The organism is Kocuria sp. (assembly GCF_030538595.1).
Lineage (GTDB): Bacteria > Actinomycetota > Actinomycetes > Actinomycetales > Micrococcaceae > Kocuria.
Genome location: NZ_JAUNTS010000003.1, coordinates 161,505 through 276,175, shown reverse-complemented (window position 1 = coordinate 276,175; position 114,671 = coordinate 161,505). Strand labels below are relative to the sequence as shown.

The following is a 114,671-nucleotide window of genomic DNA, read 5'->3' as shown; positions in this document are numbered from 1 at the left end:
CCCCCGGTGCATCGACGAGGACAACACCAAGGGCGGGTAATCAACCAAACAACAAAAATAATTTGGTATCAACAAACATGAAACACTATTGAGTTCTCAAACAACAGATCAGTCAAGGCATCACCACCGCCGCATGCCGAACCACAGGCCACTAAGCCTCACAGTGGTAGTCGGTAAGTGGCTGATCGGTGGGTCACACCTTGCCGAAGTGCTCCGCTACTCTACCAGGTCTATTTCCTCGGCGTCAATCCCCCGTTTCCCAGGAGTTGACGTCTTGCAGGTGACCGGTGTTAGGTGACTGCCTTTCGGCCGCCGCCGGAGCAACGAGGTGAAACAGTACACCCGCAATCGGCAGCCTGCAACCGGCCAGAGACAACCAATGCCCCGACCATTGATGATCGGGGCATTGGTGCTTGTGACCCCGGAGCGGGGCCTGCCGAAGAAGGTGAGACTAGCTCTGGACTGGCCGCAACCAGAGCGCTGCCAACGGCGGAACCGTGATGACGGCGTGGGCCGGTTGTGCGTAGTGGGGTTCATCCACCGCAGTCACAGATCCCCCGTTGCCCACGCCCGAGCCTCCGTACTGTTCGGCGTCGGAGTTGAGGACTTCCTCCCACTTGCCTGCCATGGGTAGAGCAACGCGGTAGTCGTAGTGCGGGTTGCCTGCAAAGTTCACCACGCACACCAACGGGTTGCCTTCACGGTCCCAGCGAACAAAGGAGAGGGTGTTGTGATTGGAGTCGTTGGCATCCAGCCAGTTGAAGCCATCCGGGGTGTTGTCCTGAGCCCAGAGGGCAGGAGTCTCCTTGTAGACCTGGTTGATCCTGGCAACAAGTTCCTGAATCCCGCGGTGCGGTTCGGTGTCGGCCAACCACCAGTCCAGGCTGCGTTCGTTGTTCCACTCGGATTCCTGCCCGAACTCCTGGCCCATGAAGAGGAGTTGCTTGCCGGGGTGCGCCCACATGAAAGCCAGGTAGGCGCGCACGCCAGCAAGCTGCTTCCAGCGGTCGCCCGGCATCTTGCGCAGCAGCGAACCCTTGCCGTACACCACCTCATCGTGAGAGATCGGCAGAATGAAGTTCTCCGAGTAGGCGTAGACCATGGAGAAGGTCATTTTCCCGTGGTGGTAGTGGCGATACATGGGGTCTTCCTCCATGTATTCCAGGGAGTCGTGCATCCAGCCCATGTTCCACTTGATGCCGAATCCCAAGCCGTTGTTTTCGGTGGGCTGGGTGACGCCCGGGAACGCGGTGGATTCCTCCGCGATCATCACAATGCCCGGGTTGCGCCGGTAGGCGGTGGCATTGGACTCCTGCAGGAAGCCGATGGCCTCCAGGTTTTCGCGGCCACCAAATTGGTTGGGCGCCCACTCGCCGTCTTCGCGGGAGTAGTCCAGGTACAGCATGGAGGCAACCGCATCCACACGCAGACCATCAATGTGGAACTCCTCCAGCCAGTACAGGGCATTGGCCACCAGGAAGTTGCGCACCTCAGTGCGTCCGTAGTCAAAGATCAGGGTTCCCCAGTCTTTGTGTTCGCCGCGGCGGGGGTCCGGGTGCTCATAGAGAGCTTCGCCGTCGAACTTTGCCAGCGCCCAATCGTCCTTGGGGAAGTGGCCGGGCACCCAGTCCACCAACACACCGATACCGGCTTCATGCAAAGCGTTGACCAGATACTTGAAGTCATCGGGATCTCCGAACCGCGACGACGGCGCGTAGTACCCCGTGACCTGGTAGCCCCATGATCCGCCGAACGGGTGTTCCGCCACAGGCATGAACTCCACGTGCGTGAAGCCATGATCGCGTACGTAGTTGACCAGCTCAGTGGCAAGGTCGCGGTAGGACAATCCTTGGCGCCAGGAAGCGATGTGAACTTCATACACGCTCATGGGCGAGTCGTGTGGATCCGTGGCGGCACGCTGCTGCATCCAGGCGTCATCCGTGAATTCGTAATTGCCGTCCCACACCCGGGAGCCGGTGCGCGGTGGTTCCTCGGTCCAGCGGGCCATGGGGTCAGCTTTGTCACGCCACTGACCGTCCTTGCCCAGCAAGCGGTACTTGTAGGTGGTGCCCACTCCCACACCGGGGATGAAAACCTCCCACACGCCGCTGCCACCCAATGAGCGCATGGCGTGTTCGGTGCCATCCCAGCCGTTGAAATCGCCGATGACTCGAACGGCCTGCGCGTTGGGTGCCCAGACGGAGAAGCTGGTGCCCTTGATCTCCCCAAAGCTGGACGGCCAGCTGTGCACGTGGGAGCCCAATGCCTCCCACAGGGTTTCATGCCGGCCTTCACCGATCAGGTGCAGGTCCAATTCGCCCAGGGTGGGGGCGTATCGGTAGGGGTCATCCAGTTCAATCGGTTCCTGATTGCCCCAGGTCACCAACAACCGGTAGTCCGGCACCGAGTCCCCGTCAGCAGGAATCCGCCCGGAAAAGATACCGCCCCATTCGTGGGAGAGACGGTGTGTGGTGCCATCAGCCAGAACTGCGGACACTTCCGTGGCGAACCGGCGCAGGGTGCGCAACACCACGGTTCCGTCCCCTGCGGGGTGAGCGCCCAGCACCTGATGGGGGTCGTAGTAACGGCCCTCGGCCACTGCGGCCAGGACATCCTCGGAGATGGTGTTTGCCACGGGGTTCTCGCTTCCGGTGTTCTCGGGCTCTTCAGCAGCATCGCTGGAGGCTGCTGCCCACGGTAGAGAGCCAACGGAGTCAGTCACAACTGCGGGGCTCTGCGGGACTGAATTGTGCAATTCTGTGACGTCAACTTGCTGCGCGCTGCTCGACTGGCCATCAGCCTCAGCGTTGGCGGGGGCACCGGCCAGGGCATCTTCCACCGCGGCCATGGGCACGTCCACCCAGTCGGGCCGATTACGGGTTTCGTAGACCACCTCATACAGGGCTTTGTCCAGCCACAGAGCGCGGAATACGGGATCTTGCCGATCCACCGGTTGGTGACTGACGCCGGACCATCCTTCCAAGAAGGCAGCGCCAGCTTGTTCACCCCATTCAGTGGTGTCCGCACCTGAGTTCTTGTGCCCAAAGGCAGCCGCATAATCCAGCGAGCGCAGCATTCCCACCACATCTCGCAGGGCCAGGTCAGCCACCACCCGCTCGTTGATCGGCCGCAGGGGCTCACCTTCAAAGTCCAGGATGCGATAGGCACCATCTGCCCCGTGAAGCACCTGTCCCAGGTGGTAGTCGCCGTGAATGCGTTGCAGTGGCGGCAGGTGATCCACCTGCTCCAGCTGGGTCACCACGTCCTCCAGCTCTTCCGCATGCTGGTCCAGTGCCGGAGACAGTTCCTTACCGGCCCACTCGATACGTTTGGTGATCGCCGCCAACAAACGACGACGACGCGCCTCATCCGCCGTTTGCTCACCGAATGCGCTGACCAGATCCCTGTGCATCCGCGCGGTGGCACGGCCCAACTCGCGGGCCTCCGCGGTGAAATCCCGGCGGGTGGCTGCAGCGTCCACTGCCTGGGCCCAGGCATCAGCTGCACCGTCCACCAACTCGGTGACCACCACGATTTGACCGGTTGCTTTGGCCGCCGCCGTCACAGCTTGTGCCGAGCTGGGTTCTGAGCTCTCCCCCGTCTCCTGCGGCCACGTCAGATCGGCCCAAGCCCAGGTATGGGGCACCACAGAGCAGCCGAGTTCCGTGAGTTCGCGGCCCACTTCCACATCAGGGTTGGTTCCGGCGGAAATCACCCTGAAGAACTTGAGGATGATCGCCGATTCACCGGGTTCCACGGGGCGCACGATCACGGAGGTGTTGGACTGCTCGGCAGAAATCACCTGAACCTGCTCAGCGTCCTTCACCCCGCTGACGGCATTCAGGGAATGATTGGAGGAGCCGGTCAGAGTGCTCCCGGCGGCCTTGATCTGAGCGCCTGCGTGCAGCACGCGCAGCACGGCATCCAGAAAACCAGCATGTCCCACTGCTTCTTGAACGTAGGGCGCCGCCGCTTCACCGGGTAGTTTCCCGATGTCCTGCGGATCAGCCTGGTCGCTGAACACCAGCGGGATTTGCACCAGTTCACTGCGCTGCCCCACAACAGCTTGAACAAGGTAGATGGCGGCAGTTTGGGCGTCGTCGTTGTGCAACTCCACCGGAACGCGAGCCACAATCCGAACCTGCGGGGCGCCCGCGGAGGCTTCAAAGGGGAACCATCGACGGCCAGGCAGCCACTGCTGCAACAACTGTTCCAGATCCCGGTCCGTGCCCGGGGTCACCGTGGGATCGGTGCTCAACTTCACCACTCCTTGTGGTTGATGCCTTCAGGTAAAGCGGGCTCAGCCCAGGGAGGACACAATCGGCAGCGCCCGGGTTTCGGGCTGGTTGCCATCCGAGTCCGGCGCGCTGCGAACTCGCAACCAGTAGAAGTCCTGTGAGCCCAAGGTCACGTGGAAATTCCCGTCCTGCCCCACCGCTCCGAACTCCTCGCCGCCGAAAATCTCCCGCAGGCCACGGCCCGCGAACTCGGCAACGTCCAGAATGGCGCGAGCCGGGGTGTGCGACAGGTTGAACACACAAATCAGAGTTTCGGACGCCGGTCCGTGGCGCTCGTCCTCCGAACGGAAATCCCGCACGAAGGCGAGCACTGATTCGTGGTCCGTTGGCACGTTTCGGTACTGGCCCATGCCAAAAGCGGCATGCTCCTTGCGCACCAGCAGCATGCGCCGAATCCAGTGCAGCAGAGAGGAAGAGGAGGCCAACTGGGCCTCCACATTGGTCTGGCCGTAGTGGTGCACCAGGGACTGGACCACCGGCAGGTAGAGCTTGCCGGGGTCGGCGTTGGAGAACCCCGCGTTACGATCCGGGGTCCACTGCATGGGTGTGCGGGAGGCATCCCGGTCGTCCAGCCAGATGTTGTCACCCATGCCGATCTCATCCCCGTAGTAGAGGAACGGGCTGCCCGGCATGGCAAACAGCAGGGCGTGGATCAGCTCGGTTTCCGCCCGAGAATTGTCCAGCAACGTGGCCAAACGACGTCGAATACCCACGTTGGCGCGCATCCGCGAATCCGGGGCATACCAACCCAGCATGGCCTGACGCTCCTCCGGGGTGACCATTTCCAGCGTCAGTTCGTCGTGATTACGCAAGAACGTGCCCCACTGCGTGCCCTTGGGAATGGCAGGGGTGGTGTCCATGGTCTCCACAATGGGAGCGGCCTTCTGATCCCGCAGCGCATAGAAAATCCGCGGCATGATGGGGAAGTGGAAGCACATGTGGCACTCGGGGTCTTCCTCCGAGCCGTAGTACTCCACCACTTCTTCCGGAGGCTGGTTGGCTTCCGCAATGATCACACGGCCCGGGTACTGCTCATCCACCATGCGGCGCAAACGCACCAGGAAGTCGTGAGTTCCCGGCAGATTTTCGCAGTTGGTGCCGTCTTCCTCGATCAGGTACGGGATGGCATCTGCACGGAAACCGTCAATTCCCATGTCCAACCAGAACTTGACGACGTCGAACACCGCCTCCTCCACCTTGGGGTTCTCAAAGTTGAGATCCGGCTGGTGGGAGAAGAACCGATGCCAGAAGAACTGGCGGCGCACGGGGTCAAAGGTCCAGTTGGATTCTTCGGTGTCCACAAAGATGATGCGGGCGTCCTGGTAGAGCTCATCCGTGTCCGACCAGACGTAGAAATCACCGTAGGGGCCATCCGGGTCCTCCCGGGAAGCCTGGAACCAGGGGTGCTGGTCAGAGGTGTGGTTCAGGGGAAGGTCTGTAATGACCCGCAAACCACGGGCGTGAGCCTCGGCCACCAGACGCTTGAAGTCAGAGACGGTGCCGAACTCATCCAGAACGGAGTAGTAATCGGAAATGTCATAGCCACCATCACGCAGCGGGGATTCGTAGAACGGCGGAATCCAGAGGCAGTCGATGCCCAACCACTGCAAGTAGTCCAGCTTGTCGATCAGTCCGGAGAAGTCTCCAGAACCGTCTCCGTTGGCGTCCGAGAAGGCTCGCACCAAGACCTCATAGAACACGGCTTTGCGGAACCAATCGGGATCGTGGGAGATCCCCGGGGCATTGACGCCAAAGTTGGACGGGTTCAAGGCATTCACAGGTGTGCGCTCTCCTGGAGTGATTTGATGGGGATGGGACCGGGCTCATGTACTTGACGCGGGGTCAAGTGGACGATTCAAGACTACTGGCTGAAACCAGCGAGTTCGGTGCGGGTCAACGTCTGTGCAGCCCCGCACCGAACCTGCTCAGTGGCTCATCTGCTGCGGCGGACCTGCACCACGTGCACGGGTTCGTAGAACGGGTCAAGACGTACCCACACGTGCTCGCCCCAGTTCCAGGAAGCCCCGGTCAGCAGGTCATCTGCGGAGAACGTGCCATCTTCATGCAGGTCTTCCGGCCGCAGTTTGAGAGCTGCCAGATCCAGGTTGATGTTGGCCATTCGCACCGCGTGGGGGTCGGTGTTGACCACCACGATCAAGGTGTCCTCATGTTCGCCGTCGTCATCCGTGACTGTTTTGGTCTTGGAGAAGCACAGGACGGCGTCGTCATCCGTGTTGTGCACGGTGAGGTTTTGCAGATCCATCAGCGCGGGGTGCTCGCGGCGGATCTGGTTCAGGCGGCGTACGTACGGAGCCAAAGAGTCTCCGCGGGCCTCCGCTGCGTCAAAGTCACGGGGGCGGTACTGATATTTCTCGTTGTCGTTGGCCTCCTCGGCACCGGGGCGCTGGACGTTTTCGTACAACTCGTAGCCCGCGTACATGCCCCACAGGGGGGATGCCGTGGCAGCCAGCGCGGCACGGATTTTGAAGGCCGGGCGCCCCCCGTGGACAAAGTAATCCGTGAGGATGTCCGGGGTGTTCACAAAAAAGTTGGGACGGTACTGAGCGGAGGTTTCGCGTGAAATTTCCTCCAGGTACTCCTCCAGCTCCCACTTGGCATTGCGCCAGGTGAAGTAGGAGTAAGACTGCTGGTATCCAGCTTTGGCAAGGCCCTGCATCATGGCTGGGCGAGTGAAAGCCTCCGCCAGGAAAACCACACCGGGGTCGATCTTGTGGACCTCACCCAGCAACCACTCCCAGAACCACAGGGGCTTGGTGTGGGGATTGTCCACGCGGAAAATACGGATGCCGTGGGACATCCACAGCTTCACAATCCGCAAGACCTCTTGGGAGAGACCTTCTGGATCGTTGTCAAAGTTCAGGGGGTAGATGTCCTGATACTTCTTGGGTGGGTTCTCCGCGTAGGCAATGGTGCCATCCGCCCGAGTGGTGAACCACTCGGGGTTGGACTGCACCCACGGGTGATCCGGGGACGCCTGCAGCGCCAGGTCAAGGGCCACTTCCAGACCCAATTCCTGGGCGCGGGCCACAAAGGCATCGAACTCTTCAAAACCACCCAGATCAGGGTGGATGGTGTCATGGCCGCCTTCAGCCGCACCGATTGCCCACGGGGAACCGGGGTCGCCCGGAGCCGGTGTCAGGGAGTTGTTGGGGCCCTTGCGGTGTGCCACACCGATGGGATGAATGGGGGGTAAGTAAATGACGTCAAAGCCCATCCCGGCCACTGCATCCAGACGTTCGGCAGCGGTCACAAAGTTGCCCGAACGCCAGTGTCCCGTCTCCGGGTTCCACTCGGCGCCCTCCGAACGCGGGAAGAATTCGTACCACGCGCCGCGCCCGGCAGCATCGCGCTCCACCCGGATGGGGTAGCTGCGCGACTCCGTGACCAAGGCGCGGATGGGGTTGCTGGCCACAGCACTGAGAATCCCGCGATCCGTGGCCTCGGCAAACCGCTGGCCGGCCGGAACCGAACGATCCTTCAGGTGCTCAGCCACCTTGGCGAACAGGCGACGTTGGCCCTCCGGGCGGAAATCTTCTGCAGCCGCGCGTTCAAAAACCAGCGCGCCTTCATCCATCATCAGCTCAACATCTTGACCAACGGCCAGTTTGATGGCGGCGTCGTGATGCCACGTGCCAAACACGTCTGAGAAACCTTCGATGGTGAAGCTCCAGTCACCTTCGGAGGTGGGAGTCACCCAGCCTTCGTAACGATCCGTGCCCTTGGCCATGAGGGAAAGCAAGACCCGCTCCTGCTCATTACCGTCAGGGTCGCGCAGCACAGCCGCCACGCCCAGCGCATCGTGACCTTCCCGGTAGACCGTGGCTGCCACGCGGATGGATTCGCCGGGAACCGCCGTGGCGGGCCTGCGGCCATCGTGAACCACGGGAGCCACCTGCTCAATGGGGATGCGCCCGTACACCAGGTGGGAGCGGTCAACGACGGCGCCTGACTCCGGTGTTCCCGCCGCGGCAACCCCCGTGGGCTTCAGCGGAGAACGCGCTGGAGCCGGCTTGGTGGCGGGATCCTGGGTGGAGTTCGCGGGGCTGGCTGGAGTATTCGAGTTAAACGAAGTCACGTAGCCCACGGTAGTCAGTTGGAGCGCCGGGAAGAAGTCCAAGAAGAGATCCACGTCACGAAGTTGACCGGATTGCCACCGGAATCGTGCCGCGGCGCTCCAACAGATATTCTGCGCCTGTGAAGGCTATCCGCAGGTTCACCGTACGCACTGTCCTCCCCGAGTCGATTCGTCCTCTGAGCAGGCTCGCCAACAATCTCCGCTGGTCGTGGAACAAATCCACCGAACAGCTCTTTGCTGATCTCAACCCGCAGGCTTGGGACAGCGTCAACCACGATCCGGTCAAACTCTTGGGCTCCCTGACCCGTGAGGAGATTCAGCAGATCGCTGAAGATCCTGAACTGGTGGAGCGTGTTCAGGCTTTGGATGCAGAACTTGAGACGTATCTCAACCAGCCCCTGTGGTACCAGCAGGAACAGCCAGCTGATGCCCCCAAGTCCATTGCCTACTTCTCCGCCGAATACGGCATCACCTCCGTTCTCCCGCAGTACTCCGGCGGCTTGGGCATCTTGGCCGGTGACCACCTGAAGACCGCCTCTGACATGGGTGTTCCCATTGTTGGTGTGGGTCTGCTCTACCAGCACGGCTACTTCAAGCAGTCCCTGTCCCGGGATGCCTGGCAGCTGGAGGATTACCCCGTCCTGGACCCGGACGGCCTACCGCTGAGCTTGTTGCGTGAGGAAGACGGCACCCCCGCACGGGTTGAGCTTCCCCTACCGGACGGCAGGCGTCTTCTGGCACAGATCTGGCGCGCCGACGTCGGACGAGTTCCGCTGCTGCTGCTGGACTCCAACATTGCCGACAACGACGACCACGCCCGCAACATCACCGACCGTCTGTACGGCGGTGGCGGGGATCACCGCTTGCAGCAGGAGCTACTGCTGGGCATGGGTGGTGTGCGTGCGTTGCGCATCTTCTCCCGTTTGACCGGGGCACCGGCACCTGAAGTGTTCCACTGCAACGAGGGCCACGCCGGGTTCTTGGGCATTGAGCGCATTTCTGAACTCATGGCCCCGGGCACCAAGGGCGTTCCGATGTCTTGGGACGAGGCGCTGACCGCAGTCCGGTCAGCCACGGTGTTCACCACCCACACACCTGTTCCGGCCGGTATCGACCGGTTTGAGAAGGATCAAATTCACCGATTCTTCTCCGCAGGTCTGGCTCCGGAAGTGCCCACCGACCGCGTCTTGGCACTCGGCGACGAGAATTACGACGGCGGTGATCCGTCCAAGTTCAACATGGCTGTGATGGGTCTGCGTCTGGCTCAGCGGGCCAACGGCGTGGCCAAGCTGCACGGCAAGGTCTCCCGTGACATGTTCGCCGGGCTGTGGCCAGGCTTTGAACACGATGAGGTACCGATCTCCTCCGTGACCAACGGTGTGCACGTGCCGTCCTGGATTGACCCCCGGATGGAAGCGCTTGCGGTGGACCGCAGCCAGCCGGATCTGGAGTCCAGGTGGCGGGCAGTCAACAAGGTGGACGACGCCGAACTGTGGAAAGTCCGCCGTGAACTGCGTTCTGACCTGGTTCAAGACGTCCGTGCGCGGCTGCGTTCGTCCTGGAAGAAGCGCGGTGCCGCTGACGCCGAGCTCGGCTGGACCGAGTCGGTGCTGGATCCGGATGTGCTGACCATCGGTTTTGCCCGCCGCGTTCCCACCTACAAACGCCTGACGTTGATGCTGCGTGACCCCGCCCGGCTCAAGCGGCTGTTGCTGGACCCGCACCGCCCCGTCCAGCTGGTGGTGGCCGGTAAGTCCCATCCCGCGGATGAGATGGGCAAGCAGATGATCCGGGACCTGGTGAAGTTCACCGATGACCCGGAGGTCCGCCACCGCATTGTGTTCCTGCCGAACTACGACATTGCCATGGCCCGGACCCTGTTCCCCGGCTGTGACGTGTGGTTGAACAACCCCCTGCGCCCGTTGGAAGCCTGCGGCACCTCCGGGATGAAGGCCGCCATCAACGGTGGCCTGAACCTCTCCGTGCTGGATGGCTGGTGGGACGAGATGTACGACGGCCAGAATGGCTGGGCCATCCCCACCGCGGACAACCAGGCCTCCACGGAGGAACGGGACAACATTGAGGCCGCGGCCCTCTACGAACTCATTGAGGATCATGTGGCTCCCCGCTTCTACGGGGAGAAGGCTTCTTACGACGACGACACCGTGCCCCACCAGTGGTTGGCCATGGTCAAGCACACGTTGTCCAACCTGGGTCCCAAGGTTTCCGCCAAGCGGATGCTGGAGGACTACGTGACCGAGCTTTACCGCCCGGCTGCACTGTCCGGCCGCGCAGCCGCCGCCTCCGAACATGCCGCAGCGCGTGAATCCTCTCAATTGATCACCCGAGTACGCGACGGCTGGCCGGCAGTGCATGTGGATCATGTGGAAGCTGAGTCCGTGGCGGAGATACCGCAGATCGGTGACGATCTGACCGTGACTGCCTACGTTCAGCTCGGTGACCTGTCACCGGAGGATGTCACCGTGGAGATCGGCTACGGCCGGGTCTCCGAGTCCGATCACATCCACGAACGCCGCTTTGGTGTGCTGGATCAGGCTCGCGCCACCGGGGACGGGAAGTGGGCTTTCACGGGTTCCATCACCATCGACCGCTCCGGCCCATTCGGTTACACCGTGCGGGTGCTGCCCCAGCACGACTTCTTGACCAACAAGGCTGAGTTGGGCTTGGTGGTCACCGCCTGAGAATCTGCCGCCGACCTCCCACTTATACGCCGAGTTCCCACGTTTTGGGCGGTGATCTCGCGTTCAGATGGGAGGTCGGCGAGGGTGTTAGATCAAGCGCAGGACTGTGACCGACATTGCCGGGGCCACGGTGGAGTCACCGGTCAGCAAGCGTGTGCCGTAGGTGGGGCGTAGGGCTGCGTCCGTGGAGAACAACAGCTCAAAGCCGGTGGGAACATCCGCAGATTCAGCGTCCTCCCCACGGCTCACGATTTCCTGAATGGCCTCCTGGGACGGCAACGTCACGTCAACATCGTGAGTGCTCCCGTTGACCAGCACCAGCGCCGTCGTGACTCCAGCGCGGGCGCCAATGACCATCTGCACGGTGCGGAAACCGGCTGCCTGCCATTCGTAGGACTGCATGTGGTTACCGCTGGGGGCAAACCACTCCATCCGGACGTCATGCACACGGCGCATGTAGTCCTCGGGCTGATCTTGCAGGAAGGCGCGGCGCAGGCGTAGCAACTCCCTGGTGCAGGAGAGCATGGCACGGTCCGCCGGGGTCATCTTCCAATTCACCCAACCGATGGGCGAGTCCTGGCAGTAGGCGTTGTTGTTCCCACCCTGGGTGCGCAGGAACTCATCTCCAGCGGTGAGCATGGGAACACCCTGGGACAGCAGCAGCGTGGCCATGATGTTGCGCGCAGTCCGAGCGCGAGCAGCACGCACGGAGGCGGTGCGGGCTGGGCCTTCCTCACCGTGGTTCCAGGAGTGGTTGTCGTTGGTGCCGTCCCGGTTGTTCTCCCGGTTGGCCTCGTTGTGTTTCTGGTCGTAAGCGGTGAGGTCATACAGGGTGAAACCGTCGTGCGCGGTGACAAAGTTGATCGCGGACAACGGGGTTCGCCCGGAAGCCTCAAAGCGACTGTTGGACCCTGCCAGGGCATCCGCCAGCCTGGACAGACTGCCCCCGGTCCCACCTGTGGCAATCACACGCTGATCCGTGAGCCAAAAATCCCGCACGGTGTCCCGGTAGGAGTCATTCCAATCAGCCCAACCGGGCGGGAAGTTGCCGGTTTGCCAGCCGCCCATGCCCACGTCCCAGGGCTCAGCAATCAGCTTGGAGGCCCCAATGCTGGGATCGGCCGTGGCGGCCACCAGAAAGGGGTGCCGCTGACTGAAGGTGTGCTGCGAATCCCTCGCCAGCGTGGGGGCAAGGTCAAAGCGGAAACCATCCACGTGAATCTGACGCACCCAGTACCGCAAGGAATCCAAAGCCATCCGCACCACATTGGGGTTGGCAAAGTCCAGGGTGTTGCCGCAGCCGGTCATGTCCAAGTAGTGACCGTTGTGGTGGCGGTACCAGTGCTCGTCCCCCAGCCCACGCCAACAGTAGGGCTGCTCGGTGGGGCCGCCTTCCGCGGTGTGGTTGTAGACCACGTCCAAGACCACTTCCAGTCCCGCCGCGTGCAGGGCCTTGACCATGGTCTTGACCTCATCCAACACGCCCTGGGTTCCGCGAGCGCGCGCCTGTGCCGTGGCATAGGCGGCATGCGGAGCAAAGTAGGACAGTGTGTTGTAGCCCCAGTAATTGGTCAGCCCGTTTTCCGTGAGATGGGCTTCATCCAGGTGAGCGTGAATGGGCAGTAGCTCAACGGTGGTGATGCCCAATGACTTCAGATAGTCGATCATCACCGGATGGGCCAAACCGGCGTAAGTCCCCCGCAGGTCAGCTGGGATCTCTGGATGCTGAATGGTCAAGCCCTTCACGTGGGCTTCGTACACCACAGTGTCCCGCCAAGGGATGTCCGGGTGAACGTCCTCTCCCCAGTCAAAGCGTTCATCCACCACCACGGAGACATACCGCGTGCCATAGGCATCCGGGCGCGGATCATGGGCCGGCAACTGATCGGCCCGCGCCACCCGTTCCAGCCCCAGCCCGTGCGGATCCAGAAAGATCTGTTCCGTTTCCGGGGTGAGGTTGGGCTGGTGCAGCATGGCGGAGGTGGATGGAATGAAGCCATAGCGGGTGCCCGGGGGCAGCGCCATGAACGTGTAGGGGTCCAAGTCGCTGTTGGCCGCAGCCAATGCGCGATCTGGGCTCACATGGATCAGATCAAAATGCACCCCACCTTCCAGGTGCATCAGCGTCTGCCGCTGCCACGGTTGGCCGGGTTCGGACCAGATCAAATCCACCGCATCCAGTCCCGGAGCCCACACGGCCACATTGGCCGCCAAGCTCTCCCCGGGAGTGCGGGACACTCCCAGTGGTCTGGACCGCGGGCGCGGGTGCGCGATGCTGACCAGCCGGTCCGGTGCCTGTGTCCAAGGCCGTCTACGCGGCACGACGACGCGCAATCTCGTAGAGGGTGATCCCCACGGCCATGGAGGCGTTCAGCGATTCCATGGCGGAGTCAATGGGGATGGACACGATCTGATCGCAGTTCTCCGTGATCAGACGGGACAGTCCCTTGCCTTCGGAACCGACCACCACCACCAGGGGTTCGGAGGCCAGCTCCAGGTGTGGCAGTTCAACATCTCCCCCGCCGTCCAGGCCCACCACAAAGTATCCAGCCGCTTTGGCCCTCTCCACCGCCCGGTTCAGGTTGGTGGCCTTGGCCACCGGAACCCGGGCCGCGGCACCCGCACTGGTCTTCCACGCCGTGGCCGTCACCCCCGTGGAGCGGCGTTCAGGAAGGACGACGGCGTTGCCCGCGAACGCGGAGACGCTGCGGATGATCGCTCCCAGGTTGCGTGGATCGGTGATGCCGTCCAGGGCCACGATCAACGGTGGGCGCTGCGTCTTGTCCTTCTTCCACGTTGCCATGGCCTGGTCCATGAGGTCTTCGGCGTCGTCGTATTCATACGGTGGCACCTGCAGCGCCACGCCCTGGTGAACAGCGTCCTCCGTCAGGCGGTCCAGCTCCGGTTTGGTGGCTTCCAGGACCGGAATCTGACCTTCGGCGCACAGTTTGAGGGTTTCGCGGATTCGGTCATCCACCTCAATACGGGTGGCGATGTAGAGGGTCTTGGCCGGTACCCCAGCGCGCAAGGACTCCAGAACAGCATTGCGGCCGGTGACCAAATCCTCGGTCTTGCCGGGTCCGCGCCGATTGTGGCCGCGGGACGGACCACGATCCTGGGCGCCCTTGGGCCGGGCCGCATTACGACGCTCAGCGGCCTTCTTCATCTTGTGCGCCTTGTGATAGGGGCGGTCCTCGGCCTTGGGGGTTGGTCCCTTCCCCTCCAAACGACGCCGACCGTGGCCTCCCGTCCCAACGGACGGACCCTTTTTCTTGCTGTTGCCCGCGCCCGGACGGCGAGACGTTGCCATGGTGTGACCTACCTGTTCTTTAGGTTTTTAAACGATGTGAAATCAAAGTCTGCGGTGTATGACGGTGGTGGATCAACAGCCGTTGCCACCCCGGGACGTCTCAGGCCAGGCTCCATCTGGAGCCATCGGCACCATCGGCCACCTGCACTCCCGCAGCGGCCAAAGTGTCCCGGAGCCGGTCTGCTTCCGCCCAGTCCTTGTTGGCACGAGCAGCCGCACGGCGCTCCATGAGATCCTTCACCAAGTGGTCCAGCGCCGCATGCTCCCCGCCGTCAGCGCCCGACCCCGCGGAACCATCGAGGTCCATGAGCTGACGCAGCCCCAAGATCTCAGCCATTAGGTGAACTTGCTTCGCCTTACGCTTTAATTCAGCGAGGTCAACGTGCGCGGCAGAAGCGATGGTGTTGCCGGATCGCACCGTTCCGTGCACAGCTTGCAGGGCTCGAGGAACGTTCAGGTCATCGTTCATGCCATCGACAAACTGTCCCGGTAGCGCCACAAGTTTCAACTGATCATCGCCGGCAGGCAGTGCCACACCTCGGCTTCGTGCCAACTTGAGAAAGTTCTCAATGCGTTCAACGGCAGCAGTCGCCATCTGCAGTGAATTCAGTTGGTAGTCCAAAGTGGAGCGGTACTGCGCCTGGCCCAAGTAGTAGCGCACCGCCAGCGGGCGAGCCATCTGCAACATTTCTTCAGGGGAAATAGTGTTGCCGATGGACTTGGACATCTTTTCGCCCTGGTAGGTCACCAGACCGTTGTGCAACCAGAAGTTGGCGAACCCGCGGCCGGCGGCAGCTGACTGCGCGAGTTCGTTTTCGTGGTGCGGGAAACGCAGGTCCAGACCACCGCCGTGGATGTCGAACGTGTCCCCCAAATACTTGCCCGCCATGGCGGAGCATTCCAAGTGCCAACCGGGGCGGCCACGGCCCCACGGGGAATCCCAGGCAGCAGTCTCCGGATCAGAGTCCTTGTGCCCCTTCCACAGCGCAAAGTCGCGGGGATCCCGTTTACCGCGCCGATCAGCATCCGAGGCATCCTGCATGTCCTCCACGCGCTGCCGGGTCAGCTCCCCGTAGCGAGACCAGGACCGGACATCAAAGTAGACATCCCCGGAGTCGTCCCCAGCCGGGTAAGCGTGACCTGCATGGATAAGTTTCCTGATCAGGGCATGCATCTCCGGAATATGCCCAGTAGCACGCGGCTCATAGGTGGGGTCCTCAATACCCAGCGCCCCGTAAGCACCCGTGAAGATTTTTTCAAAGCGGTAGGCCAGTGCCCACCACTCTTCCTTGGGGTGCTCGCCATCAAAACCCTCAGCAAATGAGGCGAGCGAATTGGCCAAGATTTTGTCGTCTATGTCCGTCACGTTGCGCACGGAAGTGACCTTCAGACCGTGACCGTGGCGCAACCAGCGGGTCAGGATGTCAAAAACCAGGGCTGAGCGAACGTGACCGATGTGCGGACGCCCCTGCACGGTGGCACCGCAGTAGTACAACCGTGCTTCCTCCGGGTGCACGGGTTCAAACTCTTGAAATTCCTGCTCCAAGGAGTTGTAGAGAACCAATTTCTGCGCTCTGATTTCTTCTGGCTCATATTCGAAGGGCAAGATCGTCACTCTGGCAAGTCTAACGACCCCGCGCGCTTCAAGCTCCCGGGAGCACCAGCGCCGTGGCCACAGCGGCCAAGCCCTCCGAGCGCCCCGTGAACCCCAGGTGGTCTGAGGTGGTGGCTGCCACCGCCACCGGGCAGCCCGCGGCCTGGCTCAACACCTGCTGCGCTTCCTCACGGCGTGGTGAGAACTTGGGCCGTTGACCGATCAGCTGCACGGCAATGTTGCCCGGGATGAAGCCTGCCTGGCGCACAATCCGGGCGGCTTCACCCAGTATCCGCACCCCGGAGGCACCGGCCATGTCCTCACGGTCCACCCCAAAGTTGGAACCGAGGTCACCACAACCAGCGGCCGAGAACAACGCATCCGCCGCGGCGTGAGCCACCACGTCCCCATCCGAATGGCCGGACAGTCCCCGCTCCCCAGGCCAGTACAGACCTGCCAACCACAGGGGCACCGCACCGTCCCGGTGCGCGGCTTGTTCCGCATCAGTGGCAAAAGCGTGAACGTCCACGGAGATACCGGTCCGGGGGAAATTTGTGGGTACCACCTGGTGATCCATGTTCACAGAGCCTCCTGATCCTGCGGTGCTGTTTGCTGCAGCGATTCTCCGGTGGCTTGGGCATTCGGTACAGCTTGGGAATCCAGAATGGCTTGGGCCAGGAGCAGATCCATGGGCCGGGTGATTTTCAGCGCTGCTTCATCCCCCGTCACGGTGTGCACGGGCGTGTCAGAAAATTGCTCCACCAGTGAGGCGTCATCCGTGATCCGATCATCGTGGGCCTGTCCGGCAGCGCGGTTCACCTCCGCCAGGAGGTCCCAGTCGAAACCCTGCGGGGTCTGAATGGCGCGCAGATGCGAACGATCCACCGTTCCCTGGCTGTTGCCGTCTTGATCCACCGCACGGATGGTGTCCACCACCGGCAACACCGGGACCACCGCGCCGTGGCCGGCCTCCACAGCTGCCACCACACGATGGAAAACTTCCACCGGCGTGAGGCAACGGGCGGCGTCGTGAATCAGAACTCCGCGCAGAGCATCGGGACGAGCGGCGTACATCTGCTCCACAGCTTGGAGGGCATGACGCACACTTGCCGCTCGACTGGCCCCGCCAGTCACCACCTGAGCGTTGTGCCGCTGGGCAACGGCGGTCAGCTCAGTATCGTCCTCCGGCACCGTGACCACCACAGGCGCCGGCTGACCGTGGTTTCCCCGCGTGACCCCACTGGCCGCAATACCCGTCAAGCTGTGCTCCAAAATGGAGCGCCCGCCCACATTGACCAGGGCTTTGGGCATCCCTTGCCCCAGCCGCGTGCCGGAACCCGCCGCAACCACAACGACGGCGAACCCACCGCGGGAGGATGGGTTCGCCGTCGTCATGTGCACAAGTTTTCTGCTGTCACCCGAGCACTGACTGCTGCGGGTTACGAATGATCTGGGTCAGGCCGCCAGGACGTCGTCAAGGCGCTTTTCCGCCTCTTCTTCGTCAATGTCCTTGGCCAACGCCAGTTCGGAGGTGAGAATGTGCCGCGCTTTGGTCAGCATGCGCTTTTCTCCGGCGGACAATCCACGGTCCTTGTCACGGCGCCACAGGTCACGGACAACCTCTGCAACCTTGAGAACATCACCGGAAGCCAGCTTTTCCACATTGGCTTTGTAGCGGCGGGACCAGTTGCTGGCCTCCTCCACGTCCTGGGCCTGCAGAACGGCAAAGACCTCCTTGAGACCTTCCTCATCAACGACGTCGCGGACGCCCACCAGATCAACATTTTCCGCCGGAACCTCAATCACCAAATCACCCTGGGTGACCTTGAGTTTGAGATACATCTTTTCTTCACCCTTGATGGTGCGGGTCTTGATCTCTTCGATCAGTGCCGCCCCGTGGTGGGGGTAGACGACTGTCTCGCCAACCTCAAAAACCATGTAATGTGCCCCTTTCCGACGAGCAATTCTAGCACGGTGATCTGGGTCGCTTTTCGGCGTCCGCGGCCAGCGATCAGGCCCCGGGAATCTCCCCACCGGGCACCCGCACCACGCTCGCGTGCAATCAACGCGGAGTGGATGCAGACGATCCGTGGCCAAGCGGATAGCATGAAGCACAAAGCCACCGAACCGCCAAGGAGTTCGCGCCGTGAACATCGCCGCCCGCAAGAAGGTCAAGATGGCTGGCCTCTGCGCAGCAGTCGTTGCAGCCACCCTGTCCGTCACAGGCTGCTCATACATCAACCCGCAGGCCACCACCATGGCTTATTCGCCTGGTGACGGCATTGTGGAGGAGATGGATCAGGTTTCGCTGAACAACATCCTGATTGTGGCGGAGTCGGAGAATGACCCCGGACGTCTGCTGGGCACCGTGGTCAACAAGACCGATGAAGACCTCACTTTGACGGTCACCACGGACCAGGCTTCGGCTGAAATTGAGGTACCTGCCAACGGTGAAACCCGTCTGGAGGACTCAGACAATGAAACTCTCCTGGACCCGGCCGGCGCTCAGCCAGGTCTGATGGTGGAAACCACGTTTGACACCGGCAGCACAGAACTGACCAAGTCCGTGCCGATTCTGGATCACACTTTCCCGCGCTACGCCGAGTACATCCCCGGCGGCGCCCCGGCAACACCTGCCAACCCGTCCAACACTCCCGGTGCTGCCCAGGAAGGCAGCGGTCACTGACCTGAACCCGGGTAGTGCTCACCATGGCGGTGAGGCATCGGTTTAATCTGACGAGCAGAGCGGCCCTCCCCAATTTTGGGGAGGGCCGCTCTGTCATGGTGGCTCCTTCGCTGGCGGCGACTTCCCATTTGGCGGTCGAGCTCCCCGAAATGCGCCCACTTCCCACCCTGTAGAGGCTGATTCTGCAGCCAGATGGGAAGTCGGCGGGTGGGGCGCGAGCCGCGGGGCGGCGAGCGGGTGGGGCTAGAGCTCGAACTTGTAGCCCAGGCCGCGCACCGTCACCAAGTGGCGAGGGTCTGATGGATCCGGCTCGATCTTGGAGCGCAAGCGCTTGACGTGCACATCCAAGGTTTTGGTGTCCCCCACGTAATCGGAGCCCCACACACGATCAATCAGCTGCCCGCGAGTCAGAACGCGGCCTGCGTTGCGCAGCAGCATTTCCAACAGCTCAAACTCCTTGAGCGGCATGCTGACGTTCTCCCCGTCCACGGTGACCACGTGGCGTTCCACGTCCATCCGCACCGGACCTGCTGCAACGGTGGTGGATTCAATGTCCTCGGGCTCAGTGCGGCGTCGTAGAACCGCGCGAATCCGGGCCACCAGCTCCCGGGAGGAGTAAGGCTTGGTGACATAGTCATCGGCGCCGAGTTCCAGGCCCACCACTTTGTCGATCTCAGCGTCCTTGGCGGTCAGCATGATGATGGGGACCACGGAGCGCTGGCGGATCTGACGGCACACCTCCGTCCCGGACTGGCCGGGCAGCATGAGGTCCAGCAGGATCAAATCCGCGCCGTTGCGCTCGAACTCAGTCACGGCATCCAGGCCGTTGTCCACCACCTGAGTCTCGAATCCCTCACGGCCCAGAAGGTAGGACAGGGGGTCGGACAGCGACTCCTCGTCTTCAACAATCAGGATCCGGGTCATGCGCGTTCTCCGTTCAATTCAGAGGTGTGAGTGGCCCCGGAAGGGGCTGGGCGATCAGCGGTCACAGAACCGCGGGCGGAAGGTGTGGGGGCCGGATCGGCTGAAGCAAGATCGGCTGGTTCCGGGAACTCCAAGTCCTCCAGGACCGGGAGGGACAAGGTGAAGGTGGAGCCGTGACCTTCACGGGACCACACGGTGACTTCCCCACCGTGCTGCTGCATCACGTGCTTCACAATGCTCAGGCCCAAGCCGGTGCCACCGGTCTGCCGTGACCGTGCCGCATCCACGCGGTAGAAACGCTCAAAGATGCGCTCCTGCTCCTCCTCGGAGATCCCGGGCCCTTGATCCGTCACGGAAATCTGCATCATTCCATCACGCTCCCGAACACCGATTCCCACGCGGGTTCCCGTGGGTGAGTAGCGGATGGCGTTGTCGATCAGATTACGCAGGGCGGTGGTCAACAGGTCAACGTCGCCAAAAACCTGGGCGCTGGCGCGCCCGCCGGCAACAATTTTGATGTCGCGTGACTGGGCGGTGAGCCGGTTGCGATCCACAGCTTCACCTACCACACGATCAAGGTCCACGGGCTGCCCTGCAGTCACCACATCCGTGCCCTGCAACCGGGACAGTTCCATGATGTCTTGGACCAGGGCACTGAGGCGTTCGGATTCTTTGTGCAGACTCTTGGTGAAGTGGCGGATGGCTTGCGGGTCATCCGCTGCATCATCAATGGCTTCTGAGAGCAGCCGAATGGCACCCACGGGAGTTTTGAGTTCATGGGACACATTGGCCACAAAGTCACTCCGGACGGATTGGGTGCGCACAATTTCCGTCTGGTCCTCGGCCAGCAACAACACGTACTCATCCCCCAGGATGGCCACCCGCATGTCCAGCACAATGGCCCCGGATTGATGACCTCCGCGGGTGATCTCCAACCGGTATTCCTCCGTGACACCGGTGGCCCGCACCGTGCGGACCATGCGCACCAGATCGTCCTGCACCAGCGAGTAGCCCCGCACCAGCCCGAAAGCATAGGCAGCTGGGGATGCGCGCACCACCCCATCCACGCCATCCACCACCACGTAGGCCTGGCCGATCACGGACAGAACATCAGCGGCGCCGTCGGGAAGCCCGGGTTCGGTGATCTCCAAGGCATCCGCACGACGGCGGGGGGTACCCCTGAGCACCAACAGGCCGCTCAAGCCCAACAACAGGCCGATCAGTCCTGCGACTGCGGCAACGACGGAGGAATCCACCCCCCTAGCGTATGCGTGCACCCCGGTGTTGGTGGCCCTGTAAGCACCTCGGAGCCCATTCCCAGGCGACTGTCACGCATGATTCCCTGGCCGTTGGCCAGACGTTCACCTAAGCGCCCCTTGCTGTCTCCCCCACGGCCCGGTGCAGCGCCGGAGCCAACGGTAAGGTTGATGGCTGGATCTGAAGTGGCATGACTGTGCCCACACACCGTCGCAACCCCGGTCGCCGGGCTGCCAGACCGGCAGTGGAAGTGGGCACAAGATTCGAGAGGAGCGCTCAATGCGCGAAGTTTTCCAGGCCGAACTGAAGCAGGTTGGCGAAGAATTGGTGGAGATCGCCACCTTGGTGCGCAAGGCCCTTTCCGAGGCTCGCCAGGCTTTCCTGGAAGCCGATTTGGAGACCGCCCAGGATGTGATTGCCGGGGATGCCCGGATTGACTTCATGCAGAACGAACTGGATGAGCGGTCAATCGACATCCTTGCGTTGCAGTCTCCGGTGGCATCCGACCTCCGCATGATCGTGGGCGCGCTGCGGATGAGTTCTTCCTTGGAACGCATGGGCGACCTTGCACGCCACCTGGCCCAGGACGCACGACGCCGCTACCCCGAACCCGTGCTGCCCTCCCAGCTGGAGGACACGTTCCGGCGGATGTTCGATCTGGACCTGGAGATCATTGAAGGTGTGATCCAGATTCTGGAAACCCGTGAGATGTCCATTGCAGATGACATTTACACCAAGAAGGCCGAGGTCAACTCCCTGCACCAAGAGGTCTTCAACGCTCTGGGCAGCGATTCCTGGGACTCACCGGTGAGCACCGCCGTGGACGTGACTCTCTCCGCCCGTTACTTGGAGCGCATTGGTGACCACGGGGTTTCCGTGGCCCGCAAGGTGGCCTACCTGGTGACAGGCGAGTGGACGCCGTCGGCCACCATGGAACGCCCCACCGGCCACGGGCACATCAGCGCCAACTGATTCACCTGCGTTCACAGCACGTTCGTCCGCTTTTCCAGGCTGGAAAGTGACCTGAAGCGTGTTGTGAACGCACCACACACAGACAACGACGCCGACCCTCACATCCGTTGGAGGGTCGGCGTCGTTTCTGGTCTCTCAGGACTTACTTCTTGCCCTGGTTGGCGACTGCCTGAATGTTGGCGGCCGCTGCCTCCGGGTCCAGGTACTCGCCACCGGGTGTAATCGGCTTGAAGTTCTGGTCCAGTTCGTAATACAGCGGGATGCCGGTGGGGATGTTCAATCCGGCAATGTCATCATCAGAGATTCCGTCAAGGTGCTTGACCAACGCGCGCAGTGAGTTGCCGTGGGCGGCCACCAGAACCACCTTGTCAGCCTTCAGATCCGGGATGATCTGCTCTTCCCAGTAAGGCAGAAAACGCTCCAGAACATCTTTGAGGCATTCGGTGCGCGGTGCGTTCTGAACGTCTGCGTATCGGGGGTCGTGGGCCTGAGAGTATTCGTCGTTGTCATCCAGCGGGGGCGGCGGAACATCATAGGAACGGCGCCAGGTCATGAACTGCTCTTCACCATACTGGTCGCGGACCTGAGTTTTGTCCTTGCCCTGCAGATCGCCGTAGTGGCGCTCGTTCAGGCGCCAGGAGCGCTTGACCGGAATCCAGTGCCGGTCTGCAGCGTCCAGGGACAGGTTGGCGGTCATGATGGCACGGCGCAGCAGGGAGGTGTGCACGATGTCCGGGAGGATGTCACGCTCCTTGAGCAGCTCACCGCCGCGGGAAGCCTCCTCCTTGCCCTTCTCCGTGAGGGGCACATCCACCCAACCGGTGAACAGGTTTTTCTCGTTCCAGTCCGACTGCCCGTGGCGTAGGAGGATCAGTTTGTACTTTGCGTCAGTAGCCATGGGCCCAGTATTCCACTGGCCCCCTGGTGACCCGCCTCATGTTGCCGTCCTGTGTCCGCGAATTACGCCCGTGGCCGATCTTGGGACGAATCAGCGCTTGCTCACCAGGCGGAGGGGCCTTGGGATTCCACGTCCACCGCAGGCTTCACGTCCGCCAGATACACACCGCAGACGGTGGCCGTGATGAGCGCCAAGAAATAGCTACCGCTGGGCACAATCTGCCCCGTCACAGCAGCGGCAAGTGCCGGAGCAGCGGAGAACGCCGTGAACGCAAAGGAGGCACCCGTGACTGCCATCCAAAACGTACGGGTTCGCTTGAAAGCACGCTCAAACTGCACAGCCTTGGTACGGGTCACACAGTGCAGGAACGCCATGGCGCAGATGGCTGCCACGAACACCAGAACCGCCACATTGGTCCAAGAGACAAACTGGGCAATCAGGAACTGGAAGGGTGAAACAGTCATGCGTTGAGCTTAACGGTCATCAGGGCCTGGTTCAGATCAGCCCACAGGTCCTCCACGTTTTCGATTCCCACGGACAAACGCAGCAGCGATTCGGGGACGGATTCTGGTTCGTCGTGGTGGCGGCGTCGTCGTTCGATCAAGGACTCCACACCACCCAGGGAAGTGGCCGGCGTCCACAGGTTCAGGGCCTGAACCACGGCTTCTGCGCCCGCCGCATCTGTACCCAGCTCAATACTGACCACAGCGCCAAACCGCCCGTTCATCTGCTCCTTTGCCCGCTGATGCCCCGGATCATGCGGCAAGCCCGGGTACCGCACGCGGGTTACCGCCGGGTGCTCCGCCAACCGCTGGGCCAGGATTCCAGCGTTGTCCCCCGCGCGCTCCACGCGCAGCGCCAGGGTGCGCATGCCGCGTAGAGCCAGCCAAGTTTCAAACGGGCCGGCAATCGCGCCGTGAATGGAACGGTGATGGTGCAGTGTGGCGTGCAGCTGGGGATTGGAGGTCACAACGGCCCCCAGAACGACGTCGGAATGGCCCGCCAAATACTTGGTGACTGAATGCACCACCATGTCTGCGCCCAACGTCAACGGCTGTTGCAGCAGCGGCGTGGCAAAGGTGTTGTCCACCGCCGTCAGAACGCCCTCCTGGCGAGTAGCGGCCAGAATTGCGGGGAGGTCGGCAACCTCCAACATGGGGTTGGTGGGAGATTCGATCCACAGCAGGTCAGCGCCCCGTGCTGCCTGGATCACAGCCTGGGTGTCCGTGATGTCCACGCGGGTCACGGTCAGGTGCCCGGCCGCAACGGCATCGTCCACCAACACCTGAGAGCCCTGATAGGCGTGCGTTGGCATGACCACGTGGCCGCCCGCAGGAACCAGGGAAAACACCGTGGCCACAGCCGCCAGCCCAGATGCCACAGCCAACGCGGGCAGCTCAGACCCCTCCAGCCTGCCCAGGACACCCTCAAAGTCGTCCCAGGTGGGGTTGGACATTCTTGCGTAACCACGGTCAGATTCGACCATGTCCGTGATGCCACGGTAAGTGGAGGTGAGCACCAGGGAGGGGCTGACCGGGGCGTCCGGTGCTGGGGCTGGGCGGCCCCCGGCAACGACGACGGTCTCTGGGCGCAAGGTCTGGGAAACTGCCATGCTCCCAGGATAGAACCGTGTTTTCGGGATAGAGCCCTGGCCGAGGTGCCACCGGGCTGTGATGTCTGTGGTGATGGATACAGTTAGGCCGTGACTTCAACCGATCTGATCGACTCCCCCGCAAGTGGCTCCGCACCCGCTGCGGGACTGTTCATTGCCCTGGAAGGTGGCGATGGTGCCGGGAAGTCCACTCAGATCAAGCGACTGGCACGCACCTTGCGTTCGTGGCAGCTGGAGGTACTGACCACCCGGGAGCCCGGCGGCAGTGACCTTGGCGAACAACTGCGCAATCTTGTGTTGGACCCGCAGTTTGCACCCGTGGATGCGCGCACGGAGGCCTTGCTGTTTGCCGCTTCTCGCAGTGCGCACGTGGAAACAGTCATCCGCCCGGCGTTGCAACGTGGCGCGGTGGTGATCACAGACCGGTACCTGGACTCCTCCGTGGCCTATCAGGGCGCGGGGCGCAGACTGGGCACGGAGACCATTCGTGATCTCAACACCTGGGCCGTGAACGGGTTGATGGCGGATCTCACGGTGCTGCTGGATGTCAGCGCAACCACGGGGCGGGACCGGCGTTCCACCCGAGCTGAGGATCGCATGGAGCAGGAATCTCAGGACTTCCACGATTCCGTGCGGCAGGCTTTTGTGACCTTGGCGCAGGACGCCCCGCAGCGGTACCTGGTGCTGGCTGCGGATCAGCCCATTCCAGTCCTGGCACAAGCCATTGCGCAACGGGTCACGGAACTTCTGGTGGATCGGGGACTGGGATGAGCGTCTGGGATGAGCTTGTGGGGCAGGACTCCGTGGTCCAGCAACTTCAGCGAGCTGCTCAGGACCCAAACCCCACCCACGCATGGTTGTTCACGGGGCCTCCGGGGTCGGGGCGTTCCAGTGCCGCTCTGGCCCTGGCGGCAGCGCTGCTCTGCGAACAGGTTGACCCAGCCCAACGTGGATGCGGCCACTGCACAGCTTGCCGCACCGTGGCCTCTGGCTCCCACGCGGATCTCACGCACTTCCGCACGGAACACAATGAGATCCGCATTGACGACGCCCGTGAATTGGTGGTCCGCGCGCAAGACAAACCCTCCGTGGGCCGGTGGCGGGTTCTGGTGGTGGAGGATGCCGACCGGATGGTGGAGCGCACCTCCAACGTGATGCTCAAAGCCATTGAGGAACCTCCGCCCAACACCATTTGGCTGCTGTGCGCACCCAGCCCCATGGACGTGCTGGTCACCATTCGTTCCCGCTGCCGGCCCGTGACGTTGCGCATCCCCCCGGTGGATGCCGTGGCCCACCTCCTGGAGACCCGGGACGGCGTTCCCGCGCCACTGGCCACTGAATGCGCACGGCTGGCGCAGTCCCACGTTGGTGTGGCCCGCAGACTGGCTCATTACGACGACGCCCGCCAGCGGCGTCGTCAAGTGGTTGAGTTGCCGCTGCGGTTGGGGGGCGTGGCGGATGCTGTTCAGGAGGCGGACCGCCTCACCAAACTGGCCGAAGAAGAAGCCACCGCTGATGCCGAGGCGCGCCATGAGGATGAAAAGGCGCATCTGATGGTGGCTCTGGGGGCCCCCGAGTCCGGGCGAATGCCCCCCACCGTGCGCAGCGCCCTGAAACGCCTGGAGGATGATCAAAAGCGGCGGTCCAAGCGGATTCGGACGGACACGCTGGATCGGTTCCTGATCGACCTCACCACGTTTTACCGGGATGTCCTCACCGTGCAGCTGGGCACCGGTTCGGAGTTGATCAATCACCATCTTGCCGATCCCCTGCGCGATTACGCCGTGAACAGCACACCGGAGGAATCCTTGAAGAGAATTGACGTGATCAGCCGCACGCGTGCGCGGATTCGGACCAATGCGGCCGCAGGTTTGGCCTTTGAGGCAATGGCGGTGTCCCTGCTGTGAGTGCGTGGAACAAGAAAACCTGGAGGGCCGTGGTTGGCGTGTGCGCGGCGGCCGTGTTGGTGGGCTGTAGTCAGCAGAATGGTTCACAAACCGGTTCAGACTCTGACCCCGTGGACGGTACGGACAGTGCCCTGTCCGCGTTTTACGAACAGGACTTGAGCTGGGGTGACTGTGAAGATGTGGCCGGAGGAACGGACCTTGAATGCGCAGACCTCACCGTGCCCGTGGATTACGCGCAACCTGACCGGGAAACCACAACGGTGGTGTTGGCTCGTTTGGCATCCAGCTCGTCGTCTCCCCGTGGCTCACTGATCATGAATCCCGGTGGACCGGGCGGTTCCGGCGTGGATTTGATGCAGTACGCCCCGGCGGTATTCAGCAAAGATCTTCAGAAGAACTACAACTTGGTCTCCTTTGACCCGCGCGGAGTGTTCCGTTCAGACGGGATCACCTGCCTGACGGATCAAGAACTGGATGACTGGCGGGAGAACACAACGTTCAATCCGCAGACGGATTCCCCGGACGTCATCCGGGACGAATATCAAGCCGTGGGACAAGCCTGCCAAGACAACTCCGGCCCTGTCCTGGCGCACATGAACACCGAATCAGTGGCCCGTGACATGGACATCATGCGCGCCGCCCTGGGAGACACCCAAACCACCTACCTGGGTTTCTCCTACGGCACCCAGTTGGGTTCCACCTATGCGCAGCTGTTTCCGGAGCGAGTGGGGCGCTTTGTGTTGGACGGTGCCGTTGACCCGTCCCTGAACAACCGAGAGATCACCTTGGGACAGGCGCGGTCATTTGATGAATCTTTGCGGGAGTTCATCCGTGACTGCACCGAAAGCAACAACATGTGTTTCACGGACGGCTCAGTGGAGGATGGCCTCACGGAAGTGCAGAACATCCTGGCACGTACGCAGGATGAAACGGTGACCACGGATGACGGTCGCACCGTGGCTCCGGTCTCCGCCGCGGAGGGAGTCCTGGTTCCCCTGTACAACACAGCCACGTACGGCACCTTGAACATGGCTCTGCGTGATGCCCAGGGCGGCGACTACTCCGCGCTGCTGGAAATCTCTGACTCCAACCATGGGAGGACACCGGATGGCACGTACCGCGGAAATTCCACCGCGGCATTCTCAGCGGTCAACTGCCTGGACTTTGACTCCCGCACTGTGACCGATGAACAAATGAGCGCAGCGCAGCAAGAACTCCAGGAAGCATCCCCCACATTTGGGCCGTACCTGGGTTACACAGATGCCGCGTGTCAATCCTGGCCCGTGGAACCAGTGGACTCCCCCGCACCCGTGACTTACGACGGCGAAAATCCCATCCTGGTGGTTGGCACCCAACACGATCCCGCAACCCCGTATCCGTGGGCCCAGGCGTTGACCGAGCAGCTGGGCAACGCGCGGCTCTTGACCTACGACGGTTGGGGCCACGGTGCCTACACCAGCGGAAACCAGTGCGTGGTGAACGCAGTGGACAACTACCTGGTGAACGGTGATCTCCCCGCGGAGGATGAGGTCTGCGGCTGAGTGCGGCGTCGTCGTGATTTGGGGTCTGGACGCGGGGCGGTGCTAAAGTGATCCGCGCACTGTTCCGTGTTTCAGCACGGGCTGTGCTGCAACGCGGTTTGCGCTGCAACGCCTCCTTAGCTCAGTCGGTAGAGCGATTCCCTCGTAAAGAATAGGTCGCCGGTTCGATTCCGGCAGGAGGCTCCGACCTGACCCCTTCACCACGCGGCGAAGGGGTCAGACCCGTCTCCAGCCAGCTAAAAGGCACACCGGTGGCCATGGCCCACGCCATGACCACCGGCCTTGGTGTGGTCCGCGCCCCTAGCTCATAGCGGCTGATCGTATTCCGAGAGATGCCCAGGGCATCCGATAGCTCCCCTTGCTGTAGTCCGGCATGCTCCCGAGCTTTGCGCAGCCGGTCCTGGAGGCTCCAGGCGGGCACTGTGCCAATGTCTGGTTGAGTTGTCATGCCCCCAGTGTAGGCACATGCAAACGTTGCGGGAAGCTCCCAGTGAAACGCATATATAGGCCCACTGGTTGCACAATCACCCGATGGGGTATTAAATGGGCTCATGCAAACATCGGTTGAATCTTCTACCGGGCTCTTGACCACCGGCGCCGCAGCCCGGCGGCTTAACTGCTCCCCGCAGCACTTGCGCAACCTGATTCACTCAGGCGCTATCCCCGCCACGTTCATCCCCGACTCTTATCAGGGACGCTACTACGTGCGCCCGGCTGACATTGAGGCGTTTGAGACTCGGCAGGCGTATGCGGACCACAAGGCCGGTGATGACCTGTGAGCCCCATCGCCCTGGTCCTGGTCTACGTCGTGGCGTTTGTGGTGTTTGTGGGGACCATCCCCGGCGCACTGGCGGCCGCGCCGTTTGTCTACCGGGCGTTGCGCGCTGCCCGTGCCGCGTTCATTGAGGCTGTGACCCGGTGACCCGCGCCCCGTTCGCTGTCGTTGCTGGTGTTAATCCCGGCACGTGGCTGGTCCTGGACCGCCGCGACTACCGTCCCGCTTTCATGCCCCCAGTCCAGACCTTCATCACCTGGTCTGAGGCCATGGCCTATGTAGACCGCGCGCACGCCCGCCACCAATACGACGGCTTGCTGAGCCAACTACATGCGGGCCGCGCCACCGCCACAGACACCCGCCGTTTCTTCCAGCTCGGCAATTTCCTCAACATCACCTAGTGCCTTTGCTGCCTCTCCCGTCCAAATCACGCCGGGAGGGGCTGCAAGGGCACTAGCGGTTTATGCCACCACACACAGCACGTAAGGGAGGGCTCAGAAGCCACCACACACAGCACGGCTCACGGCCCCGGTAGCTCCGGGGGACTCATGTGGGCACGTCCCTGGAAGCGCAGCGCGGGCGGGGGACGCAAAACATCGACCAGACCGGCCCTGTACCAAACAGAACGGCCCCGCAGGGGGGGATAAGCGGATCACCGCACCCACGGCCATGGGAGTGGTGAGCGTGATTTAACCCGGCCCGGTAACCCGGTCGGGCCTAAGTCATGCCCAGGCGGGGATTCTGGCGACAAATCCCGGGAAATTTCTGGAGGTTGGGGCCGCTCCCGGACAGGCCCCGCAGGGGCTCCAATCCCACGTGATCCCACACCGTAGCCCGGTGCACGCCAACCCGACTCGCACGCCAACCCCGGCACTGATGAAAGGAGAACACAGGCCATGACAGCCCAAGACCGCGCCCGCCAACGATGGTCAACGAAAGAAGCTCAGCGGGAACAGGTGAAGCGGGAGGCCGCCCGGTCGTACGACCGACACGCAACCCCCGCCGCCACCGAGTTTGCCCGTGCTGATCTGTGTTGGCACTGCGCGGTTAACCGCCGCCACCGCACCGAACGCCTGTGCCTGGTCTGCGCGTCCGCTGGCGCTGACCCCTATTTCATCCCCTGTGCCCGTCCTGGCCATGACCACGTGCGCCGCAGGACCACACGCGGCCAACAATCCTTCACCTGCAACGAACCCGACCCCAACCAAGGAGTATTGCTGTGACTAACATCCCTGACGGCGTAACCCCGGTCACGATTAGCCGTGACCGGCTCGGACCGGAGAAGTTCGGGGCTGCCATGGCCCTAGCCGGTGTCGTGGAAACGATCCAATCCGCCACCGCCTTCATTGAGAAGGAACAACCAGACCCTAACGCGACCCTGACCCGTGAGGACCTGCTCAGTGTGCTGGCCGACCTCAACAGCCACGTCACTGACCACCTGTGCAAGCTCGCGGGCGTGGAGACACCCCCCGGCATGTACAACATGGGCCTGATGACCACCAAGGAGGGCGACCTGTGAGCCCGCAAGAGCGCTCTGACGCGGTGGCCATGGCGACTACCTGTGTCACGTCCCTGCTGCCGCCCGCGCAGCGCCCGGACCTGGACGCTACCGAGGCGTTGGTGATCCGCCTAGCGGACTACATCGTCACCGGCCGCCACATCGACCAGGCCCCCACGCCATGACACACCCTGAGCTGTCCCGCACCTGGCGGTTGGTCGCATCCGCCCGCCCCTCATGCGTCACCGTGCATTTCTTCCGCGACGGCACCCGCTGCTTCGTCAAGACCTTGCACGTCAGCGAGGTCCACAAGGCTGTGACGGCCTGGACCGACCACAACGAACTACCCCAACTCACCAGGAGATAACCCGTGCACGTCACCATCACCATGAACCACCCCACCGTGCCGCCTGTCGTGCAGTCCGTGACCCGTGGCCTGTACGTCCTGCAAGCCTTCGCTGATAAAGACATGGGCCATCGCGCGCTGGAGGCCATAGCGGACGCCTACGACATCCCGGAGCTGCACACCCCCACCCCGCAGGATCGGCAATACTACCGGCTACTGTTCGACTCCGGGCGCGTGTCAGCCTGCACGGGCCTGCTGTCCGCTATCGAGGCGATCACTAGCCACCTGATGGAGACCACTGACCTTGGCTTGGATGACACGCTGGCTGGGCACAAGCGCAACGCGCTGGCCTGTGCTGTCGGTGACGCGGTGGCGTGGGCCATGGCGGCCGACCTGCTGCCCGCCGACCATAAGCCGCCCCAGTCCATCCGCATGGCGAGACACGTCTGGCAGTCCGTACTGGCCGACGCTCACCGGGTTGGTGCCTGATGACCACCCCGCAGCCCACCCCCGTTGTCCCATCCCGTGCCCGGCTGATGACCACCCCCGATGTGGCAGCCCTGTGTGGTGTCCACCCCGACATCGTAAAGCGGTGGCGGCAGTCCGGTGACGGCCCGGCGTTCATCACGCTGGGTCGCTCCCGCCTGGTCCGCTACCAGCCCCGTGACGTTCAGGCGTGGCTTGACGCTGGTAAGAAGACCAGCACGAAAGACTGAGATTGTTCGCGTGCGTTGGTCTCAGTTGCCTTATCGTCGTCGTCGTTCCATCTTGTTAGCGCTGCTTGTGCGTGATGATTATGTGTGTTGTATCTGTGGGTTAAAGATCACAGAGTTGAGTGATGCAACTGTTGAGCACAAGCAAGCACAAAGCAAAGGAGGAACACATGACACGTGGAATCTCGGGCCAGCGCACGCCACCTGTAACTACTCGCGTGGTAATCGTGATGTGACAAGCAAAGTTGTGCACGGTGCATCGTTTTTCCGTGGTGCGGGGGCCACCGCCACCCCGCGCCCCGTGTCCATTCACTCACCAGACCACTAACAAAAAATCTAAACACAGAAAAACAACGAAAATGAGCCAGGAAAAACCCCCCACAGCACCCCAGGAAAACGCGCCGAATCGTACCGGATCAGACGCCATGATTTCCGAGGACCGTCACGGCCAAGCTTATTTCCCGGTATCCCCGCCACGGCCCACACGATCCGGTCAGCCCGGCCCCGTCGAGGCCGGTGTACGCCAGCAAGTCGCAGCGCTCCAGGAGGCCGACGTGCTGCACCCGCACCACAACGGCGTGGTGGCCCTGGCCATTGTCACAGCGCAGGAAATCGACCTGGAAAACCTCACCAGCGGCAAGGCTTACGGGAAAGCGCAGCTCATTACCGCACTGAACGCGATCCTGGAGAACCTGCCGCAGGTGGACCAGGTAGCCACCGACGATTTGGACCGTGCGCTAGCGGCCGTGCAGGGCGAAATCAGCTGACCGCATGGCCTTCACCCACCTGCCACCAGCCACCCACCACCCCGCCCGCGATCCGTCTTGGCTGACCGAGGGCGGGGAAATCGCGCGTGTGGCCGGGCTGATGGGCGTGGAGCTGATGCCCTGGCAGCGCAAGGCCGTGGACGTCGCCACCGAGTACCGGCTAGACGCCTCCGGGCAGCGCCGCTACCGCTACCGTGAGGTCATCATCACCGTGCCCCGGCAGTCCGGCAAGACCACGCTGGTAGGGCCTGTCCAGTGCCACCGCGTGATGACCCGCCCCCGGTCATCCGCGTTCTTCACCGCGCAGACCGGGAAGGACGCCCGCAAACGCATGGGCGCCCTCATTGACCTGGTGGTCGCTTCCCCCGCCCGGTACCTGTTCAAGCCCGTGCGCGCCGCTGGAGGCTCCGGGCTGCTGGTCCCCGGTAACGGCGCCTCCCTGCTGCACTTCGCACCCACCAAGTCCGCGCTACACGGCGAAACCCCCTGGCTGGTCACGTTTGACGAGTTTTGGAAGTACGACACCGACCTTGGGACCGCGTTGGAGGGGGCCGCGTCCCCCGGTCAGATCACACTGGGCTCACGCTCACAGCTGTGGTGGATCAGCACCAAAGGCACCGCAGACAGCACGTTCATGAACGACAAGCTGGCCGCAGCGGCCGATGACCCCACCATGTGCGTCATCGAGTACTCGGCACCTGATGGGGCTGACGTGTACGACCCCGCCACCTGGTGGCGCTATCACCCCGCCCTGGGCAACACCATCGCCGAGGAAGACATCCAGCGTGAAACCCGCCTCCCCAAAGCCGAGTTCATCCGCGCCTACGCCAACCGGCTGGTGCTCGCTGAGACCACGCTGATCGACCTGGACGACTGGGACGCGCTGGCATCCCCGTGGGAGGAACCACCGGCTGACACCTCCGAGGTCACACTCGCCTTCGAGGCCGCCCCAGACAACGCCGCAGCCGCCGTCGTCGCCGCGTGGCGCAACGACACCGGTCACCAGGTCATCCGCACCGTGCACTCAGCCCCCGGCACAGCCTGGCTGGTGCCCTTCGCCTCCGAACTCGCCACCGCCTGGGGGGTCGAGCTGGTCTGTGACGGCGCTGGACCCGTGGCCCGCCACGCCACCGACCTGGAGGACCGTGGCCACACCGTGCGGCGGCTGACCATGGCAGAGTTCGGGCAGGCATCCGAGGGCCTCATCTCGGCCGCACGTGATGACCAGACCATCCGCCACGTCCCCGTGACCACCGAAACCGGGGAAGCCGTGGACGCCTTCCGCGACGAAATCGCCGCCGCGCAGGTCCGCACCACCAACGGCGTGGCCCGCCTCTCCCGTGACCACTCATCCCGGCCGATCCCGAACCTCATAGCCGCAGCGGTCGGAGCCTACGCCCACGACCACGCCCCCGAGTCCTACGGCCTCCAACTGTTCGCATGACCCCCGCCCCACGCGTCCCCTGGCGGCCCCGCCGCGCCCCGTCACCTGTGACAAACCAGCCGGGCACGGTGTCACATCTGTGCTGTGACGATCTACCGGAAACAGCCCGATGGGAGCTACGAGGCGCAGCCCGTAGCCGCTACCCGTGCTGAGCTGCCCGCGCAGCCCTCCCCCGATGGGGCCTCACGCGCAACCCCGGTGTATCTCACCCGGTCCCCCGCACCCGCCCGCGCAGCCGGGGACCGCAACCCCCTGGGCCTGATCCCCGTTTTTCGCGCCGTGCAGGTCATGCAAACCGCAGCGCTCCAGCTCCCACTGGTAGTGCAGCGCCAAGGCGTGCAGCTCACCGGTGAGGCCGTGCCCCGGCTGATCCGCCGCCCCTCCCTGGAGATGGACCGATCCGACTTCATCGGGCAAGCGGTCATGTCCCTGATGACCACCGGGGAGCTGTTCATCTACCGCCACCGCGTTGGCAACGAAATCGTGGACCTCCGCATAGTGGACCCGACCATGGTGCAGGTCTCCCGTGATGACCGCACCCGCGTCATCACCTACCACCACGACGGCCGAAAGTTCTCCGCCGAGGACTTCGACCACCAAACCCTGATGCGCGGCGTCAACACGCTACGCGGCTTCGGACCCATCCAAGCCGCCCGCACAGAACTCGGATTCGCCACTGACCTGCGGGAATACGCCGGTAACTGGTTCAACGGCGCCGGACACCCCAACGCGATCCTGAAATCTGACCAGCCCCTCACCGCCGCTGACGCGCAGCAATGGCGTGACGACTGGAACCACTACGACCGCGACACCGGGCAGTTCCGCGACCGGGACAACTCCAACCCGGCCGGTATCCGCGTGCTGGGAAAGGGCCTGTCCTACACGCCCCTGTTCCTCAACCCCAAAGATGCGCAATGGCTGGAAGTCCGCAAATTCACGGTGACCGACGTGGCCCGCCTGTTCGGCGTCCCGTCATCGTTGATGCTAGTCAGCCTGGACGGCAACAGTCTCACCTACTCCAACGTGGAACAGGAATGGTTGGCGTTCGTGAGGTTCACCCTCATTGCCTATCTGCGCAAGATCGAGGAAACCCTGACCAAGCTCGCCCCTGCTGGTCAGACCGTGCGGTTCAACCTGGACGCCCTGCTGCGCTCGGACACGCTGACCCGCTACCAGGCCCACGAAATCGGCATCCGCGCCGGGTGGCTTGACCCCGATGAAGCCCGCGCCCATGAAGACCTGCCACCGCTCACCGAGGCGCAGCGCGACCGGATCACCACCGCCAACCAGTCATCACGCACCCGTAAGGACACAGCACTGTGACCCTGACACTCAACGACCTGACCCGAGGCCAAGACCTAGCCCGCCGCGATCTCACCGCCGTGCGCGTGCGCGCCGCTACCGCCGACACCGACACCCGCACCGTGACCGGCATCGGCGTGCCCTACGGCGAGGAACTAGTGACCCCATGGTTCCGGGAACGGTTCGAGCCCGGTGCCTGTGACGACGACGCCGACGCGCTGGCCTACTACCGCCACCGTGACCCCATCGGGCTACTGACCGCCGCCACCGAGACCGACACCGGCCGGGAAGTCACGCTGAAACTCTCCGAGGTTCCCACAGCGGACGAGGCCCTGACCCTGGCCCGTGACGGCGTGATCCGTTCCCTGTCCATCGGCTTCGAGCCCCTGGAATGGCGAGAAGAACACGACGACGACCACAACACCCCCCTGATCGTTCACACCAAGGTCAGGGTCCGGGAATACAGCCTGGTGCCCTTCCCCGCCTACGAAACAGCCACCATCACATCCGTTCGCGCAGCCGAACACGCACACAAGGAGAACCCCATGCCTGACACCCCCAAGGTTGAGCTGCCCGCCGATCTGATCCGCTCCACCGACCTGGACACCTTCGCCGAGTCGCTGCGCGCTGACCTGTCCGACGACATCCGCCGCGCGCAGCTCGGCGCGGCCTCCACCGGCACCCCCACCGGCCCGGACCTCTCCGCCGCCACCGAGTTCCGTTCCGCCGGTGACTTCCTGAAGGCCCTGGTCTCCGACCGCACCGACGCCGAACGTAAGGCCGTGGCCACCGCCCTGTACCGTAACGTGGTGACCGGTGACATCCCGCTAGACCACCTCTCACAAGCACCGGGCTTCATTGGTGATCTGACCAAGAAGGTCGCCGCCCGCCGCAAGTGGATCAACCGGTTCACCACCAAGCCGCTGCCCGATGACGGCATGAGCGTGTCCTACATCCGCCGAGAGTCCCACGCGCGTGTGGCCGAGCAGAAGAAGGAACTTGACCCGCTGGTCAAGGGCTCCGGCCGGTCCGTGACCACCAAGACCGCGCCCGTGCGGACCTTCGGCGGCGCCGAAACCCTGTCCCAACAGGTCATTGACCGTATGCCTACCGATGAGATTGCAGCGATTTTCGCTGACATGGTGTACGCCTACGCCGAGGAAACGGATCAGGCTATGGCCGCCCACGTGGTGGCCGAGCTCGACCGGATTCTTGCAGCCGGTGGGGACAAGGTGCTGACCATGCCCGCTGACCCCGGCGCGTTCGACTGGATCACCGCGATTGTGGACGCCGCCGAGCACTACGAGGGCAGCGTGTACAGCTACACCGAGCTGGCCCTGTCCGGCGACGTGTTCAAGGCGCTGGCCTCCGAGGCCGGGACCGATGGGCGCCCGCTGCTCTCCGTACACCAGGGCACCGGCACCGCCAACGTCGTCGGCACCCTGAACCTGCCCCAGATCGAGGGCAACCTGCTCAACGTCCCGGTCCGGCTGCTCTCCGGCACCACCGGGCGGGCGTTGTTCCTGGACCCCATGGCCTTCGAGTTCCGGGAATCCCCCGGCGCCCCGTTCCGCCTCCAGGCCAACCAGCCCCTGAACCTGTCCCACGACATCGCCGCCTACGGGTACGCCGCCATGCTGACGCCGCACCCGGACGCGCTGCTGCCAATCAAGTTCGGCGCCCCGGCATCCGCCTGATCCCCATGGCCACCACCCTGCCCCACAACGCCGACCACTACACGGCTAAGGTCGCCGCCTACGTCAACACGTCCGAGACCAACGGTTTCGTGGCTGACTGCACGGCGGAAGCCATGGACCTGGTGGCCCGCCACATCCAGGGCCGCCCGGTCCCTGACCCCATCGTCACCCGCGCCGTCGTGGAGACCGCCGCTGACCTGTTTTGGCGCAAGCAGGCCCGCGCCGGTGTCGTGGACTTTGGGGCAGGGTCCGAGTCCGGCCCGGAGCTGGTGCACGTGGCCAACGACCCGCTGCGGGCCGTGCGCCCGATGCTGGCCCCCTACCTACCAGGAGGTTTCGCGTGATGACGCTGCAATCTGCCCGTGACCTGGTGGCCATAGCACAGGCGCATCTCTCGGATGCCGTGCTGGTGACCGTGGACGCCGATCAGGCCAACGCCGCCGTGGGGCAGGGCTCCCCCGTGGTGCTCATCCAACCGCCCACCATCGCGCATGAGACCTACAACGACACCACGGCGACGTGGACCGTCATCGTCATCGCCGGGGAGGCGTCCCTGCTGGACGCCTGGGCGCAGCTGGACGACATCGGGGAGGCCCTACGCCTCCCCCTGGACGTAGACCGGGCCGAGCCCGCCAATTTCCAGCCCCCACAAGGCCGGGCATGGCCAGCACTGTCCCTGACATCCACCACCCACCACCATCACGACTAGGAGAACGATCATGGCAGGCACAACCAACAAACTCGGCCCCGGCATCCTGGAAATCGGCGCCACCGGCACCCTCCAGCAATTCGCGGGACGCACCACCAAAGTGGAACTCACCCCGGAAATTGATGAGGGCGACGCGCTGCCCTACCTGGACGGCACCGAGGAACAAGACGAAACCGAGAAGTGGACCCTGAGCGGCGAGTTCGTGCAGTCCTTCGCCACCGGCGACCTGAGCGTGTGGTGCAACACCAACAAAGGCAAGCAACTGCCGTTCACGTTCGTGCCGTCCCAGGCCGGGAAGGTGCAGGCCAAAGGCACGCTGACCGTCCGCCCCGTGAAAATCGGCGGCGACGTGAAAACCAAAGCCAGCACCGAGTTCGAGTTTCCGCTGGTGGGTAACCCCACGATCAGCGACACCTACACCGCACCCTCTGGGGGGTAACCGCCATGGCGGGGGTGCAGATCGAGGGCCTGAACCGTTTTATCACCACGGCCCGCCGCGCTGGCGCCGACCTGGACGACATCAGGGAAGCCCACCGGCACGCAGCCCAGTACGTGATGCCCTACGCCATGGCCACCGCCCCCAAACTCACCGGCGCGGCTGCGGCCACCACACGCGTGTCCGCCACCGCCCGCGCCGGGACGATCAAGGTCGGCTCACGTGGCCTGCCCTACCCCGGCCGCGTGCACTGGGGCGACCCCCGCCCCGGCATCCACGCCAACCCGTGGCTAACCCGAGCCGCGCAAACCTCCGAACCCATCTGGATCAGCGCCTACACCCGCGAACTCAACGCGGCGGTGCTGTCCGTGAAAGGCAAATGACATGGCAATCACCATCCCCACCACCAACGTCCTGCTGCACAAAGACGGCGCAGAAATCGAACACCACAACGTGAAACTGCTGCCCATCGACCAACTCATGTTCGAGCAGAAGGCCCGCGTCCTGGGCTGGGGCACGCTGGAGGACAACCCGCTGCGGTTCTTGTTTTTCTGCACCTGGCACTCACTGACCCGCACCGGCGACTACTCCGAAACCTTCGACGATTTCATTGCGCAGGCGCAGGCCGTGACGGAATCCGACCCGGACCCGGAGCCCACCGCGACTGAGGCGGACCCTACCCGGCAGGATCACTGAGTCACGCCCTAGTGGTCCTGGCCCTGGAGTCCGGCATCCCGCCATCCACCTGGGTCACAGAAGAACACTCCACCCCCGGCGTCATCGCCACCGCACTGGAAATCATGCAAGAAAACAACGACACGTGAAAGGCCGGTGACCCTCATGGCTGGGAAAACAGCAATCCTCTCCGTGAGGATCACCGGCAACTCACGCGGCGGTGTCCGGGCGCTCACCCAAACCGCCGCCGCAGCGGTCGGGCTGCAACGCGCCGCGAAAGCGGGCCGCGCGGCCACCGTGGGGCTGCTCACCAACGCCCCGAAAATCGCCGCTATCGCGGTCACCATCGCCACCCTGACCGCCGCAGCCCTAGCCGCCTCCGGTCAGCTGCTCGCAATTGGCGCGTCTCTGGCCTCCATCATGCCCCTAGCCCTAGCCGCCCCCGGCGCGCTGCTGGGCATGGGCATAGCCCTGGGCGTGATGGCGCTCTCCCTGAAAGACGCGGGCCAATACCTGGGAGACCTGGCCCCGCAATTCGCAGCCCTACGGGAAGGATTCTCCCCCGCGTTCTGGAAACAGGCCGCGCAGCCGATCCGAGACCTGGCCACCGGGGTACTCCCGGTACTCTCGGCCGGCCTGCCCAAGGTCGCATCCGCCATGGGCGTCATGGCCGGGTCTATCGCCTCCGTACTCGGCAGCGCCACATCACTGGCACAGCTCGGCGCGATCCTGGACTACACCGCACAAGGCTCACTCAACGCCGCACAAGGCGCGGGCTGGTTCACCGCCGCGCTCATGACCCTGTTCACAGCCGGGGCCTCATACCTCCCGGCGCTGGGCACCTGGTTCACCAACCTTGGCCGAGACTTCAACGCCTGGACCATGCGCGTTGCCGGTGACGGCTCTCTCCACCGCTGGATCAACGACGCCATCACGGCGACCCGCGACCTTGGCCGTGTTCTGGGCGCTACCGGTGGCATCCTGGCGAACCTGGCGCGCGCAGCATCCGCCGCCGGTGGCGCTTCCCTGGGCGCACTGGCCGATGGGCTGGCCCGCGTCCGGCAAGCCACGGCCGGGCCGGTGTTCCAAGGCGCGCTCACCACGGTGTTTGCCGGTGCCTACGCCGCGATCTCCGCTCTCGGCCCCGGCGTGTCAGCGCTGGGGGATGCTTTCGTGGCTCTGGCACCGGCGCTCAACGCGGCCCTGACCATGGCGGGCATGGCCGCCTCCGTGCTGCTGTCCACCCTGGGCGCAGCACTCTCCCAAGTCGGCCCCGGCCTCCAACAAGCCTTCGCTGGCATCCTGACCGGCGTGCAGGGCCTAGTCCCCCACCTCTCCGGCCTGGGAGAAGCCGCGAACAGCGTGTTCGCGTTGTTCGGGACGGTGGCCGCGACCGTGCTGCCGCTGGTCGGGCAAATCCTGGGCGCCCTGGTCCCCATCATCGGCGCCGTGGCCACAGCCCTGGACCCGCTAGTCACAGCCCTGGGCGCGGGCCTCTCGCAAGCCCTGGCCGTGATCCTGCCCCCACTGACAACGTTCATCACCGGCCTACTGCCGCAGCTCTCGGCCGCATTCCTCTCCATCCTCACCGCCCTGGCCCCGGTCGGGGAGGCCCTGCTGGGAGTAGCGGGCACGCTGCTGGAGGGCCTGCTGCCGGTCATCATGTCCCTGGTCACCGCAGCGCTGCCCGTGCTGGTGCAGCTGGTCCAAACCCTGGCACCGGCCTGGACCGAGGTGGTCACAGCCCTCACACCCCTGGTCGAGCAACTGGTGACCGGACTGGCACCGATTTTCACCCGCCTGGCCACCGAGCTACTGCCGCAGCTGATCCCCGTCGCCGTGCAGCTGGCCGCCACCATCGTGGCCCTGGCCCAAGCGTTCATCCCGCTGATTTCCACGCTGCTGGATGTGCTGATCCCCACGATTTCCACCCTGATGGATACCGTGATCACGGTGTTTGGCTTCATCGTGCAGATCATCACCGGCGCGCTGACCATGATCCAAGGCGTCGTCACCGTGTTCTCTGGCCTACTCACAGGCAACTGGCAAATGGTGTGGGACGGGCTGGGCATGATCGTCTCCGGCGCGTGGCAGATCATCACCGGCATCATCCAAGGCGCGTTGGCGTTGGTGTTCGGCATCCTGGCCGCAGCGGGCACCCTGATCCTGGGCCTGGTCACCTCCGCGTGGAACGCCGTCACCTCCGGGATACAGAACGCCTGGAACAACATCGTGCAGGCCGTGACCTCCGGTGTGGCGTCCGTGGTGTCTTGGATGCAGGGCCTCCCCGGCCGCGTCATGGGCGTACTGGCGGGCCTCCCCGGCCAACTGCGCACCATGGGCGTGCAGATGATCCAAGGCATGATCGACGGTGTGGCCTCCATGGCCGGTGCCCTGGTTGACAAGGCCAAAGGGGTTGTGGGCGACGCCGTACAAGGGGCCAAGTCGTTGCTGGGTATCCACTCGCCGTCACGTGTTTTCCGTGATGAGGTGGGCAAGCAGATCGGCGCGGGCCTGGCCAGCGGCATTCTGGCCTCTCGCAGCGCTGTGACCTCCGCCGCCCGCCGCATGGTCTCGGCCGCCCGCACCCCCGTCGCGGACTTCAACCGCCAACCCGTGGAACTCAGCCCCCGCCTCCCCCGCACAGGCCCCGGCAGCACCGCCACCGGCAGCGGCGGGCGTCGCATGGAAGTCATGGTGAACTTTAACGGGCTGGTCACCGACACCGTAGGCGTCGCACGCGAAATCCGGCGTGTGCTGCGTGAGGAAGCCAACCTGATGGGCTGGCAGGTGACCACACCATGACGCGCCGCCCTGGACGGCTCTACCGGCGCCTACACACCGGTGTGGGCATGGTCGCCGTGAACACCGAGCAGCTCGGCACGCTCTCGGACAGCGCCGTCACGTCTATCACGCTGCACCGGGGATCGGACTCCCCAGACGGTGGCCTGCATCCCTCCACCCTGGAGGTTGTGGCCCCCGGCGCGCTCTACACCGGCAACAACACCCAAGCTTATTTTCGGTTGCAAACAACGTTCGCCAACCGAATCGCCGCACTGGACCCCACCAAGGCCACCAGCGGCACGCAAATCCGTGACCGGTTCATTGGCCGGGTAGGTGCCACCGAGGTAGAAGACCGAGGCGGGCTCGCATCTAAGGGCTTCACGACGACGTTTAAGGCGGCTCACTGGTCATCCCTGGTCATGGGCGCCTCCCGCAAGGTGCAGCCCACCAAAGGCGAAACTGTCAACGACTTGCTGAAACGTGCGTTGAAGCACACCGATCTGGGATCGAAAATCGGCACCGTGGGTATCGGTGGCCCGGACACCATCGCAGCCACCACCGAGTGGACCAAAGCCTCTGAGGTCATCGACACCTACGGGGCCGGCACCGGAACCCAAATCCGCGAAATGCGGCAAGGCGACCTCTGGATACTGCCGATCGGCCGCCGCCGGTTCGAGCTGTTTAGCACCGTGGCCACGACCCTGCCGGTGCTGCGCGCCGAGGGTATCGCCCCGGCGCGCTGGTCCCAGCCCATTGAGGCCGCCAACCGCAGGTTGTCCATCACCCGTGTGGTGTCCTCCGGTGCCCCCTACACCCAGGATTGGCCATTCCCCCTAGCCAACCCCGCATCACTAGCTGAACCGGAGCTTGTGGACTGGTCCAACATCGTCGCGCAAACCGAATCACCCTATGAGCACTACCGGTACTACATGAACGCGCTCAACCAGCGGTACAACGTGCCCGTCACCCGCCTGCAATCGGTGCGGTTTGACCTGATCCGGCTGCTGACCTCCACCGTCCCCTATGACCGGCGTATAGCCATGTGGCTGCTGAAACTGGAGGTGGGGGAGCCCGTGCTGATCGGCGCGGACTGGCCCGCCGCGATCCAAGGTGCCTACACGGCCCAGGGCATCACTGAGCGCATGGATAAAGACACCTGGGAAATCGAACTGGCCTTGCACTCCGTGTCATCCGTGATGGGCGTGCTCTACTCCGAGCGGCCCACGATCCCGGCCTACACCTGGGACCAGGTACGCACCCCGTGGAACTCCACCCCCGGCGCCTGGAACGACTACCAACTACCCGCATAGGAGCCCCCACACCATGGCCAGCCTCTCAGAAACCCGCGAACTCGGCTTCACCACGCCCACGGGATCAGACAACGTTTCAGGCGGTGACGACGCGATCACACTCAACGCCTTGGCGACAGTGGACCTCCACAAAACCGCCCGCAGCGCCGCCGATGCCGGGGACACCTCCACCCTGAACGCCGCCAAAACAGCGGCCGTGCAGGGAGACGCGGCCACGCTGGCCACAGCCAAAGCCGCAGCGTCACAGGCCGGTGCTGATGCCGTGGAGACCGTGAAAAACACGCTGGGCTACACGCCCCTAGAGTCCGAATACGCCTTCGCTGTGATGGACTCCGCCCGGCGTCTCTCCGAGCTAGCGGTACTCCCGGACGGGACCGTGCCGCAATGGGTGCTCGACCGGTGGGGTGCCCGTCTGCCTGCACCCGCGCAGGCTGGGCGCCGTGACGCCCTGGTCTCGGCCTTCATGGCCCGGCGCGGTGGCCGGATCGGCACCGGCGGGAAACCCGTCGTCGCCCTACGCTTTGACCACGGCCTCACCAATTACAAAAGCAAAGTGTTGCCGGTGTTGCGTCAGTACGGGCTGCCGTCCATGCAGACCATGAACTCACGCACCTGGTCAACCCCGGAAAACGCGGGCATGACCCCGGCTGATCTGAATACCGCGGCGTTGGCTGACGGTGTGGAAATCACGAATCACGGCGCAACCCATGATGACGCGGCCGACCGTGACACCATCCGGGACTACATCGTCACCGGCCTCACCGAGCTGGCTGCACAGGTGCCCTCCGTCCCCGTGGAGGGCTTCACACCGGCCGGTGTCACCGGCACCCGCTACGCCGGTTTCAACTGGGGCCAAACCACGGCGACCTGGGCCGATACCCTGGCCGGGCAGCTGATCCGCAACCACCACGCCGCTTGTTTCGGGTACGTCACCGGGGCCTACCGGCCGCAGGTGAGCATGGAACTCGGAGCGGGGCACGTGACCTTGGATCAGCAAACATCGGCGTGGGCACATGGGCTTATTGACGGGTTGGCGGGCTCCGGGCCTGCCGCGCTGACGATCATGCTGCACCCCTCCCGACTCGACACCACCGGGTATATCACCACGGCGGAGTTCACGGCGTTCTGCAAGCGGCTGGCTGAGCGCCGTGACGCGGGTGAGCTGCTGGTCACCACACCGGGCGGGTCGCTGCTACTGGACCCCACCACCACCTGGCGGCATGACTTGCTGGGCTCCCCCTGGGCCGTGTCCCTCCAGCCGGGGCAGTCCGCCACACGCACCGTGTACACCAACCGCCTGTCGTCCGTTGTGGGCTCCCCCCGCGACCTGACCGCCACCGGGTCCGGCTCATACACCGTGGAGGTCACCAGCAACGACGGCGCCCTAGCCGTCTCCAAGCCCGCCCGGTCGCGTGACACACATACACCGTTCACGGTGCCGCTGTCTGCCACGTCCATCACGGTAACCATCGCGGCCACCACCTTCCCCGTCAACTTGTCCGTGACCTGTCACGCGATCTGAAAGGCGTCCTGACTATGGGTTACGCGCTCCAAACCGCCAACACTTTCACACCCACGCTGCCCGTGCTGCCGCATCAGCTCCGCACCAACCCCCGCCACCGGTGGATGGCCAACGCGGGCGTGGCTCTGCATCCCACCCTGGCCGGGAACGTCGAGACCTGGACAGACACCATCGGCGGCCTGGCGCTGTCCAAGCTCGACGGCTCCGCACCGTCCCAGACCGCCACCGATGGGCGCATGTCCATCAGATCAGCGGGCCGGGCCGCCTCCGCGCTGGGCACCACCCTGGCGCTGTCACGCCCGCACACCATCGCCGCAGCGTTCCGCCTCAACGCCTTCGCCACCACCGAGGCGCAGCGGGCCACCATCCTGGGCGGCCGAGACACCTGGATAGCCGTAGACGCCTCCGGGAACCTCACCGTCAACACCGGCACCCTGGTCGGCTTCGGGTCCATCAGCGTCGGGTGGCACGTCCTGGTGGCCACCTTCGGGGACACCACCACCACGCTGCGGCTCGACGGCACCGAGACCACCAAAACCACCGGCACCAACCCCCGCACAACACTGTCCCTGGCCGGTGTGGGAACCAACGGCGGGGACTACCCCATGACCGGCGCCTACACCGAAATAGCGGCCTGGGACCGCGCCCTATCCGCCACCGAACGCGCCCAAGTAGAAACCGACCTCCGCGCCGGTTGGAACCTCTAGGAGAACCCCATGCCCTACACCTACGAAACCAAGCACACCGCCGTACACCAGTCATCCCGCGCCAACTTCGGGCACACCGGCAACCCCACAGGAATCACCATCCACCACTGGGGCCTAGACGGACAATCCCACGACGGCGTGGTCCAATACCTGTGCTCTAACCGGCCCGCTAACCCCACCAGCGCGCACTACGTCGTCAGCGCGGGAAAAGTGTCCTGCATCGTGGAGCCCGCCCGGGCCGCATGGCACGCAGGATCAGCCCAAGGAAACGGCCAAACCATTGGCATTGAGTGCCGCCCGGAAATGAGCCCGGGCGACTGGGCCACCCTGGTGGAACTCATGTCTGACCTGGAGCAATTTTACGGCGACCTGAAGGTGTATCCGCATAACTACTGGTCGAGCACATCCTGCCCCGGCCGGTACGGCCCCCGCCTCAACGAACTCATTGCGGCCGTGAACGCCGAGAACACCCGCCGCAAGCAATCCACCGCCGTGAAAACCGTCACCACAGCGCCAACGACCACCAGCACCAAGATCGGAGATCTCGCACAGACCTACTTCCCCACAGAAGTCACATGGGCTGTGGACAAGGGCCTGATGACGCTTCGCAAAGGCCAATTTGAGCCCTTCGCCACGGTCTCCCGCCAAGACCTGGCGATCATCCTGAACCGCATGAACAAGAAAGGTCTCTGACATGGCAAATCTCGCCGCTGAGAACACCCCGGACGGCTCCCCCATCGGGCTCACGTCCTACCCCGCCCCCGGCGATCTGGTGCTACTGGCCTCCGAGGCCGTGCAGGATACCAGCCCGACCGCTGCCGGCACCGGGAGCGACACGCCGCGTCATCGTGCCGTGGTGGACACCTACGCCGGCCCCCGCTACCTGACCGCAGCCCGCCGCCGCTGGCTCTACGGCATCCTGCTGGCCGTCGTGCCCCTGCTGGTGGTCTACGGCATCCTGGACGAAACCCAGGCCGTCGCCTGGGTCGGGGTCGCTGCTGCCGTGCTGGGCCTGGGCCTGGCCGTCTCCCGCACCGAGGACACCCCCCGTGCCGACCAGTGAGCCCATGAACCCGGCCGAGGTCTCCAGGTCTCTGGAGCGGATCGAGGCCGCTGTGACCTCCATGGATGAAAAACTTGACGCCCGCCCCACGTGGAAAGACGTGGAGCGGGTCATGAACGCCCGCAGGGAAGCCCACGAGGCTGACATCCGCCGCCTGGAAACCGACCTACAGGAGCACACCGAGACCGCCGACCGGCACATCAAATGGATCGAGTCCCGCGTGCTCGAACTGGAATCTTGGCAAGCGTGGGTAGTCCGCATCGTGCTCGCCGCCGTCATCGCGGCCGTGCTAGGCGTGGTGCTGATCGAGGACTTTGGCCCCACCATCGGCTAGTAGGTCGGGACGGTGCTCCGCTACCCATGCGTCAATGGTCTCGGGCCACCAGCCGGTGGACCTGCCCAGGGCCACATCCGGCGCGGGTAAAGCCCACCCGCGTGGCGTGTCGCGGTTGAGGCGGTAGCGGCGTGCGAGGTCACCGAGTGTGAGCGCCTGCCGGGTAGAATCCGTCATACCGATTTCCTTTCGGTCTGGTCCCCACCCGTGTGGGGATACGGCAACGCCCGCCCCCGCTTGGTCGCATGGGGCGGGCGTTGTGCTGGGATCAGCTTGCTAGTCCGTCGCCAATCACGGCCTGCCAGACCTCACGCGCTACCGCGTCAGCACTGAGTGAGCGGCCACTCCATGGGGATACCGCGTCATCAGGCAGTGGCCAGTTTTTGACAACCACGGTGTCTTGGTCCGTGATGATGAAATGCACGTCATTCCAGGCCCGCGCCTGGTCTGAGGTGAGCTCATAGCCCATGATCTGCCAGCCCGTCCCGGTGCCGGTGTCACAGCCCAGGATGCCCTCCCAGTCGGCCCGCTTAATGCTCTTCATGATGGTTTCCTTTCGGTTGGTGGGGCCTTGGCCTGCCCCGGTACACCCAACCCTAACCCCCGCATATGCGGGGTGTCAACTAGGCTGCCGCAGGTAATTCCAGCCGCCCGATAGCTTCCCGCCTCCGGGCGCTGGTCACCCGCGTGTATATCTGCGTCGTGGCCACGGACTCATGCCGCAGAAGTTCCTGCACGGTCCGCAGGCTCGCGCCGCGCTCCAGTAGCTCTGTGCCGTACCAGTGGCGCAGCTGGTGAGCTGTACCGGGCACACCGGCCCGGTGCATGGCCCCGCTGATTGCCTTGCCGACTGCACGGCTGCCGATGTGCTGTGTCGCATCCTGGTAGGAGGGGAACCACCACGACCGCGTAGGCATCTCCCGCGCCAGCTCGGCCACCGCAGGGTGCAGCGGGATCACAGCCCGCTTCCCACCCTTCCCGGTCAGCGTCATGGTGCCCGCTCCCAGATCGAAATCCGGCCCAGCCGCCGCCGCGATTTCATGGACCCGCAGCCCCTCCAGCGCGCCGAGCAAAACCATGGCCCGCGTGCGCGCCCGGTTAGCCGCCCGCAGCGTGGCAGCCAGCTGCACAGTCTGGATAGGTCGCGGCGTGGACGGTGGCCGCTTCGGCGTGGGGACGCCCTCCATCGGACTGCTGGCCGCTAGCCCTGCCCGCATGGCCCACGTGTAGAAGGCCCGCAGGCTGGCGTAGTAGCTGGCGCGTGTGGTCCGGGACAGGTGGCGCTGGGCCAGGAATCGCACAATCTCCCGCGCCCCAACCTCCAGTGGGTCATCCCGCCCGGCCGCCGCGCACAGCTGGGCGATCACCCGCGCCCGCTCCGTGGCCGTCCGCTCAGACAGATTCGCAGCCCGCTGCCAGTCTCTAAAATCATGCAAATACAACATGGGTGTTTACGTTACGCCGCAGCGGGGACCGGCGTCACAGACCGTTGCGCTAGTAAAGAATAGGTCGCCGGTTCGATTCCGGCAGGAGGCTCCACAAAGCGGCTCGTCACCCCAAGGTGACGGGCCGCTTCTCATTCGCTGAGGCCCTGCCGTGTGTTCCTGGCGTGTCGGGGCAGCGGCAGGAATGTGGGGTTATAGGCAGGAATGTGTGTATGGGCCGGGCGTGTTACGGGCGCCTGCGGGCCTGACGGCAGCCTACGGGATTCGGGAGACTCACCGACCGCCCCCTCTGTTGTTGAGCTCCCACTCTGCTGTCGACTTCCCATCTGGCTGCGAGATCACCGGCTATGACGTGGGAGCTGGGCAAGTTTATGGGAGCTGGACAGTGGAGTGGGAAGCCGCGTGCAATTCCGCGCGGATGAGCTGCACCACCATCAATGGCGAGCGCACAACCGTGTCCCAATTGACCCGGATCACCCGCCATCCTGCATTGGTCAGGTCCTTCTCCCGCTGCCGCTCCAGACGGATCACGTCCCCGGGGCTGCCGTACTTTCCCGAATACTTGATGCCACCGTCAAACTCAAGGATCACCTTCTCACGCTCCCACGCAAAGTCCACGCGGTGCCGACCCCCGGCTGTCATGATCGCAAGCTGTTGGGTGAAGCCGTCCACCCCGTGGTCCTCCAGCATGAGGCGCGTCAAAGTCTCGCCAGGGGACTCAGCCAGACCGTTGGCTCGACGCAGCGCTGCGCGAGCGCGGCGGACTCCGCGTCGATTTTTGGACGCCGTGAGCATCATTTCGACCTGGTCCAGCCTCCCGCCTACCCGCAGAAAATGATCAAGCATCACGACGGCGTCGCGTGACGCCAACTCGCGGGCACAATCAGCGGCCGTTCGAGCCGGCACGGTGACGAAAGCCGCGCCGTGCGGTTGCACATCCTCCGGGGAGAGATGCCACAGATGCGGGGCCACAGTTCGATCAGTGCGATGACTGCCAGTTCTCTGGTGACCGACCACCGCGTGCGGCCTGTGTGGCAGGGAAAGCACAGGCCATCCATGCAACAGCGCTGCGGACTCACGGCAAAAGGTCAAAGGGTGGCGTGCTGCCATGTTGACCGCCAGGTGTTCCTGCTTCACACGTTGCCAGCTGCTCAGGGACTTCCACCAGGATTCATCTGCCCACGCGTTGCGCTGGACTCGCAGCAAACCCAGTTTGGGATCGCGCCCATCAGTAATCGCTCGTGGGTAACGGCCCAGGTTTTCCATGACCTGGTCGCTGGTGAGCAGACGTTCAGGCACGGGGCCGCGTTGGGGACGGTGGCTACGTTTCCGATGCGAGCCAGAGGAACCATCCACACTGACTTGCCGGACAGACGGTAGGGAGTTCATGGATCGAGCATGAGCTTCCCGCAGCCTGCTGTGGGCCATCACGCTGCATCTGTGGACGTTCCACCCCGCATTCGGGCCGAAATCGTGGCCTGTGGAGTCACCACCACTGGTGGTTCCCCGGCGCGGGAAGGTTGCCCAGGCACGGGGCGCTCGGACGGGGCAACCACACTGTCCGGTTCACTTGCGCTGCCGTCACGGGTGATTGTCCCGGCGCGGGGAGGTCGGGGCGTCGTCGTACTGTCTTCTGCGCCTGCCTGCTGCCTGTCGCGTCGCCAGCACGCTGCCGAGCTCCCATATATCCGGCGAGCTCCCACCTCCTGGGCGGTGATCTCGCGGTCAGATGGGAAGTCGACGATAGGGGCGACGGGGCAGATGGAGTGCAGGCGGCGGACCGGGGCGGGGCAGGGCTGGGGTGGCCGGGCGGGGCAGATGGGGTGCAGGCGGCGGGCGGGTGGGGTCAGAGGTTGTGGGCGGCCAGGAGAGCTTCGGCCTGCTCCACCCGTTGCGCCACGGCATCCGTCCGACGTGTGAGCGCCGACAAGCTCAGCTGGTGGGCCAAAGTGGCATCCACAGAGGAGCTGCGGAAACGTGCCATGGCAAGAGCTTCGGCGGCTTGGGCAAGGTCATTTCCGGCCCGGGACAGCTCACGGTGCAGGTCATGCAACCAGCCCCCCTCCGAATGCGGAATCTCCTGCTCCTGGTCAGGGGCAAAAGTCTGCGCAGTCATGCAAATCTGGCGAACGCGGGGCAGCAGATCGGCCAAAGAATTTGCCACGGGCACGGCACTGGCCACCAGTTCCGGATCCTGGACTTGTTCCAGCACCTGGTGAAACCGGTCCAGGCCGCGCCTGAACCGGTCGTGGGCCCGGCGCCAGACGCCTTGACCCAACTCCTTCTGATCCCGGCGTGCCGCCAGATGCTCCGCGAAAAATCCCATGGTCGACCCATGATCTCAGACCGCAGAACTCCCACAGAGCAATGCACCGCGCAGCAACCTCAACCGAAGTTCCTGACGCCAGATGCAGCCTCACACCAGATTCCAGGCAGTAGGAAGGGGCCCACCAATTTCAGCGGGCCCCTTCACCGGTACTGCGCCAACGCAGCGCCCGGTCAATCTCCGATCAGCAGCAACGCCCCTGCGGATTGTTCTGCTGGTGGTCTTGCCAGTCCCGCCAGAACTCCCGTTCGGTCATGGGTGCGGCCCCGGGTTCACCGTGCGCCGCGTGGAATTCCAGGTAGCGCTGGTACTTGTCCGCACCCAGCACCCCGGAGAACCAGCCAGCCACGTTGCCACCGGTAGCCCGCACCTTCTTCCAGTAGTCACCCACAGCTGACATGAGCTCCAACCTCCTCCTGATTTTTGGCAGTCGGATGCCTGCCTTGGCAGGCATCCGCACCCCGGGGATGGGACGACGGCGGGGTGGTGCGGCGTCGTCGTCCATGGATGCGCAGTTCAGTGGCCATGTCCGTGTCCTTGGGCGGCGCCCGGGGTGCGGACCTCCAGCGGGAGTTTGGCCCACCGTTTCTCCAGATCCTTCTCAGCGGGGCTGAGAACAAAGCCGGCGGGGGCAAAGAACTTGGAGGGAAGGTAGGGGTCTTCGTGAACTTGCGGGTTGCGCTCCCGGAAGCAGCGGATGGTGCGGATGATTGCTGTGATGGCCACGATCAGGGCCAGCACCACAAACACGATGGAGAGCGTTCCCTGCACCGCCGTATTGCGGACCACGGCCTCCATGGCTTCCACGCTCGTGGCGTTGCCGGCACTGGTCTCCCCCGCAGCCAAGGCATCCCGGAATTTGAAGTGGTTGGCCCAGTAGCCCACGGCTGGGTTGGAGGAAAAGATCTTCTGATATGACCCCACCACCGTGACCACCAGATCAAATGCCAGCGGAACAATGATGATCCACAAGTATTTGAAGCTGCCACGGGAGGCCGCTATGGCCAAACACACGGACAGCGCAATGGCTGCCAAGAGCTGATTGGCTATTCCGAAGAGCGGGAAGAACGTGTTGATACCGCCCAGTGGGTCCGTCACTCCCAAAATCAGGATGGACCCCCAGCCCGCAACCATGATGGCGGTGGTCAACCAACTGCCGATCCGCCAGTTGGTATCGGCGAATTTGGGCACCACGTTGCCCAGGGAGTCCTGCAGCATGAAGCGGGCCACGCGGGTTCCTGCATCCACGGCGGTCAGGATGAACAGAGCTTCAAACATGATGGCGAAGTGGTACCAGAAGCTCATCATGGACGGACCGCCCAGCCACTGCTGCATGATGTGCGCCAGTCCCACGGCCAGCGTGGGAGCACCGCCAGTTCGGGAGACAATGCTCTCCTCACCCACGGCGTCCGCGGTGCCCTGCAGGAGTTCCGGAGTCACGTGAACACCGGTCAGTCCCAGAGAGTTCACCCAAGCCACAGCACCTTCCACGGTGCCGCCCGTAACAGCTGCCGAAGAGTTCATGGCAAAGTAAATGCCGCGATCAATGGAGATGGCCGCAACCAGGGCCATGATGGCCACAAAGGATTCCATGAGCATGCCGCCGTAGCCGATCATGCGTGTCTGGCGTTCCTTTTCCACCATCTTGGGTGTGGTTCCGGAGGCAATCAGCGCGTGGAAACCAGAGAGTGCACCGCAGGCGATGGTCACGAACAGGAACGGGAAAAGTGATCCGGAGAACACGGGGCCGTCGCTGCGCCCGGCAAATTCGGATACGGCCGGAACCGTTATTTCCGGGCGGACGACGACGATTGCCAGCGCCAGCAGCACGATCACTCCCACCTTCATGAAGGTGGAGAGGTAGTCCCGTGGGGACAGCAGCAGCCACACGGGCAGTACGGCGGCAATGAAGCCGTAGAGAATGACAAACCAGGCCAGCGTGGTGCGTTCCAGGGTGAAAACTTCCGCACCCCAGCTGGTGTCCGCCACCCAACCGCCGGCCACGATGGCCAACATCAGCAGCGCAAAGCCAATGATGGAGATTTCCATCACCTTGCCGGGACGGATGTAGCGCAGGTAAACACCCATGAAAATGGCAATGGGGATGGTCATTCCCACGGAGAACACGCCCCACGGGGATTCACCCAGTGCGTTGACCACCACCAGGGCCAGGATGGCCACAATGATGATCATGATGGCCAGCGTGGCAATGATGGCAGCCCAGCCACCAATGGGTCCCAGTTCCTCCCGAGCCATCTGGCCCAGTGACCGGCCTCCGCGGCGCATGGAGAAGAACAGCACCAGATAGTCCTGCACGGCACCGGCCAGGATCACACCCACCACAATCCAGATGGTCCCCGGCAGGTAACCCATCTGAGCGGCCAGCACGGGACCAACCAATGGCCCGGCGCCGGCGATGGCGGCAAAGTGGTGCCCGTAGAGGACTCGGCGGTCAGTGGCCAAGTAGTCACGGCCGTTGGCTTTGTACTCAGCTGGGGTTGCGCGGGTGTCGTCCGGTTTGACCAGTTTGTTCTCAATGAACTTGGAGTAGAACCGGTAGGCCACCAGGTAGCTGCACACTGCAGCCAGAACAAACCAAATGGCATTGATGGTCTCCCCGCGGACAATGGCGATCATGGCCCACGCCAACCCACCCACAAGGGCAATGGCCACCCAAATGGCAATCTTGGTGGGGGTCCAGCGGCGCTGCTCGGCGTCGAGCACTTCTGGGTCAACGGCTACCGGGGGGAGATCAAGTTCGGGCTCAGGCCCGGACCCGCCAGGTGACGGCGGGTTCACGATGGTACTCATGGTGCTCCTGATGAGAAGGAGGCTGCTGTTTAGGTGAGGGTTGTTCCGCAGAACACGCAGCCTCAGGACATCGTGAGTTTAGGCCTGAATATGAGCTGAAACACTGTTATTGCTCTCAAATGTTTGAACGCGCCAAGTTCATGCAATGGCGGTGCGCCCATCCAGTCCGGCAGTTATGGCACCAGCAGGACTTTGCCCAGGTGAGCGCCCGAATCGAAGTACTCGTGAGCGGCCGCAACTTCATCCAAGGGAAACGTCCGGTCGATGCGCACGGCAATCCGCCCACTCTCCACCAGGGGCCACACATGCTTCTTGAGTTGGGCCATGATCTCAGCCTTCTGCCGGGGCGGCCTTGCCCGCAGAGTGGTCCCGATCAGATGCAATCTGCGGCCCATCAACCGAGCCAAGTCAATCTCTGCGGTGCGCCCGCCTTGAAGGCCGATGATCACCAGACGACCATCCTCAGCCGAGGCCTTGATGTTGGACTCCAGGTATTTGGCACCCACCACGTCCAAGATGATGTCAGCTCCTTGACCATCCGTGAGGTCAAGGACTTGCTGCGCAAAGTCCTGAGTGTCATATCGGATGGCCTGGGCACCGAGTTCCCTGACGTATTCGGCTTTTGCTGCGCTGCCCACCGTGGTCAGCACGTTCAGCCCAAAGGCGTTGCACATTTGGATAGCCGCACTACCAATGCCGCCGGAGCCGCCGTGAATCAAGACGGTCTCCCCTGGTTGGGCACGAGCCTCCATGAAAATGTTGGACCACACCGTGGCCAGCACCTCCGGTAGACCTGCGGCTTCTTCCATGGTGATGGACTCCGGAATCGGCAGCACGTTGGCGGTCGGCGCCACCACTTCCTCTGCGTAGCCGCCCGAGTCCAGAAGGGCACAGACCCGGTCCCCCACCTTCAGATTCCGGGCAGCGTCAACATCAGGGCCTATCTCCGTGACAACCCCAGACACTTCCAGTCCGAACACCTTGGAAGCGCCCGCAGGAATCTTGTAATTACCAGTTCTCTGCCGCACATCAGCCCTGTTCAGACCGGCGGCTGCGACGGCGATCCGAACGGCGTCGCTGTGCAGATCAGGACGCGCATGCTCCGTGACGCGTAGAACTTCCGGCCCGCCCGGAGTGGTGTCAATGACGGCTCGCATGTGTGCTACTGTAGTCGCTCGTACAAGGCGGTGAGAGCCGACCAAGTACATGGAAGGTTGTCCGAGCGGCCGAAGGAGCCGGTCTTGAAAACCGGTGTGCGGTAACCCCGTACCGTAGGTTCGAATCCTACACCTTCCGCACCAGGCAAAGGCCCGGTGACCAGCGGTTATATGCTGGTCACCGGGCCTTTGGTGTTGGAAGATGTGGCCTCTGTTCCGAGCACAAAAACGGCCCAACTAAAAAGCCGGGCCGTTGGGCTTGAAGCTACCGGAATAGCCGCAAGCGGGGTGTGCAGTAGCCATACACCAGGAGTAACCCCCTGTGTCCACACACCGAGATCAGCTGCGTGAAATACTCACCGCTCCAGTCATCAATGTGCCCGCTACTGAAAGCCGCCAGGACCGGTACATCTCTGCGCTTGAGACGCTCTATGGCGATCGTTTTCAGGTCATCCAAGGCCACTACAAAAGCAAAACTCAGACTTGCCGGAAATGCCATGCAACGTGGCAACGCAATGAGGAGAAAGAAACCGATGTGAACATCGCCCTTCACCTCCTGAGAGATGCCATGGAACAAACCTACGATTCGGCGTTGATTATGAGCGCAGACAGTGATCTGGTTCCAGCCGTGCGCATGCTTAAGGAGATCCGTCAATCGCAGCTGCCACGAAAAATCGTGATAGGTATCCCGCCCAGAATCTTTGATCGACCTGACAAGTGGCGATGATCAGGCGACACCAACCGGGTCGGCCGTGGATTCGACCTGGCGTAAGACCCCGGCAATCTCCACCCAGTTGTCCGGGAAGATCGCATCCACCCGTCCCATGTCCGTGTACGGAGACTCAAACAGACGCTCTGGCTTCATCACACCATTGACGGTGAGTTCATCCACCACCATGCCGATGAATCGGATCTGCTCGGCCGTGAACCGGGATTCATCAAGGAACTGGGAGAATGCCTCCATGACCGCCTCCCGTTCCAACCCGATCAGGGTACGAACAAAGGCCCCCAGACTGCCCACTCGATCCTTGACCCAGTCGAGGTTCACCTGCTCATCCCCGGCTGTCAGCAACATGCCTTCAAGGGCTTCCAGATCCTCCGCCGTGAGCTGCTTATTGCGCTTGAGGCGCTGAATGGTCAGGTGATCTTGGTTCTGTTGAACCAGCGCGGAGACCTTGGCTTCAAAACGGCCCCAATCCATCCCGATGGCAGCCTGCGGCATCTCCACTTCCCGCGATTCATTCAGCGCATCTTGGAAGTTGGTGTAAACCGGATTACGGCGGGTGCGTTCCACGAATCGTGCCAGCCCCCGGATGCGTACTCGCATGACTTCCAACATGGGCAGCGTGACGTCCTCCCACCACTGTTCTTCAGCCACTTCTTCCAGCAGCGGCAGTTGCTTGGCCACGACCGGGATAGCCCCCTTGCTCAGCAGGTTCTCCGCGATGGCCTGGATGGACTCCTGTGTCCGCTGGGCTACTGTGGCGTCGCCATCCAAAGTCGCCAACTGACGCCTGAGCACAAAGAGGTCAAAGCGCTTGGCGTCCTCGTCCGTGTCCTGGACTGTTGACGGCAAGTCGGCCACGTGCTCCAAGAGGTCAGCCACATCCGTTTGGCTGACGGTGTCCCAACGACGACGCTCCGCCCACCTCTCCACATAGCGCCGATGCGCTCTGACCAGGAAGTTGTCCAAGTTCATCCCGGCGACCAGCTGGTGGAGCCAATCCGCTGTTGCGCCGCGGAGATCAGGGTGTTGCTCCGCTCGGTCCAATGCAGTCACCAGGCCCAGGCGTCCTTCAAACAGGCGTTGGGACAGTGATTTGGCCACGGAACCCTCAGAGCCAGGCAGGTCCTGACCGAAGTAATCCAGGTTTCCGCAGAAATCAAAGACGTAGAAGTCATGTTTGTCCTCCCCCGGACCGTAGAGGTCGGGGCACAACCGGGTTCCACGCCCAATCATCTGCCAGAACTTGGTCTTGGAGCGGACCACCTTGAAGAACACCAGATTGACCACTTCTGGCACATCAATACCGGTGTCCAGCATGTCCACGCTGATGGCGATGTGCGGGGCTCCGTCGGGTTGGCTGAAGTCTTCGATCAGCTTCTCCGCGAACGGATTGCCATGGGTGATGACCCGGGCGAACTCTCCCCCGTATTCGGGGTAGGCAATATTGAACCGTTGTTCGATGAACTGGGCATGCGCCTGGTTCTTGGCAAAAATGATGGTCTTGCCCAGCCGGTCTCCGCCGGCCACTTTGTGTCCGTCAGTCATGAGCTGCGCCAAGACTTTGTCCACTGTGTCCGCGTTGAAGAGGAAACGGTTGATTTCCTCTGAATCAATGGCGTCCGGAGCGCCGTCGTCGCCCCAATCCAGACCGTCCCAGTCATCCCGTTCCTCTTGGGAGAGTTGGTCATACCGGATGCCGTCACGCAGGAATCGGGTCCCGACGGCGATGCCGCGCGGCGGCACAAGGTAATTGTCAGCAATGGCCTGGTCCAGGCCGTAAGCATCTGTAGGGACCCCGTCCTCCAGGTTGAACAACCCGTAGGTGTTCCGGTCAATTTCCTCCTTGGGCGTAGCAGTCAGACCCACCAGGTAGGAGTCGAACCAACTGAAGATCGCGCGGTACTTCTGGTACACGGATCGGTGGGCTTCATCAATGACCACCAGGTCAAAGTGGCCGGGGCTGAATTCACGGCCGTCCTTGACGTCATTGATGAGATTCATGATGGTGGGGTACGTGGCTGCATACACCCGGCCCTGTCCGTGGCGTTCTTCCAGGAGGTTCACGGGATTGGAGCTGGGCAAATGCGTTTTGAAGCTACTCACTGCCTGCGTCACCAGCGCCCGGCGGTCGGCCAGGAACAGCACCCGCTTCACCCAGTTGGCCTTGGTCAGCATGTCCACCAGCGCGATCACCGTGCGGGTTTTGCCTGCACCGGTTGCCATGACCAACAGCGCATCACGGTCCCGATTGTCGAATGCGGCGCCGATGGCCTTGACCGCGCGGGATTGGTAGTAACGGTCCACGATGGCTGAGTCCACGTCCGCCGTTGACAGCGCGGTGCGAGTGGAACGGCGCTGAATCATCAGCTCCAATTCATCCCGTTTGAGGAAGCCCTGAATCTTACGGGGTGGGTACCCGCCGTCGTCGCCAAAAGCGCGATCGTCCCATAGCCACTGTTCATGGCCGTTGGTGTAAAAGATCACTGGGCGGCGCCCGAACTCTTGCTCCAAAGCCTGTGCATAAAGTCTGGCCTGTTCCTGGCCGAGCTGGGCGCTGCGTGCGGTGCGTTTTGCCTCCACCACTGCCAGCGGCAATCCGTCTGCGCCCCACAGGACGTAGTCCACATAGCCGCGCCCCTTGGGCATCCCGTCTACCGGGTATTCGCGGTCCCGCTTCTGGTCCAGGGGCCAACCAGCCTCACCCAGCATGATGTCGATGGTGCCTGTGCGGGTCTCGGCCTCTGTGTAGTCATGGTCGTCAGGACGATTGTTGGCAGCTTGGGCTGCGGCAATCTGCTCTTTGAGCTGCTTGATTTCAGCGTCCTTGGCTGCCGCCAAGTCCTGCTGCTCTTTGAGCGCCTGAGCGTGCGCTTGGTCCTGCTCCTGGAACTTCTTGTTGAGAGCTACCAACTCCTGGCGGCTCAACGGTGCCGCACGTGCCGCCAGTGTGGGGTCGAACTGCGCCCGAGTGGGCACCAGGTCAGGTCGAGTTGAGTAGCGCAGAGCGGTAAACACCAGGACGTGGAACAGCTCTCTCAAGACCTGCTGAGCAGCCTGGGGCGGAACCGACTTATTGCTGTGAACAGCGGAATTGCCCACGCGGCGGATCAGGTTCAGTTTGAGAACAATTCCCTCACCAACTGTGTTCTTGAAATGTTGTTCATTAATGCGCGCGGACAGGTCATCGCGGTACGGTTCGGGCAAGCCCATGACGTCGTACAGATGCAGAACCAGTTGCTCAATGGCCCGACGGCTGTAGAAGCACGCGGCAACAGGATCACTGGATACATAACTCTCTGCTCGGCGAGCATCCGCATGAACGCCAGGCCAGTCCTGCTGAATGAATCCGAAGTTGCTCACGTGGTCTCCCTACAAGGGCAGCGACGATTGCTCACTTTCGCTCGCCTCCGCTGACCTTTGATGTCCATGAATCGAGCCTACCGCCAGGGTCAGACAACCCAAGGTTCCCATGATGCAACCGCCAAAGGCGGCCGTATCACTCAAAGAAGTCTTCATCCACTTCCACGATTTGAACGGTCCGCTTGGTTTGCACGCCAACACCGTGACGGATCATGAGCTCAGTGAGCCGGGCGCCGTCGATCAACACCAACCTGACGGACAAACCCTCCGCAAACTGGCGAGCCCCTGACGAGAATCCACCGGTGGTGATGAACACTCCGCGCTCTGCCCGCTGCCCCTGGAGTGCCCCGGCAAAGGCCTGGACCTCCGGACGCTGGACCGCCGTGCCGGGTGCATAGCGTTTTGCCTGCACGTAGATACGGTCCAGACCCAGCGCATCCTGGTCAATGATGCCGTCTATACCGCCATCGTTGGACAGCTGCGTACGCGTGGCCTTACCCAGGGAACCGCCGTAACCCATGGCGATCAACAAATTCAGCACCGCTTGTTCAAAGAAAACCGGCTCCTGCGCGTGCAAGCGCTGCAACAGGTCCTCGGCAACCTCTTGTTGAATGCGCGCGATCCCCGATGCGATCTGTTCCGTGGGGTCAAGCTCATTTTCGACGACGACGGCGCCACCCTCCGCGCCGACCGCTTCACCTTTTTGCACGGTGCTCCCCTGCCAGCTCGGCACAGCCTGGAGGTCACGCAAGGTGATGGAGTCTGGATTCCGTGCCAGCAGCTCACGCCCCAACTCGGTGATCCGATACCTCCCCCGCCCCGGCCGTTCCGTTGCACCCGCACGAGTCAGGTAGGACAACGCCCAGTTGCCACGATTGAGCCACTGCTCCTGGCCGGATGGAATCAGAATGGCTCGTTGGTCATCGGTGAGGTCCAGGAGGTCTGCTGCTTGCGTGATGACGTCGCGCAGCCGGTGCACCTGGCCATCAGCCAGCACCCGCAACGACGGCGCCATGTACTGCTCCCACGTTGGTGCTCGCATCAAAGTTCACCCTTGAAGGCCCGCGATTGGAGGGATGCGAAAAGTTCGTCGAGAGCTTTCGCCTGCAATGTCATTCGATGCAGACGAGCTTTTGCATCCTCTACAACTCGTGAAAACGCACGCTGTTGCTCTATCGGCGGCACTGGAACGACGAGCCCACTCAGCCGCTGCTTGGAGATATTTGACATACTCGCAGCCGACCCACCGGCGAGCTGACGCACACGTGGACGGACGACCGAACTCATCATCATAGTTTGAAAAAAATGCGCATCCATAATTCCAGGCACGAAATTAAGCCGGAATATGAGATCTGGAAGAATTAGCCTTGGATGCAACTGGTCCACGACAGCCACCGCACCCACCAAGTCTAGAGTATTTTTACGCGTCATAAGGACATCGCCATAATTAACCTCAACAACTCGTAAATCATCAAGGCTCCCCAGGTACGCCTTATTCTCAGAAGGTCTAAAATCACCATACGTGACAGCCCCCAGCTTCAAGACACCATATTCACCATCCAACGCCGGGCGGCTCTCACACTTTGGGCTCGATCCACTTTCAATAGATGAGACCAGTTCCCCAACTCGGAGCAGCGGCCACGCACCTGGGTCGCCACCCTGATACATCTCGCGGAAGATGGCTTGCGGCAGGCTTTCCAAGTGGGAGATGGCCTCGCGGCGCTTGGCGCGGAGCGAGTCGACTTTGTCCAAGATCGCCGCTATCCGCCGCTGGTCTTCGAGAGGTGGGAGAGGTACGGGGAATCCGGCCAGAGTGTTGGGACTCAGCCGCGGCAGGTTTGCACCAGTTGCTCGACTGGACGCGTAGTCAACCATATTTGGCTGCAACAGATAGTGGTTCAAATAGTTACGGTCCAAGTCCCTGCCGGGAAGAATTGCAAGGATGTCAGTACTGCAGACGCCACTAAAGGAAGGTCGACTTATTTTTGCCAGGTACGGACGTAATTTACCGTAAAGGATATGATCGCTTGTGAAGCGAAACTTTGAACTCCGGACACCCGAACTGCCAATCGTCTCTGAGTCTAAAATTTGCCCACCTTGAGCAATATGTTCTAGCCCTAGATATGAAGTAGAGGGTTCAAGGTCAGACGGCGCAATAATCTGACGATCTATAGAAGCAACATCACCCAGCTTCACCACCTTCATTTCAGCATCGCCTTCAGTTCTGCCATGCCCTCGGCGATCTCGGCGTCGAGCTTTTCGATGTCCGCGATGATTTCCAGCGGGGAGCGGTGCTCAACTTCCTCGTACTCGATCTCTTTGTACCGGTTCAGGGAAAGATCGTAGCCCTGATCCACGATCTCTTGCTTGGGCACCATGAAGCTTTGATTCGTGCGGGACCGGTCCCGTTCGTCGTCGAGGTTCTGCCACCGCCGCAGGGCGTCCGGTAGATCGTTGGTTTCCACCGGGTTGCGCTTGTCATCCAGGGAGAATCCATCCGAGCGGACGTCGTAGAACCAGACGTCCTCGGTACCACCGGAGTCAGTTCGAGTGAAGAACAAAATGGCGGTGGAGACCCCCGCGTACGGCTTGAACACACCGGACGGCAGCTTGACCACGGCATCCAGCTTTTGGTCCTCCACCAGGATTTTGCGCAAGGCTTTGTGCGCAGTGGATGAGCCGAACAGGACGCCGTCGGGAACCACCACGGCAGCGCGGCCACCAGGCTGCAACAGCTTGAGGAACAAAGCCAAGAACAACAGTTCGGTTTTCTTGGTCTTGACCGTGTTCAGCAGAGCTTTCGACGTCGTTTCATAATCCAAAGACCCCGCGAAAGGCGGGTTGGCAAGGATCAGTGTGTAGCGGGAAGTGTCCTCACTGGCACCTTCGGACAGCGAGTCCCGGTAGCGAATGTCCGGGGACTCAATGCCGTGCATCAGCATGTTCATGGAGCCGATGCGCAGCATGACGTTGTCAAAGTCGTACCCGTGGAACATGTCCTGGTGGAAGTGCTTGCGCTGCTGCGGATGCGTCAGAGCAGACGGGTGATGATCGCGGATGTACTCGTTGGCCTGGACCAAGAAACCGGCGGTGCCGCAGGCGGGGTCACAGATGACGTCGTCGGGAGTGGGTGCCACCATGTCCACCATCAACTGGATGATGTGGCGCGGTGTGCGGAACTGGCCGTTCATGCCGGAAGTGGCCAACTTGGAGAGCATGTATTCGTACAGGTCACCGTTGGTGTCCCGCTTGTCCATGTCCACATCGCTCAGCAGGTCAACCACCTTGGCCAGCAGCGCCGGGGTGGGGATAGTGAAGCGGGCGTCCCTCATGTGTTCGGAGTAAGTGGAGTTGTCCCCACCCACCCGGGTGCCGTAGTTCTGAAGGAACGGGAAGACTTCACCGCTGACCGTCCGGTACATGGTCTGCGGGTCCAGGTTCTTGAACCGACTCCACCGCAGGTGGTCCTCCCCCGGGCGGAACGGTGGGTTCTCCAGGCCATTGCCGGTGATCAGCGCCTTTTTCTCCGCATTGACCTGAAGGTCATCCAGCCGCCGCAGGAACAGCAGGTAGGTGATCTGTTCGATCACCTCCAACGGGTTGCTGATGCCGCCAGACCAGAAAGCATCCCAAACGCGGTCAATTTTGTTCTTGAGGTCTCCGGTGATCACTCGGTCGATCCTACCGGTGGGTTCGTTCCGCCCCTTGCCGCCATCCTTCTCCGGCCTCAGCAGCAATCGGTGTTACGATTCAGGTAACATCGACCCATGCACTTGGAGTATGCGAGCAAGGAACTGGAGCGAATCTGCACCGAAGCTCGATACATGCAGCGCAAGCTCAACGTCCAGGTGGCCAAGTCGCTGAAATTACGCATCGCCGAACTCCGCAACAGCCAAGAGATGGCGGACCTGCTGCTCGGAGTGGGTCGATGGGAAGAGCTGACGGGTGACAGGCGAGGCCAATGGTCGGGACGACTGTCCGGCAATTGGCGCCTGATTGTTGCGCCACAACCCAACGGCGCAACCACCGTTCTGGTGGTGGAGATTACCGACTACCACCGGCGCTAACTGAACAGCAGACAGCGGGGAGGAGACTAGATCATGCAGCCCGACTACTTGGTATCAACAGGTGACTTCATCACCGAATGGATGGACGATGAAGGCATCAACGCAGCTGAACTCGCCCGCAGGTTGGGCGTCACACCCAAGCACATCAGCGAACTTTTGAGCGGGAAGGCGCCACTGTCTCACCGCACCGCGTTGGCCTTGGAGCGGGTGACGGGCGTCCCCGCCCGCATCTGGAATCAGCATGAAAGTGGTTATCGTTCAGACCTCGCTCGTCTGGAAGAAGCCGATGCACTTGCCGAGCAGTACGATCGCGCCAAAGATTTTCCATTGGCTCATCTGCGGCGGGTCCAAGTAATCACGGCCGCGCCTAGGGACCGCGCGGGTACCGTGCAACAGCTGCTAGCCGTATTGGGTGTGGCCAGCCTGGCTGCATTCGACGCAACGTGGTCCCGCGGCAGCGTGGCTTATCGCCGCGCTGCTGTAGGACATGACCATGCACCTGCGTTGGCCACATGGCTGGCTTTGGCTGAACGCCACCACGAGAAACTTGGCGACCTTCCCGCATTCAATGAACAGGCGTTGAAGGCTTTGATCCCCCGGTTGCGCGAACTCACCACCGAAGAACCCGAGGTTGGCGCACGTCAGGCCGTGGAACTGCTGCACGAGGTCGGAGTCATCCTCTGCTTTATACCCGCCATCCCCGGCCTGGGCATTTGCGGAGCCACCCGCTGGATGAACGACCACCCCATCATCCAACTCTCCCTGCTTCAAAAGACTGATGATCAGTTCTGGTTCACGCTGTTTCATGAGTTAGGCCATGTCCTTCTCCATGGCAGCAAGGGTTTGTACCTCAACGGGGAGGTGGCCCAAACTGAGGATGAGGCCAACACCTTTGCCGCTGACACCCTGATTCCACCAAGCGAGGTGGCCAGGATCCCCAAAGGCCGCGACATTGAAGCCATCCGGACTCTGGCAGCGGAGCTTGGCATTGCACCAAGCATTGTTCTGGGGCGCGCGCAACACCTGAGCGTTGACTACGCCTGGGGCCATGAACTCAAGCACAAGATGGACAACGTCATCCGGTAACTTGACCCCATGAACTCAGCCAAGACGCCGTCGTCGACCGTGCCCCGCCGATACACTGAAACGCTGCGTTTCTTGGCGGCCCCCACCGACGTCGGACACTCCGGCACCGTTGACGCCGGCCGCGTCCTGGAGTGGGTGGACAAGGCAGCGTTCGCCGCAGCCACCGCCTGGGCCGGGACCTACTGCGTGACCGCGTACGTGGGCAACATCCACTTCCGCTACCCGGTGCAGGTGGGCGAAATGGTGGAGGTCACCGGAACGGTTCTGCACACGGGCCGCTCATCCATGCACGTCAGCACCGTGGTCCGTTCAGGAGACCCCAAGACCGGGGAATTGGAGGAACGCGCCCGCTGCCTGGTGATTTTTGTGGCGGTCAACGACGACGGCAAGGCCACTCCCGTACCCACCTTCACTCCGCAGACCCTGGAGCAGGAACTGGCACAGCAGTACGCCTTGGATCGAATCCCCGTTCGAGATGAGATCACCGACCTGCTGGCCTCCCAGTCCCCCGCTGTCGATGGCGAAGCCGAGCGGGTGATCCTGCGCTTCTTGGCTGCCCCTACGGATGTGAACTGGGGCGGCAAGGTCCATGGCGGAATCGTCATGGAGTGGATGGATGAGGCCGCCTATCTTTGCGCCACTCGCTACTGCGGGAAGGACACCGTGGCGGTGTTCTCCGGCGGCATCCGCTTCCTGCAACCGTTGCACATTGGGGACATGGTGGAGGTGGACGCCCGCCTGGTCTACACCGGCAACAAAGGCATGCACATATGGGTGGAGGTTCGCTCCGGGGACCCCAAGGGTGAGGAACTGAAAGTCACCACCAACTGCATCACGGTCATGGTGGCCCGCGACGACGAAGGCACCTCCGTACCTGTCCCCGCCTGGGAACCCGTAACGGATGAGGACAAGCGCCTGTGGCAGTTGGCCCGGGACATGTTGGAAATCCGCGGCCGAGCACCGGGAAACCGTCTACCGAACCACCTGCTGGAGGACTGACTCCCCCCCCCACCCTCCACCCCTCACCCCTCTCCTGGCTGCCGAGTGTCCGAGTTTGGTCGTCTCAGGGCCTCTGAAACGACCAAACTCGGACACTCGGCAGCCGGGGTGGGTAACGGCAAGCGGGTCAGGCTTGGGCCAGGTCCCGGGCCGGTGTGTTGGCGGTCGACGGCGCATCCACGAACGCCCCGCGGTACTTGGCCGCCGGGTGGGTGTCCATGACCTTGGACTGTCCCACGCCGTAAAGGTTCTCCCGCAAGGTGGAGCCCTCGTATTCGGTGCGGTAACGCCCACGCTTTTGCAACTCAGGCACCACGTAGTCCACAAAGTCCTCGAAGGAGCCGGGAGAGACGTGGTACGCCAAGTTGATGCCGTCCAGGCCGCCGTCGTCGATCCAGGTTTCCAGCTGATCCGCAACGGTCTCCGGTGAGCCCACCAACACCGAACCCATGCCGCCGATTGCGCAGTGCGCGGCAATGTTCTTACGGGTCCAGTCGCGGGACTTGTCCTGCATGGTGAAGGGCGCCAGGAAGGACTGGATGGATTCGGTCTGGACGTACTTCAGGACTTCGTCCTCATCAAAGCGGGACAGGTCAACACCGGACCAGCCGCCAATGATCGCCTGTGAAGACTCCAGGTTCACGTACTGCAGGTAATCGCGGTACTTGGCCTCCGCCTTGGCATCGGTTTCATCCACGACCACTGAAAGCATGGCGTAAATCTTCAAGTCATCCCGGTCGCGGCCGGCGGCCTCCACCTTGTCCCGGAAACGATCCGTCATGTACCGGGTCAGATCCGGACGCAAGGCGGTGATGAAGGCAGCTTCCGCATGCTTGCCTGCGAAGGCCTGGCCGCGGGAGGAGGCCCCGGCCTGGAAGATCAAGGGAGTGCGCTGCGGGCTGGGCTCCGTCAGTGCGGCACCGGGCACGGTGAAGTGCCGCCCGTAGTGCTGAATGGGGTGCACCAGGTTGGGGTCCGCGTACAGGCCGCGCTCGCGGTCCTTGACCACTGCGCCGTCTTCCCAAGAACCTTCCCAGAGCTTGTAGCAGACGTCCAAGAACTCATCGGCAATCTCGTACCGCAGATCGTGCTCGATCTGGCGCGGCAACCCCTGATTCTCGGCCGCCGAAGTCAGGTAGGAGGTCACCACGTTGAAACCCACACGCCCACGGGTCAGGTGATCCAGCGTGGCGTACTTGCGAGCCAGAGTGTAGGGCTGTTCGTAGGTGACGGCGCTGGTCACACCGAACCCAAGTCCTTGAGTCACGGCGGCCATGGCCGAAATCTGCATGAAGGGATCGTTGACCGGAACCTGGGCGCCGTCGGCAATCGAAGGGGCTGCGGAGTTTTGGTAGACGTCGTAGATACCCACCACGTCGGCCAGGAACAGGGCATCGAACTTGCCGCGCTCCAGAGTCTTGGCCAGATCAGTCCAGTACTCGATGGTGTTGTACTCGGTGGCCCGCGAGCGCGGGTGCCGCCACAGGCCAAAGCTCTGGTGGCCCACACAGGTCATGTCAAAGGCATTGAGGGAAATCCGCTTGCTCACGCGAGGTCTCCTAGAGGCTAGTCAGACCCACGCCCCGTGCGCCACCAGCGGTGACCATCCTGCGGGTCCAGCGCTCGGTTGCGCCGTACTTGCCACACGCGGTTTGACGCGCGGCCCGATCCTCACCTGGGGCACCCCGCTACGGGAGAGGGTTGCCGTCCGGCCAGCCAGGGCTACGCACCGGAACTCATGATCGTTCTGGAGACAGCATAACGACGACGGCGCTACCGCGCGAACCCCGTGCCATCAGATTTGCTACCGCTGGCGGACACAGAGTTCAATGAACAACGTTCCCATCCAGAGCGGCTTAGAGATCTGGCTCGTTGACGCCGCAGCAACCCTGCATTGCCCACTGACGCATCATGTGGCGCGTGCACTCGGTGCTCATGCCAGGAGCGATGGAGTGATAACTCGTGAGTTTCCCTGTGACCACGGCCTCTTCCCAGACCGAACATTCGTTCTCTGATCCTGAAAACCCAACCCCAAACCCTGCGTTGATCAGTGATGACGCCCGGATCAACTTCTGGGCGTCCCAAGCGAGCAGGCTGGATTGGGCGCAGCCGTGGCACACCACGCACCGGTTCGACAAGCCCCAGGTGATCGGTGAGGACCAGGACGGCAACCCCACCTACTCCGTCCCCGAAATCGCCTGGTTTGAGGGCGGCACACTCAACGTGACCTACAACTGCGTGGACCGTCACGTGGAGGCAGGCCGCGGGAACCACGTGGCGCTCTACTTTGAGGGCGAACCCGGGGATCGGCTGGTTTACACCTACGCCGATCTTCAGAAAGAGGTGGCTCGCGCAGCCCACGCCCTGAGCAATCTGGGGGTGGGCAAGGGTGACCGCGTGGTGATCTACCTGCCGGTGATCCCGGAGACAGTGATCATCACACTGGCCTGCGCCAGGATCGGCGCCATCCACTCCTTGGTGTTCGGCGGCTTTTCCGCAGAAGCCCTGAAGTTCCGGGTGGAGGACACCGGCGCCAAGGTGCTGGTCACCACCGACGGCCAGAACCGCCGCGGCACCGTGGTCCCCGTCAAGGCCAACGCCGATCAAGCGTGCAGTGGTGAGAACCAGATCGAACACGTCGTCGTCGTCCGCCGAACCTCCCGCCCGGGCAACAAGCAACTGGCCGCAGGAACGCGTGGTGCACGCTCCAATGACGAACTGCACGTGCCCTGGACCCCGGGCCGCGATCTCTGGTGGCACGACCTCATCAAAGACGCACCCACAACGCACCAACCCGAGTTCTTTGACGCCGAAACCCCGCTGTTCATCATCTACACCTCCGGAACCACCGGCCGCCCCAAGGGCCTGGTGCACACCATGGGCGGCTACCTGGTCCAGACCGCCTACACGCACGCGCTGCTCTTTGACCTCCTCCCGGACAGGATTGACGACGACGGCGCCCTGCGCCCGGACGAGCTCTCCACCGTGAACGACCAAGCCAAAGTGGATTCCACCGTTCACTGGTGCACCGCGGACTTGGCGTGGGTCACGGCACATACGTACGAGCTCTACGGCCCGCTGGCCAACGGTGTGTCCCAGGTGATTTACGAGGGCACGCCGAACACTCCGCATCCGGGCCGGCATTTTGAGGTGATCGAGCGTTACGGGGTGACCAATTACTACACCGCCCCCACACTGATTCGCTCCTTGATGGGTGCTTTCCCCCATGGGATTCCGCAGATTTACAACCTGGCTTCCATCCGCCTGCTGGGCTCCGTGGGTGAATCCATCAATCCGGAGGCGTGGCGGTGGTTGCGCGGCCAGATCGGGCGGGACGAGGTTCCGTTCGTGGACACGTGGTGGCAGTCAGAAACGGGCTCCTGCGTGGCCTCCCCGCGCCCGCACGATCCCCAGTTTGCCCCGGCTGGAACTTTTGCGGACAACACCCCGCACACCGCACTGAAGCCTGGATGCGCCACCCGAGCCATCCCCGGGGTGTCCGTCAAGGTGCTGGATGAGGCAGGGGAACCGGTGGCACCAGGTCAGCAGGGTCTGGCCGTGGTGGACAAGATCGGCCCCTCCATGGCCCGGACCGTGTGGGGAGACCCGCAGCGCTACCTGAGCTCCTACTGGCAGCAGTACGGACAGCGCGGTTGGTTCCTGGCCGGCGACGGCGCCCGGCTGGACCAGGAGAATGACCTCTACATCCTGGGCCGGGTGGATGACGTCATCAACGTCTCCGGGCACAGGCTCTCCACCATTGAGATTGAATCCGCCCTGGTCACCCACCCCTACGTGGTGGAAGCAGGCACCACCCCCGTGGAAGACCCCCTGACCGGGCACGCCGTACTGGCCTGTGTGGTGCTGACACCGGCCGGTGCCGCGTTGCCGGAGGCTGAGCTGCAGGAGGAGCTGCGCACCCATGTGGCCCAAGAAATCGGCCCGATTGCCAAACCGCGTGAAGTGATCGCCGTGCCGGATCTGCCCAAAACCCGCTCCGGGAAGATCACTCGCCGCCTGCTGGCCCAGCTCTACCACGATCAGCCGTTGGGCGACCGTTCCTCGCTGCAAAATGAAGAAGCCCTGGATGCCATTGCGCACGTTATGTCCGCTCGGCGATCCTGAACCTCGCAGAATCAACCACCCCATCCACACAGGAGGCTTGTATGGCTGAGCACCAGTTCGGGTTCCGCACCCGTGCTCTGCACGCCGGTGGGACCCCCGACGCCGAACACGGCGCGCGGGCGGTTCCGATCTACCAGACCAGTTCGTTCGTGTTCAAAGACGCCGACGACGCCGCCAACCTCTTTGCGCTGCAAAAGTACGGCAACATTTACTCGCGGATCGGCAACCCCACCGTGGCGGCTTTCGAGGAGCGAATTGCCTCCCTGGAAGGCGGCATTGGCGCTGTGGCCACAGCCTCCGGCATGGCCGCCGAGTTCATCACCTTTGCCGCCCTGTGCGGATACGGCGACCACGTGGTTGCTTCCTCCCAGCTCTACGGCGGCACAGTGACCCAACTGGACGTGACACTGCGCCGCTTCGGGGTGGAAACCACCTTTGTACCGGGCACTGACCCAGCCGATTACCGAGCGGCCCTGACACCGAACACCAAGGCCATCTACACCGAACTGGTGGCCAACCCCTCCGGTGAAATCGCCGATCTGGAGGGACTGGCGGAGGTGGCCCGTGAGGCGGGTGTACCGCTGATCGTGGATGCCACGCTCAACACGCCCTACCTGTGCAGGCCGCTGGAACACGGTGCGGACATCGTGATCCATTCGGCCACCAAATTCCTGGGTGGGCACGGCACCACCTTGGGCGGTGTGGTGGTGGAATCCGGGCGGTTCAACTGGGGCAACGGCAACTTCCCGTCCATGACAGAGCCCGTCCCGTCCTACAACGGTGTGAGCTGGTGGGGGAACTTTGGCGAGTACGGGTTTCTGACCAAACTGCGTTCGGAGCAACTGCGGGACATCGGGCCAGCTTTGGCTCCGCAGTCGGCCTGGAATCTGCTGCAAGGCGTGGAAACTTTGCCGCAGCGCATGGATGCCCACGTGGCCAATGCCCGCTCGGTGGCCGATTGGCTCAACACCGATCCCCGCATCTCCTACGTGAACTACGCAGGATTGGCCGAGCACCCACATCACGAGCGTGCCGCCAAGTACCTGCCGCACGGTGTGGGCTCAGTGTTTGCCTTTGGGGTTCACACCACGGATGCGCTCACTGCACGCCAGGTGGGTGGCCGCTTCATCGGAGCCCTGCAATTGGCCTCCCACTTGGCCAATATCGGCGATGCCCGAACCTTGGTATTGCACCCCGCATCCACCACCCACCAGCAGTTGACTGCCGAGCAGCTGGCCTCCGGTGGTGTGGGTGAGGATCTGATCCGGATTTCGGTGGGCCTGGAGGACCCGGAGGACATTCTGTGGGATCTGGACCAAGCCCTGACAGCAGCTACCGGGGTGAACCGCGACGGCGTCGTCGTGAATCCTTCCGTGGACTCTGGGACCGAAAGTGAGGGCAAGTGATGAGCACCGAACGCACCTGGGTGGGGCCATCCGCACCGGAACGCCTGAGCATTCTGCATGGCGCTGAATCCGTGGCGATCGTGGGTATGTCAGACAAGCCATCCCGAGCCTCCTACTTTGTCTCCACGTATCTGCTCTCCTCATCGCCATACAAGGTGTTTTTTGTGAACCCGATTCTGGCGGCCAAAGGCGCCACTGTGCTGGGGCAGCCCGTGTACGCGTCACTGGCCGAGCTGCCGGAAGTCCCGGACGTGGTGGATGTGTTCCGCAAACACGATGACCTGCCGGAGGTTGCCCGCGAGGCCGTGGAGATCGGAGCCAAAACCCTGTGGCTGCAACTGGGTTCCTGGAATGAGGAAGCCGCCGCAATTGCGGAGGAGGCTGGGCTCCATGTGGTCATGGACCGCTGCGTGAAGATTGAACACGCCCGCTTCCACGGTGGTCTCCACCTGGCTGGTTTCAATACCGGGGTGATTTCCTCCAAGCGGCAGGTGTTGGCCTGAATTTTCCAGCGGCGAGCAGTGCGGGCCCCGACTTTTGATGGTCGGGGCCCGCAATGGTTCACGATGCCACTGAGCTGTGGCGCCGCCGATCGCGCCAGGCCGCCGCAACAATCAACATGACACCCACCGTTGCCCAGCAGAGCACAACCCACGGTGCAGAACCGGTCCCGGCGCCGTCAAAGTAGGCCACTGAGCGAATGATCGTTTCACCAGCACCCAGCGGAAGAAGCTGACCCCCAGCACCCCACGGTGCCGGCAGCCAATCCGCTCCAGCGGCTATTCCAGACAGTGGGTTGGCCACAAACATCATCACAACCGCGCCGACACCCAAGCCCGCTGCCCCGAACAAGGAAGCCAAGCCAATGATGGTGAGGGAGATGGCAGCAATGGTCGCCGCTATTGCCCCCGCCATGGCCCAATATTGGGCATCCATGGCGTTGAGTCCGAACTGCAGGATGGCCGCCACCACGGTGCCTGCCAGTGCGGCAAAGACCAGGGCTCCGACCAAACGATGCCAGGGACGGCCCTTGAGCACAGTGGACAGAACAACAGCGGAAATCATGCCGCCGAAGACCAGAGGCAATGCCAAGGACGTCATGGCGGTACCGGTGGGATCGTCCTCGGGGAAGGGCGCCACGTCCTGGTAGGTCCCCGTCTGTCCGGCTTGTTCCAGTCCTGATCCAATCCCCTGCAGCATGTTGCTGTAGGGCGCACCCGCACCGCTGGCGGTGGTGATGACCACACCGTCGGCCTGGACGCTGATCCCGCCAATGGCATCCCGATTCTCCACGGCCGTCTGGACAGACTGGGTGGAATCGTAAGTGGTGATCTCGAAAGCCTCCGGATCTGCCGTGTTCAGCTGATCTGTGAGTGCTGTGACGGCAGCATCTGGTCCGCTGACCGCCAGCGGGAGATCTTTGGCACCGGAGTTGATGGCGGGGAGCAGGAATGCCAGCAGCATCAAGCTCACCACAATCACCAGGCCGGCCACCACTCCGGCGGTCTTGGCCCACTGCCTACCGGGGGAATCCTCGGTACGTCGGCTCGGGGTAGCCGCACCGTCACCAGCGGCATCGGATGGCGCCCACGGGGCGTCGTCGTGACGGGAAGCATCCCGCAACTCTTGGTTGGTCATGAGGACTCCTGCACTTGAGATCAAAAAATCGGAGCGTTTCGCTCCGTTTATGTAAATGGAGCGTAGTGCTCCGTATTAGACTTGGCAAGTAGAGCGCAGTGAACGTGAGGAGCCTCATGCGGGCAGATGCAGCAGCCAACCGTAGTCAACTCATCAACGCCGCTTGGAGGTTGTTCGCCGCCAAGGGGGCAGAAACCTCCCTCCGGGAAGTGGCCAAGGAGGCAGGGGTGGGCATCGGCACCCTCTACCGGCACTTCCCGGACCGCGGTGAACTGGTATTGGGGCTGCTCCAAGAAGTGGCCGCCACAATCCAATCGCGGCTGAATCATGCCCTGGCTCAATGGGATGCAGACCCGCAAGCCGCATGGACTGCTCTCATCCACGAACTTGCCGCGCTGCGCGTCGCAGCCCTCATAGGGTCGCTCGACATCTCCCAAGAGCTCACCGAGGCTCAGCTGCAGCAAGCCCAGGAAACCCGAGCCGAGATGCTCAACCATTTTGAGGCAGTTCTCCACCGTGCTCAGCAAGCTGGTGTGGCAGCCGATGACCTCACCCCCACACGCCTGGTTGTGGCGATTGCCGCGATCACCCGCCCCCTACCCGCGCCCATCAACACGGTGGCACCCAAGGAGAGCCTGGAAGCGTGGTTGACCGAACTTCTCCTGCGCGGGTTAGGACCCAACCACCCCAACTGAGCAGATTTTCAGGCGGGACGCCCAGAGCCTTTTGGAAAACCTCTGGTCACCCGGGCTTTACTCGGTCATGATGTGATGTAGCCAACTAGCCGGTAACTTGGCGCGCCCCACAGGTGCGCTGCCCTCCTCAACCGGTGGCTGATGCCCGCACCACAAGCCGAAGGACCCTCTCCTATGTCCCGTCGCACCACACCGTCGTTCATCGCTGCCCTAGCGGCAGGCATCCTCACCACAACCTCCTTTGTGGTTCCGGCCTACGCGGATGAAACCCCCTCCCAGGCCATTGACCTGCTGTATTTCAACGATTACCACGGCCGGCTGGACTCCCGACCCGTGCAATTTGCGGGCGCCATTGAATCTGAACGCACCGACAACTCCTTGCTGATCTCTGGTGGTGACAACATTGGCGCCTCCGAATACACCTCCGCCTCCCAGCAGGACAACCCCACGTTGGACATGCTCAACGCACTGGATCTTGATGTCTCCGCCGTGGGCAATCACGAATTCGACCAGGGCCGCGATGACCTCACCGGCCGTGTGACAGAGCGTGCCGAATTCCCGTATCTGGCGGCCAATGTCCGGATCGGGGATGCCAACGGTCCACTGCTCATGGAAGGCGAAGGCCACCAGGGCAACGGCGCATATGAACTCTTTGAGCGCGACGGTGTGACAATCGCCGTGATCGGCGCAGTCACTCAGGCCACGCCTGAAAAGGTGGCGCCATCCGCCGTCGAAGGGTTGGTTTTCACAGACCCCGTGGCGGAGGTGAATGCGGTAGCGGACCGGTTGGATGAGGAAGGCACCGCTGATGTGATTGTGGCGGCCTATCACGACGGTTCCGCCACCCAGGCTGAAGCTGCCTCCGACCGTTTCTGGACAGAAACCTCCCAGAGCGTGGACGTGGTTTTCGGCGGGGACTCCCACGCCGAATACAACCTGACCCAGGACGTGGATGGGGACGGTGTTGCAGACCGCGCTTACATGCAGACCGGTTCCTACGGAGCCAATGTGGGCAAGGTGTCCTTCACCTACGACCCCGCCACCGATTCGGTGGACCTGACCAGCACGCTCACCCCGACGTCGCAGATTGTGGCCGGGCGCAGCGAGGAACAGTTGATCGCCGCTTACCCACGCGTGGCTGAGGTGAACCAGATTGTGGATGCCGCGGTGGCAGTGGCCAATGAGATCGGCTCCACCCCCGCCGGTGAAATTTCAGCGGACATCACCACGGCGTTTGGCCCCAATTCCTCCGGCCAGATGGTCCGCGATGACCGGCAGAACGAGTCGGCATTGGGCAACCTGATCGCCCAAGGTTTTCGCGCTCAGCTGGCGGATTCGCACGGGGTGGACATTGGCGTGATCAATCCTGGCGGCATCCGCAATGAGCTGTACTACGCGGACAACCCGGATGAGACGATCGACGGCGACCGTGACGGTATGGTCACCGAGGCTGAAATCAACAACGTCCTGCCGTTTGCCAACAACATGAACACCATTGACTTGACCGGTGCGCAGTTCAAGAGCGTCCTGGAACAGCAGTGGCAGCCAGCCGGGTCCTCCAGGGCGTTTTTGCACCTGGGGCTGTCCGAAAACGTGCAGTACACCTTTGATGAATCCCGCCCTGCAGGTGACCGCATCACCTCCATCACGGTGGATGGCACTCCCATTGATCCCACCGGTACCTACACGGTGGCCTCCGTGTCCTTCCTGTTGGACGGCGGAGACGGCTTCACGGCCTTCACAGAAGGGGCCAATTTCACGGACACCGGGCTGATTGACCGCCAGGTGTTCTCCGAACATCTGGGCGAAACCTCCGCCAGCACCCCTGTGGCACCGCAGTTTGACCGGCGGGCGGTGAACTTGTCCAACGTGCGAACTGACGGCACCACCGTGAGCTTTGAGCTCCAAGAACTCAACATGACCTCCTTGGGGGCACCCGCCAATTCCACGGTGCAGGTCCGCAAGGGCGGTGCCAATGGTTCGGTGATTGCAGAGGCCCCCGTCAGCGGTGAGGCCGTCCGCGGCGCGGATGGCCTGGTGGGCGGCACGGCCTCGGTGTCATTTGACCGCACCGCGCTGGATGGAGAGACCGCATGGTTGACCGTTGAACCCGCCGGCACCGCCCTGCCGCTGACGGATGCTGTGTTGGGTGAGGCTACTCCGGTGGATCCCGAACCCGAGACCGTGACCTTCACGGACGTGACGGAGGGTATGCAGCATTACGAACACATCATGTGGATGGCACAGAACGGAATCTCCCGCGGGTGGGTCAACCAGGACACCGGAACCGCTGAGTTCCGGCCGTTGCGCCCCGTGAACCGGGATGCCATGGCCGCATTCCTCTACCGAATGGCTGGTGAGCCGGAGGTGACACTGCCTGCAAACTCACCGTTCACCGATGTGACTCCGGGTCAGGCCCATTACCAGGCCATCGTGTGGGCTCAACAAGAAGGCATTGTGAAGGGGTGGTCGGACGGAACGTTCCGGCCCACTCAGCCCATTGCTCGGGACGCCATGGCTGCGTTCCTCTACCGGATGGCAGGCGAGCCCGCGGTGGAGCTTCCCGCCAACTCACCCTTTGTGGACGTCAATGCCAACATGCAGCACTACACCGCCATGGTGTGGATGGCTCAGACCGGCCTGTCCACGGGGTGGGCGGATGGTACTTACCGCCCCTTCAGCCCAACCAACCGTGACGCCACAGCAGCATTCCTGCACCGGTTCGATCAGCAGTTTGAAGTCCCTGCCACGGGCGTGGTGACCGACGACGCCGCAGTGCCCACTGGTAACTGAGCGCAGCGGAGATGACCTTGAACCTGCGCACACGTTTTTGGGCCCTGCCCGCTGCCGCCCTGCTGGCTCTGCCTACCAGCGTGGTGATTGCGGCACCGGCCGGTGCCGAGCCAGTCCCGGAGCAACCAGCCCTAGGCGACCACGTGGTGATCAATGAGGCCTACGTCAACGGCGGATCAGCCAATGCGCCCTACACTCACAAATTCGTAGAGCTCTACAACCCCACGGACACCGCCGTGGACCTGACCGGTTGGAGTCTGCAGTACCGGTCAGCCACAGGAACCGGGCCGTCAAACAACGTGGTGCAATTGACCGGCACCATTGAGCCCGGGGAGTTCTATTTGGTGGCCGGTGGCTCCAACGGGACTGCCGGACAGCCACTACCGCAAGCAGACCTGGATGCCGGAAGCCGATTGAATCCGGCGGGAACCCGGGGCACGTTTGTGCTTTCGGATGCCGCAACGGCGCTGGCTCTACCGGCGGGTTCGGTCACCGGCACGGACGGTGTGGTGGATTTACTGGGCTACGGCACCACCAACACCTTTGAGGCTGCTGCGGCCCCCGCGCCGACGGCGAACAACGATCCCCGGTCCCTGAACCGGACCGACAGTGTGGACACGGACAACAACTCCGTGGACTTCACCCTGTCCACGGAAGTCACACCGCAGACGGGTGCGGGTGAAACAAGTCCTGCGGAGCCGAGCGCACCGGCCACGGATACGCCGTCGTCGTCTCCGTCCGCCGAACCCACGGGTGAGCCCGGTGAGCTCTTGAGCATTGCTCAAATCCAGGGCACCGGGGAGGCCACACCGTATCTGAACCAGACGGTCCGTACCCGCGGTGTGGTCACGGCCGTGTATGCAACAGGCGGGCTCAACGGCTTCCAGGTACAGACCGAAGGGACTGGCGGTGATCTGGGTGCGGACCACAGCGCCTCTGACGGCATCTTTGTGTATGCCCCCAATGCGCTGAATGCTGTCCAACTGGGCGATCACGTGGAACTGACTGGAACAGCGCAGGAGTACTTTGGCCAGACCCAGCTCTCGGTTCAACCCGCTGGAATCTCGGTCCTGTCTGAACCGGCCCAGGCTGTGAAGCCTGCGGAGATTGCGTGGCCGGCCTCCGATGCTGAGCGCGAAGCTCTGGAGGGGATGCTGCTGCAGCCCACCGGGAGCTTCACGGTGACCAACAACTACGGACTGAACACCTACGGTGAAGTCGGGCTGGCATTCGGGGATGACGTGCTGCGCACTCCCACAGACGTGGCTGCCCCGGGCTCCGCGGAAGCCTCTGCGGTGGAGGCGGACAACACCGCGCGGAAAGTGATCCTGGATGACGGCTCCACCTGGAACTACGGCAACCTCAGCACCTATGGGGACCAACCGCTGCCGTACCTGAGCCTGGAGAACCCGGTGCGTATGGGCTCCACCGTCACTTTCGATCAGCCGGTGGTGCTGGGATACGGCCACAATGAGTGGCGGCTGCAACCGCTGCAGCAAGTTACTGGTGACTCGTTGGACGCAGTGCCCGTGGTGTTCCAGAACGACCGTTCTGAATACGCCGCCCCGGCTGACGTGGGCGGGGATGTGCAATTGGGCACCTTCAATGTGCTCAACTACTTCACCACGTTGGGTACCGATGAACCGGGCTGTGCCTCCTACAACGACCGCTCGGGCAATCCCCTGACCACCCGCAACTGCAACGTGCGCGGAGCCTACGATCAGGACTCCTTCCAGGCCCAGCAGGACAAGTTGGTATCTGCCATCAACGGCCTGGATGCCGGGGTGGTGTCCTTGGAGGAGATTGAGAACTCCGCGCGGTTCGATCAGGACCGGGATGCAGCGCTTTCCACCCTGGTGGATGCACTCAACGCGGATGCCGGAACGGACAAGTGGGCGTATGTGCCCTCCCCCGCTGCGGTTCCTGCAGCTGAGGACGTGATTCGTACAGCATTCATTTACCAACCCGCCCGGGTGGAAGCTGTGGGTGAATCCGCGATCCTGGATGATCAGGTCAATTTCTCCAACGCCCGTGAGCCCCTGGCCCAGACCTTCCGCCCGGCAGGTGGTGATGCCACGGATGACTTTGTGGTGGTGGTCAACCACTTCAAGTCCAAGGGCTCGGGGGCCTCCGCCACCGGGGACAACGTGGACACCGGGCAGGGTGCCTGGAACGGAGACCGAACCCGTCAGTCCCAAGCCATGCTGGCTTTTGCTCAGGAGTTTGCGGACAGCGCGGGAACCGACCGTGTGTTCCTGGTGGGCGATTTCAACTCCTACACGTTTGAGGACCCCATGCAGGTGCTCTACAACTCCGGATTTGTGAACATTGCCCCGGAAGGCCAGTACTCCTACGCCTTTGACGGCATGGCCGGCTCTCTGGACCATGTGGTGGCCTCACCGGCTGCTGCAGCCGCTGTGACCGGTTCAGATGTTTGGGAAATCAACGCCAATGAGTCCATTGGCATGGAGTACTCGCGGCAGAACTACAACGTGGTGAACCTGTTTGCCCCGGATCAGTTCCGCGCCTCCGACCACAATCCAGCCCTGGTGGGCTTCAGCACCAGCAACTCTGCTGAACCCACGCCCGAACCTTCCGGTGAACCCAGCCAGGAACCGACTCCCGGTCCCAGCACTCAACCGACCACACCGGTGAAACAGGGCCCACCAACGTCCCACCCGGGGCAAGGCAAAGGCATCCCAGACCATGTCCGCGACCGCTGGGGAACCACCACCGGCCCCCGGCGCTAGTCCCGCCGGGGGCCTCCCCCTGGTGGTAGATACCAAAGCGAAGTGCGGGGCGCTCCGTTCGGAGCGCCCCGCACAGGCCACCGTCATTCATGGTGAATCGCGGTTCCTCCGAGATATGAATCTGGAGATCGACCACAGACCTACGACGACTAACACGATGAGGGCTGCCGCAATCGAGTTGGATGCATCTAAACCAGACCTCCAGGTAAGTATTACCCATGCAGTAATTACTGCAGCAACGGCACCTAGAATGAATGGATTAGGGAGCTTCTTGCGCCTCACCATCAAATATTCTGCCTCAGCCAATCATAGACGGCATTTGATGAGACGCCCCCAAGAATGCCAGCCACCCACGGATGGTTACGAGTCCACTCCTGGAATCGACCGTAACCGCCACGAACCGCATCGCGTAAACTACGATATACCGCAGGGCCGTACCGCCGCGCGGCCGCGAGTAGCGCGCGACCAACGATAGGGATAATGGGCAAGAAAGCAGCTGAAGCCGCAGCCATCCCCGCTGGCGGACTGGACGCTCCACCCGCGGCTAGTGTCTCACGCAACTTTTCCCGACTTGTCAACGTTCGGTAGTTCATCCGAACATGCTGCACGTAGGCCTGCTGTGCGCTTCGATCATCACCAGCAACAACCCTTGCCACATCCCAGTCCGTCATTGTCGCAGTGACGAACTCCAATGGATCCTCAGTGGAACGCGGTCGATCAACCGCCTGCGCACCTGTAGGCAACGCAATCGCGCCAACACCCACCACGCCCGCAACTCCCAGACTCTTTAGAACAGTTCGGCGATCCATGATCATCTCCTCGCTAGAGCTTCTCTGTGTGGAACATCCCTGCAGGTGAAAGCGACGCTAGCAAACATCGCCCCTTGTGGGAACTTCGGGCACGCCACTGAACCACCGGAGGCTGATTTCAAAGTAATTTTGTGAAACATTCTTGAATCAAGATCCTTCAGTCAGGTATTTTCACAGTTTTTGGATTTTCGCAGAACTGAAACTCCCATAGCCAATCAACTTGAGACTGTTGTCAAAGCGATCCGCGGAGTGCATCTATCTTCCTGAGAATAAATTTTTTCACGCTCGAACCTTCTCAAAGCGATTTTCGATAGCTAGCAAGCTCGGTGTGGGTCAATACGACTCGTGATCTCTATAAATCCCAGCCTGACGGACAACGTACTCAGAAGAGGGTATGTATTCCACCACACGTTGCTACTACGCAGGAGCTTTAGCTCAATACCGCAGCTGCCATGCGGTCAGCGTCAGCCAGTGTGCGGGAGCCCAGTTCCGCCGGGGCGTGCGCCTCCGCTGCAATGGAGGTACCCCACTGGGTGGAGGCCAGTTGCAGCCCCAGAACCCAAATGTCCCGGGGCACACCGTCCGTGCCGATCGCTCGGTACGGGGCGGGCGTCACGTCCAGCCCGGGGCCGGGAACATCCGCAGCTCCGTCGTCAATGTGCAACGACTTGGCGCGGACCAGTCCGTGGTCGTGCATGGCGGTCAGTAGCGGGGAGATGTTGCGGCGGACCTCATTGGGCGGTGACATGGCTTCCACCAGCCAAGCTGCCCGGTAAGGCTCATCTGCCACCCAGGGCGAACTTGCCTCAAAGCAGCCGCGCTCCGCGTCAATGCGAAACACCGGGTTTGGTCCCAAGAAGCGGACCACGCCGGCACGGGCCAGGGCGGCCAACTGACGGATTCGCAATGCCGGCGGTCCGGAGGCCAAGCCCTCCACCAGGGGAGAGAAACTGCGCATCAGTTCCTCATACCAAGACTCATCTTGTAGGCCGCGTTCAGCAACCACCTGCTTGATCAGGGTCCGGGACCAGTTCAAGGAGGAAAAGGCCACCTTTGCGGGATCATCCTCACCGGCAGCTGAACCTGCGGCGTCCCGGTCCAGCCAGTGCACCAGTGCCGCCGCGTACTGCTCATGGGAAGTGAATCGCTCATCCAGGAAGGGAAAGGACTGCCATTTGATATTGAGCCGGTTCTCATAGGCCACGGCCTCATTGACCAACCGCTCCACACGGACATCCCACGGTGTGGAGGTCGATTCAGTCGGAGACCCTGGCAGCTCTGCTGGCCGACTTCCCTCCGCAATCACAGCACCGTCCAGGCCAACAGCGTCCAGACCCAAAGCCTCATCCAGCGCCACAAGGAACTGCTGCGCCGGTCGGTCAAAGACCCCCGGACGCACTCGCGCCAGGGTCCGGTAGTAAGCCCGCGTGGCATCTTTGCGCACCAACGGCAGCAGGTCCCGGTCGAATACCAGTTCCGGGCCCGTAGCCAGGTCCGCCACGGCTTCACGGGTCAAGAACTTGTGGTCCAAAGACCGCGCGTAATACCCGGCGATCTCCGCCTTGGCTCGGTAGGGCGTGCCACGCCGGGAACCCACCACCACAAACGGCTCATGCCCGGACGGCACGTACACCAGCCGATCAGATTCATCCGCAGCCGCTTCAAACCGGCCGCCGCGGCCCTCAGTCAGCTCCGTGACGACGTCATGAAAATTCAGTCCCATGCCCCGGACCAGCACCGTTTGCTCAGCGGGTAGTTCCTCCCAGCGAACATCGGCCGGGACCGCCGGGGGCCGGTAATGCAAACCGTGTTCGGCGGCACCGTCCACCAGTTCTTTCTGGTCTCGGCGTAGGTGCGCATCCAGATGCCCCAGAGCCAACACCACGTGATCCGCTGGTAGCTCCTGCTGCCCGGAAATCTCCACTGCAAACCGGTAGCCTCCCCGGTCCACGGCACGTACAGCAACGGCCTCCTCCCGGTGCACCACCAGTTCCACCCCCGCGGGTAGCTGTTCCTGGATGGTCTTGAACACCCACGCCAAATAGAGTCCGTACACACGGCGCTGTGGAAAATCAGTGGGCTCCATGGCCGCCAGGAGAGCAATGTCCTCATGGCTCAATGCACTACTCACAGATGGGTCAGGTGTTTCCCCCGAGTCAGCCCCGCTACCCGCACCGAGGCTCGTGTGGATGACCGCCTGGCGCCACGCCTCAAAGGTCATACCCCGCAGGGGGTGGATGGTGTCTGCGGTGAGTACGCCGTCGTCGGCAATGATCGTGGGGAACAGGCTGGGGGTGTTCATCAAATAGCGCGGTGACTGTTTGACCCGCCACACGTGTCCCGGGCCTGGCGGGAACGGATCAATCAGGTCGATGTGCACCCGCTGCCCGGTGGCTTGCGCATGTGCCACCAGCCGCTCCACGGCAGAAAGGCCCCGGGGACCTGCACCAACAATCACCACACGGGGCACGCCCGTGCGCTCAGCTGATTCCGCGCCTGCGAACCTACCTCCAACAGCACCGTGAGCGTCCTTGTCAGAACCGGACTGGGCATGCGGATCGGAGGAATTCCGGGGCTGGATGGTCATGTCCTCCAGGATAGAACGGCCGCGCCGCACGGCTAACGCCCCTACGCTCGGAACATGACAGCTGAGGCTCCGCACGACAACTTTCTGTGGCTGGAAGACATCCACAGCCCCCAGGCCATGGACTGGGTCACGCGCCACAACCAACGCACAGAAGACCTGCTGGTCACAGAAGACCTGAAAGAGTTGGAAGCGCGCGCTTTGGAGGTCATGGACTCCACGGACAAGATCCCCATGGTGTCCAAACAGGGCGATTTTTACTACAACTTCTGGCGCGACGCCGACCACCCCCGCGGCCTGTTCCGCCGCACCACCTGGGATTCCTGGGTTGGTGACAATCCTCAGTGGGATGTTCTGCTTGACCTTGACCAACTGGCCGCCCGCGAACAGATCCCCTGGGTCTGGGCTGGATCACGCCTCCTGCGCCCGCAGTACACGGACGGTCACTGGCGCCGTGCGCTGATCTCCATGACCCCGGATGGCGGAGATGCCCGCCGAGTTCGGGAGTTCGATCTCATTCAACGCCGCTTTGTGGCCCCCGAGGACGGCGGATTCGACCTACCCGTGGCCAAAACCTCTGCCTCCTGGGAGGACGCAGACACCTTGCTGGTGGCCACGGACACGGGCCCGGGGACGCTCACCGCTTCCTCCTACCCCGCGCAAGTCCGGCGCCTGAAACGCGGCATGGCACTGGGCGATGCTCCCGTGGTTTTTCAGGTGCCGCACCACCACGTTCAGGCTTGGGCCGGCAAGGACCACACTCCGGGGTTCGAGCGCACGCTGGCCATGGACGTGATCGACTTTTTCCGCTCCGTCACCTACATCCTGGATGCGGAGGGAACCCCGGTTCCCATTGACGTGCCGGAATCCGTGGAGGTCCAGATTCACAAACAGTGGTTGCTCTTGCGCCCCCAAGAACCCTGGGAAACCAACGGCCAAACCTACGCACCCGGTACTTTGCTGGCCGCACAGTTGGAGGCATTTCAGTCCGGGAAAACCGCGCTCTCCGTGGTTTTTGAACCCACCGAGCACACCAGCTTGCAGGGGTGGTCCTGGACTGCCGATCACCTGGTGCTCCAACTGCTGCACAATGTCTCCTCCGCCATCCAGGTGGTGAGCCCGGGCACGTGGACCTCAACGCAATACGGGGTTGACCTGCACCATCACTCCACATCGGTGTGGGCCGTGGATGACGAGGATCCCCAGCACGGCAACGATGTCTGGGTTTCCACCTCCGGTTTCCTCTCCCCCACCACCGTGCTCCGTGGCACTGTGGGGACCCCCGCAGAGAGTGCGCCACCGCGGGAGGTCAAGCGGGCGCCGTCGTTTTTTGATGCGCAGGCGCTCAGCGTGGAGCAGCACTGGGCCACCTCCGCGGACGGCACGAAGGTGCCGTATTACCAAGTGGGGCCGCGCGAGTTGGTGCTGGATGGCCGCAACCCCGTGCTGCTTTCCGGCTACGGCGGCTTTGAAGTTTCCCGCACTCCCGCCTACTCAGGGGTCACGGGACGCTCCTGGCTCACCCGCGCTCACTCCACTCATGCCAACGACGACGGTCCCGTGGCACCTGGTCGCACCGGGGTTTACGTGGTGGCCAATATCCGCGGCGGCGGGGAGTTCGGACCTGATTGGCACCGGGCAGCTCTGAAGGAAAACCGGCACCGCGCTTACCAGGACTTTGCGGCCGTGGCCCGCGACCTTCATGACCGTGGGGTCTGCACACCCGCCACTTTGGCCTGTTCCGGTGGGTCCAACGGAGGGCTGTTGGTGGGCAACATGTTGGTGAGTTATCCGGAGTTGTTCGGTGGCATCTCCTGCGGCGTACCTCTGCTGGACATGCGGCGTTACACCAAACTCTCGGCCGGAACCTCCTGGATCGCGGAGTACGGAGACCCGGATGATCCGGCTGATTGGGAGTTCATGCGCACGTTTTCTCCCTATCACCTGGTACGTGACGACGCCGAATACCCACCCGTCCTCTTCTGGACCGCCACCAGTGACGACCGTGTTGGTCCCGTCCAAGCCCGCAAGATGGCAGCGCTGATGCAGGAACAGGGCCATCCCAACGTGTGGTTCCACGAAACTCTGGAGGGTGGCCACGCCGGTGCCGGGGACAACAAACAGGCCGCCCGCTCCCATGCCCTGTCCACGCAATTCCTGTGGAGAGCTGTCACGGGAACGTTGGACTGATGGTGTGCTGGGGTGCTTCAGCCCCGTGAGCGCAGACCGTGCGCAGTTTGATACCTCATGAGCGCTGATGCGGTATCAAACTGCGCACGGTTTGCTCTGGGACGGGAATGGCCCCGGCGTCAACACCGGGGCCATTGAGTAGCCTCTGACAAGGCTAAATAATGCGGAGACGGGGGGATTTGAACCCCCGGCCCAACTTTCGCCGGGCCCTTCATTAGCAGTGAAGTCCATTCGGCCGCTCTGGCACGTCTCCTTGCTGTACCGGACCGGAGTAATTCAGCCGGGTGAACAGCATGAGCCATGCTAGTCGGAGCTGACGATTCCGGTCAAAAACTCGACCACGGGCAGATTCACCCGCGGGAGGCCAGGACAAACGGCAGCACCGGCCCGGAACCGGCCAGGCGCAGCTGGCGGGCAGCCACCGTCAGGGACCATCGGCTGTCCACCAGGTCATCCACCAACAGCACGGGAGCACCCTGGAGATTGTCCAACGCAGTTTGCAACTGTGGCGTGATCTGGAACTTCTCCCACACCGAAGCCAACTGGTAGGCGCCGTTTCCACCAACACCACCCGGATGCCCTGGCGCCATGGTCAACTCCCCCAAGTAGGGCAACCGCCCGGCACCGGCCAACCCCATGGCCAAGGACTGCACCAACTGCGGGCGCGCCACAGACGGCATGGAGACGATTCCGGCCGGGCGCCCCACACCGCTCCAATCCTGATGGGCCCACTGCGCCAGAACTTCAACACAGGCTCGGCCCAGAGCCTGATCCACAGCTTGATCCACCGGCTCACCGCGCTGATCCGTGTGGAAAATTTCCCGCAGGCGATTGCCCCACCCCAGATCCGTCAACCGCGCCACCGCACGCCCGGTGGAAGCACGCTCTGCGGGTGGGATATTGCCTTTGAGCGGCACACCCAATCGCTGCATTCCCACAGGCCACTGGGCTCTCGGGTCAATCTCCACTCCCACCCGTTGCAGAGTGGCAGTGGCGGAATCCGCAGCGGACTGACTGACCTGTGTGGAGAACCAGGCTCCCGCGCAGTTGTCGCAACGTCCGCACGGTGCCGCTTCCGGGTCATCCAGTTGCTCCACCAGCATTTGCATGCGGCACGCGGACTTGTTTTCGTAATCCAGCATTGCGTTCTGCTCACGGACACGTGCTTGTTGGATGCGCTGGTATCTGGGGGCGTCGTACCGCCACGGTTGCCCCGTGACCTGCCATCCGCCCTGAACCTGCTCCACAGCACCCTCCACGGCCAGAACCCGCAGCAGCATGTTCAACGGGGAGCGTTTGATGTCCACGCGCGCTTCCAACGCTCCCACGCTCAGCGGCCCCTGCGTGGCTCCCAACTCCTGGAGTACCGCCTGGGCCTTGGCCTCCGTGGGCATGGATGCCGTGGCAAAGTACTCCCAGATTTCACGGTCCTCCGTGCCGGGGAGCAGTAGCACGTCAGCACGTTCCGTTGCGCGGCCGGCACGGCCCACTTGCTGGTAATAGGCCACCGGTGAAGACGGTGCTCCCATGTGCACCACAAAACCTAGATCTGGTTTGTCAAAGCCCATACCCAGCGCCGATGTTGCCACCAAAGCCTTCACCCGGTTTTCCTTCAGGGCAATCTCCAGGCGCTCACGATCAGCCGGGTCTGTGCGCCCCGTATATGCCTCCACCTGATATCCGGCTTCCCGCAAGGCATGGGCGGTGTCCTCCGCAGCACTGATAGTCAGGGCATAGACAATGCCGGAACCCTCCAGGGACGCCAGATGCTCCAACAGCCAGGCCAATCGCACGGTGTTGGAGGGAAGTCTCAGCACCCCCAGCCGCAACGACTCCCTGGCCAACGGCCCACGCAGCGTCAACACGGCTTCCGCCGCACCATCAGCAAGACCAACACCCAGTTGTTCGGCAACATCCTGGACCACGCGTTGATTGGCGGTTGCGGTGGTGGCCAGGACGGGCACGGCTTCAGGTAACTTGCCGATCAGATCTCTGATCCGCCGGTAATCGGGGCGGAAATCATGGCCCCAGTCCGAGATGCAGTGGGCCTCATCAATGACCAGCAGACCCATCCGCTGCACCAACTGCGGCAGCTGTTGCTCCCTGAACCGTGCGTTGTTCAGCCGTTCCGGAGAGATCAGCAGCACATCCACCTGGTCTTGCTCCAGACGCCCCAGAATCTCCGACCATTCCGTGGCATTGGCCGAGCTGATCGAGGCAGCACGAACTCCCGCCCGGGAAGCTGCCGCCACCTGGTCCCGCATCAAGGCCAAGAGCGGGGAAACAATCAGGGTTGGCCCCCGGCCCTGAGCGCGCAGCAGGAGAGAAGAGATGAAGTACACCGCGGACTTCCCCCACCCGGTCCGCTGCACCACCAGCGCACGACGCCGGTACTCCACCAACGCTTCAATGGCCTGGAACTGCCCGGGGTGAAACTGCGCATCTGCTCGACCCGTCAGCGCATGCAGAAGGTCCAACGCCCGCTCATGCAGTGGGCTGTGAATGGGGCCGGTCTCCGTTGGGGGCATGGCACCAGTCTGGCAAGGGAGACCGACAACACAACAGCATCCCGGGTCGGCTGTGGATAACACTTTGAGAAAGGCGTAGGGGTTGGGATCAGCCCCCCGACCGATCCCAACCCCGTCAACTCGCCGTCTCTCCCCAGATTCGGCGAGCCATTCGCCGCGCCAGCACCCCCCGATGCTTGGCACGCCATGGCTCGGTCATGGTGCACACCGTCGGTGGAAATCCACCGCGGGGCATTCGACACGACGCGGAGCCGTTGTATGAAATCGTGTCAGATCACCCGGCGGCAGCGTCACCAGCAGTTTTACCCCGTTGCAGTGCACCACAGATCGGTGACAACGGCACATTCCCCGGCTGACAGCCGGTTTCACCACGCAAGACCCATGAATCACCGGGAAAAACATGAAATTACGTAACCGCAAATGGGGACAGGTACCACCGCAACAGAACACCAATCGGTGGACACTTGGGCACCGATACGGCGTCGTAATTGCGTCATGAACCGTCACGCCCACCCGCCTGAGACAGTCAGCTCACCACTTCAAGGCACCCAGCAGTCTTTCTTCCAGCTCAGGGGCTGTGGTCAGCCCAAATGTTTTGGTGATGTGGTCCATGTCCCGGTAGACCATCACATTGCCCACCACGGGGCCGCAGCGCCCGTCCGGGCAGTACAGATCCGTGAGATCCACCAGCGGGACATCCGGGTTCTGCTCGTGGAATTCGTCCACCACCTCCTGACCGCCCAGTGCATCCTCCACGGAATCCGAACACAGGCTGCTGGACTCACCGTAAAGGTCCACGCATTCGTACATGTCGCGCTCCCAACGGGGGTTGTCCCGCACGCTGACCACGGGAATCCCCGCGTCCTGGAAGGGCCGTACGCCTTCATTCCAGTGCGCCACCACTTCTTCGCGGTCACCATCCATCAAGGAACGCGTGCCCTGCGCAATCACGGCGTCCGGGTTGAGCTCCAGAACCGCATCCCGAGCAGATTCGTTGAACGTGTTGCATTCCTCCGTGTAGTCCGGGGTGAAACCGGCGTAACGGCAGGCGGGGTACACAAAGGTGATCAGCTTCCAGTTGTTCCGGTCCGCGATCTCCTTCATGGGTTCGGACAGCTGCTTGGCGTGCGAATCCCCCAAGAGCACCACGGTGCGGGCGGGTTCGGCGTGATCGGCTTCCAGCGCAGCACCTTCCGCGGACGCGTCATCCTCTACTGCCGTGGCTTCCTCAACACCGGATTGCGGCTGATGGACGTAGCATTCGCCTGACTCCTCAAACCCCTCCGGAAGCTCCTCCTGCGAACATTTGGGCCCCGGATTACCCCATTCGGCATCAATTTCCGACCACATGGGGATGGGCTCCAGGCCGGGGAGGTCGGCGTCGTCGTAAGAATCGGTGGCCACGGCGGCGCCGGGGTAGTTGTACTCGTTGCGTTCGTAGGTGGCCTGCGTGCGCGCACGATTGTCCGTCCAAGCCTGCGCTGCGGTCACGGGAAGGGCCACCACGCCCACGATCGCCACCAGGCGCACCAATTCTTTGCGAGTGGAGGCCCGCTGCTTGGCAGAACGCGGACGGGTGATGTACTTGACCACCTGCTCCGTGGCCAGCGACAACACCATGGACGCGGCAATGATTGCCAGCCCCACGGCAACGGGCACATTCTCCTGCCCCGTTCGTAGCAGGTACGTGATCATCAGCGGCCAGTGCCACAGATAGATCCCGTAGGAGCGGTCCCCCACCCAGGTCAGCCAGCGCGAGCGCAGCGGGACGTGGACACCGTGGGCGCCGCCGTGATCCTTGACCACCAGAATCAGAGCTGCACCCAGCGTGGGCAGCAACGCGATCCACCCCGGGAACAGCGCCCCGGGACCGGCCACAAACCCTGTGATGATCACCGCGACGACGCCGCCCCACCCCAGCATCACCGCCACCCTGCGCGGCAGCGGACTGGTGACCAGCAAGGCCACCAGGGCACCCAACGCGAACTCCCAGAGACGCAACCGGGTGTCAAAATATGCCGGGGCCGGGTTCAGATGCGTGGTGAAGATCGAGGCCGTCAGGGACGCTGCGAACACCAGGCCGAAAACTGCAATGGCCACCACGCGGAACCGCAACCGAGTGATGCGCGCGATCAGCGCAGCCGCGGCAATCAGTGCGGGGAACAGCAGAAATATCTGCCCCTGGACGGCCAACGACCACATGTGCTGCACGGGGCTGGACGTCACCCCGCCGCCTGCGTAGTAGTCAACGGCCTGGTTGGCCAGGGTCCAGTTGAGGCGGTACGTTGCGGCCGCCAGAAGTTGCTCCCAGAGCGCTTCCCACCGTGATCGCGGAAAGAACACCAGGGCCACCGCCAGGACACTGAGCAGCACCACCCCCACGGGCAGCAGCAGCCGGACGAACGTGCGGGACCAGTAGTTCAGCAGCCGCAGCGGCTTGCCGGTTTCCACTTTGCGCGTGAAGGACAGCGTCAGAAGGTAGGCGGACACCACAAAAAAGACATCAACGCCGCCGGAAACACCCGTGCCCCACAGGTGGAATGCCACCACAAGGAGCACCGCCAAACCCCGCAAGCCTTGGATTTCCGGACGTTTTGCGGCAGCAGTCACGGGCCCACCCACGGTTGAGCCGTCCACGGGGGCCTGGTGCGCAGGGGCTGAGACCGGTGGATCCTGCGGGAGTCCACGGGGAGCGCTGGGTGTGATGTGGGTACTGATGTCGAGTCCTCAAACAGCCTTGGGGAAGCGATGACCAGCCCCGGAGTTTACGGATGCGAACCAGATGGTGGAAGGGCATTTTTCGGGAGAATCATCACGCCTGGAAGCCCTTGACAGTGCTCTCTTCTTGAAAATCACCGGAGACCAGGCTCAGCGCGTGATCCAGGGTCTGCGCTGCGGCCACTGGATTGATCCTTGCCAGCGCCAGTGCGGCAATCACCAACCCCGCACAGGTCTCTGCCCTCCGGCTTTGCTCCGCCGGCTCCATTGCGGGAAACCGCACGATCACACCGCGAGTCAAGGCCGTCAACATTTCTTGCCGGTAAGCCTCCACGGCGGCCCGAGCGGCAGGGTCATGCCCCAGCGTGGACCCCGCCACACCAACCAGCAGGCAGCCGTAGCGGGCGGGCATGGTGTCCGGAGACTCCAACGCACCCCGCATGGTGCGCAGGTAGTCAACGACGGCGTCCGGAGCCACTTCCGCACTGACCAGAGGCGCCAGCAAGGGGCGGACCACCTCCCGCAGGTAGCTGTCCACCGCAGCATCAAACAGTCCGCGTTTACTGCCGAAAGCGTGGTAGAGACTGGATCTGTTCAACCCGGTGACCCGCTCCAATTCCGGTAGAGAGACCCCCTGATAGCCCTGCTCCCAGAACAGGTCGCGCGCAGCTCGCACCACAGCGTGCGTGTCAAAGTTCTGATGACGCCCCACGGCCCTGCTCTCCTGTTGGTTGTTGAAATCACACCCGCCACACGAGGTCTGGGGTGTTGTGCCCGCAGTGTTCAGCTTATATTGAACCAGTCAGTTCAAAAAGTTCCGCGCCTTGTGCCGGCACCCTCCCATCAAGCCCTTTCAAGAAAGCAGGTTCGCTGTGATCATCGCCGGACTGGTCTTGGCCACCCTGGCCGCGCTGTTGCACGTCTACATCTTCTACATGGAGTCGCTGGCGTGGACCGGCCCCGCCGCCCGCAAAACCTTCGGCCTGCCCTCCCCCGAATTTGCCGAATCCACCAAGGGTTTGGCTTTCAATCAGGGCTTCTACAACTTGTTCTTGGCCGTGGAGATCTTCCTGGGTTTGATCCTGCTGGCGGCAGGCTCCCACGCGGTGGGGGCCACACTGGTGTTTGTGGGGACCGGGTCCATGGTGGCTGCAGGTTTGGTTCTGTTGCTCTCTGACCGCTCCAAGACATCCGCCGCCCTGAAACAACTCACGGTGCCCGCCCTGGCAATCATCCTGCTGGTGCTCGGATGGGCATTCTGAATCCCAGGGTTCAGAAGCAACCAACACGCTTGAAAAGAGTTTGACCATGTCATCTGCAACCAGCCGTCAGATCCAGTTGGCCAGCCGCCCCACAGGGTGGCCCACCCCGGAGAACTTCCGCACCGTGGAGATCGCCTTCCCGGAGCTTGCACCCGGACAGGTCCGCGTGGCCAATCAGTTCATCTCCGTGGACCCCTACATGCGGGGGCGCATGAACGACGTCGAAAGTTACATTCCCCCGTTCCAGCTCGGTGAAACCTTGACCGGTGGTGCCGTGGGCCGGGTGATCGAATCCGCAGCGCCCAACCTCCCCGTGGGTTCTGCCGTGCTGCATCAATACGGCTGGCGGGACCTGGTGCAGGAAGATGCCACCGCTTTTCGCCCGGTACAGGAGATTCCGGGCGTCCCGCTGTCTGCCTACCTGGGAGTTCTGGGAATGACCGGGATGACCGCCTACGTGGGACTGACCCGGATTGCACCAGTGCACCCCGGTGACACAGTCTTCATTTCTGGCGCCGCCGGAGCCGTGGGCAGTGTGGCCGGACAGATTGCCCGACTACTGGGAGCGGAAACGGTGATTGGCTCCGCTGGTTCGCAGCAGAAAGTGGACCTGCTGACAGAGCGTTACGGTTTCACCTCCGCCTTCAACTACAAGTCAGCCCCGGTTAGGGAGCAACTTGCAAGCGCAGCCCCGCACGGCATCAACGTGTACTTTGACAACGTGGGCGGCGATCATTTGGAAGCTGCCCTGGACACACTCAACCGTCACGGACGGGTTGCCATGTGCGGCGCCATCTCCGCGTACAACACGGAAACCACTGCACCCGGGCCGGACAACATGGTCAACATCATCAAACAGGGACTCTCCCTCCGCGGATTCACGTTGGGTGATCACATGGACCTGGCCCCGGAGTTCAACAACCGCATGACCACCTGGTTTACCAACGGTCAGATCACCCATGACGAAACCGTGGTGGACGGTTTGGACAACACCGTGGATGCCTTCCTGGACATGATGCGCGGTGGCAACACCGGCAAGATGGTGGTCCGAACGGCATAAATTCCGCACCACTCACACGAGTAGGAGCAAGGGATGGGGTCCGGCCCGTACATGATGGAAACGCGGGCCGGGGGCGTCGTCGTGCGCTGGATCGTCAGCGACTCACCGCGGCAAAACCCGGGCACCTGCATCACAGACCGCCCCAGTAGGCGCATGGTTGTCGAATGAGTACACCAAAAACTCCGCGGGACAACATTCCAGCCGCCGCGACATCCCCGGTTGGCACAGATGTGACCACCCATCACCATCAATCCACCAAACAATTCTTTGGTCAGCCACGCATGCTGGCTTCCCTGTTCTCCGTTGAACTGTGGGAGCGGTTCTCCTTCTACGGCATGCAGGGCATCATCATGCTCTACATGTACTACCAGACCACCCAAGGTGGCCTGGGGATGGAGCAGAGTACCGCTGCGGGAATCGTAGGCGCCTACGGCGGCACCGTATACATGTGCACCATTCTGGGCGCATGGGTTGCCGACCGCCTGATCGGCTCCGAGCGTGCCATGTTTGCCAGCGCCATCATGATCATGGCTGGGCACATTGCCCTGTCCCTCCTGCCGGGGTACACCGGGCTGGCGGTTGGGCTGATTCTCATTGCCGTGGGATCAGGTGGCCTCAAAGCCAACATCACCAATCTGGTCGGCAATCTCTACGACCGTGACGACACCCGCCGTGACGCTGGTTTCTCCATCTTCTACATGGGCATCAACATTGGCGGGCTCATTGGCCCGCTGCTCACCGGCTGGGTGCAACAGCAGTGGGGCTTCCACGTAGGTTTCGCCCTGGCTGCTGTGGGTATGGCCGTGGGCTTGACGCAGTACACCATCAATCGGCGTCGTCTCCCGCATGACGTTCACGCCGTTCCCAACCCGCTGCCCCGCGGCCACTATCCACGCTGGATCGTGATCGCGCTGGTAGCCGTTGCAGTGCTGACCATCGCCGTCCTCACCGGTGTTCTCCACCCGGGGAACCTGGCCGACTTCATTGTGGGGGCAATCATCATTTCAGCCATCGCACTGTTCACTTTGCTGCTCATCAGCGGCAAAGTGTCCAGCGACGAACGCTCGCGCGTGGTGGCTTTCATCCCCATGTTCATTGGTTCCGCGGCATTTTTTGCACTCTTCCAACAGCAATTCACAGTTGTCACCATCTATTCGGACGAACGCCTGAACCGAATGTTGGGCAACTGGGAAATTCCCGTCCCCTGGGTACAGTCCTTCAACCCGGCTTTCATCATTCTTCTGGCACCGGTGTTTGCCGCGCTGTGGACCAAATTGGGCAACCGTCAGCCGGCAACTCCCGCCAAGTTTGGCCTGGGCATCATCTTGATGGGAGCTGCTTTCCTGGTTTTCCTCAGCCAGGTCAATGTGGCTTCCGTTGCTGTGATGTGGGTGGCGCTGATCATGCTGATGGCCACCATGGGCGAGCTCATGCTCTCTCCCGTCGGTTTGTCCGTGTCCACCAAGCTGGCTCCGCGGGCTTACCCGGTCATGATGGTTTCTCTGAACTACCTGTCCGTGGCCCTGGGCACCGCGCTGTCCGGTTCACTCGCGCAGTTCTACAGTGCCCAGAATGAGGCTGTGTACTTTGGTTCGCTGGGTGCAGTGACCATTGCCATTGGCGTGGTCATCCTGCTCCTGGCCAAACCAATCACAAAGGCCATGCGCGGAGTCCGCTAGAACTACCCATTACCGGCAACTACCAATTACTCAGTGCGGGCCTGGATTGCATCCAAGGCCAGAGACAGTACGACGACGCCCCCTGCCATCCACCGGCGCGGATACCGCGTGCCCGTACGGGCCACCAGGTTCCGGATTCCCCTGTCCACCGGGAAGGATGCCGCGCACACGGCTGCCATGGCCACGCCCAGACCCCCGGAGACCAGGGCGATGGACCGGGCAGTGGGGGCGTCGTCGTCGGAATCTGGGCGCTCAGCGGTGGCCATCTGGTAAGCCGTGTACCCGGCTAGGCCTGCGGCAGGAAGCACCACGTACCCCACGCGGACACTGCGGGGCCAATCTTGCGGTTCCAGCAGGGCGAGCGCGCCGGTTGCTGCGGCCAGTGTGAGTGAAAGTGCCGGTGAAGTCATGGTTACACCGTACGGACCCTGGCAGACGCTGGCGTCATGCTCTGGGATGAATCGTGTCCTCCTCCAGAACTGAACCTCAATCAGCCTCCGCCGGACGCGCGGCCTGTTGGCCACCCCATCTCAGGGCGCCACGGCCATCTCAATCAGGCCGCGCATGTCCTCCATGGTCTCCGGTTGGATGCGTTCACCATCCAGGAAAAAGGTTGGGGTGGACGTGACTCCCAATGCTTCTGCGTCCAACTGATTCTGGGCAATTCGCTCCACGGTGGCGGGGTCCTGGTAATCCGCGCTGAACTGATCCATGTCCAGGCCAAGTTCCCGGGCATAGTCAAAGAAAGTGTCCCGTTGCGAAGACTGGCTGTTGCTCCACTCGTCAAAGTTCTCGAACAGGGTCTGATACATGGGCAAAAATTCGCCCTGTTCGGCAGCGGCTTCCGCAGCCTGTGCTGCCCCCAGCGAATTACCGTGCATCGGCAGGTAACGCACCACAAACGTGACCCGGTCCCCGTATTCTTCACGCAATTGCTCCATGTACGGATACAGGTCCGCGCAGGCCGGACACTCAAAATCCAGAACCTCCACGAACTCCGCTTGGTCACCGTCGGAGAGCGTGCGGCTGTCCTCGCGGACCAACTGCGCGTTGTGGGACGTGGAGGCTTGGGGCGTGGAGCTACCACCTGTTATCAACCCGAAGCCGATCACTCCCATCACCACAACGGCGGCGATACCCAAGGCGATCACAGTTGCTTGCAGGGCCCGTTTCATGGGGTCCTTCCTGTATACGTGTGTGGTGAGTCCCGCTCCCGTGGATTCAGTCAGGCATCCACGAACTGCCCACGCGAACGGTCCTTGACCACGCTACCTGCCGGAAAGACCCGCCCGCTCATTGCAATGTAGATCCCGGGTTCCAGCAATTGCACGGCGGCAAATGCAGCGCCCACGTTGAAATGTGAGTCCGTGAGCTTCAGAGAAGCCGGCTGCATGGCCCCGGTGAACACAATCACCTTGTCCACCACGTTTTTGCCGTGGGTCTGAACGTAGTTTGCCGTGTCCGTCATGGTGTCCGTGCCGTGGGTGATCACCACACGCTTGGCGTCCAACGCCTCCAGCCGATCCAGCAAAATCTGGCGGTCCTCATCCACGATGTCCAGACTGTCCTTGCGCAGCACCGACTCCACCGTGACCGATACCGTGGGGCGCACAATCTGCAGGATGTCCTCAACGGCGGGGTCACCAATTTCCAACTCGCCGGCCAAGGAATAGATCTTGTCAATGGTGCCGCCGGTGCTCAGCAGCGTGATGCTTGGAGATTCACTCACGGAGATGTTCACTTCCTGATCGTGCCCGAGTCTGGGCCTCTTGCCATGTGGGGCCACTACCATGGTGGGCCCGTTGCCATGGTGGACCGGGGACTGAGGATACCGGGCGGAATGTTCCGGCAGCACCGTGCGCTGCACTCATTGATGGAGATTCCTGTTTCGCTACTGGACCGGTCCCGTACCCATACGGGTCAATCGGATGCCGCTGCACTGCATCAGACGGTGGCACGCGCACAGCATGCCGAGCAGGCTGGCTACCACCGTTTCTGGGTTTCGGAGCATCACGGTGTTCCCGGTGTGGCTTCAGGTCGTCCGGCGCTGATGGCACAAGCAGTCGCTGCAGCAACGGATCACATCCGCGTGGGCTCCGGTGGGGTCATGCTGCCGAATCACCGGCCCATGGTGGTGGCCGAGGAATTCGCCATGTTGGCAGCCCTGCACGGGCACCGCTTCGACCTTGGTCTTGGCCGTTCACTGGGATTCACCAAGGCGGTCCGCGAGGCCCTGGCCGCCGCCGAGGCCCGCCCACAAGGGTTCCTTGAAGACATCAGTGCCGTACGCGCCTACCTGGCTGGTACTGCGCCCGTGACCATCCGCCCCAGCGTGACAGCGCCCATTCCCCTTTTTGTGCTGGGTACGGGTTCGGGGCTGAAGTTTGCCGCCGAGCTGGGCTTGCCTGCGGTGGTAGGTGGCCCCCTCCTTCAGGGCTCCTCTGATACCTTCACCGAATATCGACGCACCTTCCAGCCCAGCGCGCAGCTCCGTGAGCCGTATCTAGTGGTGTCCGTGGAGATTTTTGTTGCCGATTCTGCCCAACAAGCACGGGACCTCCCACTCCCGGAGGCCTGGGCCATGGCTGTCTCCCGCACCACAGGTACTTTCCCGCCTCTGGTTCCAACGACGACGATCCCCACCCACCGCACGTCCAAACAGCAGGAGTACATGGATCAGGCGCTCAACACCGGAATCACAGGTACCCCGGACCACGTAGCAGATCAGCTGCAGGACCTCCTGGCGCGCACGGGAGCGCAGGAAATCATGAACACGGCCTCCACTTTTGACACCCAGGCCCTCTACCGGTCCGATCAGCGGCTGGTGGAGGTGGTGCGCGCCATGGGCTGAGGTTCGCGTGCGTCGAGATCATGGGGTACGTAAGATTTGAGGCCAAAATCCACGCGTGCCCCATGATCTCGGCGCGAGCAGGCGTCAGGTGCGCAGGATCTTCTCCAGGGCCTTGCCGCGCGCCAGCTCATCCACCAGCTTGTCCAAGTAGCGCACCTTCTGCATCAAGGGGTCTTCAATGTCCTCCACCCGGACCCCGCAGATCACCCCTTTGATCAACGCCACGTTGGGGTTCAGCTCGGCCTGGTCAAAGAATGCCGGGAAGGTGGTTTTTTCGGTCAGGTGGCGTTCCACGGCGTCGTCGTCGTAGCCGGTGAGCCACTGGATCACCTGATGCAGTTCAGCGGTGGTGCGCCCCTTCTTTTCCACCTTGGTCACGTAATGCGGGTAGACGTCAGCAAAGGCCATTCTTTCGATTCTGTTCACACCCCGCAGGTTAGCCTGGGACTTCGGCGACCGTAGATCCGGCCACACACCGCAGGAGGCAGTCCGTGACCGACCCCCATCTTCCGCTGACCACGGACCGTTTGGTACTGCGGCCTTACCAGGATGACGACGTCGAACGCCTCCTGCCCATCTACTCCCAACCGGACGTTGCGCGATATCTGTTGGAAGAGCCCTGGACCGAGGATTACGCCAGGGCTGAAGTTGCCAAGCGGAAGGCCCGGACAGATCTGAACTCCGGTGAACGGGCGCTGAACCTGATTGCCACGTTCCGGGGCCAACCGGTGGCCATGGTGGCTTTGTGGCGCGCCGGAGAACCGGATGGATGTTTGGAGATCGGTTGGACCGTGGACCCCGCATTCAGCGGGCGGGGTTTTGCCAGTGAAGCCGCCGCCTGCATCCTGCACCACGGGCTTGCCACACCAGGTGTCCATCGAGTGGAAGCTCAAATGGATGGGCGCAACAGCGCTTCTGCGCGGCTGGCTCAACGCATTGGCATGGTTCAGGAGGGGCATCTACGCAAGAACTGGTGGGCCAAGGGTGAGTGGACGGACACTTTGGTTTTCGCCTCCGTCGAGATCATGGATTGACCCAATTTTTTCGCTTAAAACTGCTGCAAACCATGATCTCGGCGGAGGGGAGGGGGTTAGCGCAGGACCACCGTGCGGTTTCCACGCAGGATCACTCGGCCTTCACAGTGCCATTTGACGGCGTCGGAGAGGGCTTTGCATTCGGTGTCCCGCCCGGCGGCCACCAGGTCCTCCGGCCCGTAGGCGTGGTTCACGTCCACCACCTGTTGGGCAATGATGGGGCCCTCGTCCAGCTCCGCATTGACGTAGTGCGCTGTGGCACCCACCGTTTTGACCCCGCGCTCGTAGGCCTGATGGTAGGGCTTGGCACCTTTGAAGCTGGGCAGAAATGAATGGTGGATGTTGATCACCCGCCCCTCCATCCGGGTGGCCAGGGCATCGCTGAGCACCTGCATGTAACGGGCCAGCACCACCAAATCCACCTCAAAGCGGTCCACCAGTTCCAGCAGCTTGGATTCGGCTTCCGGTTTGGTGTCCGCGGTGACGGGCACGTGGAAGAACGGGATGCCGTGCCATTCCACCAGCCTCTGGTGATCGCGGTGATTGGAGACCACGGCCACAATGTCCACCGGCAGTTCTCCGGTCCGCGCCCGGAACAGGAGGTCATTGAGGCAGTGCCCAAACTTGGAGACCATCACCAGCACCCGCCGTTTGGTCCCGTGTTCCACCAGGTCCCACCGCATCCCAAACCGCTGCCCCAACTCCCCCAGGCTCGCCCGCAGGTGCTGAGCATCAGCCCCGCTCGACGACGACGGCGCCACGTGGACCCGCATGAAGAAGTGTCCCTGTCTGCGATCATCAAACTGGGTGAGTTCCACGATGGTGTAGCCGTGTTCCAGCAGGACCCCGCTCACGGCATGGACAATGCCCGAAGCCTCCGGACAATCCAACGTGAGCACCAATTCCGCAGGCGAGCCGTCTTGCGAGAGCCCGGAGTCCTGGGCGGGTGCGGCGGTGTTGGCAGGGATGGGCGACCCGTTCTCCATGGCTGTCTCCTTGGTGTGGTGTAGCGCGGTTCAGTGCTGTTGCGCTCCCGCTGTTGTCAGGTTTGCTGCCTCCGGCTGGTGCACTGGGCTGAACTCGGTCATGGCATCCAGCAACCACTGGGCCACGAACTGCGCAAAGGACGAACGCGGCATCAACCGCCAGGTGTCCGGGTGGGTGCGCCATAGCACCACCTGCACGGGCCCCAACGTGGTGGACACTGCCGAGTTCACGGGGAAGGCCCTGGGGTGCAGATCCATGGGGCAGCCTTTTTCCAGCACCTCGCGGGCATGGGGCCCTGCGATCTCCAACGTGGTCCGGTTGGCAGAGAGGTCCACCACCTGTCCCCGGTCCGGGGAGTCCGCCATGGCTGCCGTCAGCCGCACGGTGAGCGGGTGGGTGGACAACGTGGGCAGAGCACCGTGCGAGGCCTCGGTGTCCTGCATGGCGTCAACCCCATCCTGGGTGGCGTTCTCACGCAGGTGACGTTGGGCGGGATCGCTGGTCAACCCTGGCGGTAGTTCCACGGCATCTTGGGTCACCAGAAGGAACTCATCGGGCCCCTGCCACAGCACAGCACAGTCTCCCGGCTCACCGGTCACCTGACCGTGGGCTGATGGCCAGTCCAGTCCCGTGATTTCCGCCAGTTCATGGGCCACCGGGGAGCCCGGATCAATGCGTATCCCCACCATGTTCAGAAACGGAATCTCCCGCAGCACCACGGTCTCAGAGGAGCCAGCCTGCTGCATGGTCTGGGCCAGGTGGGACAACGGGCTGCGCCGCAGCCCCGCAAGATCGGTTCGACTGCGCTCAACCATCACGGCGCTTCCCTTCGGGGTCGTAGAGCACGGGTTCGGCCAGGACGACGTCGATCAACTCACCATCGTGTGGCACCTGCAAGGTTTCTCCGATCCGCGAGCGCCCAGCCTTGACCAGGGCCAGCCCAAACGTGCGCTTCAGGGCTGCACTGCGGTAGCTGGAGGTCACGTGACCCTGCATGGGCACGGGGCCATCCTGCGCGGTGATGCCCTTCTGCGATGTGACGACACTGCCGTGATTGACCAGCTGGGCGCCTTCTTCCAACCGCACTGTGGGGTCGACGGGCAGCACGGCCACCAATTGTTTGCGGTCCGCGGCCAGTGCCAGCGGCCGATCGTAGGAGCGGCGACCAATGAAGTCCTTGGTCTTGGACACCACCCAATCCATGCCCAAATCCTGCGGGGTCACGGTGCCATCAGTGTCCTGACCAACAATGGGGAAGGCCTTTTCCGCGCGCAGCACGTGCATGGTCTCCGTGCCGTACGGGGTGATCCCATACGGGGCACCGGCTTGCGCCACGGCCTCCCAGACGGCCATCCCATACCAGGTGGCCACGTTGATTTCGTAGGCCAGTTCACCGGAGAACGAGATGCGGCACACCCGTGCCGGGATACCGTTGGCCAGCACGGTTTCCTTGAACGCCATGAACGGGAAGGCCTCCTGGGAGACATCCAAATCCGGGACCAGTTGGGCCACCACGTCCCGGGATTTGGGCCCCACCACCGCCACGGCGGCCCACTGCTCCGTCACGGAGGTCATGGTCACGTCCAGCTCCGGCCATTCGGTCTGGGACCACTCCTCCAACCACTCCAAAACCTTGGCGGCGCCACCGGTGGTGGTGGTCATCAGGTAGCGGTCCTCGTCAAGGCGCAGGGAGACGCCGTCGTCGAACACCATGCCGTCCGCCGAGCACATCACGCCGTAGCGGGCCATGCCTGGCTTCAATTTCTTGAAAGCGTTGGTGTAGATCCGGTTCAGGAACTCCCCGGCGTCCACCCCACGAATCTCGATCTTGCCCAGCGTGGTGACGTCCATGAACCCCACGGACTCGCGCACGGCCGCACACTCCCGCAACACGGCGGCCTCCATGTCCTCCCCCGCCTGCGGGTAGTACCAGGGGCGCTTCCACTGCCCCACGTCCTCGAACTCGGCACCGTGGTCCACATGCCAGGAATGGATGGAGGTGGTGCGGGCTGGATCGTAGAGATGTCCACGACGCCGCCCCGCCAGTGCCGCAAAACTCACCGGTGTGTAGGGGGCCCGGTAGGTGGTGGTTCCAAAACCGCCCACGTCCGGATTGTTGAGCGCTGCGGCGATCACTCCGATGGCATTGACGCCGGAGGTCTTGCCCTGGTCATTGGCGGTGGAGATGGAGGTGTAGCGCTTGATGTGTTCCACCGAACGCATGCCCGCACCAACCGAACGCAGCACGTCAGCCACGGTTTGATCGCGCTGAAAGTCCACAAAGTGCTGGGAGAAGTCCTGGTGGTCGCCACCTGGGTTGGTCATCAGCCACAGTGGTCGAGTGGGGGTGATGGAGGTGAACGTACCCGTGACTTCCACGTGTCCCGGGTGTTCAAGTGGCTCGCCCTCCCCTGCTGCGGCAGCGGCTTGTTGACCTGCCCGGGCACCTTCTGAGAGACACCCCGCCAAGTCCATGGTGCCGTTGCACGATCCCACCACGAACTGGTCATCGACCGCGTGGGTGGGCACATAGCCCGCCAGCTTGTTGTCCCAGGTCAGCTTCCCCTGGCGCTGACTGTGCAGGTGCACCACCGGGCTCCAACCGCCGGAGGCGGCCAATACATCCGCAGAGAGGGTTTCAACGGGGCCGGTGGGTGCGGCGTCGTCGTCGATCCCACAGACCGTGACGGAGCTGAGCCGACCCTGCTCACCGTCGCCGACGGTGTCCACCACAGCGCTGCTGGTCAGCACCCGCAGTCCCGCGCGGTCGGCCAACTGCGCAGCCTCCGGCCCCGGTGCGGGGCGAGAATCGACGACGGCGGCCACCGTCACCCCCGCAGCCGCCAGATCGGCCGCTGTTGTGTAGGCGGAATCATTGGTGGTGGCCACAACCACCGCGTGACCGGCGGCCACTGCGTAGCGATTGAGGTACGTGCGGACGGCGGCAGCCAGCATGATGCCCGGGCGGTCGTTATTGGAAAACACCAGCGGACGTTCATGGGCCCCGGTGGCCAGGACCACCTGGGCCGCACGGACATGCCAGATCCGTTCGCGGGAGACTCCGGGGGCCGGGGCTTCCGGGAGGTGATCCGTGCGGCGTTCCACGGCCACCACGTAGTTGGAGTCATAGCTGCCGATAGCCGTGGTGCGTGCCAGGTAGGTGGCCTCCGGCTGCTGCTCAAAATCCGCGATGGTGTGCTGCACCCAATCCAGGGCGGGGACGCCGTTGATCTGCTCATCGCGGGAGCTCAGGAGGGACCCACCCGGTGCGGGTTGGTCGTCCATGAGCAGAACGCGGGCACCGGTTGCTGCGGCCTGGGCGGCAGCTGCCAAACCCGCAGGGCCTGCGCCGATCACCAGGACATCCGTGTGCACGTACTTGTGGTCGTAGTACGCCTCATCCGTGGCTGGGTCCAGATGACCCAGACCCCTCAGATGGGTGGCGTTCAATCCTTCAATCAGCTCCACTGTGGTGGAGGGCAGCATGGATTCATCAACGTCTACAGCATGGCGGGCGGTCACCTTCAGCAGCGCGTTCGGTTCTTCCACACCTGCGGCCAGTACCCCGCGCGGGCGAGCCCGGTACATGGAGTCAGCACAGGTGATCACGCCGTTGGCCAGCAGAGCGGAAGCTACGGTGTCCCCGGGGTGACCCTGAAATTCACGGCCGTCCACCGTGAAGGTGAGTATCCCCTGGCGATTGATCCCGTGCCCCGCTGCATGCTCTGTGGCCAGGCGATGTGTCTGAGTCACAATGCACCTCCCGTGCTGGACTCACCGCGATGCTGCACCTCATGAGCATCTGGTCCCGGGCGGGGATCGGTGAGCCGGTACACGGCTTCCACCTTGTACGTGGTGGTGTCCCGGAGCACGTTGAACCACCGTCGACAGCCGGCGGTGTGCACCCATCGTTCAGCCAGCAGGCCCTTGGTGTTCTTGCGGTAGAACAGGTATTCACCCCACTGCTTGTCCGTCAGCGCAGCCGGATCCTCCGGGTACGGCACGTGTGCTTCACCGCCGTAGTGGTATTCGGTTTCATCACGTGGCCCGCAATAGGGGCAGTCGATCAGCAACATGGTCTCGTCTCCAACACGGTGGTCTTTGTTCTTGGGGTCGGCAACGTCGTCGTCGTGCGGGTGTGTGAGGAGCTAGGTCAATGGGCGACGGCGGCCGCCCCGTGTTCATCAATCAGGGCCCCGGTTTCAAAACGCTCCAGGCTGAACGGCGCGTTCAGGGGGTGCGGTTCATCCGTGGCAATCGTGTGCGCAAAAGCAAAACCGGCACCCGGCGTGCCCTTGAATCCGCCAGTCCCCCAGCCGCAGTTCACGTACATCTGATCCACCGGAGTTTTGGACACGATTGGTGAGGCATCCAGGGTGACGTCCACAATGCCGCCCCAGGTCCGCAGAACGTGGGCCCGAGCAAAGATGGGGAACAGCTCCACGGCGGCCGCCATCTGCTGTTCGATCACGTGGAAGGCGCCGCGCTGCCCGTAGCCGTTGTAGGCATCAATCCCGGCACCCATGACCAGTTCACCCTTGTGGGCCTGGGACACGTAAACGTGCACGTGATTGGACATCACCACGGTGGGGTGGACTGGTTCGTGGAGTTCAGAGACCAAGGCCTGCAGCGGGTGGGACTGAATAGGGAGCTGGAAACCCGCCATTTCTGCCAGGACGGAAGAATGTCCCGCACCGCACAGTGCCACTTTGCCTGCGTGAATGGTGCCGCGCGTGGTCTCCACTCCCGTGACACGCTCGCCATCCTTGAGGAAGCCCGTGATCTCGCAGTTCTGGATGATGTCCACGCCCATCTCATCGGCCTTTCGCGCGAAGGCCCAGGCCACGTGGTCATGCTTGGCTATTCCGGCGCGTGGTTGATACGTGGCCCCCATGATGGGATACCGAATGTTGTCCCCGATGTTGATGATGGGGCACAGTTCTTTGACCTGCTGCGGGTTCAACCATTCGGCATCCACACCATTGAGCTTGTTGGCGTTCACGCGCCGAACGCTCTCGCGGACATCTCCCAGGGTGTGGGCCAGGTTCATGACACCGCGCTGGGAAAACAGGAAGTCGTATTCCAGCTCTTCCGGGAGGATTTCCCACAGCTTGAGGGACTGCTCATAAATGGCCGCGGATTCATCCCACAGGTAGTTGGAACGAATGATGGTGGTGTTGCGTGCCATGTTGCCCCCGGCCAGCCAGCCGCGCTCGCACACCGCAATGTTGGTGATGCCGTGGTGTTTGGCCAGATAGTAGGCCGTGGCCAGGCCGTGCCCGCCACCGCCCACAATCACGACGTCGTAGGAAGGCTTGGGATCGGGGTTGCGCCACAGAAAATCTGGGTGTTCCGGGAGCAGGTCAGCCATGGATGGCTCCCTTCGCGGCTCAGCAAGAGTGCTGATACGGGACTGATATATCTGTTGTGCGGCCACGCTATGCTAGGGCGTGATTCGGTGTCAATGACCTTGGAAAAGACGACGGAGCAGAGATGCGAAAGGAGCAGCTGACATGAGCGTTCAACCTACCGCCACGGGAACAGCCGCTACACGGCCAACTGCCGCTCCATCCCTGGCGGACCAGGCGTTCGAGCAGCTTCAAGACCGCCTGATCTTCCTGGACATCACCCCGGGGGCTCCCGTCAATGAGGGTGAGTTGTCGCGCGAACTCGGTGTGGGGCGAACCCCCCTGCGGGAAGCACTCAAACGCCTTGAATCCGAGCATCTGGTCATGACGTACCCGCGGCGTGGCACCTTTGCCACGCCGGTGGACATCACCACACTGTCGGAAATCTCCCAGGTCCGTGAAGCCCTGGAGCCCCTTGCCGCAAAGCTGGCGGCTGAGAAAGGTGGCGGCAAGCGGCGTGCTGAGCTGGAGGGGCTGATCCGGGAGTTGGCAACCACTGCGTCGTCGTCGGTGGACCCGGACCACACCCTGCGGTGGGACCGGCGCATCCACCGAGTCATCTATGCTGCCGCCGGCAACAGCCACCTACAGGCCACCCTGGAGCGATACAACAACTTGGCCACGCGCATCTGGTGTGTGGTGGCGGACCGGCTGCCCGTGCTGCACGAACACATTGCGGCCCACGGGGCGCTGCTCACGGCGATTGTGGAAGGACAAGCTGACGCGGCTGCGGCCACCATGCGCACCCACGTCCAGGAGTTCGAGGCTCACATCCGCCAGGCCCTCTAACCCCTCTCCCCTCCGCCGAAAACATGGTTTCTCTTAAATTTTCGGCAGATTTTTGGGAGAAACCATGTTTTCGGCGGAGTGGAGCAGGGTTTCCATGGGTCCGCGGCCCACCAACAGGGCCCACGCGATACAGCCCGCGGCAACCCCCAGCGTCATGGGCCAGAACGGATCCAATGCGCGGAATCCATCCAGTGGATCAATCACCCATCCCACCTCCGGATTGCTCATCATCCACACTCCCCACACCACCAGATGCGCCACGTAGGCGGTCAACGGCATGGACCCCAGCACCCGTACAGGCCAGAGAGGCCATCTCATCCACGTGCGCCCCACCAGCACACACACGCCTATGAGCGCGACCGCAAAGCCCCCGGAACCCACTGCCTCACCCACGCCGGAGGAGTGCGGATAACTCTGCAGCACGCTCAGCGCCCACAGCCGCGTCCCCGGGGGCAGATAATCGCCATAGGTGTCCACCACGGCATTGCCCACAGGCCCCACCATCCCGTATCCCACGACGGCGGCCGCCACGCCTCCCGCGATCATCACCAGCAGCCGCCGCGTTCCCCCGGTCAGCATTCGTCCCACCACCAGGCCCACGGCAATGAAGGCCACCCACAGCACGAACGGATAGTTCCACCCGAGCGCGTTGAAGAGGGCATCACCCGGGGTGTCTGGGACAGGTGGTCCGTTGCGGTTGACCAGCGCCACCACGAACGGGGCCGCTGTGACCACCACCGCAGCCACAACCAGCAGCACCCTGGTGGACCAGGTCACCATGACGGCCCCAGCCAACAGAAGCAGACCGTACGCGGGCAGGACGATGTAAACGGGCACCCCAAAGCCCAGTAGTCCCAACCCCAAGGTCCAGATGATGACTGCACGAATGGCGATGGATTGCCGAGCATTGTTGCGCTGCCCCAACAGCCCCAGGGACACACCAGCCAATGTGGCAAAGACGATGGACGACCGCCCCTCCACCACCCCCAGCCAGGTTTCCGGAGTGGCCCAGACCAGTTCCGGAACCAGCATCAGGTGAGCTGCAAACATGCCCAGGATCGCCAAACCGCGGGCAAGGTCAATGCCAGGTTCGCGGCGCGGAGGCTCCAAGCGCAGGGCATTACGGCGCAGGTGCGCGGCAAGACTGTTCTGTTGTGGTTGGTGGATCATCGCAGCCGATTGTGCCCGGCCCACCTGGGGACACACTGAAGCGGAACTTTGTTGTGGTTGAGCTGCCCCATTAGCGTTGACACATGACCGCAACCACCTTGGATGGCCGTCTGGTCCGAATCCCTGCACCTCCGCGCCGAGTGGGGTTCCTGCAAGCCATCGGGCTGTTCTACCGTCGGTACTTTGTGCTCCTGGGCAGGTCATCACGGTCCGAGTACTGGTACGGATTCCTCTACGGCACGGCACTTCAGGTGCTCCTGGCATTGGCATTCGTCCTGGCCGGAGGGACGAGCTTTCTGGCCTATTTCACGGCACCTCCCGGTACTGAGGCAGGAGCGGCCGCAGTGGTGGACTTCATCGGCCAAGGGGTAGGCCTTGTGCACGTAATCCCGTCCGTCACCTCCACAGTCAGGCGCTTGCACGACGCCGGATACTCCGGCTGGTTCTTCCTGATCGCCCTTCTGCCTCTGCTGGGCCCTGTGATTCTGCTGTTCTTCCTCCTGAGACCATCCGTTCCCCTGAGCCCGGAATTCGCCCACCTCGGCTATGACTGGGAGGACGACAAACGGTTTGCCGAACCGTTCCGTTCTTAAGAACAGCGCCCGCATCCAGCCAACTGAAACGCTGCGTCACAAAACCTATGGGGCACACCACAGTCTGCCCCTGTCCGGACTATTCCTGTGGCCAGAGTTGGTTGTAGGCACAAGAATCAGGTCCTCACCACCAATCAGGAGCAATCGTGTCCGGCTTCAACACCCGCGTGATTCACGCACTGCATGACGTCCACCTGGGCGCCGTCGTGCCCCCTATCCACACCGCCTCCACCTTCCTGCAGCCCACTGAGGGCGGCGAAGGTGAGTTCGAGTACCAGCGCGGCTCCAACCCAACCCGCACGGACGCAGAGACGACACTGGCTGCCCTGGAAGGCGCTGAACACGCGTTCGCTTTTTCCACAGGCATGGCAGCCACGGGCTCCGTTCTGGGCATGCTGGCATCCGGGGACGAAGTGATCATGGGGCTGCCCGTGTACGGCGGAAATTACCGGTGGGCCACCATCGAGCTACCCAAGCGTGGCGTGACCACCACCTTTGTTCCTGATCTGAACCAGCTCACGGATGAGCACTTCACGGCTTCCGTGAAAATGGTTTTCCTGGAAACCCCCACCAACCCCACGCTGCGTGTGGCTGACATTCGCCGGATTGCGGATCTGGCGCACTCCCACGGCGCGCTGGTGGTGGTGGACAACACCTTCCTGACCCCGTATTTGCAGCGTCCGCTGGAATTGGGGGCCGACATCACCGTGCAGTCCGCCACCAAATACTTGGGCGGCCACGGGGACCTTTTGGCCGGTGTGGTGGCCACCAACGACGACGACCTTGCCGCCACCATCGCCCAGTCACAGGTGATTTTGGGCGGAGTGCTCTCCCCCATGGATTCCTACCGTCTCCTGCAAAACGTCAAGACTTTGGGCATCCGCCTGGACCGTCAGCAGGAGAACACAGCCAAGATTGTTGCTGCTCTGCGTGAACATCCATCCGTGGCACGGGTTCTGGAACCGGGTTCCTTCAACGCAGAGGAAGCGCGGATTCAGAACCAGCAAGCTACTGGTAACGGAGCCGTTTTTGGCTTTGAACTGGTTGACGGCAAGGACGTTCGGGCTTTCCTGGCGGAATTGAAGGTGTTTGGTTTTGCAGTCAGCCTGGGCGGTATTGAGTCTTTGATCTGCTTGCCTGCACATATGACTCACGGTGCGTACTCGGATGAGGACCGTGCTTTGGCCGAAATTCCGGAGAACCTGTTGCGCGTTGCTGTGGGCATTGAAGATGCCGACGACCTGATTGAGGACCTGATCCATGCGATCGATGCAGCCTGAGACTCGTGTATCTCGTGCACCGGGCATGAGCTCCCCAGTGAGCCGGCGCGCCGTGATCGGCGGCTTGGGCTTGGGCGCCATGTCCCTGGCGTTGGCGGCGTGCTCAGGTGGGGGCAGTACGACGTCGTCATCAGCGGCCTCCGGTGACGAACTGGAGAAGATCCAGCAGGCCGGTGAAATCCGAATCGGCATGGAGGGCACGTTCCAGCCCTACGGTTACCACGACTCCACCGGCGAGCTGGTGGGCTTTGAGAAGGAAATTGCGGATCTGGTGGCCGCCGATTTGGGCGTAAAACCGGTATATGTGGAAACCCAGTGGGATTCCCTGATTGCCGGCGTTGATGTGGGCCGATACGACATTGTGATCAACAACATTGCCCCAACGGATGCCCGCCGTGAGGTCTTTGATTTTTCGATTCCCTATGCCATCAGTGAGGGCAAGGTGGGTGTCTCTGGCGATTCCCCCCTGCAATCCGTGGATGAAATCGCGGGTCACTCTGCAGCACAGACGGAGACCTCCAATTTTGGCCAGGAGATGGCCAAAGCTGGTGCAGATCTTGTACCCGTCACCGGCTTTGACGAAGCAATCATGCTGGTCTCCTTTGACCGTGTGGACATGACCGGAAATGACTACGTGACCTTTGAGGCGTTCTTCCAGCAACGCCCTGACGTTGACATTCGCCTGCTGGATGGCACCTTGGGCGATCCAGCTGAGTCTGCAATCCTGATGGCCAAGGGGCAGGACAGCCTCAAAGCCGCCATTGATGAATCCCTACGTACCCACATGGACAACGGCGATCTGGCGCGTATTTACCAGAAGTACGTGTCCCTTGACCTCACACCGGAATCATGACTGAACTTTTCTCACTCTGGGCCGATTCGCTGCCCCAACTGCTGCTGGCCACCATCACGGTGACCATCCCTTTGAGCATCATTGCCTTCATCCTGGCGCTGGTGGTTGCTGTGGTGGCCACATCCATGCGCATGGGCCGGATTAAGCCGCTGCAATGGATCTCCCGCTTTTACGTTTGGCTTTTCCGGGGAACACCCATCCTGGTGCAGCTGTTCATCATCTTCTACGGTCTGCCGGCCATTGGAATCACGCTGTCCGCATGGACATCAGCAATCATCGCGTTCACTCTGAACACAGGGGCCTACGCTGCTGAGACTCTGCGGGCTTCCGTGCAATCCATTCCCCGCGGGCAGATCGAAGCCGCCAAGACCCTGAACTACACAGGGTGGCAGATGCTGCGGCACGTGATTGCTCCGCAGGCGCTGCGCATTGCCCTCCCACCCTTGGGCAATGACCTGATTGACCTGGTCAAGGGCACTTCCTTGGTCATGGTGATCACCCTGGCTGATGTGTTCCAGGTGGGTCGCCAGATTGCTGCCACCACCTTCCAGCCGCTTGCGCTCTACATGGAAGTGGCCGCCATTTACCTGCTGCTGTTCACCATCTTGTCCGTGCTCCAGTCCCGCCTGGAGAAGGTCTCCAACCGTTACGTCAGGAGCACCAATGCTTGAGTTGAAGAACGTTTCCAAGACTTTCGGGGACAATGCTGTTCTCTCGGATGTCTCTCTGAGCATTCCGGACGGCCAGACCACTGTGATCTTGGGGCCCTCCGGTTCCGGTAAGTCCACGCTGCTGCGGTTCATGAACCTTTTGGAGGTCCCGGACACGGGATCACTGACGGTCAACGCGGACTCGGTCAGTTTTGGTGGCCGTTTGAGCGATTCCCAGATTCGCTCCATTCGCAAGCACTCGGCCATGGTGTTCCAGGGGTACAACCTGTTCCCCAACCAAACCGTGCTGGGCAACGTGAGCCTGCCCCCGGTGCTCAATGGCAAGATCTCCAAGGATGAAGCCCGCTCCCGCGCCCAGTCCTACCTGGATCGTGTGGGCATGGGGAATCGTCTGGACGAGTACCCGGACAACCTCTCTGGCGGCCAGCAGCAGCGTGTGGCCATTGCCCGGGCCCTGGCCGTGGAACCGGACTTTCTGTTGTTCGATGAACCCACCTCAGCACTTGACCCTGAACTGGCCGCCGGGGTCACCCACGTGATGGTGGACCTGGCCCAAGAAGGCCGCTCCCTGGTGGTGGTCACTCACAACATTGAGTTCGCCCGGACCGTGGCACAGCGCGTGATCTTCCTGGCCGACGGCGGCATTGGGTTCGACGGCGCCCCGCAGGACTTCTTTGCCTCCGACTCCGAGCGAATCCAGCGGTACCTGAGCACCTACGGGAGCTGATGACGGCACACCTCGACCAGGTTGACCAACTTGGTTGACCAACTTGGTCAACCGCCACTAAGCTCCACTTATGAAGACGGTCAAAGTACAGGAAGCCAAAACCCATCTCTCAGCGCTCCTCGCAGATGTGGAACGCGGAGAGTCGATCCTGATTGCCCGGGGATCACGCACGATTGCACGTCTAGTTCCCGCTGATTCAGGCGAACGGGAGCTGGGGTTTGGCTCCTACCAACTTCCTGAAACATTCTTCGACGACCTGCCCAACGATGAGTTGTCAGCATGGGAAGGTCACTGAAGGTGACGTCTCTTCTGCTGGATACCCACACGCTGATCTGGGCCATCAACGAACCTGACCGATTAGGTACGGTCGCTCGCTCGCTGATCTTGGACACCGGGAATGATCTATTCGTATCGGCAGGGTCGGCATGGGAGCTCCACACCAAGCACCGGATTGGCAAACTGCCTGATGCAGGTTCTTGGCTGGCCAGCCTGGAGAACCACATAATGCGCCTCGGTGCCCGCGTTCTGGACATCACGTGGCAGCATGCCAAGCTCGCGGGCGACTTGGACTGGTCGCACCGGGATCCCTTTGATCGAATGCTGGCAGCCCAGGCTCTCACCGAATCACTTACCTTGGTCAGCACAGACCGCGTTTTTGATGACTTATCGCCCCTCACGGTCGCTTGGTGAACAGCATCGTCTGTGAGTTCCAGTGCTGCGCGTCATGATCGCGCTTCATGACACCCGTTTATCCTGACCTTGCCCGATGATCCAAGCCGACTGTTAGCCTCTATGCAACTGTCAGCTTTGCCGGGACCAGCCTGGCTATTCCGGAAAAGGAACTCGGTTCATGGGCTCTGAGATTGCTGTGGCGGGTGTGATCGCCGTCGTCGTCGTTGCCGTTCTGGTGGTGGTGGGGATTGCGTTTCTGATCTTCAAACGCTGGATTCAAGTGGCTCGCGCTGATGAAGCGTTGGTGATCTCCGGGCGCAAGCAGGCCGACGGTGAAGTGATGTCCAATGTGACGGTCATTGTCAATGGGCGTGCGGTGGTCAACCCCATCACTCAGCGAGCCCAGACCATTTCCCTGCGTTCCCGGCAGGTTTCCATGACCGCCGAAGCCCAGTCCGAGGACAACATCACGTTGTCCGTAGAGGCTGTGGCATTGGTGAAAATTGGCTCCAACCCGGAGCTGGCGCGGCGTGCTGCGGAGCGCTTTGCCAGCCAGGATGGGGCGATCGTGGACTTCACCACTGAGCAGCTGGAAGGCGCGCTGCGTGGTGTGGTGGCTCAGTTGAGCGTGGCGGATCTGATGCGTGACCGCAAGAAGTTCTCCGAGCAAATTGCCACAGATGTTGCCACTGATCTTTCCGAGCAGGGTCTCATTCTTGATTCTTTCCAGATCAAAGGCATCACGGACAATGTTGGGTACATCCAGTCCTTGGGTGTACCGCAGATTCAGGAGAAGCGTCAGGCAGCTGAGGTTGCCGAGACCAATGCAGATCGTGAAATTCTCAAGCGCCGTTTGGCCACTGATGAAGAGAACCTGATCGAAGAAACTCAGCTGGCGCAAAACCGTGAAGCCTCCAATGCCAAGGTGGGGCGCGCCCAGGCTCAGGCAGAACAGGCAAAGGCTTTTGCACAGGCAGAAGCTGAGAAGCAGGTGCTCATCCAGGAGGCTGAAAACAAACAGTCCCGCCTGGATGCAGAAGTGCGCAAAGTTGCCGATGCCGACCGTTACCGGCGTGAACAAGAAGCTGAGGCCAAGGCCTTCGAGCGGGTTCAGGAAGCCAAGGCGGCCCGTGAAGTGGCCACCGAACAAGCCACCGCCACCCGCTTGCGGGCGGAAGCTGACGCGGAAGCCATCCGGTTGGAAGGCCAAGCCAAGGCGGACGCCATCCGCGCGGAAGCTGAGGCTTTGAAGGAGAACCAGGAGGCTCTGCTGGCGCAGAAGGCCTTGGAGATCATGCCCCAGTTCGCCGCCGAATTCGCTCGCGGGTACTCCGGAATCGACAGCATCACCATCATTGGCGGAGACGATTCCAGCGGCGCTGCGTACACGGCCGGTGAGTTCAGCAAGCTCAGCAAAGCCATGGAGGATGCAACGGGTTTGAACCTCACGCAGCTCATCCAGGCCGGCGTCACCGGCAACGCAGCCGGCCGGGCGGCAGGAGCGCAGATGCAGGGGGCCTCCCAGCGGGACCTGCCGACGACGCCTGATGCGGATGCGTCCCAAGACAGCTGACGGCTATTGAGGCTTCCCTTCCCGTGGCTCGCTGCGGGAGAGAAGCTTCATCCCCGCAGGCGCGGGGAACACGTGATCGGGGAACGAGGGAACGGGCCATTTTTCGGCTCATCCCCGCAGACGCGGGGGCACAACATTCTCTCGATGCCGAAACTCCGCACCCAGGGCTCATCCCCACCTGCGCGGGGAGCACATGACGTCCAGGGGCTCGAAACTCCCTGCGGTGGGCTCGTCCCCGCCTGCGCGGGGAGCACGATCACCGTGATCATCCTGTGGATCATCGCAGCGGCTCATCCCCGCCTGCGCGGGGAGCACGGGTTTGCATCACCCCGCCCCCATGGTTTACACGGCTCATCCCCGCCTGCGCGGGGAGCACTTTTTGTTCCCGCCGGGGTCTCCGGCGGGCTGGGGCTCATCCCCGCCTGCGCGGGGAGCACCAATCCGATTGGGTCGGAATACTCGTGACCCCGGGCTCATCCCCGCCTGCGCGGGGAGCACTGAGGGCCAGCACTTCGGAGAGGGGAATGTGTGGGCTCATCCCCGCCTGCGCGGGGAGCACAGACCGTTGACAACGTTTTACACGACGCTGGGGGCTCATCCCCGCCTGCGCGGGGAGCACACGTCGCACACATCACCCCGGGCGGCACCAACCGGCTCATCCCCGCCTGCGCGGGGAGCACGATACCCCGTCGGGTCAAGCGGATGGGTCAGTAGGCTCATCCCCGCCTGCGCGGGGAGCACCCAGGACCGAGCTTCCAATATCGCTCAAGGTCAGGCTCATCCCCGCCTGCGCGGGGAGCACGCACTGCAGTGCGCCGCCTACGCACTGGCCGAGGGCTCATCCCCGCCTGCGCGGGGAGCACTTTTCTGCTGGGAGTACGGATGGGAGCTGAGCGGGCTCATCCCCGCCTGCGCGGGGAGCACAGGTTCGCGTTGTGCAAGTTCGCGCTTTGCAAGGGCTCATCCCCGCCTGCGCGGGGAGCACGGTGTACTTGGTTTCGTAGGTGTAGGGCATGGGGGCTCATCCCCGCCTGCGCGGGGAGCACATGCGTCATGGCTGATCGCCGCTGGGGTGCCACGGCTCATCCCCGCCTGCGCGGGGAGCACGAACGGAGCCCCCCATGTTCGGAGGACTCGAACGGCTCATCCCCGCCTGCGCGGGGAGCACGCTGTGGTGACGGTTTTCACGGCGGTGGATTGCGGCTCATCCCCGCCTGCGCGGGGAGCACTGCAGGTGCCTGGGGATCGGCACACGGCGGCGCGGCTCATCCCCGCCTACGCGGGGAGCACAGACGTGATTCCGAGGTTGAGGCGTCACCGATCGGCTCATCCCCGCCTGCGCGGGGAGCACAGGGGACTCTTGGTAGCCCAGGGCCTTGATTGCGGCTCATCCCCGCCTGCGCGGGGAGCACCCGGGTGCACGTCGACGGGTGGCCGACTGACAGGGCTCATCCCCGCCTGCGCGGGGAGCACGCCACCATCCGGGGACCGTCAGAACGCCCGTGGGGCTCATCCCCGCCTGCGCGGGGAGCACTGCTGCGTTCCCCAGGCGGGAGCTGTTACCGCCGGCTCATCCCCGCCTGCGCGGGGAGCACCTCAGCGCGCCGAATCATGAAGAGCCTGGGGGCGGCTCATCCCCGCCTGCGCGGGGAGCACCCTGTGTCCTCGTTGTAACCCCACCCGGTTTTGGGCTCATCCCCGCCTGCGCGGGGAGCACACACCGGAGCAAATCCGGGAGCAATACAACGAAGGCTCATCCCCGCCTGCGCGGGGAGCACACGCCACCATAGAAGCCGAGGGCACAGCCCTGGGGCTCATCCCCGCCTGCGCGGGGAGCACGAAGGCGCCCCGTTCCTCACCTCTGACACCGTGGGCTCATCCCCGCCTGCGCGGGGAGCACCCCTCCTGTACTCCGCTGGCACTGACACCGGTGGGCTCATCCCCGCCTGCGCGGGGAGCACCGCGCAACGGGGAGTTCCGCTGTGAGTTTCCCCGGCTCATCCCCGCCTGCGCGGGGAGCACCGTTCGAGGTGTGGCTCAGGGCTGGTAGGCCAGGGCTCATCCCCGCCTGCGCGGGGAGCACGGCGGTGAACACACCACCGTCATGTGAGTTCAGGGCTCATCCCCGCCTGCGCGGGGAGCACATTCTCCCCATCGGCCGCCGCCGCTTCGAATTGGGCTCATCCCCGCCTGCGCGGGGAGCACCTACACGGGGGGTGTGCACCTGTGGGACTGACCGGCTCATCCCCGCCTGCGCGGGGAGCACCCTGTGGTCCAGGAGTGGTGTGTGGCCGGGTTCGGCTCATCCCCGCCTGCGCGGGGAGCACCCACCGAGCTGCATGCCACCCCGGATTACCAGCGGCTCATCCCCGCCTGCGCGGGGAGCACTCCGTGCGCACCGTGCACGGCGACTTCACCACAGGCTCATCCCCGCCTGCGCGGGGAGCACACAACCATGAAAGCCCTTGTCGAGAAGATCGCGGGCTCATCCCCGCCTGCGCGGGGAGCACGAGCGACCAGAACCGTGTGACCGACACTGCGTCGGCTCATCCCCGCCTGCGCGGGGAGCACCACCACGACACCGCCGACGACATAACCACCCGGGGCTCATCCCCGCCTGCGCGGGGAGCACGGTTTGGCCCCGCAGCGGGAGATGTTCAGTTGGGGCTCATCCCCGCCTGCGCGGGGAGCACGCGCAGAGTCACAGGGTGATGTCTCACTCGGGCGGCTCATCCCCGCCTGCGCGGGGAGCACGGAGGAAGGGGTTGTTGTTCATGGTGTTCTCCGGGCTCATCCCCGCCTGCGCGGGGAGCACCATGACCGGAATTTCACGCAGAATAAGATCACGGGCTCATCCCCGCCTGCGCGGGGAGCACCGCATGGGCCTCGACTCCGAGCACGTAGCGGAGGGCTCATCCCCGCCTGCGCGGGGAGCACTAGTGTCTTTGAACGCCAAATCCCAGGACTGGAGGCTCATCCCCGCCTGCGCGGGGAGCACCAGCCAGGCAGTGTCACACCCGCTACCCGCATGGGCTCATCCCCGCCTGCGCGGGGAGCACAAAACAAGACCACCGGAAGGAATTGGATTTTGGGGCTCATCCCCGCCTGCGCGGGGAGCACGCACAAGTGGGCGGCCAAGCAGATCGGTGATGGGGCTCATCCCCGCCTGCGCGGGGAGCACAAGCGCGCTGACGGTAAGAACCTCTGTTTCGAGGGCTCATCCCCGCCTGCGCGGGGAGCACTTTCACCAGCTCGTGGTGCTGCACCGTCACCAGGGCTCATCCCCGCCTGCGCGGGGAGCACTAAGCTCGCGGCCGCGCCGGTGGGCGACGGGGAGGCTCATCCCCGCCTGCGCGGGGAGCACCTCCAAAAAGGCACACGGGTCATCACCACCGGGGGCTCATCCCCGCCTGCGCGGGGAGCACTCCAGCAGCGCGGTGTTCTTGGCGAATGCGTCGGGCTCATCCCCGCCTGCGCGGGGAGCACACCGCAAACCAGCCGAAGGCCCATGGTCCCGCGGGCTCATCCCCGCCTGCGCGGGGAGCACACCGGATATATCACCACGGCCGAGTTCACGGCGGGCTCATCCCCGCCTGCGCGGGGAGCACACGCCCATGGTCGGAGGCGACGGCCTGGGTGAGGGCTCATCCCCGCCTGCGCGGGGAGCACACACGCGCCAGCTACTACGCCAGTCTGCGGGCGGGCTCATCCCCGCCTGCGCGGGGAGCACCCCGTGTGGGGATACGGCAACGCCCGCCCCCGCGGCTCATCCCCGCCTGCGCGGGGAGCACGGTCAGCGGTCTCGGTGTGTTCCTGGAGGTCGGGGCTCATCCCCGCCTGCGCGGGGAGCACCAGCCCACGGGAGCTCAGTCATTGGTCATGTCCGGCTCATCCCCGCCTGCGCGGGGAGCACATCCGTGCCAGGGACCGGGAGACCTCGGCGGGGGGCTCATCCCCGCCTGCGCGGGG

Annotated in this window: 96 protein-coding genes, 3 tRNA genes, 1 pseudogene, 1 CRISPR repeat array and 2 riboswitches (1 of these 103 only partly in view); of the genes and pseudogenes, 57 read left to right on the top strand and 43 right to left on the bottom strand. The window is 62.9% G+C overall.

The window, feature by feature from the left end; genetic code table 11:
- Window positions 1–451: 451 nt before the first annotated feature.
- From glgB to Q4G32_RS04685, 3 genes are all read right to left on the bottom strand, one after another.
- The gene (glgB, locus tag Q4G32_RS04695) at window positions 452–4,264 is read right to left on the bottom strand and encodes a 1,4-alpha-glucan branching protein GlgB (RefSeq protein WP_303349562.1); all 3,813 of its coding nucleotides are present in this window, start codon (window positions 4,262–4,264) and stop codon (window positions 452–454) included.
- A 36-nt stretch (window positions 4,265–4,300) separates the two neighbouring features.
- A complete protein-coding gene (treS, locus tag Q4G32_RS04690) occupies window positions 4,301–6,076 on the bottom strand; it encodes a maltose alpha-D-glucosyltransferase (RefSeq protein ID WP_441327460.1) in 1,776 nt (591 codons plus the stop codon).
- 155 nt (window positions 6,077–6,231) lie between these two features.
- The gene (locus tag Q4G32_RS04685) at window positions 6,232–8,394 is read right to left on the bottom strand and encodes an alpha-1,4-glucan--maltose-1-phosphate maltosyltransferase (protein WP_441327459.1); all 2,163 of its coding nucleotides are present in this window, start codon (window positions 8,392–8,394) and stop codon (window positions 6,232–6,234) included.
- Between the two features lie 119 nt (window positions 8,395–8,513).
- Between Q4G32_RS04685 and glgP the strand changes: the two genes are divergently transcribed.
- Window positions 8,514–11,096 carry an alpha-glucan family phosphorylase gene (gene glgP / locus Q4G32_RS04680; RefSeq protein ID WP_303349560.1) on the top strand — a complete coding sequence of 861 codons (2,583 nt, stop codon included), beginning with the start codon at window positions 8,514–8,516 and terminating at the stop codon, window positions 11,094–11,096.
- Between the two features lie 87 nt (window positions 11,097–11,183).
- Here the strand turns inward: glgP and glgX are convergent, their stop codons facing one another.
- The 6 genes from glgX to Q4G32_RS04650 form a co-directional block, all read right to left on the bottom strand.
- The gene (gene glgX, locus Q4G32_RS04675) at window positions 11,184–13,334 is read right to left on the bottom strand and encodes a glycogen debranching protein GlgX (protein ID WP_303349559.1); all 2,151 of its coding nucleotides are present in this window, start codon (window positions 13,332–13,334) and stop codon (window positions 11,184–11,186) included.
- A gap of 73 nt (window positions 13,335–13,407) precedes the next feature.
- On the bottom strand, window positions 13,408–14,406 hold the full coding sequence (rlmB, locus tag Q4G32_RS04670) for a 23S rRNA (guanosine(2251)-2'-O)-methyltransferase RlmB (protein ID WP_303349556.1): 999 nt from the start codon (window positions 14,404–14,406) through the stop codon (window positions 13,408–13,410).
- Window positions 14,407–14,506: 100 nt separating this feature from the next.
- Entirely contained in the window at window positions 14,507–15,970 is a 1,464-nt protein-coding gene (gene cysS / locus Q4G32_RS04665; protein ID WP_303349581.1) for a cysteine--tRNA ligase, read from the bottom strand.
- A 79-nt stretch (window positions 15,971–16,049) separates the two neighbouring features.
- A complete protein-coding gene (gene ispF / locus Q4G32_RS04660) occupies window positions 16,050–16,577 on the bottom strand; it encodes a 2-C-methyl-D-erythritol 2,4-cyclodiphosphate synthase (protein ID WP_303349554.1) in 528 nt (175 codons plus the stop codon).
- A 2-nt stretch (window positions 16,578–16,579) separates the two neighbouring features.
- On the bottom strand, window positions 16,580–17,395 hold the full coding sequence (gene ispD, locus Q4G32_RS04655; RefSeq protein ID WP_303349552.1) for a 2-C-methyl-D-erythritol 4-phosphate cytidylyltransferase: 816 nt from the start codon (window positions 17,393–17,395) through the stop codon (window positions 16,580–16,582).
- A gap of 60 nt (window positions 17,396–17,455) precedes the next feature.
- Entirely contained in the window at window positions 17,456–17,938 is a 483-nt protein-coding gene (locus Q4G32_RS04650; RefSeq protein WP_123826148.1) for a CarD family transcriptional regulator, read from the bottom strand.
- A 208-nt stretch (window positions 17,939–18,146) separates the two neighbouring features.
- Here Q4G32_RS04650 and Q4G32_RS04645 point away from each other — a divergent pair, with 208 nt between their 5' ends.
- Window positions 18,147–18,686, top strand: a complete 540-nt coding sequence (locus Q4G32_RS04645) for a DUF4179 domain-containing protein (RefSeq protein WP_303349548.1) — start codon at window positions 18,147–18,149, stop codon at window positions 18,684–18,686.
- 243 nt (window positions 18,687–18,929) lie between these two features.
- Here the strand turns inward: Q4G32_RS04645 and Q4G32_RS04640 are convergent, their stop codons facing one another.
- Window positions 18,930–19,610, bottom strand: coding sequence for a response regulator transcription factor (locus tag Q4G32_RS04640; RefSeq protein ID WP_303349547.1), 681 nt, complete (start codon window positions 19,608–19,610; stop codon window positions 18,930–18,932).
- Window positions 19,607–20,866, bottom strand: coding sequence for a sensor histidine kinase (locus Q4G32_RS04635; protein ID WP_303349546.1), 1,260 nt, complete (start codon window positions 20,864–20,866; stop codon window positions 19,607–19,609). Before Q4G32_RS04635 ends, Q4G32_RS04640 begins: the two co-directional genes overlap by 4 nt.
- Window positions 20,867–21,146: 280 nt before the next feature.
- Here Q4G32_RS04635 and phoU point away from each other — a divergent pair, with 280 nt between their 5' ends.
- A complete protein-coding gene (gene phoU / locus Q4G32_RS04630) occupies window positions 21,147–21,839 on the top strand; it encodes a phosphate signaling complex protein PhoU (protein WP_303349545.1) in 693 nt (230 codons plus the stop codon).
- Window positions 21,840–21,981: 142 nt separating this feature from the next.
- On the opposite strand, the gene Q4G32_RS04625 is transcribed toward phoU, so the two are convergent.
- The 3 genes from Q4G32_RS04625 to Q4G32_RS04615 all read right to left on the bottom strand — a co-directional run bounded on the left by Q4G32_RS04625 (window position 21,982) and on the right by Q4G32_RS04615 (window position 24,349).
- Window positions 21,982–22,737 (bottom strand): phosphoglyceromutase, encoded by a 756-nt coding sequence (locus Q4G32_RS04625; RefSeq protein ID WP_303349544.1) that lies wholly within the window; start codon window positions 22,735–22,737, stop codon window positions 21,982–21,984.
- A gap of 101 nt (window positions 22,738–22,838) precedes the next feature.
- Window positions 22,839–23,201 carry a DUF2516 family protein gene (locus Q4G32_RS04620; RefSeq protein ID WP_303349543.1) on the bottom strand — a complete coding sequence of 121 codons (363 nt, stop codon included), beginning with the start codon at window positions 23,199–23,201 and terminating at the stop codon, window positions 22,839–22,841.
- A complete protein-coding gene (locus tag Q4G32_RS04615; RefSeq protein WP_303349542.1) occupies window positions 23,198–24,349 on the bottom strand; it encodes a trans-sulfuration enzyme family protein in 1,152 nt (383 codons plus the stop codon). Before Q4G32_RS04615 ends, Q4G32_RS04620 begins: the two co-directional genes overlap by 4 nt.
- 90 nt (window positions 24,350–24,439) lie before the next feature.
- Here Q4G32_RS04615 and tmk point away from each other — a divergent pair, with 90 nt between their 5' ends.
- The 4 genes from tmk to Q4G32_RS04595 all read left to right on the top strand — a co-directional run bounded on the left by tmk (window position 24,440) and on the right by Q4G32_RS04595 (window position 27,980).
- Window positions 24,440–25,120 (top strand): dTMP kinase, encoded by a 681-nt coding sequence (gene tmk / locus Q4G32_RS04610; protein ID WP_303349541.1) that lies wholly within the window; start codon window positions 24,440–24,442, stop codon window positions 25,118–25,120.
- Window positions 25,117–26,256, top strand: a complete 1,140-nt coding sequence (locus tag Q4G32_RS04605) for a DNA polymerase III subunit delta' (protein ID WP_303349539.1) — start codon at window positions 25,117–25,119, stop codon at window positions 26,254–26,256. Before tmk ends, Q4G32_RS04605 begins: the two co-directional genes overlap by 4 nt.
- 110 nt (window positions 26,257–26,366) lie before the next feature.
- A complete protein-coding gene (locus tag Q4G32_RS04600; RefSeq protein ID WP_303349538.1) occupies window positions 26,367–27,797 on the top strand; it encodes an alpha/beta hydrolase in 1,431 nt (476 codons plus the stop codon).
- Window positions 27,798–27,907: 110 nt separating this feature from the next.
- Window positions 27,908–27,980, top strand: a tRNA-Thr gene (locus Q4G32_RS04595).
- A gap of 58 nt (window positions 27,981–28,038) precedes the next feature.
- Here Q4G32_RS04595 and Q4G32_RS04590 read toward each other — a convergent pair.
- Window positions 28,039–28,245: pseudogene (locus Q4G32_RS04590) on the bottom strand (helix-turn-helix domain-containing protein); the annotation flags it as partial.
- A 103-nt stretch (window positions 28,246–28,348) separates the two neighbouring features.
- Here Q4G32_RS04590 and Q4G32_RS04585 point away from each other — a divergent pair.
- The 24 genes from Q4G32_RS04585 (at window position 28,349) to Q4G32_RS04475 (ending at window position 45,879) form a co-directional block, all read left to right on the top strand.
- On the top strand, window positions 28,349–28,576 hold the full coding sequence (locus Q4G32_RS04585; RefSeq protein WP_303349536.1) for a helix-turn-helix domain-containing protein: 228 nt from the start codon (window positions 28,349–28,351) through the stop codon (window positions 28,574–28,576).
- Window positions 28,573–28,719, top strand: coding sequence for a hypothetical protein (locus Q4G32_RS04580; protein ID WP_303349534.1), 147 nt, complete (start codon window positions 28,573–28,575; stop codon window positions 28,717–28,719). The genes Q4G32_RS04585 and Q4G32_RS04580 overlap by 4 nt, the downstream gene beginning before the upstream one ends.
- Window positions 28,720–28,802: 83 nt before the next feature.
- Window positions 28,803–28,973: a hypothetical protein gene (locus Q4G32_RS04575; protein ID WP_303349532.1), complete on the top strand. Its 171-nt coding sequence runs from the start codon at window positions 28,803–28,805 to the stop codon at window positions 28,971–28,973.
- An 818-nt stretch (window positions 28,974–29,791) separates the two neighbouring features.
- Complete coding sequence (locus Q4G32_RS04570) at window positions 29,792–30,091, top strand: hypothetical protein (protein ID WP_303349529.1); 300 nt, start codon at window positions 29,792–29,794, stop codon at window positions 30,089–30,091.
- Window positions 30,088–30,255, top strand: a complete 168-nt coding sequence (locus Q4G32_RS04565) for a hypothetical protein (RefSeq protein ID WP_303349527.1) — start codon at window positions 30,088–30,090, stop codon at window positions 30,253–30,255. The genes Q4G32_RS04570 and Q4G32_RS04565 overlap by 4 nt, the downstream gene beginning before the upstream one ends.
- 185 nt (window positions 30,256–30,440) lie before the next feature.
- Window positions 30,441–30,905 (top strand): hypothetical protein, encoded by a 465-nt coding sequence (locus Q4G32_RS04560; protein ID WP_303349526.1) that lies wholly within the window; start codon window positions 30,441–30,443, stop codon window positions 30,903–30,905.
- On the top strand, window positions 30,905–31,132 hold the full coding sequence (locus tag Q4G32_RS04555) for a helix-turn-helix transcriptional regulator (protein WP_303349524.1): 228 nt from the start codon (window positions 30,905–30,907) through the stop codon (window positions 31,130–31,132). Before Q4G32_RS04560 ends, Q4G32_RS04555 begins: the two co-directional genes overlap by 1 nt.
- The gene (locus Q4G32_RS13915; RefSeq protein ID WP_368660360.1) at window positions 31,023–31,457 is read left to right on the top strand and encodes an HNH endonuclease; all 435 of its coding nucleotides are present in this window, start codon (window positions 31,023–31,025) and stop codon (window positions 31,455–31,457) included. The genes Q4G32_RS04555 and Q4G32_RS13915 overlap by 110 nt, the downstream gene beginning before the upstream one ends.
- 31 nt (window positions 31,458–31,488) lie before the next feature.
- Window positions 31,489–31,896 (top strand): hypothetical protein, encoded by a 408-nt coding sequence (locus Q4G32_RS04550; protein ID WP_303349522.1) that lies wholly within the window; start codon window positions 31,489–31,491, stop codon window positions 31,894–31,896.
- Window positions 31,897–31,900: 4 nt separating this feature from the next.
- A complete protein-coding gene (locus tag Q4G32_RS04545; protein ID WP_303349520.1) occupies window positions 31,901–33,340 on the top strand; it encodes a terminase large subunit domain-containing protein in 1,440 nt (479 codons plus the stop codon).
- Window positions 33,341–33,424: 84 nt separating this feature from the next.
- Window positions 33,425–34,663, top strand: coding sequence for a phage portal protein (locus Q4G32_RS04540; RefSeq protein WP_303349519.1), 1,239 nt, complete (start codon window positions 33,425–33,427; stop codon window positions 34,661–34,663).
- Window positions 34,660–36,339 carry an HK97 family phage prohead protease gene (locus tag Q4G32_RS04535; protein ID WP_303349517.1) on the top strand — a complete coding sequence of 560 codons (1,680 nt, stop codon included), beginning with the start codon at window positions 34,660–34,662 and terminating at the stop codon, window positions 36,337–36,339. The genes Q4G32_RS04540 and Q4G32_RS04535 overlap by 4 nt, the downstream gene beginning before the upstream one ends.
- An 89-nt stretch (window positions 36,340–36,428) precedes the next feature.
- Window positions 36,429–36,683, top strand: coding sequence for a hypothetical protein (locus tag Q4G32_RS04530; protein ID WP_303349515.1), 255 nt, complete (start codon window positions 36,429–36,431; stop codon window positions 36,681–36,683).
- Window positions 36,683–37,048, top strand: a complete 366-nt coding sequence (locus Q4G32_RS04525; protein ID WP_303349513.1) for a hypothetical protein — start codon at window positions 36,683–36,685, stop codon at window positions 37,046–37,048. The genes Q4G32_RS04530 and Q4G32_RS04525 overlap by 1 nt, the downstream gene beginning before the upstream one ends.
- Before the next feature lie 10 nt (window positions 37,049–37,058).
- Window positions 37,059–37,487 carry a hypothetical protein gene (locus tag Q4G32_RS04520; protein ID WP_303349511.1) on the top strand — a complete coding sequence of 143 codons (429 nt, stop codon included), beginning with the start codon at window positions 37,059–37,061 and terminating at the stop codon, window positions 37,485–37,487.
- 5 nt (window positions 37,488–37,492) lie between these two features.
- Window positions 37,493–37,867 carry a hypothetical protein gene (locus Q4G32_RS04515; RefSeq protein ID WP_303349508.1) on the top strand — a complete coding sequence of 125 codons (375 nt, stop codon included), beginning with the start codon at window positions 37,493–37,495 and terminating at the stop codon, window positions 37,865–37,867.
- A gap of 1 nt (window position 37,868) precedes the next feature.
- Window positions 37,869–38,180: a hypothetical protein gene (locus tag Q4G32_RS04510; RefSeq protein WP_303349507.1), complete on the top strand. Its 312-nt coding sequence runs from the start codon at window positions 37,869–37,871 to the stop codon at window positions 38,178–38,180.
- A 144-nt stretch (window positions 38,181–38,324) separates the two neighbouring features.
- Window positions 38,325–40,964 (top strand): phage tail protein, encoded by a 2,640-nt coding sequence (locus tag Q4G32_RS04505; RefSeq protein ID WP_303349505.1) that lies wholly within the window; start codon window positions 38,325–38,327, stop codon window positions 40,962–40,964.
- A complete protein-coding gene (locus Q4G32_RS04500; RefSeq protein ID WP_303349503.1) occupies window positions 40,961–42,253 on the top strand; it encodes a hypothetical protein in 1,293 nt (430 codons plus the stop codon). Before Q4G32_RS04505 ends, Q4G32_RS04500 begins: the two co-directional genes overlap by 4 nt.
- Window positions 42,254–42,266: 13 nt before the next feature.
- Complete coding sequence (locus tag Q4G32_RS04495; RefSeq protein ID WP_303349501.1) at window positions 42,267–43,775, top strand: polysaccharide deacetylase family protein; 1,509 nt, start codon at window positions 42,267–42,269, stop codon at window positions 43,773–43,775.
- 14 nt (window positions 43,776–43,789) lie between these two features.
- Window positions 43,790–44,482, top strand: a complete 693-nt coding sequence (locus Q4G32_RS04490) for a LamG-like jellyroll fold domain-containing protein (RefSeq protein ID WP_303349500.1) — start codon at window positions 43,790–43,792, stop codon at window positions 44,480–44,482.
- A gap of 9 nt (window positions 44,483–44,491) precedes the next feature.
- Complete coding sequence (locus Q4G32_RS04485; protein ID WP_303349498.1) at window positions 44,492–45,175, top strand: peptidoglycan recognition protein family protein; 684 nt, start codon at window positions 44,492–44,494, stop codon at window positions 45,173–45,175.
- Window position 45,176: 1 nt separating this feature from the next.
- The gene (locus tag Q4G32_RS04480; protein ID WP_303349496.1) at window positions 45,177–45,545 is read left to right on the top strand and encodes a phage holin; all 369 of its coding nucleotides are present in this window, start codon (window positions 45,177–45,179) and stop codon (window positions 45,543–45,545) included.
- Window positions 45,532–45,879: a hypothetical protein gene (locus tag Q4G32_RS04475; RefSeq protein WP_303349495.1), complete on the top strand. Its 348-nt coding sequence runs from the start codon at window positions 45,532–45,534 to the stop codon at window positions 45,877–45,879. Before Q4G32_RS04480 ends, Q4G32_RS04475 begins: the two co-directional genes overlap by 14 nt.
- Before the next feature lie 268 nt (window positions 45,880–46,147).
- On the opposite strand, the gene Q4G32_RS04470 is transcribed toward Q4G32_RS04475, so the two are convergent.
- The 7 genes from Q4G32_RS04470 to Q4G32_RS04440 all read right to left on the bottom strand — a co-directional run bounded on the left by Q4G32_RS04470 (window position 46,148) and on the right by Q4G32_RS04440 (window position 53,618).
- Window positions 46,148–46,423: a hypothetical protein gene (locus Q4G32_RS04470; RefSeq protein ID WP_303349493.1), complete on the bottom strand. Its 276-nt coding sequence runs from the start codon at window positions 46,421–46,423 to the stop codon at window positions 46,148–46,150.
- Window positions 46,424–46,502: 79 nt separating this feature from the next.
- Window positions 46,503–47,324 carry a tyrosine-type recombinase/integrase gene (locus Q4G32_RS04465; protein WP_303349491.1) on the bottom strand — a complete coding sequence of 274 codons (822 nt, stop codon included), beginning with the start codon at window positions 47,322–47,324 and terminating at the stop codon, window positions 46,503–46,505.
- A gap of 369 nt (window positions 47,325–47,693) precedes the next feature.
- Window positions 47,694–48,713, bottom strand: coding sequence for an endonuclease domain-containing protein (locus tag Q4G32_RS04460; RefSeq protein ID WP_303349489.1), 1,020 nt, complete (start codon window positions 48,711–48,713; stop codon window positions 47,694–47,696).
- Between the two features lie 457 nt (window positions 48,714–49,170).
- The gene (locus tag Q4G32_RS04455; protein WP_303349487.1) at window positions 49,171–49,650 is read right to left on the bottom strand and encodes a hypothetical protein; all 480 of its coding nucleotides are present in this window, start codon (window positions 49,648–49,650) and stop codon (window positions 49,171–49,173) included.
- Between the two features lie 184 nt (window positions 49,651–49,834).
- Window positions 49,835–50,050, bottom strand: coding sequence for a YbdD/YjiX family protein (locus Q4G32_RS04450; protein WP_303349579.1), 216 nt, complete (start codon window positions 50,048–50,050; stop codon window positions 49,835–49,837).
- Between the two features lie 116 nt (window positions 50,051–50,166).
- Window positions 50,167–52,461: a carbon starvation CstA family protein gene (locus Q4G32_RS04445; protein WP_303349485.1), complete on the bottom strand. Its 2,295-nt coding sequence runs from the start codon at window positions 52,459–52,461 to the stop codon at window positions 50,167–50,169.
- 173 nt (window positions 52,462–52,634) lie between these two features.
- A complete protein-coding gene (locus Q4G32_RS04440) occupies window positions 52,635–53,618 on the bottom strand; it encodes an NAD(P)H-quinone oxidoreductase (protein WP_303349483.1) in 984 nt (327 codons plus the stop codon).
- Window positions 53,619–53,669: 51 nt separating this feature from the next.
- On the opposite strand from Q4G32_RS04440, the gene Q4G32_RS04435 reads away from it, so the two are divergent.
- Window positions 53,670–53,757: transfer RNA gene (locus tag Q4G32_RS04435), tRNA-Ser, on the top strand.
- 183 nt (window positions 53,758–53,940) lie between these two features.
- Window positions 53,941–54,345, top strand: a complete 405-nt coding sequence (locus Q4G32_RS04430; protein ID WP_303349481.1) for an NYN domain-containing protein — start codon at window positions 53,941–53,943, stop codon at window positions 54,343–54,345.
- Here Q4G32_RS04430 and Q4G32_RS04425 read toward each other — a convergent pair whose 3' ends face one another.
- The 4 genes from Q4G32_RS04425 to Q4G32_RS04410 all read right to left on the bottom strand — a co-directional run bounded on the left by Q4G32_RS04425 (window position 54,346) and on the right by Q4G32_RS04410 (window position 61,376).
- On the bottom strand, window positions 54,346–57,705 hold the full coding sequence (locus Q4G32_RS04425) for a DEAD/DEAH box helicase family protein (RefSeq protein WP_303349479.1): 3,360 nt from the start codon (window positions 57,703–57,705) through the stop codon (window positions 54,346–54,348).
- A gap of 136 nt (window positions 57,706–57,841) precedes the next feature.
- Window positions 57,842–58,747: a restriction endonuclease gene (locus tag Q4G32_RS04420; RefSeq protein ID WP_303349477.1), complete on the bottom strand. Its 906-nt coding sequence runs from the start codon at window positions 58,745–58,747 to the stop codon at window positions 57,842–57,844.
- On the bottom strand, window positions 58,747–59,910 hold the full coding sequence (locus Q4G32_RS04415) for a restriction endonuclease subunit S (protein WP_303349476.1): 1,164 nt from the start codon (window positions 59,908–59,910) through the stop codon (window positions 58,747–58,749). The genes Q4G32_RS04420 and Q4G32_RS04415 overlap by 1 nt, the downstream gene beginning before the upstream one ends.
- Entirely contained in the window at window positions 59,907–61,376 is a 1,470-nt protein-coding gene (locus Q4G32_RS04410; RefSeq protein ID WP_303349475.1) for a class I SAM-dependent DNA methyltransferase, read from the bottom strand. The genes Q4G32_RS04415 and Q4G32_RS04410 overlap by 4 nt, the downstream gene beginning before the upstream one ends.
- Window positions 61,377–61,472: 96 nt before the next feature.
- Here Q4G32_RS04410 and Q4G32_RS04405 point away from each other — a divergent pair, with 96 nt between their 5' ends.
- The 3 genes from Q4G32_RS04405 to Q4G32_RS04395 are packed head-to-tail and all read left to right on the top strand — an operon-like array spanning window position 61,473 to window position 63,857.
- Window positions 61,473–61,772 (top strand): type II toxin-antitoxin system RelE/ParE family toxin, encoded by a 300-nt coding sequence (locus Q4G32_RS04405; RefSeq protein ID WP_303349474.1) that lies wholly within the window; start codon window positions 61,473–61,475, stop codon window positions 61,770–61,772.
- 33 nt (window positions 61,773–61,805) lie between these two features.
- Window positions 61,806–62,858, top strand: a complete 1,053-nt coding sequence (locus Q4G32_RS04400; RefSeq protein WP_303349473.1) for an ImmA/IrrE family metallo-endopeptidase — start codon at window positions 61,806–61,808, stop codon at window positions 62,856–62,858.
- A gap of 9 nt (window positions 62,859–62,867) precedes the next feature.
- Complete coding sequence (locus Q4G32_RS04395; protein ID WP_303349471.1) at window positions 62,868–63,857, top strand: acyl-CoA thioesterase; 990 nt, start codon at window positions 62,868–62,870, stop codon at window positions 63,855–63,857.
- Between the two features lie 127 nt (window positions 63,858–63,984).
- Here the strand turns inward: Q4G32_RS04395 and Q4G32_RS04390 are convergent, their stop codons facing one another.
- Entirely contained in the window at window positions 63,985–65,406 is a 1,422-nt protein-coding gene (locus Q4G32_RS04390; RefSeq protein WP_303349469.1) for an LLM class flavin-dependent oxidoreductase, read from the bottom strand.
- Between the two features lie 80 nt (window positions 65,407–65,486).
- Window positions 65,487–65,601, bottom strand: a riboswitch (SAM riboswitch).
- A 95-nt stretch (window positions 65,602–65,696) separates the two neighbouring features.
- Window positions 65,697–65,811: riboswitch (SAM riboswitch) on the top strand.
- A gap of 8 nt (window positions 65,812–65,819) precedes the next feature.
- On the opposite strand from Q4G32_RS04390, the gene Q4G32_RS04385 reads away from it, so the two are divergent.
- Genes Q4G32_RS04385 through Q4G32_RS04375 form a run of 3 tightly spaced genes read left to right on the top strand, consistent with a single transcriptional unit; the run spans window position 65,820 to window position 69,891 of the window.
- Window positions 65,820–67,982, top strand: coding sequence for an AMP-binding protein (locus Q4G32_RS04385; RefSeq protein WP_303349467.1), 2,163 nt, complete (start codon window positions 65,820–65,822; stop codon window positions 67,980–67,982).
- A gap of 41 nt (window positions 67,983–68,023) precedes the next feature.
- Window positions 68,024–69,388, top strand: a complete 1,365-nt coding sequence (locus Q4G32_RS04380; RefSeq protein ID WP_303349465.1) for an O-acetylhomoserine aminocarboxypropyltransferase/cysteine synthase family protein — start codon at window positions 68,024–68,026, stop codon at window positions 69,386–69,388.
- Window positions 69,388–69,891: a CoA-binding protein gene (locus Q4G32_RS04375; RefSeq protein ID WP_303349463.1), complete on the top strand. Its 504-nt coding sequence runs from the start codon at window positions 69,388–69,390 to the stop codon at window positions 69,889–69,891. The genes Q4G32_RS04380 and Q4G32_RS04375 overlap by 1 nt, the downstream gene beginning before the upstream one ends.
- Window positions 69,892–69,949: 58 nt before the next feature.
- Here the strand turns inward: Q4G32_RS04375 and Q4G32_RS04370 are convergent, their stop codons facing one another.
- Complete coding sequence (locus Q4G32_RS04370) at window positions 69,950–71,026, bottom strand: ABC transporter permease (RefSeq protein ID WP_303349461.1); 1,077 nt, start codon at window positions 71,024–71,026, stop codon at window positions 69,950–69,952.
- A gap of 116 nt (window positions 71,027–71,142) precedes the next feature.
- On the opposite strand from Q4G32_RS04370, the gene Q4G32_RS04365 reads away from it, so the two are divergent.
- The 3 genes from Q4G32_RS04365 (at window position 71,143) to Q4G32_RS04355 (ending at window position 77,264) form a co-directional block, all read left to right on the top strand.
- Entirely contained in the window at window positions 71,143–71,721 is a 579-nt protein-coding gene (locus Q4G32_RS04365) for a TetR/AcrR family transcriptional regulator (protein ID WP_303349459.1), read from the top strand.
- A gap of 174 nt (window positions 71,722–71,895) precedes the next feature.
- On the top strand, window positions 71,896–74,514 hold the full coding sequence (locus tag Q4G32_RS04360; protein WP_303349457.1) for a 5'-nucleotidase C-terminal domain-containing protein: 2,619 nt from the start codon (window positions 71,896–71,898) through the stop codon (window positions 74,512–74,514).
- An 11-nt stretch (window positions 74,515–74,525) separates the two neighbouring features.
- Window positions 74,526–77,264 (top strand): ExeM/NucH family extracellular endonuclease, encoded by a 2,739-nt coding sequence (locus Q4G32_RS04355; protein WP_303349455.1) that lies wholly within the window; start codon window positions 74,526–74,528, stop codon window positions 77,262–77,264.
- A gap of 1,239 nt (window positions 77,265–78,503) precedes the next feature.
- On the opposite strand, the gene Q4G32_RS04350 is transcribed toward Q4G32_RS04355, so the two are convergent.
- Complete coding sequence (locus Q4G32_RS04350) at window positions 78,504–80,660, bottom strand: FAD/NAD(P)-binding protein (RefSeq protein ID WP_303349453.1); 2,157 nt, start codon at window positions 80,658–80,660, stop codon at window positions 78,504–78,506.
- Between the two features lie 54 nt (window positions 80,661–80,714).
- On the opposite strand from Q4G32_RS04350, the gene Q4G32_RS04345 reads away from it, so the two are divergent.
- Window positions 80,715–82,847, top strand: a complete 2,133-nt coding sequence (locus Q4G32_RS04345) for a prolyl oligopeptidase family serine peptidase (RefSeq protein ID WP_303349451.1) — start codon at window positions 80,715–80,717, stop codon at window positions 82,845–82,847.
- Window positions 82,848–83,011: 164 nt separating this feature from the next.
- Here the strand turns inward: Q4G32_RS04345 and Q4G32_RS04340 are convergent.
- From Q4G32_RS04340 to Q4G32_RS04325, 4 genes are all read right to left on the bottom strand, one after another.
- Window positions 83,012–83,100 (bottom strand) — tRNA-Ser (locus Q4G32_RS04340).
- Between the two features lie 97 nt (window positions 83,101–83,197).
- The gene (locus Q4G32_RS04335; RefSeq protein ID WP_303349450.1) at window positions 83,198–85,375 is read right to left on the bottom strand and encodes a RecQ family ATP-dependent DNA helicase; all 2,178 of its coding nucleotides are present in this window, start codon (window positions 85,373–85,375) and stop codon (window positions 83,198–83,200) included.
- Window positions 85,376–85,906: 531 nt separating this feature from the next.
- Window positions 85,907–87,985 carry an acyltransferase family protein gene (locus tag Q4G32_RS04330; RefSeq protein WP_303349449.1) on the bottom strand — a complete coding sequence of 693 codons (2,079 nt, stop codon included), beginning with the start codon at window positions 87,983–87,985 and terminating at the stop codon, window positions 85,907–85,909.
- A gap of 202 nt (window positions 87,986–88,187) precedes the next feature.
- Complete coding sequence (locus Q4G32_RS04325; protein ID WP_303349448.1) at window positions 88,188–88,805, bottom strand: TetR/AcrR family transcriptional regulator; 618 nt, start codon at window positions 88,803–88,805, stop codon at window positions 88,188–88,190.
- Window positions 88,806–88,965: 160 nt separating this feature from the next.
- Between Q4G32_RS04325 and Q4G32_RS04320 the strand changes: the two genes are divergently transcribed.
- The 3 genes from Q4G32_RS04320 (at window position 88,966) to Q4G32_RS04310 (ending at window position 92,094) form a co-directional block, all read left to right on the top strand.
- Window positions 88,966–89,355, top strand: coding sequence for a DUF1304 domain-containing protein (locus tag Q4G32_RS04320; protein ID WP_303349446.1), 390 nt, complete (start codon window positions 88,966–88,968; stop codon window positions 89,353–89,355).
- A 46-nt stretch (window positions 89,356–89,401) separates the two neighbouring features.
- Entirely contained in the window at window positions 89,402–90,415 is a 1,014-nt protein-coding gene (locus Q4G32_RS04315; protein ID WP_303349444.1) for an NADP-dependent oxidoreductase, read from the top strand.
- Window positions 90,416–90,579: 164 nt separating this feature from the next.
- On the top strand, window positions 90,580–92,094 hold the full coding sequence (locus tag Q4G32_RS04310) for a peptide MFS transporter (RefSeq protein WP_303349442.1): 1,515 nt from the start codon (window positions 90,580–90,582) through the stop codon (window positions 92,092–92,094).
- A 26-nt stretch (window positions 92,095–92,120) separates the two neighbouring features.
- Here Q4G32_RS04310 and Q4G32_RS04305 read toward each other — a convergent pair whose 3' ends face one another.
- The 3 genes from Q4G32_RS04305 to Q4G32_RS04295 form a co-directional block, all read right to left on the bottom strand.
- Window positions 92,121–92,504 (bottom strand): hypothetical protein, encoded by a 384-nt coding sequence (locus Q4G32_RS04305; RefSeq protein WP_303349440.1) that lies wholly within the window; start codon window positions 92,502–92,504, stop codon window positions 92,121–92,123.
- A 120-nt stretch (window positions 92,505–92,624) separates the two neighbouring features.
- Window positions 92,625–93,269, bottom strand: a complete 645-nt coding sequence (locus tag Q4G32_RS04300; RefSeq protein WP_303349438.1) for a DsbA family protein — start codon at window positions 93,267–93,269, stop codon at window positions 92,625–92,627.
- A gap of 50 nt (window positions 93,270–93,319) precedes the next feature.
- Window positions 93,320–93,823, bottom strand: a complete 504-nt coding sequence (locus Q4G32_RS04295; RefSeq protein ID WP_303349436.1) for an asparaginase domain-containing protein — start codon at window positions 93,821–93,823, stop codon at window positions 93,320–93,322.
- Between the two features lie 144 nt (window positions 93,824–93,967).
- Here Q4G32_RS04295 and Q4G32_RS04290 point away from each other — a divergent pair, with 144 nt between their 5' ends.
- Window positions 93,968–94,945, top strand: coding sequence for an MsnO8 family LLM class oxidoreductase (locus Q4G32_RS04290; RefSeq protein ID WP_303349434.1), 978 nt, complete (start codon window positions 93,968–93,970; stop codon window positions 94,943–94,945).
- An 84-nt stretch (window positions 94,946–95,029) separates the two neighbouring features.
- On the opposite strand, the gene Q4G32_RS04285 is transcribed toward Q4G32_RS04290, so the two are convergent.
- Window positions 95,030–95,353, bottom strand: coding sequence for a DUF2200 domain-containing protein (locus Q4G32_RS04285; protein ID WP_441327458.1), 324 nt, complete (start codon window positions 95,351–95,353; stop codon window positions 95,030–95,032).
- Between the two features lie 83 nt (window positions 95,354–95,436).
- On the opposite strand from Q4G32_RS04285, the gene Q4G32_RS04280 reads away from it, so the two are divergent.
- Window positions 95,437–95,979, top strand: a complete 543-nt coding sequence (locus Q4G32_RS04280; protein WP_303349431.1) for a GNAT family N-acetyltransferase — start codon at window positions 95,437–95,439, stop codon at window positions 95,977–95,979.
- Between the two features lie 56 nt (window positions 95,980–96,035).
- Here Q4G32_RS04280 and purU read toward each other — a convergent pair whose 3' ends face one another.
- The 5 genes from purU to Q4G32_RS04255 form a co-directional block, all read right to left on the bottom strand.
- Window positions 96,036–96,965 (bottom strand): formyltetrahydrofolate deformylase, encoded by a 930-nt coding sequence (purU, locus tag Q4G32_RS04275; RefSeq protein ID WP_441327457.1) that lies wholly within the window; start codon window positions 96,963–96,965, stop codon window positions 96,036–96,038.
- Window positions 96,966–96,995: 30 nt separating this feature from the next.
- Window positions 96,996–97,781, bottom strand: a complete 786-nt coding sequence (locus Q4G32_RS04270) for a sarcosine oxidase subunit gamma (protein WP_303349429.1) — start codon at window positions 97,779–97,781, stop codon at window positions 96,996–96,998.
- Window positions 97,774–100,722 carry a sarcosine oxidase subunit alpha family protein gene (locus Q4G32_RS04265; protein WP_441327462.1) on the bottom strand — a complete coding sequence of 983 codons (2,949 nt, stop codon included), beginning with the start codon at window positions 100,720–100,722 and terminating at the stop codon, window positions 97,774–97,776. The genes Q4G32_RS04270 and Q4G32_RS04265 overlap by 8 nt, the downstream gene beginning before the upstream one ends.
- Window positions 100,716–101,042, bottom strand: coding sequence for a sarcosine oxidase subunit delta (locus tag Q4G32_RS04260; protein ID WP_303349427.1), 327 nt, complete (start codon window positions 101,040–101,042; stop codon window positions 100,716–100,718). Before Q4G32_RS04260 ends, Q4G32_RS04265 begins: the two co-directional genes overlap by 7 nt.
- A gap of 77 nt (window positions 101,043–101,119) precedes the next feature.
- Entirely contained in the window at window positions 101,120–102,337 is a 1,218-nt protein-coding gene (locus Q4G32_RS04255) for a sarcosine oxidase subunit beta family protein (RefSeq protein WP_303349426.1), read from the bottom strand.
- Between the two features lie 142 nt (window positions 102,338–102,479).
- Here Q4G32_RS04255 and Q4G32_RS04250 point away from each other — a divergent pair, with 142 nt between their 5' ends.
- On the top strand, window positions 102,480–103,163 hold the full coding sequence (locus tag Q4G32_RS04250; RefSeq protein WP_303349425.1) for a GntR family transcriptional regulator: 684 nt from the start codon (window positions 102,480–102,482) through the stop codon (window positions 103,161–103,163).
- Between the two features lie 33 nt (window positions 103,164–103,196).
- Here Q4G32_RS04250 and Q4G32_RS04245 read toward each other — a convergent pair whose 3' ends face one another.
- Window positions 103,197–104,333, bottom strand: coding sequence for a heparan-alpha-glucosaminide N-acetyltransferase domain-containing protein (locus Q4G32_RS04245; protein ID WP_303349423.1), 1,137 nt, complete (start codon window positions 104,331–104,333; stop codon window positions 103,197–103,199).
- Window positions 104,334–104,416: 83 nt separating this feature from the next.
- Between Q4G32_RS04245 and Q4G32_RS04240 the strand changes: the two genes are divergently transcribed.
- The 8 genes from Q4G32_RS04240 to Q4G32_RS04205 all read left to right on the top strand — a co-directional run bounded on the left by Q4G32_RS04240 (window position 104,417) and on the right by Q4G32_RS04205 (window position 110,702).
- Window positions 104,417–104,926, top strand: coding sequence for a DUF805 domain-containing protein (locus tag Q4G32_RS04240; RefSeq protein ID WP_303349422.1), 510 nt, complete (start codon window positions 104,417–104,419; stop codon window positions 104,924–104,926).
- Between the two features lie 146 nt (window positions 104,927–105,072).
- Window positions 105,073–106,206, top strand: a complete 1,134-nt coding sequence (locus Q4G32_RS04235) for a trans-sulfuration enzyme family protein (RefSeq protein WP_303349420.1) — start codon at window positions 105,073–105,075, stop codon at window positions 106,204–106,206.
- Window positions 106,207–106,243: 37 nt separating this feature from the next.
- Window positions 106,244–107,059 (top strand): transporter substrate-binding domain-containing protein, encoded by an 816-nt coding sequence (locus Q4G32_RS04230; protein ID WP_303349418.1) that lies wholly within the window; start codon window positions 106,244–106,246, stop codon window positions 107,057–107,059.
- Window positions 107,056–107,730: an amino acid ABC transporter permease gene (locus Q4G32_RS04225; RefSeq protein ID WP_303349417.1), complete on the top strand. Its 675-nt coding sequence runs from the start codon at window positions 107,056–107,058 to the stop codon at window positions 107,728–107,730. Before Q4G32_RS04230 ends, Q4G32_RS04225 begins: the two co-directional genes overlap by 4 nt.
- Window positions 107,723–108,457: an amino acid ABC transporter ATP-binding protein gene (locus Q4G32_RS04220; RefSeq protein WP_303349416.1), complete on the top strand. Its 735-nt coding sequence runs from the start codon at window positions 107,723–107,725 to the stop codon at window positions 108,455–108,457. Before Q4G32_RS04225 ends, Q4G32_RS04220 begins: the two co-directional genes overlap by 8 nt.
- A 70-nt stretch (window positions 108,458–108,527) precedes the next feature.
- On the top strand, window positions 108,528–108,752 hold the full coding sequence (locus Q4G32_RS04215) for a type II toxin-antitoxin system Phd/YefM family antitoxin (RefSeq protein ID WP_303349414.1): 225 nt from the start codon (window positions 108,528–108,530) through the stop codon (window positions 108,750–108,752).
- A gap of 2 nt (window positions 108,753–108,754) precedes the next feature.
- Window positions 108,755–109,147: a type II toxin-antitoxin system VapC family toxin gene (locus Q4G32_RS04210; RefSeq protein ID WP_303349413.1), complete on the top strand. Its 393-nt coding sequence runs from the start codon at window positions 108,755–108,757 to the stop codon at window positions 109,145–109,147.
- 160 nt (window positions 109,148–109,307) lie between these two features.
- Window positions 109,308–110,702 carry a flotillin family protein gene (locus tag Q4G32_RS04205; protein WP_303349412.1) on the top strand — a complete coding sequence of 465 codons (1,395 nt, stop codon included), beginning with the start codon at window positions 109,308–109,310 and terminating at the stop codon, window positions 110,700–110,702.
- Window positions 110,703–110,867: 165 nt separating this feature from the next.
- A CRISPR array of direct repeats spans window positions 110,868–114,671; the repeat unit is 28 nt; unit sequence GGCTCATCCCCGCCTGCGCGGGGAGCAC; it runs 188 nt beyond the window's last position.

Excerpts from the sequence above, each read along its gene's own strand:
- rlmB (WP_303349556.1), bottom strand. The coding sequence starts at position 14,406 with ATGGCAACGTCTCGCCGTCCGGGCGCGGGCAACAGCAAGAAAAAGGGT.
- ispF (WP_303349554.1), bottom strand. The coding sequence starts at position 16,577 with ATGGATCACCAGGTGGTACCCACAAATTTCCCCCGGACCGGTATCTCC.
- ispD (WP_303349552.1), bottom strand. The coding sequence starts at position 17,395 with ATGACGACGGCGAACCCATCCTCCCGCGGTGGGTTCGCCGTCGTTGTG.
- Q4G32_RS04650 (WP_123826148.1), bottom strand. The coding sequence starts at position 17,938 with ATGGTTTTTGAGGTTGGCGAGACAGTCGTCTACCCCCACCACGGGGCG.
- Q4G32_RS04640 (WP_303349547.1), bottom strand. The coding sequence starts at position 19,610 with ATGACCCGGATCCTGATTGTTGAAGACGAGGAGTCGCTGTCCGACCCC.
- phoU (WP_303349545.1), top strand. The coding sequence starts at position 21,147 with ATGCGCGAAGTTTTCCAGGCCGAACTGAAGCAGGTTGGCGAAGAATTG.
- Q4G32_RS04625 (WP_303349544.1), bottom strand. The coding sequence starts at position 22,737 with ATGGCTACTGACGCAAAGTACAAACTGATCCTCCTACGCCACGGGCAG.
- Q4G32_RS04620 (WP_303349543.1), bottom strand. The coding sequence starts at position 23,201 with ATGACTGTTTCACCCTTCCAGTTCCTGATTGCCCAGTTTGTCTCTTGG.
- Q4G32_RS04615 (WP_303349542.1), bottom strand. The coding sequence starts at position 24,349 with ATGGCAGTTTCCCAGACCTTGCGCCCAGAGACCGTCGTCGTTGCCGGG.
- Q4G32_RS04605 (WP_303349539.1), top strand. The coding sequence starts at position 25,117 with ATGAGCGTCTGGGATGAGCTTGTGGGGCAGGACTCCGTGGTCCAGCAA.
- Q4G32_RS04585 (WP_303349536.1), top strand. The coding sequence starts at position 28,349 with ATGCAAACATCGGTTGAATCTTCTACCGGGCTCTTGACCACCGGCGCC.
- Q4G32_RS04575 (WP_303349532.1), top strand. The coding sequence starts at position 28,803 with ATGCCCCCAGTCCAGACCTTCATCACCTGGTCTGAGGCCATGGCCTAT.
- Q4G32_RS04555 (WP_303349524.1), top strand. The coding sequence starts at position 30,905 with ATGACCACCCCGCAGCCCACCCCCGTTGTCCCATCCCGTGCCCGGCTG.
- Q4G32_RS04550 (WP_303349522.1), top strand. The coding sequence starts at position 31,489 with ATGAGCCAGGAAAAACCCCCCACAGCACCCCAGGAAAACGCGCCGAAT.
- Q4G32_RS04545 (WP_303349520.1), top strand. The coding sequence starts at position 31,901 with ATGGCCTTCACCCACCTGCCACCAGCCACCCACCACCCCGCCCGCGAT.
- Q4G32_RS04525 (WP_303349513.1), top strand. The coding sequence starts at position 36,683 with ATGACGCTGCAATCTGCCCGTGACCTGGTGGCCATAGCACAGGCGCAT.
- Q4G32_RS04520 (WP_303349511.1), top strand. The coding sequence starts at position 37,059 with ATGGCAGGCACAACCAACAAACTCGGCCCCGGCATCCTGGAAATCGGC.
- Q4G32_RS04515 (WP_303349508.1), top strand. The coding sequence starts at position 37,493 with ATGGCGGGGGTGCAGATCGAGGGCCTGAACCGTTTTATCACCACGGCC.
- Q4G32_RS04510 (WP_303349507.1), top strand. The coding sequence starts at position 37,869 with ATGGCAATCACCATCCCCACCACCAACGTCCTGCTGCACAAAGACGGC.
- Q4G32_RS04505 (WP_303349505.1), top strand. The coding sequence starts at position 38,325 with ATGGCTGGGAAAACAGCAATCCTCTCCGTGAGGATCACCGGCAACTCA.
- Q4G32_RS04500 (WP_303349503.1), top strand. The coding sequence starts at position 40,961 with ATGACGCGCCGCCCTGGACGGCTCTACCGGCGCCTACACACCGGTGTG.
- Q4G32_RS04495 (WP_303349501.1), top strand. The coding sequence starts at position 42,267 with ATGGCCAGCCTCTCAGAAACCCGCGAACTCGGCTTCACCACGCCCACG.
- Q4G32_RS04490 (WP_303349500.1), top strand. The coding sequence starts at position 43,790 with ATGGGTTACGCGCTCCAAACCGCCAACACTTTCACACCCACGCTGCCC.
- Q4G32_RS04485 (WP_303349498.1), top strand. The coding sequence starts at position 44,492 with ATGCCCTACACCTACGAAACCAAGCACACCGCCGTACACCAGTCATCC.
- Q4G32_RS04480 (WP_303349496.1), top strand. The coding sequence starts at position 45,177 with ATGGCAAATCTCGCCGCTGAGAACACCCCGGACGGCTCCCCCATCGGG.
- Q4G32_RS04470 (WP_303349493.1), bottom strand. The coding sequence starts at position 46,423 with ATGAAGAGCATTAAGCGGGCCGACTGGGAGGGCATCCTGGGCTGTGAC.
- Q4G32_RS04465 (WP_303349491.1), bottom strand. The coding sequence starts at position 47,324 with ATGTTGTATTTGCATGATTTTAGAGACTGGCAGCGGGCTGCGAATCTG.
- Q4G32_RS04460 (WP_303349489.1), bottom strand. The coding sequence starts at position 48,713 with ATGAACTCCCTACCGTCTGTCCGGCAAGTCAGTGTGGATGGTTCCTCT.
- Q4G32_RS04455 (WP_303349487.1), bottom strand. The coding sequence starts at position 49,650 with ATGGGATTTTTCGCGGAGCATCTGGCGGCACGCCGGGATCAGAAGGAG.
- Q4G32_RS04450 (WP_303349579.1), bottom strand. The coding sequence starts at position 50,050 with ATGTCAGCTGTGGGTGACTACTGGAAGAAGGTGCGGGCTACCGGTGGC.
- Q4G32_RS04445 (WP_303349485.1), bottom strand. The coding sequence starts at position 52,461 with ATGAGTACCATCGTGAACCCGCCGTCACCTGGCGGGTCCGGGCCTGAG.
- Q4G32_RS04440 (WP_303349483.1), bottom strand. The coding sequence starts at position 53,618 with ATGCGAGCCGTCATTGACACCACTCCGGGCGGGCCGGAAGTTCTACGC.
- Q4G32_RS04420 (WP_303349477.1), bottom strand. The coding sequence starts at position 58,747 with ATGCGAGCACCAACGTGGGAGCAGTACATGGCGCCGTCGTTGCGGGTG.
- Q4G32_RS04415 (WP_303349476.1), bottom strand. The coding sequence starts at position 59,910 with ATGAAGGTGGTGAAGCTGGGTGATGTTGCTTCTATAGATCGTCAGATT.
- Q4G32_RS04405 (WP_303349474.1), top strand. The coding sequence starts at position 61,473 with ATGCACTTGGAGTATGCGAGCAAGGAACTGGAGCGAATCTGCACCGAA.
- Q4G32_RS04400 (WP_303349473.1), top strand. The coding sequence starts at position 61,806 with ATGCAGCCCGACTACTTGGTATCAACAGGTGACTTCATCACCGAATGG.
- Q4G32_RS04395 (WP_303349471.1), top strand. The coding sequence starts at position 62,868 with ATGAACTCAGCCAAGACGCCGTCGTCGACCGTGCCCCGCCGATACACT.
- Q4G32_RS04380 (WP_303349465.1), top strand. The coding sequence starts at position 68,024 with ATGGCTGAGCACCAGTTCGGGTTCCGCACCCGTGCTCTGCACGCCGGT.
- Q4G32_RS04375 (WP_303349463.1), top strand. The coding sequence starts at position 69,388 with ATGAGCACCGAACGCACCTGGGTGGGGCCATCCGCACCGGAACGCCTG.
- Q4G32_RS04370 (WP_303349461.1), bottom strand. The coding sequence starts at position 71,026 with ATGACCAACCAAGAGTTGCGGGATGCTTCCCGTCACGACGACGCCCCG.
- Q4G32_RS04365 (WP_303349459.1), top strand. The coding sequence starts at position 71,143 with ATGCGGGCAGATGCAGCAGCCAACCGTAGTCAACTCATCAACGCCGCT.
- Q4G32_RS04360 (WP_303349457.1), top strand. The coding sequence starts at position 71,896 with ATGTCCCGTCGCACCACACCGTCGTTCATCGCTGCCCTAGCGGCAGGC.
- Q4G32_RS04355 (WP_303349455.1), top strand. The coding sequence starts at position 74,526 with ATGACCTTGAACCTGCGCACACGTTTTTGGGCCCTGCCCGCTGCCGCC.
- Q4G32_RS04350 (WP_303349453.1), bottom strand. The coding sequence starts at position 80,660 with ATGACCATCCAGCCCCGGAATTCCTCCGATCCGCATGCCCAGTCCGGT.
- Q4G32_RS04345 (WP_303349451.1), top strand. The coding sequence starts at position 80,715 with ATGACAGCTGAGGCTCCGCACGACAACTTTCTGTGGCTGGAAGACATC.
- Q4G32_RS04335 (WP_303349450.1), bottom strand. The coding sequence starts at position 85,375 with ATGCCCCCAACGGAGACCGGCCCCATTCACAGCCCACTGCATGAGCGG.
- Q4G32_RS04315 (WP_303349444.1), top strand. The coding sequence starts at position 89,402 with ATGTCATCTGCAACCAGCCGTCAGATCCAGTTGGCCAGCCGCCCCACA.
- Q4G32_RS04310 (WP_303349442.1), top strand. The coding sequence starts at position 90,580 with ATGAGTACACCAAAAACTCCGCGGGACAACATTCCAGCCGCCGCGACA.
- Q4G32_RS04305 (WP_303349440.1), bottom strand. The coding sequence starts at position 92,504 with ATGACTTCACCGGCACTTTCACTCACACTGGCCGCAGCAACCGGCGCG.
- Q4G32_RS04300 (WP_303349438.1), bottom strand. The coding sequence starts at position 93,269 with ATGAAACGGGCCCTGCAAGCAACTGTGATCGCCTTGGGTATCGCCGCC.
- Q4G32_RS04290 (WP_303349434.1), top strand. The coding sequence starts at position 93,968 with ATGGAGATTCCTGTTTCGCTACTGGACCGGTCCCGTACCCATACGGGT.
- Q4G32_RS04285 (WP_441327458.1), bottom strand. The coding sequence starts at position 95,353 with ATGGCCTTTGCTGACGTCTACCCGCATTACGTGACCAAGGTGGAAAAG.
- purU (WP_441327457.1), bottom strand. The coding sequence starts at position 96,965 with ATGGAGAACGGGTCGCCCATCCCTGCCAACACCGCCGCACCCGCCCAG.
- Q4G32_RS04270 (WP_303349429.1), bottom strand. The coding sequence starts at position 97,781 with ATGGTTGAGCGCAGTCGAACCGATCTTGCGGGGCTGCGGCGCAGCCCG.
- Q4G32_RS04260 (WP_303349427.1), bottom strand. The coding sequence starts at position 101,042 with ATGTTGCTGATCGACTGCCCCTATTGCGGGCCACGTGATGAAACCGAA.
- Q4G32_RS04255 (WP_303349426.1), bottom strand. The coding sequence starts at position 102,337 with ATGGCTGACCTGCTCCCGGAACACCCAGATTTTCTGTGGCGCAACCCC.
- Q4G32_RS04250 (WP_303349425.1), top strand. The coding sequence starts at position 102,480 with ATGAGCGTTCAACCTACCGCCACGGGAACAGCCGCTACACGGCCAACT.
- Q4G32_RS04245 (WP_303349423.1), bottom strand. The coding sequence starts at position 104,333 with ATGATCCACCAACCACAACAGAACAGTCTTGCCGCGCACCTGCGCCGT.
- Q4G32_RS04240 (WP_303349422.1), top strand. The coding sequence starts at position 104,417 with ATGACCGCAACCACCTTGGATGGCCGTCTGGTCCGAATCCCTGCACCT.
- Q4G32_RS04225 (WP_303349417.1), top strand. The coding sequence starts at position 107,056 with ATGACTGAACTTTTCTCACTCTGGGCCGATTCGCTGCCCCAACTGCTG.
- Q4G32_RS04220 (WP_303349416.1), top strand. The coding sequence starts at position 107,723 with ATGCTTGAGTTGAAGAACGTTTCCAAGACTTTCGGGGACAATGCTGTT.
- Q4G32_RS04215 (WP_303349414.1), top strand. The coding sequence starts at position 108,528 with ATGAAGACGGTCAAAGTACAGGAAGCCAAAACCCATCTCTCAGCGCTC.
- Q4G32_RS04205 (WP_303349412.1), top strand. The coding sequence starts at position 109,308 with ATGGGCTCTGAGATTGCTGTGGCGGGTGTGATCGCCGTCGTCGTCGTT.